The 86511-nt window shown below is 50.6% G+C and carries 107 protein-coding genes and 4 pseudogenes; 81 read left to right on the forward strand and 30 right to left on the reverse strand.

From position 1 onward, the window contains the following. The 6 genes from ACUXAC_RS24785 to ACUXAC_RS24810 form a co-directional block, all read left to right on the forward strand. A partial coding sequence (locus tag ACUXAC_RS24785) for a catalase (protein ID WP_454266940.1) occupies positions 1 to 1455 on the forward strand: 1455 nt, incomplete at its 5' end. A 65-nt stretch (positions 1456 to 1520) separates the two neighbouring features. Then, the gene (locus tag ACUXAC_RS24790; protein WP_454266941.1) at positions 1521 to 2177 is read left to right on the forward strand and encodes a DUF421 domain-containing protein; all 657 of its coding nucleotides are present in this window, start codon (positions 1521 to 1523) and stop codon (positions 2175 to 2177) included. 155 nt (positions 2178 to 2332) lie between these two features. After that, entirely contained in the window at positions 2333 to 3367 is a 1035-nt protein-coding gene (locus ACUXAC_RS24795) for a YrzE family protein (RefSeq protein WP_454266942.1), read from the forward strand. Between the two features lie 80 nt (positions 3368 to 3447). Continuing rightward, positions 3448 to 3672, forward strand: a complete 225-nt coding sequence (locus ACUXAC_RS24800) for a YgdI/YgdR family lipoprotein (RefSeq protein ID WP_042785961.1) — start codon at positions 3448 to 3450, stop codon at positions 3670 to 3672. Positions 3673 to 3939: 267 nt separating this feature from the next. Continuing rightward, the gene (locus ACUXAC_RS24805; RefSeq protein WP_454266943.1) at positions 3940 to 4107 is read left to right on the forward strand and encodes a hypothetical protein; all 168 of its coding nucleotides are present in this window, start codon (positions 3940 to 3942) and stop codon (positions 4105 to 4107) included. Positions 4108 to 4238: 131 nt separating this feature from the next. Then, entirely contained in the window at positions 4239 to 4472 is a 234-nt protein-coding gene (locus ACUXAC_RS24810) for a hypothetical protein (RefSeq protein ID WP_042785960.1), read from the forward strand. A gap of 139 nt (positions 4473 to 4611) precedes the next feature. On the opposite strand, the gene ACUXAC_RS24815 is transcribed toward ACUXAC_RS24810, so the two are convergent. The 4 genes from ACUXAC_RS24815 to ACUXAC_RS24830 all read right to left on the reverse strand — a co-directional run bounded on the left by ACUXAC_RS24815 (position 4612) and on the right by ACUXAC_RS24830 (position 6127). Further along, positions 4612 to 4905: a YqjK family protein gene (locus ACUXAC_RS24815; protein ID WP_454266945.1), complete on the reverse strand. Its 294-nt coding sequence runs from the start codon at positions 4903 to 4905 to the stop codon at positions 4612 to 4614. Beyond that, positions 4902 to 5303: a phage holin family protein gene (locus ACUXAC_RS24820; RefSeq protein WP_454266946.1), complete on the reverse strand. Its 402-nt coding sequence runs from the start codon at positions 5301 to 5303 to the stop codon at positions 4902 to 4904. The genes ACUXAC_RS24815 and ACUXAC_RS24820 overlap by 4 nt, the downstream gene beginning before the upstream one ends. Before the next feature lie 155 nt (positions 5304 to 5458). Next, positions 5459 to 5809, reverse strand: coding sequence for a hypothetical protein (locus ACUXAC_RS24825; protein ID WP_454266948.1), 351 nt, complete (start codon positions 5807 to 5809; stop codon positions 5459 to 5461). Positions 5810 to 5878: 69 nt separating this feature from the next. Next, a complete protein-coding gene (locus tag ACUXAC_RS24830) occupies positions 5879 to 6127 on the reverse strand; it encodes a glycine zipper domain-containing protein (RefSeq protein WP_042785957.1) in 249 nt (82 codons plus the stop codon). A gap of 243 nt (positions 6128 to 6370) precedes the next feature. Between ACUXAC_RS24830 and ACUXAC_RS24835 the strand changes: the two genes are divergently transcribed. Beyond that, positions 6371 to 6673, forward strand: a complete 303-nt coding sequence (locus tag ACUXAC_RS24835; protein ID WP_042785956.1) for a PerC family transcriptional regulator — start codon at positions 6371 to 6373, stop codon at positions 6671 to 6673. A 483-nt stretch (positions 6674 to 7156) separates the two neighbouring features. Here the strand turns inward: ACUXAC_RS24835 and ACUXAC_RS24840 are convergent, their stop codons facing one another. The 5 genes and pseudogenes from ACUXAC_RS24840 to ACUXAC_RS24860 form a co-directional block, all read right to left on the reverse strand. After that, positions 7157 to 7402, reverse strand: coding sequence for a hypothetical protein (locus ACUXAC_RS24840; RefSeq protein ID WP_454266949.1), 246 nt, complete (start codon positions 7400 to 7402; stop codon positions 7157 to 7159). 23 nt (positions 7403 to 7425) lie between these two features. Continuing rightward, complete coding sequence (locus ACUXAC_RS24845) at positions 7426 to 7770, reverse strand: DUF2913 family protein (protein WP_454266950.1); 345 nt, start codon at positions 7768 to 7770, stop codon at positions 7426 to 7428. A gap of 28 nt (positions 7771 to 7798) precedes the next feature. Then, the gene (locus tag ACUXAC_RS24850) at positions 7799 to 8746 is read right to left on the reverse strand and encodes an Rpn family recombination-promoting nuclease/putative transposase (RefSeq protein WP_454266951.1); all 948 of its coding nucleotides are present in this window, start codon (positions 8744 to 8746) and stop codon (positions 7799 to 7801) included. After that, positions 8743 to 9180 (reverse strand): annotated as a pseudogene (locus tag ACUXAC_RS24855) (recombinase family protein); the annotation flags it as partial. The gene ACUXAC_RS24850 and the pseudogene ACUXAC_RS24855, both read right to left, overlap by 4 nt. A 484-nt stretch (positions 9181 to 9664) precedes the next feature. Then, on the reverse strand, positions 9665 to 10024 hold the full coding sequence (locus tag ACUXAC_RS24860; protein ID WP_454266952.1) for a hypothetical protein: 360 nt from the start codon (positions 10022 to 10024) through the stop codon (positions 9665 to 9667). Positions 10025 to 10733: 709 nt separating this feature from the next. Between ACUXAC_RS24860 and ACUXAC_RS24865 the strand changes: the two genes are divergently transcribed. The 5 genes from ACUXAC_RS24865 to ACUXAC_RS24885 all read left to right on the forward strand — a co-directional run bounded on the left by ACUXAC_RS24865 (position 10734) and on the right by ACUXAC_RS24885 (position 16613). Then, entirely contained in the window at positions 10734 to 11315 is a 582-nt protein-coding gene (locus ACUXAC_RS24865; protein WP_454266954.1) for a fimbrial protein, read from the forward strand. Between the two features lie 54 nt (positions 11316 to 11369). After that, positions 11370 to 12065 carry a fimbrial biogenesis chaperone gene (locus tag ACUXAC_RS24870; RefSeq protein ID WP_046688451.1) on the forward strand — a complete coding sequence of 232 codons (696 nt, stop codon included), beginning with the start codon at positions 11370 to 11372 and terminating at the stop codon, positions 12063 to 12065. A 14-nt stretch (positions 12066 to 12079) separates the two neighbouring features. After that, positions 12080 to 14575, forward strand: coding sequence for a fimbria/pilus outer membrane usher protein (locus ACUXAC_RS24875; RefSeq protein WP_454266955.1), 2496 nt, complete (start codon positions 12080 to 12082; stop codon positions 14573 to 14575). A 15-nt stretch (positions 14576 to 14590) separates the two neighbouring features. Further along, a complete protein-coding gene (locus ACUXAC_RS24880) occupies positions 14591 to 15655 on the forward strand; it encodes a fimbrial protein (RefSeq protein ID WP_454266957.1) in 1065 nt (354 codons plus the stop codon). A 253-nt stretch (positions 15656 to 15908) separates the two neighbouring features. Then, a complete protein-coding gene (locus ACUXAC_RS24885) occupies positions 15909 to 16613 on the forward strand; it encodes an IS6 family transposase (RefSeq protein ID WP_454266958.1) in 705 nt (234 codons plus the stop codon). A 210-nt stretch (positions 16614 to 16823) separates the two neighbouring features. Here the strand turns inward: ACUXAC_RS24885 and ACUXAC_RS24890 are convergent, their stop codons facing one another. Continuing rightward, positions 16824 to 17483: a helix-turn-helix transcriptional regulator gene (locus ACUXAC_RS24890; protein WP_454266959.1), complete on the reverse strand. Its 660-nt coding sequence runs from the start codon at positions 17481 to 17483 to the stop codon at positions 16824 to 16826. A gap of 459 nt (positions 17484 to 17942) precedes the next feature. Here ACUXAC_RS24890 and ACUXAC_RS24895 point away from each other — a divergent pair. From ACUXAC_RS24895 to ACUXAC_RS24910, 4 genes and pseudogenes are all read left to right on the forward strand, one after another. After that, a pseudogene (locus ACUXAC_RS24895) lies at positions 17943 to 18140 on the forward strand (IS6 family transposase); the annotation flags it as partial. 226 nt (positions 18141 to 18366) lie between these two features. Continuing rightward, a pseudogene (locus ACUXAC_RS24900) lies at positions 18367 to 18992 on the forward strand (Y-family DNA polymerase); the annotation flags it as partial. A gap of 210 nt (positions 18993 to 19202) precedes the next feature. Further along, positions 19203 to 20411 (forward strand): IS91 family transposase, encoded by a 1209-nt coding sequence (locus ACUXAC_RS24905; protein ID WP_454266960.1) that lies wholly within the window; start codon positions 19203 to 19205, stop codon positions 20409 to 20411. Positions 20412 to 20645: 234 nt separating this feature from the next. Continuing rightward, positions 20646 to 21026, forward strand: coding sequence for a DUF4354 family protein (locus ACUXAC_RS24910; RefSeq protein ID WP_454266961.1), 381 nt, complete (start codon positions 20646 to 20648; stop codon positions 21024 to 21026). Positions 21027 to 21062: 36 nt separating this feature from the next. On the opposite strand, the gene ACUXAC_RS24915 is transcribed toward ACUXAC_RS24910, so the two are convergent. Continuing rightward, entirely contained in the window at positions 21063 to 21650 is a 588-nt protein-coding gene (locus tag ACUXAC_RS24915; RefSeq protein WP_454266963.1) for a recombinase family protein, read from the reverse strand. Positions 21651 to 21798: 148 nt separating this feature from the next. Between ACUXAC_RS24915 and ACUXAC_RS24920 the strand changes: the two are divergent. Beyond that, a pseudogene (locus tag ACUXAC_RS24920) lies at positions 21799 to 23498 on the forward strand (Exc2 family lipoprotein); the annotation flags it as partial. Positions 23499 to 23806: 308 nt separating this feature from the next. Here the strand turns inward: ACUXAC_RS24920 and ACUXAC_RS24925 are convergent. Next, the gene (locus ACUXAC_RS24925) at positions 23807 to 24007 is read right to left on the reverse strand and encodes a hypothetical protein (protein WP_454266964.1); all 201 of its coding nucleotides are present in this window, start codon (positions 24005 to 24007) and stop codon (positions 23807 to 23809) included. Between the two features lie 281 nt (positions 24008 to 24288). On the opposite strand from ACUXAC_RS24925, the gene ACUXAC_RS24930 reads away from it, so the two are divergent. After that, positions 24289 to 24867, forward strand: a complete 579-nt coding sequence (locus ACUXAC_RS24930; RefSeq protein ID WP_454266965.1) for a hypothetical protein — start codon at positions 24289 to 24291, stop codon at positions 24865 to 24867. A gap of 648 nt (positions 24868 to 25515) precedes the next feature. Then, positions 25516 to 26007 carry a hypothetical protein gene (locus ACUXAC_RS24935; RefSeq protein WP_454266967.1) on the forward strand — a complete coding sequence of 164 codons (492 nt, stop codon included), beginning with the start codon at positions 25516 to 25518 and terminating at the stop codon, positions 26005 to 26007. A gap of 80 nt (positions 26008 to 26087) precedes the next feature. On the opposite strand, the gene ACUXAC_RS24940 is transcribed toward ACUXAC_RS24935, so the two are convergent. The 3 genes from ACUXAC_RS24940 to ACUXAC_RS24950 all read right to left on the reverse strand — a co-directional run bounded on the left by ACUXAC_RS24940 (position 26088) and on the right by ACUXAC_RS24950 (position 28142). Next, on the reverse strand, positions 26088 to 26621 hold the full coding sequence (locus ACUXAC_RS24940) for a hypothetical protein (RefSeq protein WP_149570806.1): 534 nt from the start codon (positions 26619 to 26621) through the stop codon (positions 26088 to 26090). 646 nt (positions 26622 to 27267) lie between these two features. Beyond that, positions 27268 to 27876: a type II toxin-antitoxin system PemK/MazF family toxin gene (locus tag ACUXAC_RS24945; RefSeq protein ID WP_454266969.1), complete on the reverse strand. Its 609-nt coding sequence runs from the start codon at positions 27874 to 27876 to the stop codon at positions 27268 to 27270. A gap of 41 nt (positions 27877 to 27917) precedes the next feature. Then, positions 27918 to 28142 carry a hypothetical protein gene (locus tag ACUXAC_RS24950; RefSeq protein ID WP_454266970.1) on the reverse strand — a complete coding sequence of 75 codons (225 nt, stop codon included), beginning with the start codon at positions 28140 to 28142 and terminating at the stop codon, positions 27918 to 27920. A 219-nt stretch (positions 28143 to 28361) separates the two neighbouring features. Here ACUXAC_RS24950 and ACUXAC_RS24955 point away from each other — a divergent pair, with 219 nt between their 5' ends. Further along, positions 28362 to 29048, forward strand: a complete 687-nt coding sequence (locus ACUXAC_RS24955) for an SOS response-associated peptidase family protein (protein ID WP_454266971.1) — start codon at positions 28362 to 28364, stop codon at positions 29046 to 29048. A 204-nt stretch (positions 29049 to 29252) separates the two neighbouring features. Here the strand turns inward: ACUXAC_RS24955 and ACUXAC_RS24960 are convergent, their stop codons facing one another. Beyond that, positions 29253 to 30473 (reverse strand): ISL3-like element ISKox3 family transposase, encoded by a 1221-nt coding sequence (locus tag ACUXAC_RS24960; protein WP_000343760.1) that lies wholly within the window; start codon positions 30471 to 30473, stop codon positions 29253 to 29255. Positions 30474 to 30569: 96 nt separating this feature from the next. On the opposite strand from ACUXAC_RS24960, the gene ACUXAC_RS24965 reads away from it, so the two are divergent. Together ACUXAC_RS24965 and umuC are read left to right on the forward strand one after the other, a co-directional pair. Next, a complete protein-coding gene (locus tag ACUXAC_RS24965) occupies positions 30570 to 31004 on the forward strand; it encodes a LexA family protein (RefSeq protein ID WP_004187425.1) in 435 nt (144 codons plus the stop codon). After that, positions 30992 to 32257 (forward strand): translesion error-prone DNA polymerase V subunit UmuC, encoded by a 1266-nt coding sequence (gene umuC / locus ACUXAC_RS24970; RefSeq protein ID WP_024190314.1) that lies wholly within the window; start codon positions 30992 to 30994, stop codon positions 32255 to 32257. The genes ACUXAC_RS24965 and umuC overlap by 13 nt, the downstream gene beginning before the upstream one ends. Before the next feature lie 122 nt (positions 32258 to 32379). On the opposite strand, the gene ACUXAC_RS24975 is transcribed toward umuC, so the two are convergent. The 5 genes from ACUXAC_RS24975 to ACUXAC_RS24995 are packed head-to-tail and all read right to left on the reverse strand — an operon-like array spanning position 32380 to position 35099. After that, the gene (locus tag ACUXAC_RS24975) at positions 32380 to 32589 is read right to left on the reverse strand and encodes a DUF7706 family protein (RefSeq protein ID WP_004187413.1); all 210 of its coding nucleotides are present in this window, start codon (positions 32587 to 32589) and stop codon (positions 32380 to 32382) included. A 2-nt stretch (positions 32590 to 32591) separates the two neighbouring features. Next, positions 32592 to 32810: a hypothetical protein gene (locus tag ACUXAC_RS24980; protein ID WP_004187411.1), complete on the reverse strand. Its 219-nt coding sequence runs from the start codon at positions 32808 to 32810 to the stop codon at positions 32592 to 32594. 44 nt (positions 32811 to 32854) lie between these two features. Beyond that, positions 32855 to 33538, reverse strand: coding sequence for a hypothetical protein (locus ACUXAC_RS24985; RefSeq protein WP_004206893.1), 684 nt, complete (start codon positions 33536 to 33538; stop codon positions 32855 to 32857). Continuing rightward, positions 33535 to 33807, reverse strand: coding sequence for a helix-turn-helix domain-containing protein (locus tag ACUXAC_RS24990; RefSeq protein ID WP_021526647.1), 273 nt, complete (start codon positions 33805 to 33807; stop codon positions 33535 to 33537). Before ACUXAC_RS24990 ends, ACUXAC_RS24985 begins: the two co-directional genes overlap by 4 nt. Before the next feature lie 17 nt (positions 33808 to 33824). Continuing rightward, entirely contained in the window at positions 33825 to 35099 is a 1275-nt protein-coding gene (locus tag ACUXAC_RS24995) for a type II toxin-antitoxin system RelB/DinJ family antitoxin (protein ID WP_021526646.1), read from the reverse strand. A 527-nt stretch (positions 35100 to 35626) separates the two neighbouring features. On the opposite strand from ACUXAC_RS24995, the gene ACUXAC_RS25000 reads away from it, so the two are divergent. Genes ACUXAC_RS25000 through ACUXAC_RS25010 form a run of 3 tightly spaced genes read left to right on the forward strand, consistent with a single transcriptional unit; the run spans position 35627 to position 36948 of the window. Continuing rightward, complete coding sequence (locus ACUXAC_RS25000) at positions 35627 to 35983, forward strand: hypothetical protein (RefSeq protein ID WP_021526645.1); 357 nt, start codon at positions 35627 to 35629, stop codon at positions 35981 to 35983. Then, entirely contained in the window at positions 35961 to 36539 is a 579-nt protein-coding gene (locus ACUXAC_RS25005; RefSeq protein ID WP_015062853.1) for a hypothetical protein, read from the forward strand. Before ACUXAC_RS25000 ends, ACUXAC_RS25005 begins: the two co-directional genes overlap by 23 nt. Position 36540: 1 nt before the next feature. Beyond that, entirely contained in the window at positions 36541 to 36948 is a 408-nt protein-coding gene (locus ACUXAC_RS25010) for a hypothetical protein (RefSeq protein ID WP_004206898.1), read from the forward strand. Positions 36949 to 37100: 152 nt separating this feature from the next. Here ACUXAC_RS25010 and ACUXAC_RS25015 read toward each other — a convergent pair whose 3' ends face one another. Beyond that, positions 37101 to 37649 carry a hypothetical protein gene (locus ACUXAC_RS25015; RefSeq protein WP_454104823.1) on the reverse strand — a complete coding sequence of 183 codons (549 nt, stop codon included), beginning with the start codon at positions 37647 to 37649 and terminating at the stop codon, positions 37101 to 37103. 140 nt (positions 37650 to 37789) lie between these two features. Here ACUXAC_RS25015 and ACUXAC_RS25020 point away from each other — a divergent pair, with 140 nt between their 5' ends. The 29 genes from ACUXAC_RS25020 to ACUXAC_RS25160 all read left to right on the forward strand — a co-directional run bounded on the left by ACUXAC_RS25020 (position 37790) and on the right by ACUXAC_RS25160 (position 52906). Further along, positions 37790 to 38251, forward strand: a complete 462-nt coding sequence (locus ACUXAC_RS25020) for a hypothetical protein (RefSeq protein WP_015586036.1) — start codon at positions 37790 to 37792, stop codon at positions 38249 to 38251. Beyond that, positions 38248 to 38496: a helix-turn-helix domain-containing protein gene (locus tag ACUXAC_RS25025; protein WP_004187394.1), complete on the forward strand. Its 249-nt coding sequence runs from the start codon at positions 38248 to 38250 to the stop codon at positions 38494 to 38496. Before ACUXAC_RS25020 ends, ACUXAC_RS25025 begins: the two co-directional genes overlap by 4 nt. Beyond that, positions 38489 to 39076, forward strand: a complete 588-nt coding sequence (locus ACUXAC_RS25030) for a restriction endonuclease (RefSeq protein WP_004206901.1) — start codon at positions 38489 to 38491, stop codon at positions 39074 to 39076. The genes ACUXAC_RS25025 and ACUXAC_RS25030 overlap by 8 nt, the downstream gene beginning before the upstream one ends. Then, positions 39073 to 39558, forward strand: coding sequence for a hypothetical protein (locus ACUXAC_RS25035; protein ID WP_004187390.1), 486 nt, complete (start codon positions 39073 to 39075; stop codon positions 39556 to 39558). The genes ACUXAC_RS25030 and ACUXAC_RS25035 overlap by 4 nt, the downstream gene beginning before the upstream one ends. After that, positions 39555 to 39803 (forward strand): hypothetical protein, encoded by a 249-nt coding sequence (locus tag ACUXAC_RS25040; protein ID WP_004206902.1) that lies wholly within the window; start codon positions 39555 to 39557, stop codon positions 39801 to 39803. The genes ACUXAC_RS25035 and ACUXAC_RS25040 overlap by 4 nt, the downstream gene beginning before the upstream one ends. Before the next feature lie 81 nt (positions 39804 to 39884). Further along, positions 39885 to 40562, forward strand: a complete 678-nt coding sequence (locus tag ACUXAC_RS25045; protein ID WP_015586039.1) for a tyrosine-type recombinase/integrase — start codon at positions 39885 to 39887, stop codon at positions 40560 to 40562. A 240-nt stretch (positions 40563 to 40802) separates the two neighbouring features. Further along, the gene (locus tag ACUXAC_RS25050) at positions 40803 to 41777 is read left to right on the forward strand and encodes a plasmid segregation protein ParM (protein ID WP_011091047.1); all 975 of its coding nucleotides are present in this window, start codon (positions 40803 to 40805) and stop codon (positions 41775 to 41777) included. 2 nt (positions 41778 to 41779) lie between these two features. Beyond that, positions 41780 to 42223: a plasmid partitioning/stability family protein gene (locus ACUXAC_RS25055; protein WP_004206904.1), complete on the forward strand. Its 444-nt coding sequence runs from the start codon at positions 41780 to 41782 to the stop codon at positions 42221 to 42223. Positions 42224 to 42232: 9 nt separating this feature from the next. Continuing rightward, entirely contained in the window at positions 42233 to 42796 is a 564-nt protein-coding gene (locus tag ACUXAC_RS25060; protein WP_004187378.1) for a phospholipase D family nuclease, read from the forward strand. A gap of 117 nt (positions 42797 to 42913) precedes the next feature. Then, positions 42914 to 43420 carry a hypothetical protein gene (locus ACUXAC_RS25065; RefSeq protein ID WP_015062854.1) on the forward strand — a complete coding sequence of 169 codons (507 nt, stop codon included), beginning with the start codon at positions 42914 to 42916 and terminating at the stop codon, positions 43418 to 43420. Further along, positions 43413 to 43892 (forward strand): helix-turn-helix domain-containing protein, encoded by a 480-nt coding sequence (locus ACUXAC_RS25070; protein WP_004206906.1) that lies wholly within the window; start codon positions 43413 to 43415, stop codon positions 43890 to 43892. The genes ACUXAC_RS25065 and ACUXAC_RS25070 overlap by 8 nt, the downstream gene beginning before the upstream one ends. Before the next feature lie 28 nt (positions 43893 to 43920). Next, positions 43921 to 44331: a hypothetical protein gene (locus ACUXAC_RS25075; protein ID WP_004206907.1), complete on the forward strand. Its 411-nt coding sequence runs from the start codon at positions 43921 to 43923 to the stop codon at positions 44329 to 44331. Positions 44332 to 44448: 117 nt separating this feature from the next. Then, positions 44449 to 44712: a hypothetical protein gene (locus tag ACUXAC_RS25080; RefSeq protein ID WP_004206908.1), complete on the forward strand. Its 264-nt coding sequence runs from the start codon at positions 44449 to 44451 to the stop codon at positions 44710 to 44712. Between the two features lie 21 nt (positions 44713 to 44733). Next, positions 44734 to 45096: a DUF3085 domain-containing protein gene (locus ACUXAC_RS25085; RefSeq protein WP_004206909.1), complete on the forward strand. Its 363-nt coding sequence runs from the start codon at positions 44734 to 44736 to the stop codon at positions 45094 to 45096. A gap of 121 nt (positions 45097 to 45217) precedes the next feature. After that, complete coding sequence (locus ACUXAC_RS25090) at positions 45218 to 45667, forward strand: JAB domain-containing protein (RefSeq protein ID WP_004206910.1); 450 nt, start codon at positions 45218 to 45220, stop codon at positions 45665 to 45667. Between the two features lie 44 nt (positions 45668 to 45711). Further along, on the forward strand, positions 45712 to 45978 hold the full coding sequence (locus tag ACUXAC_RS25095) for a helix-turn-helix domain-containing protein (RefSeq protein WP_004187367.1): 267 nt from the start codon (positions 45712 to 45714) through the stop codon (positions 45976 to 45978). 676 nt (positions 45979 to 46654) lie between these two features. Then, entirely contained in the window at positions 46655 to 46834 is a 180-nt protein-coding gene (locus ACUXAC_RS25100) for a hypothetical protein (protein ID WP_004187364.1), read from the forward strand. 72 nt (positions 46835 to 46906) lie between these two features. Further along, positions 46907 to 47767 (forward strand): DUF4942 domain-containing protein, encoded by an 861-nt coding sequence (locus tag ACUXAC_RS25105; RefSeq protein WP_004206911.1) that lies wholly within the window; start codon positions 46907 to 46909, stop codon positions 47765 to 47767. Between the two features lie 189 nt (positions 47768 to 47956). Continuing rightward, positions 47957 to 48295, forward strand: a complete 339-nt coding sequence (locus tag ACUXAC_RS25110; protein WP_004206912.1) for a hypothetical protein — start codon at positions 47957 to 47959, stop codon at positions 48293 to 48295. Positions 48296 to 48392: 97 nt separating this feature from the next. After that, a complete protein-coding gene (locus tag ACUXAC_RS25115; RefSeq protein ID WP_004187345.1) occupies positions 48393 to 48623 on the forward strand; it encodes an Hha/YmoA family nucleoid-associated regulatory protein in 231 nt (76 codons plus the stop codon). A gap of 297 nt (positions 48624 to 48920) precedes the next feature. Further along, positions 48921 to 49157, forward strand: coding sequence for a hypothetical protein (locus ACUXAC_RS25120; protein ID WP_011154457.1), 237 nt, complete (start codon positions 48921 to 48923; stop codon positions 49155 to 49157). Positions 49158 to 49241: 84 nt separating this feature from the next. Further along, entirely contained in the window at positions 49242 to 49652 is a 411-nt protein-coding gene (locus ACUXAC_RS25125) for a DUF1380 family protein (protein WP_004206915.1), read from the forward strand. A 61-nt stretch (positions 49653 to 49713) separates the two neighbouring features. Further along, positions 49714 to 50019, forward strand: a complete 306-nt coding sequence (locus ACUXAC_RS25130) for a hypothetical protein (protein ID WP_004187339.1) — start codon at positions 49714 to 49716, stop codon at positions 50017 to 50019. A 200-nt stretch (positions 50020 to 50219) separates the two neighbouring features. After that, entirely contained in the window at positions 50220 to 50660 is a 441-nt protein-coding gene (locus ACUXAC_RS25135) for an antirestriction protein (RefSeq protein ID WP_004206916.1), read from the forward strand. Between the two features lie 43 nt (positions 50661 to 50703). After that, the gene (locus ACUXAC_RS25140; RefSeq protein ID WP_004206917.1) at positions 50704 to 50988 is read left to right on the forward strand and encodes a hypothetical protein; all 285 of its coding nucleotides are present in this window, start codon (positions 50704 to 50706) and stop codon (positions 50986 to 50988) included. A gap of 154 nt (positions 50989 to 51142) precedes the next feature. Next, positions 51143 to 51364 (forward strand): hypothetical protein, encoded by a 222-nt coding sequence (locus tag ACUXAC_RS25145; RefSeq protein WP_004206918.1) that lies wholly within the window; start codon positions 51143 to 51145, stop codon positions 51362 to 51364. A gap of 71 nt (positions 51365 to 51435) precedes the next feature. Beyond that, entirely contained in the window at positions 51436 to 51870 is a 435-nt protein-coding gene (locus ACUXAC_RS25150; RefSeq protein ID WP_454266976.1) for a single-stranded DNA-binding protein, read from the forward strand. A 55-nt stretch (positions 51871 to 51925) separates the two neighbouring features. Continuing rightward, complete coding sequence (locus ACUXAC_RS25155) at positions 51926 to 52237, forward strand: DUF5983 family protein (RefSeq protein ID WP_004187333.1); 312 nt, start codon at positions 51926 to 51928, stop codon at positions 52235 to 52237. A 132-nt stretch (positions 52238 to 52369) separates the two neighbouring features. Then, positions 52370 to 52906: a hypothetical protein gene (locus ACUXAC_RS25160; protein WP_004206920.1), complete on the forward strand. Its 537-nt coding sequence runs from the start codon at positions 52370 to 52372 to the stop codon at positions 52904 to 52906. Positions 52907 to 53406: 500 nt separating this feature from the next. Here the strand turns inward: ACUXAC_RS25160 and ACUXAC_RS25165 are convergent, their stop codons facing one another. Continuing rightward, the gene (locus ACUXAC_RS25165) at positions 53407 to 53772 is read right to left on the reverse strand and encodes a hypothetical protein (protein WP_004206922.1); all 366 of its coding nucleotides are present in this window, start codon (positions 53770 to 53772) and stop codon (positions 53407 to 53409) included. Between the two features lie 275 nt (positions 53773 to 54047). Between ACUXAC_RS25165 and mobA the strand changes: the two genes are divergently transcribed. From mobA to ACUXAC_RS25205, 8 genes are read left to right on the forward strand one after another with little or no spacing between them, the layout of a single operon-like run. Further along, positions 54048 to 54365, forward strand: coding sequence for a plasmid mobilization protein MobA (mobA, locus tag ACUXAC_RS25170; protein ID WP_004206923.1), 318 nt, complete (start codon positions 54048 to 54050; stop codon positions 54363 to 54365). Next, on the forward strand, positions 54352 to 56331 hold the full coding sequence (traI, locus tag ACUXAC_RS25175; RefSeq protein WP_021526643.1) for a TraI/MobA(P) family conjugative relaxase: 1980 nt from the start codon (positions 54352 to 54354) through the stop codon (positions 56329 to 56331). Before mobA ends, traI begins: the two co-directional genes overlap by 14 nt. Before the next feature lie 13 nt (positions 56332 to 56344). Then, the gene (locus tag ACUXAC_RS25180; RefSeq protein ID WP_004206925.1) at positions 56345 to 56845 is read left to right on the forward strand and encodes a DotD/TraH family lipoprotein; all 501 of its coding nucleotides are present in this window, start codon (positions 56345 to 56347) and stop codon (positions 56843 to 56845) included. Continuing rightward, positions 56842 to 57621, forward strand: coding sequence for a type IV secretory system conjugative DNA transfer family protein (locus ACUXAC_RS25185; RefSeq protein ID WP_004187315.1), 780 nt, complete (start codon positions 56842 to 56844; stop codon positions 57619 to 57621). Before ACUXAC_RS25180 ends, ACUXAC_RS25185 begins: the two co-directional genes overlap by 4 nt. 10 nt (positions 57622 to 57631) lie before the next feature. Then, positions 57632 to 58795 (forward strand): plasmid transfer ATPase TraJ, encoded by a 1164-nt coding sequence (traJ, locus tag ACUXAC_RS25190; protein ID WP_004206926.1) that lies wholly within the window; start codon positions 57632 to 57634, stop codon positions 58793 to 58795. Continuing rightward, the gene (gene icmT / locus ACUXAC_RS25195; protein ID WP_004187310.1) at positions 58785 to 59045 is read left to right on the forward strand and encodes an IcmT/TraK family protein; all 261 of its coding nucleotides are present in this window, start codon (positions 58785 to 58787) and stop codon (positions 59043 to 59045) included. The genes traJ and icmT overlap by 11 nt, the downstream gene beginning before the upstream one ends. Before the next feature lie 24 nt (positions 59046 to 59069). Then, on the forward strand, positions 59070 to 62330 hold the full coding sequence (locus ACUXAC_RS25200; protein WP_227785806.1) for an LPD7 domain-containing protein: 3261 nt from the start codon (positions 59070 to 59072) through the stop codon (positions 62328 to 62330). Beyond that, positions 62296 to 62808 (forward strand): hypothetical protein, encoded by a 513-nt coding sequence (locus ACUXAC_RS25205; RefSeq protein WP_011091071.1) that lies wholly within the window; start codon positions 62296 to 62298, stop codon positions 62806 to 62808. The genes ACUXAC_RS25200 and ACUXAC_RS25205 overlap by 35 nt, the downstream gene beginning before the upstream one ends. On the opposite strand, the gene ACUXAC_RS25210 is transcribed toward ACUXAC_RS25205, so the two are convergent. Together ACUXAC_RS25210 and ACUXAC_RS25215 are read right to left on the reverse strand one after the other, a co-directional pair. Then, the gene (locus ACUXAC_RS25210; RefSeq protein WP_305953721.1) at positions 62809 to 63021 is read right to left on the reverse strand and encodes an Hha/YmoA family nucleoid-associated regulatory protein; all 213 of its coding nucleotides are present in this window, start codon (positions 63019 to 63021) and stop codon (positions 62809 to 62811) included. Further along, complete coding sequence (locus ACUXAC_RS25215) at positions 62993 to 63403, reverse strand: H-NS family nucleoid-associated regulatory protein (RefSeq protein ID WP_004187465.1); 411 nt, start codon at positions 63401 to 63403, stop codon at positions 62993 to 62995. The genes ACUXAC_RS25210 and ACUXAC_RS25215 overlap by 29 nt, the downstream gene beginning before the upstream one ends. Before the next feature lie 67 nt (positions 63404 to 63470). On the opposite strand from ACUXAC_RS25215, the gene ACUXAC_RS25220 reads away from it, so the two are divergent. From ACUXAC_RS25220 to dqlB, 16 genes are all read left to right on the forward strand, one after another. Next, positions 63471 to 64184, forward strand: a complete 714-nt coding sequence (locus tag ACUXAC_RS25220) for a DotI/IcmL family type IV secretion protein (RefSeq protein ID WP_021526652.1) — start codon at positions 63471 to 63473, stop codon at positions 64182 to 64184. An 8-nt stretch (positions 64185 to 64192) separates the two neighbouring features. Then, complete coding sequence (locus ACUXAC_RS25225) at positions 64193 to 65344, forward strand: DotH/IcmK family type IV secretion protein (protein ID WP_015062843.1); 1152 nt, start codon at positions 64193 to 64195, stop codon at positions 65342 to 65344. Between the two features lie 11 nt (positions 65345 to 65355). After that, positions 65356 to 66705, forward strand: a complete 1350-nt coding sequence (gene traO / locus ACUXAC_RS25230) for a conjugal transfer protein TraO (protein ID WP_004206932.1) — start codon at positions 65356 to 65358, stop codon at positions 66703 to 66705. An 11-nt stretch (positions 66706 to 66716) separates the two neighbouring features. Continuing rightward, positions 66717 to 67421: a conjugal transfer protein TraP gene (gene traP, locus ACUXAC_RS25235; RefSeq protein ID WP_004206933.1), complete on the forward strand. Its 705-nt coding sequence runs from the start codon at positions 66717 to 66719 to the stop codon at positions 67419 to 67421. A gap of 23 nt (positions 67422 to 67444) precedes the next feature. Beyond that, complete coding sequence (gene traQ, locus ACUXAC_RS25240) at positions 67445 to 67975, forward strand: conjugal transfer protein TraQ (RefSeq protein WP_004187478.1); 531 nt, start codon at positions 67445 to 67447, stop codon at positions 67973 to 67975. Positions 67976 to 67991: 16 nt separating this feature from the next. Next, positions 67992 to 68381 (forward strand): DUF6750 family protein, encoded by a 390-nt coding sequence (locus tag ACUXAC_RS25245; protein WP_011154472.1) that lies wholly within the window; start codon positions 67992 to 67994, stop codon positions 68379 to 68381. A gap of 45 nt (positions 68382 to 68426) precedes the next feature. Next, positions 68427 to 68921, forward strand: a complete 495-nt coding sequence (locus tag ACUXAC_RS25250; RefSeq protein ID WP_004187480.1) for a hypothetical protein — start codon at positions 68427 to 68429, stop codon at positions 68919 to 68921. After that, a complete protein-coding gene (locus ACUXAC_RS25255; protein ID WP_011154474.1) occupies positions 68918 to 71968 on the forward strand; it encodes a conjugative transfer protein in 3051 nt (1016 codons plus the stop codon). The genes ACUXAC_RS25250 and ACUXAC_RS25255 overlap by 4 nt, the downstream gene beginning before the upstream one ends. Continuing rightward, complete coding sequence (gene traW, locus ACUXAC_RS25260) at positions 71965 to 73173, forward strand: conjugal transfer protein TraW (RefSeq protein ID WP_004187486.1); 1209 nt, start codon at positions 71965 to 71967, stop codon at positions 73171 to 73173. Before ACUXAC_RS25255 ends, traW begins: the two co-directional genes overlap by 4 nt. Further along, on the forward strand, positions 73170 to 73820 hold the full coding sequence (locus tag ACUXAC_RS25265) for a hypothetical protein (protein ID WP_004187488.1): 651 nt from the start codon (positions 73170 to 73172) through the stop codon (positions 73818 to 73820). The genes traW and ACUXAC_RS25265 overlap by 4 nt, the downstream gene beginning before the upstream one ends. After that, entirely contained in the window at positions 73813 to 75993 is a 2181-nt protein-coding gene (locus tag ACUXAC_RS25270) for a DotA/TraY family protein (protein WP_004187492.1), read from the forward strand. The genes ACUXAC_RS25265 and ACUXAC_RS25270 overlap by 8 nt, the downstream gene beginning before the upstream one ends. A gap of 2 nt (positions 75994 to 75995) precedes the next feature. Continuing rightward, positions 75996 to 76649 (forward strand): hypothetical protein, encoded by a 654-nt coding sequence (locus tag ACUXAC_RS25275; protein WP_004206935.1) that lies wholly within the window; start codon positions 75996 to 75998, stop codon positions 76647 to 76649. A gap of 73 nt (positions 76650 to 76722) precedes the next feature. Further along, positions 76723 to 76953: an IncL/M type plasmid replication protein RepC gene (gene repC / locus ACUXAC_RS25280; RefSeq protein WP_004187496.1), complete on the forward strand. Its 231-nt coding sequence runs from the start codon at positions 76723 to 76725 to the stop codon at positions 76951 to 76953. 249 nt (positions 76954 to 77202) lie between these two features. Then, a complete protein-coding gene (repB, locus tag ACUXAC_RS25285; protein WP_031942489.1) occupies positions 77203 to 77253 on the forward strand; it encodes an IncL/M-type plasmid replication leader peptide RepB in 51 nt (16 codons plus the stop codon). Continuing rightward, positions 77250 to 78305 carry a plasmid replication initiator RepA gene (repA, locus tag ACUXAC_RS25290; protein ID WP_021526650.1) on the forward strand — a complete coding sequence of 352 codons (1056 nt, stop codon included), beginning with the start codon at positions 77250 to 77252 and terminating at the stop codon, positions 78303 to 78305. The genes repB and repA overlap by 4 nt, the downstream gene beginning before the upstream one ends. 1226 nt (positions 78306 to 79531) lie before the next feature. Continuing rightward, positions 79532 to 79627: a DinQ-like type I toxin DqlB gene (gene dqlB / locus ACUXAC_RS25295; RefSeq protein WP_004206884.1), complete on the forward strand. Its 96-nt coding sequence runs from the start codon at positions 79532 to 79534 to the stop codon at positions 79625 to 79627. A gap of 50 nt (positions 79628 to 79677) precedes the next feature. Here the strand turns inward: dqlB and ACUXAC_RS25300 are convergent, their stop codons facing one another. From ACUXAC_RS25300 to ACUXAC_RS25320, 5 genes are all read right to left on the reverse strand, one after another. Beyond that, positions 79678 to 81765, reverse strand: coding sequence for a P-loop NTPase family protein (locus tag ACUXAC_RS25300; protein ID WP_004206885.1), 2088 nt, complete (start codon positions 81763 to 81765; stop codon positions 79678 to 79680). A gap of 12 nt (positions 81766 to 81777) precedes the next feature. Beyond that, entirely contained in the window at positions 81778 to 82728 is a 951-nt protein-coding gene (locus ACUXAC_RS25305) for a DsbC family protein (protein ID WP_004206886.1), read from the reverse strand. A 10-nt stretch (positions 82729 to 82738) separates the two neighbouring features. Continuing rightward, positions 82739 to 84046, reverse strand: a complete 1308-nt coding sequence (locus tag ACUXAC_RS25310; RefSeq protein WP_015059988.1) for a secretion/conjugation apparatus DotM-related subunit — start codon at positions 84044 to 84046, stop codon at positions 82739 to 82741. Beyond that, positions 84046 to 84441: a lytic transglycosylase domain-containing protein gene (locus tag ACUXAC_RS25315; RefSeq protein ID WP_004187436.1), complete on the reverse strand. Its 396-nt coding sequence runs from the start codon at positions 84439 to 84441 to the stop codon at positions 84046 to 84048. Before ACUXAC_RS25315 ends, ACUXAC_RS25310 begins: the two co-directional genes overlap by 1 nt. A 104-nt stretch (positions 84442 to 84545) precedes the next feature. Further along, the gene (locus ACUXAC_RS25320; RefSeq protein ID WP_004206889.1) at positions 84546 to 84929 is read right to left on the reverse strand and encodes a DUF1496 domain-containing protein; all 384 of its coding nucleotides are present in this window, start codon (positions 84927 to 84929) and stop codon (positions 84546 to 84548) included. A gap of 79 nt (positions 84930 to 85008) precedes the next feature. Between ACUXAC_RS25320 and ACUXAC_RS25325 the strand changes: the two genes are divergently transcribed. The 3 genes from ACUXAC_RS25325 to pemK-mt all read left to right on the forward strand — a co-directional run bounded on the left by ACUXAC_RS25325 (position 85009) and on the right by pemK-mt (position 86345). Further along, positions 85009 to 85662: a CPBP family intramembrane glutamic endopeptidase gene (locus ACUXAC_RS25325; protein ID WP_004206890.1), complete on the forward strand. Its 654-nt coding sequence runs from the start codon at positions 85009 to 85011 to the stop codon at positions 85660 to 85662. A 91-nt stretch (positions 85663 to 85753) separates the two neighbouring features. Then, positions 85754 to 86011: a type II toxin-antitoxin system antitoxin PemI gene (gene pemI / locus ACUXAC_RS25330; RefSeq protein ID WP_004187429.1), complete on the forward strand. Its 258-nt coding sequence runs from the start codon at positions 85754 to 85756 to the stop codon at positions 86009 to 86011. Between the two features lies 1 nt (position 86012). After that, positions 86013 to 86345: a type II toxin-antitoxin system toxin endoribonuclease PemK-mt gene (gene pemK-mt, locus ACUXAC_RS25335; protein WP_004187427.1), complete on the forward strand. Its 333-nt coding sequence runs from the start codon at positions 86013 to 86015 to the stop codon at positions 86343 to 86345. Positions 86346 to 86511: the final 166 nt, after the last annotated feature.

Genomic DNA, 86511 nt, shown 5'->3' on the forward strand with positions numbered 1-86511 from the left:
CGTATGATGGAGGGATTCGGCATCCATACCTATAAAATGATCAATGCTGAAGGCCAGTGCCACTTTATACGTTTCCATTGGAAGCCTGTATATGGGGTCTCCTCTCTAATATGGGATGAAGCTCAATTGCTGACAGGCCGCGATCCAGATTTTCATCGCCGTGAGTTGTGGGAGTCCATTGAAGCGGGTGACTATCCTGAATATGAACTCGGGTTGCAGATAATTCCAGAGGAAGATGAACATAAATTCGATTTTGATATACTTGATCCAACTAAGTTGATCCCAGAGTCTTTGGTTCCCGTTCATCTCGTTGGAAAAATGGTATTGAACCGCAATCCAGATAATTACTTTAGTGAAACCGAACAGGTAGCATTCTGTCCTGGTAACATCGTTCCAGGTATAGACTTCTCTGATGACCCACTACTTCAGGGGCGACTCTTCTCTTACATTGATACCCAAATCAGCCGATTGGGAGGAGTAAATTTCCACGAACTTCCTATTAATAAACCAATTTGTCCTTTCCACAACCATCAGCGTGATGGGATGCATCGTATGAGCATTTCTGGAACAGCCAATTACGAGCCTAACTCTATAAATAACAATTGGCCAAGAGAAACTCCCCCGGCAAAGGGCGGGTTTGCAACCTACCCGCAACCAATAAATGGTGAAAAGACCCGCAGAAGGAGTAGCACTTTTTTTGACTTCTATTCTCAGCCACGTCTCTTTTGGCTGAGCCAAACCAAAGTGGAACAAAATCATATTGTCGGAGGGTTCAGTTTCGAATTGGGTAAGGTTATGCGCCCTTGGATACGTGAACGTGTGGTTGATCAGCTTACCTATATTGATCACCAGTTGGCCCAATCTGTCGCAGATAATCTTGGGATAAGATTGAGCCAAGAACAATTGAAGCATCCATTACCTGGCCCCGTCAACGGGATATCTAAAGATCGTTCATTAAGTATGTACGATGGGCATCATCAGATACTGAAATCACGCCAAGTGGCTATTCTTGCTGCCGATGGTGTTTGTGGGGAATCTATTGATAATATTATGAAAACCCTTAAAAAACATGGTATTCATGGAAAGGTTTTTGCTCCGCACTTAGGTAGAATAACTTCTCTGCAAGATAATGAAATAGAGGTCGACGGTACCATAGAAGGCAATCCATCTGTGATGGTGGATGCCGTTATCATACCGGAAGGAGAAGGCAGCATTGACTCCTTGATGAAAAACGGCAACGCCAAACATTACGTGATCCAAGCATTTAAACATCTGAAAGCGATAGGGCTGCAAGGCAAAGCGTTTAAGCTATATGCTGCATTGCCGTTGCCCAAACCAGATGAAGGTATTATCGTGGGGGATAAGGCTGCGGATTTGGCTGAAGCATTTTGTAATGCTATGAAAGGACATCGTATTTGGTCCAGAGAAAGCGTAGCACAGGAAATTGCTGGCTAAAGTAGTACTAACTTGGGCTCTCATTTAAGGGAGCCCTAACAATGAGGATCAACAGGATTGTCGTTATGGAATACTATGGTTATACACTTGTTAAGTTTATAATAGGTTTTGTTATTGTAATTACTCATCTAAATCTATCGGGTAAAACTCAGCTTTCCCAGATGACCCCCGTAGACTTCATCGGCAATTTCGTGCTGGGTGGAATTATTGGTGGTGTGATCTATAGCGATTCAATACCTATGCATCAATATGTACTGGTACTCTTTATCGGCGTATTTCTTATCTCGTTATTGAATGCATTAAGTAAGCGCATACACTTTTTTCGCACTGTTACTATAGGTCAGCCAATACCGATCATCAAAGAGGGTCGCTTTCTTATTGATGCCATTTCGAGTAAAAGAAACAAAATTGATATATTGAATGTCTCCTCTCAACTTCATGCGCAAGGGATCCCATCCTTCCAGGAAGTCATTTATGCGCAGATAGAGCCAAATGGTCAAATAACGGTTGTATGCGATGGCGCCAAGATGCCTTCAGTTATCGTAATGAAAGATGGTAAGGCCAGGATTGCTGAACTCAGTTCGATAGAGAAAGATGAAGCATGGCTTGCCTGTAAATTAAAGGACGCAGGTATAGATCCTCACGCGGTTTTTCTTACGGAATTTTGGAATGGAAAATTAAGTTTTATATTAAATAACGGCGAGGTTAAATTCTCTCTTTAAGTACTATTCATTGTTATAGCATTTAAAGTAATAATTTTCCTCCGTAGATTTGGCATAACTGATTATTATTGCTATGTTTGTTATTGCTCGATTGAGACTGCTGCATCTCTTTCAGCAAACTTAACACAATGTTAACAACATGAAAAGGATCGTAAATGAAAATGGAAAATGGGATGGTTGTTGAAAAAAAAATATCATGGGGTAGCGTAATAGGCGGTGTGATCACTGTATTGGCCGTGTCATTACTGTTGTCAACGCTGGGTACAAGTCTTGGGCTTTCCATTGTTGACCCGGCTTCGGACGATCCGGTAAATGGAGCGGGAACCACCGTTGCCGTCTGGTCTGCAATCTCGATTATTGTCAGTCTTGCCATCGGCGCTTTCGTCGCCGGTCGTCTGGCAGCAAATGATGGTCTCATTCATGGCTTCCTGGTGTGGGCTACAGCGCTCATTGTTGCTGCAGTTCTGGGAACCTTGTTGGTTGGCTCAGCCGTTAAGATGACTGGTAATGCGCTCGGTGCCATAGCTTCTACCTCAGGTAGCCTGCTTTCAGGTGCAGGCTCTGCGCTTGGAAACGGTGCTTCCGGAGTGGCAAATGTGGGAAAAAATCTCTTTGACCAGCTGGACATCGACACAAAACTTGAGCCGGAAAACCTAAAATCGGATGTGGTAGCAGCATTGAAAAAGAGCGATATACCTTCGTTGCAGCCAGAATTTATGCAGCAGCAGCTTGATGGTGCTAAAACGGATTTGAGTGATGCGATTAAGGCTTTCTTCAACCAGCCTGATAGCAATGACGCTATCGTACAGAAACTGATTAGTAAGCTGAAAAAGCGTGCGGATGCAATTACTCAGGATGTCAACCAGGACTCATTGAAAAAAGCGCTGAGTGAAAACACCGACATGACTCCTGCAGAGGTTGATAAAACAGTCACTAACTTGATCGATACTAAAGAAAAAACAGCTCAAATCGTTAAGCAACGTCTCGATGAAGCAGAAGCGAAAATTAATGAGGCGAAGCAAAAGTATGCCGAGCTTAAACAGGAAGCCCGTGAGCAGGCTGCCGCAGCTGCAGATGCATTGGCGCGTGCGGCTCTGTGGTCATTCTTTGCCTTGCTTCTTGGTGCAATCATCAGTGCGTTGGCCGGATTGTGGGGCGTAAAGACGAATACCCGTCATATTCGAAGCTGATAGGCTGGTTTAGCGTTACCAAGTGACCTAATCAGATTGAGTGCAATTTTAGCTATGTTCACGCAGTTAAGGAGAGACTTATGAGAAAATCGCTAATGTACGCTGCGACCGTCATTTTTTCCATCATGGCCCTATCGGGATGCACACGTTCAAGTTATGCCATCTATACACATGACGGCCGTACTATAGTCAGTAAAGTTAAACCGGCCCAAACCAGCGCAGGCTTGGTAGGCTACACCGATGCTAATGGCGTCAAACAGCAAATTAACCAGTCTGAAGTGAAAGAAATTTCAGAGATCCCATAATGAAGCTAAGAGGATAGAAGTAAGAATCAACTAGTTAAGTAACAGTGTTATTTTAAATGAAGACCCTTGTCACAAGGGTCTTCATTAATCAACAGAACTGATTGGTATCTATAGTTATTATAATGTTACACCTACCACCCAACAATCAAGATGCAGTCTAAGAAACCACTTGTTGATGATAGAGAAGCTCTTCATAAAGAATAAGTGATTAATTTTAAGGGAATAGGTCAGGAGCGTGATTTGTGCTTTTAATCAATCAAGGAAGGCATGGTGGATAAATACAGCATGACAATTTTACGATTTACGTTGATGTTTATTTTCACGTTAAGTCTAGTAGGTTGTCCTGAAACCCCTAATAAATCTTTGCGGGAGCAGGTAAGGGATGCTGAAAAGGCTTCTGGATATAGCTCAGATCCTGCTGTAATTGAAAAATGATGAGGTTAATATGGTTCGTGCAAACTCTGGAAAGTCGATCTCATCCTAAACGTCAATACGCCCCGGATCAGACGACTACTCCCAATATCAAATTGGCACGACCCATCCATCCCCAATAAGGAAATCATGTCATGGATAAACAGGAATACCGGCTGTACCTGGCCATGTTGAAGGCGCGCGGCGAACTGGCGCGCAAGGCAATGGCCGACAACGCCCGGCGGCGCAACATGCTCAAAGCGCATCGTCAACGACGCTCTGACGACATCAGGTCATTGTTGGCCTGGAAAGACAGGGATGTCTCAGTTGACGGGTTACTGGCCAGCGATGAGGAGTTGGAAACTCGTGAACGGGCGTTTGGCAAATAATGCGAAAGCGTAGGCAGCTGGCTGAAGGCGATAATAAGGAGGTTCTACATGGGAACCCCAGATTTTTCGAAGGCTGAAACAGACTAGGGGCGGTGGTTCAATCATGGAGCGCGAAAACCTAAACCAGCCTCTTGTCTTGTTATCTGAACAGGCGGATCCGTTGACGAATAAATTTCATTGCCCCCCATGCGGCCACAGCTCTGCGTGGCCATATGATCAGACGACGTGGTTTAGATTTGAGCGCATACAGGGCGGTTATCCCGATACCGGGAACGATAAAAGCCCGGCAACGGTATAATGCCTGCCAGCTGCGATCAACGGGTTCCGACAGTCTTAGCCAATCACTCTTTAACAGGCTCAATGTCTGTCGCTGTTGTGCTATTTGTTGCAACAGTTGTTGTTTACGGTTTTCCCTGAGTTCCCTGACATTCATGCTTCATCCCCCTTAAGAATGCTCAAATCCTTACTGAGTTGTCTGCGGGTCTCTGGCAATATACTGCTACGGGATATTATTTGTCTGATGAAAATGCTCGAAGCTAATGCGAGAACAATAAACACAGCGGAAGCCCCCCCTAGTACCATGAGGCGATGTTCCGGTGAGGCTAACAACAGAATAAACACCAGAAGGGATATAATACCAAACGCAGTGAAAAGAAGGGTCAGCCCCACCATTATCAGGAGATGGGTAATGCGGCTTTTCTCTTCTTCCAGCTCAACGGTTACAAGCTCCAGGCGGGTATGCAGCGTTCCGGTAAGGGCGGTAAATACGCGGCGAATAGTGTCTATCAGGCCACGGGAGGGGCACCGCTGCGGATCATTCATTTTTCTCATAACGGCGTCCTTCTGTTTTGTCCGACAGGGCTCCTTTGCCACTGTGCTTCATCACTTACCGGCGAGCAATGGCTCTGCCGTGTTTTTTAAATCGCAGCCCAGAGAGGTTAACGCGAAGTTTAATTCGGTATCCCCGGACAGGCCGGGGAATCGAGTTAATGGCCTACTTTTTCGCTTACCGCGTCACCCGCCTGTTGAGCGGCTTCTTTTGTTTTATTCCAGCCTTTTTCTGTGGTTTCCTTGGTCCGGTTCCAGGCTTTCTGTGAGTTTTCCTTTACTTTATCTGTCGTGGTTGCTTCTCCGCCGTTTTTGAGCCGGTTTTCAGCCTGAAGTTGTTTCTCCTCCAGTCGGTTTTTTGCCTTGTGAGTCGTTTCTTCAGCACGATTGGTGGCCTGCTCAGCCTTCTGCCCTGCTTTGTTTTTTAAATGTTCAGCATTGATAGATTCGGCAAGAGCGCCTGTTGATACCAGTGTTGCAGAAAGGATAACCATATTTAATATATTCATTTTTAACTCCTTTAAATTATAGCAAAGCGCCCGCTATCAGAAAAAGCGGGCTTTGCGCCCGCGTTTATATTATTTACGGCCAATGAGCAGACCAATCAGTAAGCCAATGCCCGCAGCGATGGAGATCGCCGCAAATGGATTGTTTTCCACATTATCACGTACGACTTCAGCAGCTTCCTGAGCTGCCTGACTCCCCTGTGCCGCGACTTTACGGGCCGCTCCTTTTACCTGGTGCCCGTAATCGTCGGTCAGTTCACCGTATTTTTCCTGCGCTTCGCCAGCAACTTCTTTTACTTTGTCTTCAGCTTTCCCAAACATGATGTTCTCCATAACGGTTATGACTCAGAATATTTTACCAGCTTTATTTCGCCAGCATTAACGTTATACAAAAAATGTGCCAAATACTCAAACACACGCTATAGCAGCTTTTTTGATAGCTAAGCATGAACTGCTTGGTGCTTTTGACCATAATATAATCAAATTGACCACAGTATCTTAGTGTAAAACCTCTAGCCGAAAATGTTGGCGGTTTTGGCATAACCCTCGATAAGGAGAGATTCTATGGGTGCACAGTATTATTGTCGTGGTAACACTTCGCCTTATGTTGCTTTGCCTGCTGATAAAACGGCTCTTCGCCTGGAGTCGCAGGGGCTGTGGCGGCGTGCCGCCACGCGCTGGCAGCAGGTACTGCTTCGTGAGGCAGACGACCACGTGATAGAAGCGGTGCTGCAGCGCCTACGCTATTGCCTGGCACGGGCGCCAGCACAGGTCCGCCGTGTCAGTGACGGCACTGCGCCGGCGGGCGCGACGCTCGTGGCGAGAAACGGTATGCCGAACGACCCGGATCTGTGGCGAATGGAATAATCAAACAGGAAAGGGTTCTACGCCGGAACCCAATTTGGGTGATGCGGCGACCGGAAGATCCCTACCGATCATAATGTCGAGGCCGAGCGAACCGGTTTGGATTGTTGCCCTTGTGCATTAGCACCTTTGCTGAACGCCTTCTCGGTGGCGGTAATGGCGCTTTACAGTACTTTAGCGCGACTTGGCCACGTCCTGTGGTATGCGGGGTCGTGATACATTGCTCATCGGGCGTTCTCCTCTGGTCGGAAACGAAACGTGTTATTACAATTAAACTGTACATATAACCAGTTCAATATAAAGCCGACGAGGAATGGCAAGGAACTATGGTGAGGTCAACCGCGAAGTGGGCACACGCCCCACATTTTGAGGTGAATATTTTTACCGATGATGCGCACAGGTTATCCCCCAAATTTGTGGATAACGTCCTGGTTGTGAGTGGCGATGCGCCGTTGGCGGAATATTTGAACCGTGTCGGTCGTGGTGTTACGCCGGTTCAAGCGCGATGGTGTGGCAGGCTGACGTGCTGCCCTGCCGGCGCGTACACAGTCCGTACTCGGCCATCACATGCATAAACCGGTCGGCGTCACCGACCACCCGAAACGTGACGGGGTGCAGATGGCGACCGTCCTGGGCAAAAGCGGCGTTCAGTGCCATTTTTTCGACATAGAACCCGTTATGCTGTGACGGTGTCGGCACGACGCCGGACTTCCACTCTTTCGCATCCAGCACATAATTGTCCCAGCCCTGGTCTTTCAGGGTTTCAGAGGCGTAGGTGAGACGGAACAGGTCTGACTGAGCGGCCAGATTGCCGCTGCAGGAACGCCAGAGATACTCAAGATCTGGCGCAGTTTGCCCGCCGGGCCGTGCTTACGGCCGCGGTCGAGTAACCACTGGATATCAATCGCGACGCTCTTGGGGAAGCGTTTTTGCTTTTGGGCGGTGGCCAGCCAGCGGATCAGGAACAGGTTTTCGGCATAGGGCGTGCCGGCGATACCGTCCTGGCGCGCCAGCCCCAGCGCTGCCAGGGCGCAGAACGCCAGATGGCTGAGCGCTGAGGTGGTGTTTTCCGGGGAAACGGATGTTGTTTTATCTGACAATGGCTGCCCTGCCCCTCGACGCAAAGGATTAGTGGCGAATTTGGGCCAGGTCGTCAGCGGTCAGCCCGGTCATCTTCATCACCGCGTCGCGATCGAGGCCATTGGCCAGCATGGTACGGGCAACTTCGAGTTTGCCTTCATTGCGACCTTTCTCAATACCGCGTTGTTCACCTAACTGGATACCTTTCTGGATACCCTGCTCGATACCCTTCTCGATACCTTTTTGTTCAAGCTGTTGTGCGATGGTCATCAGTTCCTCCTCATGTTGCGGAACCCGCAGGGCCAGTTCGCGAACAAATGCTTGCGCATCCGCCGATTCACCGGCCTGGATAATATAGTGTATCAGCGAAATCACCTGTGGCGAAGAGAGATAGCCGCCCAGCAGAATGGCGGACAGCCTGTCGGTCAGTTCGGCCAGGTCGCGCTGGCGAATATGTTTCTGCAGCAGGGTCAGTGCGGCCATGCTGCGGTGACCCATAATCTCTTCGTCGGGAATGACCGTCACATCAACCAGCGGAAAATCGCCGGTGTACAGTTTCCCGGCCAGCGTTGGATCATCAAACTCCTGCAGCCAGTTGGTCGAGTAAGGGTACGGGCTGCGTTTGCCGGTATAGAACAGTACCGGAATGACCAGCGGCAGCTTTTTGTGGCCGGCGTCGAGGTGACGCTGCATGGCGGCGACGGCATAGCGAATGAGGCGAAACGCCATGTGCTTATCCGGGCTGGACTGGTGCTCGATAAGCACGTGCACGTAACCGTCAGCGCCGTCGGTGGTTTTCAGGCTGTAGAGCACGTCGCTGAAATACTGGCGCAGGTCATCTTCGACAAAGGAGCCGGACTCCAGCTTCAGCGTGCTGAGGTCACAGATGGCCCGCAGTTCAGCCGGCAGATGGATGTCCATGAAGTCGCGGGCAATTCCAGGTTGCGTCAGAAATTGCCGGAAAGTGGCATCATGGGGCGTTGGATTTTTTTTCATGGCGCTATCGTAACATGTTCGGTCGATGGCTCACTATGGCTGAACGAAGGCTTCACCCGTTCTCCGGGCAGAATAGCGTCGGGATGTTGCTGCCGCCAGGTTTTTAATATTCGGTAGACGCTGGCCCTGCCAATGCCCAGTTGGTCGGCAACCGCTTCGCGGGTGAGTCCGGCCAGCGTCAATTCAATCACCTGCTGCGCTTTCGCCTGAGCGGTGGGTTTTCTTCCTTTATATGCCCCTCTGGCTTTCGCGCGGGCAATGCCTTCCCGTTGCCGTTCCTGACGCAGGCGTGTCTCGAATTCGGCGAAGACGCCCAACATATCCAGGAAAGCCTTGCCGGATGCCGAAGAAGTATCGATGGCCTGCTCGGTCGCCCTGAGCTTGATGTTTTGCCCTTCAAGTTCATGAACCAGATTTTGTAAGTCGCGCAGACTACACTGTTGCTGCCTAAGAGCAGGGTTCACACGGCCACAAATGCTGTTAATACGTTATACAAAGGCGTGTCGTCCTTTGTCAGCGGTGTCTTTGGCCGATTTTCTAAATGTAATTTCAAGGAGAAGAGATATGAGGGAATTAACGATTCATTAAGTTGAGGATTTCAGCGGCGTGGGCATCATTCAGGATGTTCTGACATGAGGTGACGCAGCCATTGGTAGAAAAAATAGGTAACGCTGTCGGCTCGAACGCTGCAGGGCAGGCTGGTGCTTAATGTGAGCAAGGGTTTATATCTCCAGTAAGAAGTGGATGTTTGCGAGCACATAAAGAGCGTGACCACAAGCGCCACCCCATTGCCATATAACGCTAGCAGAGATTCCCGATTTTTTTGCGCTCGGAGACCATTATATTGACAAACCACCTTAACTGTGCATCACACTTCACATAAAATTTTAAAGAGCGAATAAATATAGATAACTAATACTAGTTAGTAAGTGGGTTCTTTACCTCTTGACAACTAATTGTATCTTTATCCTCAATTTTTTTTAGTGTCGCAGAGTAGTCACTTATTATCCACTCAATCTGACCTCCAACATACTTAACATCAACCAAAGAAATAACATCGACTAAAAGTAGTTCATTTTGATTTGGAATTTCTAAAATAGCAATTGCATTTGTATAGTTATTTATGTAACTGACTCGTAAAGAATCGCCATTCTCACATAGATACCGTTTAAAATTTTCATTTTGCTCGCCAGCCCCAGGTAGATTTATGATGATTGACGAAGGTTCGCACCCGACCAATGAGAACAAAAAAATATTAACAATTATTATCCTGCGCATATCTACACCTTAAAATATAAATTATAACCTTAACATATAAATTATACCACATCATCACTAATATACAAAAACAATTTAAATATTAATTTATAATTCGTTTAATCTTTCAACCACGAATAATTACGAAAAACAGGAAAAATAAAATACACCAATATAAACAGAACATTAACTCATGGTAACCCTAGTAAAATCCATCTCATTTTGAACAAACACCCACATAAACATCAATGTTAAATGCAATTGTTAACTGATAGTAGATAGGCAATTGTCAGATTTTTCCGAAAGTGATTATATCTAAAAAATATAAGAATTATTTTAATTTATAAAATCACAAACTCGAAAAATGCGCTTTTCAGGATTTTATGCTTTTTTTTACCAATAAACACATTTTTTTGACCCTTTATTTGATTTATGTAGTACATTCAGCCTAGAAACGGTTTTCTCACCCAGTTCGGGCTCTGTTAGATAATTAATTAGTTACATACGGGTTTCATCTTCACGATTAATGAAATACTGCTAAAAACCTATCCTGTAGGATAGGTTGCTTATATGACGAGCAATAGCGATAAGCTACAAACTACTCAGGCCAACACATGTGAAAGAGGAGGTTCTCATGCCAGAACGATACCTATAACTTTATGAAGTTGATTTCAACAAACCAAGATTAATCATTTATGTGAAAAGTATAGAACATCATGGGGGTATCATATTGAAAAAACATACGACATTAGGTGCTTTTGTGGTCGGACTAGTGACAACAAGCTCGATAGCGGCAGATAACTCTGCCGGTGGCGTTATTTCGTTTAGCGGTGCCGTTACGGATACCACGTGTACCATCAACGGTGGAAAAAGCGCTGACTTTACCGTTGCGCTCAGCCCAATTTCCGTCACTGATGCGGGCACCGTCGTCGGGCCAATCACCAAAAACAAGAAATCTTTCTCGCTGACGTTCTCCGGCTGCACGCCGGCGGCGGGAACGGCCGGTACGCCGCTGAAGATCTACTTCTCTTCGGCGAATAATATTTCTACCGACGGGAAATATCTGTTGAACAGCTCCGTGAATGAAAGCGACGCCGCCGTAGCCAAAAACGTCGGTTTTTCTCTGGCTGAGCCGGGTTCATCCACGCCGATTCCGTTGAACGTGCCTTATGTCACCAAGATCAAAGGCGATAAAACGGCGCCGGATGCCGAAACGCTGACGCTGGACGCCTATTACTACAAGACCAATGCGTTGGAAGCAAAAGTGGGGGAATTGAGTTCCAACGTGACTTACACCATTTCTTACCTGTAATTGCAATTAAGCCAGGCCTGCGCCCAAGGCAAAGGCCTGGCTTCTGGGGTGACTATGAAACAGTGCTTAATCTTTGCTGGATTGTTTCTCAGCAGCTTTTGCGCCGATGCCAATATTGTAATTAATGGAACGCGCGTTATTTATCCGGAAAAAAACAAGGATGTTATCGTTCAGTTAGTCAACAATGGTGACGATCCGGCACTGGTGCAGGCATGGATTGATGACGGTGATATAAACTCGACGCCTGAAACGGCAAACGTGCCGTTCTTGTTATCCCCGCCGGTTGTGAAAGTTGCCGGAAATAATGGCCAGCAATTACGCATACAAAAAATGAGCGCGGCGCTTCCCGGCGATCGTGAGTCGGTATTTTATTTGAATGTGCTGGATATCCCGCCTACGCCGGAGAATTTGCAGGGCGTCAATACGCTGCAATTAGCCATCAAATCACGCATCAAGCTATTTTATCGCCCGGCAGGATTAACCGGCAGTGTCAATAACATCACCGACTTCATTGAACTCCAGGCGGCGGGGAAGGGATTTAAGGTTATCAACAAAGGCCCTTACTATTTTACGTTGGCCAATGTTGATCAGAAAGGCAAAAAGAATCTGTTGGTCGATTCAGTGATGGTCGGGCCATATTCCAGCCTCTTTGCCCCGACCAAAGTTGGCGTGAGTCGGAATATTCCCTACACCCTGCTCTATATCGACGACCTGGGGGCTTATAAATCTAAAGCCATTACAGCCCGCTAACGTGAAGAACGGCCATGAAGCTTAAACTAAAATTGCTTTCGATACTGACCGCATCTGTATTCATACCGTTAAATAAAGCATCGGCGATGAAATTCGACACTTCTCTATTGGCCGGCGCGTCCAGCGAATCCGATCTGTCGCGTTTTTACCTCAATAATGACATGCCGGCAGGCACGCAAACGGTCGACGTGTATGTCAACCAAAGTTGGAAAGGGCGGTTCTCGTTGCAGTTCGGTGAACATAAAGGCGATATTCGCATCGCCCATCGTGACGCCGCCCTGTTGGGCATCGATATGAGTCGTTTGTCCACCGGGGTGGACAAGGGGCCGATCCCCGTCCAAACGTTGGTGCAAGGAGGAAGGGCGGACTTCGATGTGGGGACGTTGAGCCTTAAGCTGACGGTGCCTCAGTCGCGAGTGATTCGCGCAGAGGCCGGCTATGTTGACGCCAAATTTTGGGATCGCGGCGTACCGGCGCTGTTGTTGGCTTATAACGCCACCTATTACCACGTGCAGTCGTTGCAGGGCGATAAGGCGTTAAACGACGATTTCTATACCGGTTTGGAATCGGGGGTCAATCTGGCGGGTTGGCAATTCAGAGACAGCAGCAATTTCCGCAGCAGTTCGCGGCAAGGCAGCGATTGGCAAAATAATACTCGCTATGTGCAGCGTGGCTTCGCTGCCATCAAATCAAACTTGACCATGGGCGATTTTTACTCGCCGGGCGATTTGTTCGGCTCTATCCGGGTACGGGGCGGCGCCTTAGCGTCTGACATCAATATGCGACCCAATTCACAGCAGGGGTTTTCTCCGATAGTGCGGGGTGTCGCGCAGAGCAACGCCTTGGTGAAAGTGCTACAAAACGGCAACCTTATCTATCAGGAGAACGTCCCGCCGGGCGCTTTTACGTTGGACAACATCCTGCCTACCGGTTCCGCGGGTGATCTGCTGGTAGTGGTCAAGGAAGCGAACGGGCGAGAGCAGTCCTTTACCGTACCGTTTTCTGCCGTACCCAATATGTTGAAGCAGGGCGTCAGCAAGTACGGTCTGGTTGCCGGTAAAGTCAATCAGGCAAATACCGACTACTCTCCCGCTTTCGTTCAGGGCACGCTGCAGTATGGATTCAATAATCTGGTCACCGGTTATGCCGGCACGATCCTCAGCGAGGATTACCGCGCCTGGCTGCTCGGCAGTGGCTGGAACTTGCCGATCGGCGCAGTATCCGTCGATGTGACTCAAGCCTCGACGTCTTTGCAGGATCGCACAGAGGATGGGCAAAGTTTTCGCATCGCCTACAGCAAATTTCTGGATGCCACCGCGACCAACTTCACGCTGGCCGCTTATCGTTATTCGACGAAAGGCTATTACAGTTTCAACGATGCCATCTATACCCATCAAGGTTACCGAGAACGCCACAAGCGCTTCCACGACTACTGGAACAGCCATGATGACGATGATCTTGCACCGCTGGATTTGAATACCTGGGATGCCGTTCGCGCCGCTCGTCCGCGCAATACTTTCAATCTGAACCTTAATCAGCGGCTTGGTGAGGGATGGGGAACGCTGTATTTTTCCGGCACCCAGCGTGATTACTGGTCGGATACGAATAAAAGCCGGGAATATCAACTGGGGTATTCAAACGCCTTTGAACGTATCAGCTATAACGTTTCCGCCAGCAGGGTAAGAAACTCCGATCGAAAAGAGGAGACGCGATTTTATCTTTCGCTGAGCGTGCCGCTGTCGATATTCGACAATAATGCCTATCTCAGCACCGGCTTGTCGGCTACCGATTCACATTATCAACAAAGCACGCTGAGCCTGAGCGGCAATGCGCTGGAATCGAACCGACTGAGTTATGCGCTTGCCGGCAGTAATCAAAGCGGTGGCAACAGCATGGCGAGTGTGAATGCAGCCTATCGCGCCAACGCAACGACCGTCGGCGGCTCCTACAGCGAATCCTCTGACTATCGACAATTGGGAATGAGCGCCCGCGGCAGCCTGGTGGCGATACCTTGGCATTTGCTGGCGTCAAACGAAATGGGCAACACCATGATGGTGGTGGATGCGCCCAAGGCCAAAGGGCTGATGGTGAACGGCGACGAGAGCATCGTCACTAACGACGAGGGATTGGCTTTGGTGCCGTACGCGACGCCTTACCGGCAAAACTCCGTAACGTTGTCGGATTCCGGCAATAGCTCCGGGGCGGAGATCGTCGGCAATATTGCCAACAGCGTGCCTTATGCCGGCGCCGTCAACTATTTGAGATTCGAAACCGATCAGCGTCGGCCTTATACGCTTCGCGCCCTTAAACGTGGCGATGTGCCCTTGCCATTTGGTGCGGAGGTGGCGGATCAAAGCGGGCATGCCATTGGCTTCGTCGGGCAGGCCAGCGTCCTGTATCTGCGTGTGGAACAGCAACCCACGTCGCTGGAAGTCAGGCTGAATGACGGTATCTGCAAGATTGAACGCCCGCAAATCTCGATGGACAGTGCAGCCAACATTTGTCGATAAAAGGATAATTACACCATGCTCAGGATACTCGCACTGACGCTGTCCTTAGTGTTCAGCGGTTACAGTTACGCTTCATGTTACGGCAACGGCATCCAATACGCGCCGCCTATCTACGTCGACTTGTCAGATAAGCTCAGCGCCAAGACACCGGTCTGGGAAGGCAGTTTTTATACGCAATACAGCGGTTCATTTAGCTGTTCAACCTCGAGCAGCGAATTCGGCTATACCCGGATCCTGTCAACCGACAGCTCGAAAGCGACCATTCTGGGATTCAGTAATGGAAAGTATTGGGTGCGGGCAGAGATAATCAACGATGTCGCCAACAAGAAACTCAGGGGCTGGGGAACGCACAACGCTTCTAAACTGAATGAGCCGATGAATATTCGCTTCAGTCTGGTCAGCAAGACAAGCACATCGATACCCGGCGATACCGTCAGCCTTAAGGACGTGATGTTCGTGACCGATCTGAGCGGAATGTCGTTGCTGGAGATTATTTGGTGGCCGGCCAAGCAGTTGCTGAATATTTTGACCTGGCTGCTCAACGGTTTCAACTGGCCTTACGATCAGCGCGACATGTACGGGCAGCCGATGACTATCAAATATGCGCCTAAAATGACGACCTGTTCTTTCGACAACGCCGGCCTGGCGGTGAAACTGCCGACGCTGGGAGTGTCCCAGATAACTCAGGGCGCGCAAAATGGGCTGACGCCTTTTACGCTCAATTTCAGCTGTCAGAATCGACAAAACGACGGCACGACCGATCGTGATATCAATATGTTTTTATCCAGCAACAACCTGCTGTCATCGGATAATTCAGTTTTGATTGACAAGAGTGCTGGGGCGGCGAGAGGTGTAGGTATTCGTCTGGTGAATGCTAAAAAACCGGATACGCCCGTTATGTTAGCGCTTTCCAACACGGTACAAGGCTCGGCGACATCATTATTTCATGTTGGCGTCGGTAATGCATTGAATGCGCAATTTTCCATCGGAATGGCGGCCTATTATTATCCTTACGACAAGGTTACCGTGAGCAGCGGGACGATTAACACATCCGCCACGCTTAATATCATATATAGATAATGAACCTCATTTAAAATAAATATAAATAACTGTTTGCATACGCCATTTGACAATCAACAATGACAACAAAATAACACAGTATACAACCAGCCATCATAAAACACCGGATATTAATTATCCGGTTTTTTAAGTTTAAATCCATCGTATTTTAAAGAGATTCATTCCATCTAATTACCTACTAATTTCATACGGCACTGTTGCAAAAATCTGCAGGCGATAAACTTATCGTCATCTTTTGCTGACGGAGCAGCACATGAATCCATTCAAAGGCCGGCATTTTCAGCGTGACATTATCCTGTGGGCGGTACGCTGGTACTGTAAATACGGCATCAGCTATCGTGAACTGCAGGAGATGCTGGCAGAACGCGGTGTCAACGTTCATCACTCCACGATTTACCGCTGGGTCCAGCGTTTTGCACCTGAAATAGAGAAACGGCTGCGTTGGTACTGGCGAAACCCTTCCAGGTTCTGTTCCTGCCACATTGATGAAACCTACGTGAAGGTCAATGGCAGATGGGCTTACCTGTACCGTACCGTTGACAGCAGAGGACGCACCATCGATTTTTATCTCTCTTCGCGCCGTAGCAGCAAAGCGGCATATCGGTTTCTGGGTAAAATTTTAAACAACGTGAAAAGCTGGCAAATTCCCCGTCGCATCAACACTGACAAGGCTCCCACCTATGGACGCGCGCTGGCGTTGCTGAAATGCGAGGGTCGGTGTCCGCCTGATGTTGAACACCGGCAGATTAAGTACCGCAATAATGTCATTGAGTGCGATCATGGCAAGCTGAAAAGGATAATCAGCGCCACGCTGGGATTTAAATCCATGAAGACGGCTTACGCCACCATCAAAGGTATTGAGGTAATGCGGGCACTGCGTAAAGGACAGGCGGAAAATTTCTACCTTGGCCATCCCTTGGGCGAGGTGCACCTGATGAGCAGAGTTTTTGAAATGTAATACCTCATCACCGGAAAGAGACCCATCCATTTTTATATTTGCAACAGTGCCAAATATTGTGATTTATAAATCGCATTATCCCTTCTCGCCAAAGGTGTGAAGGAAGAATACGGCTTTCATTATTAAATAGCTGACACAGCTCATAAGTTAATTTTTGATGAAACTATACTATTCCCCTCTCCTTTTCACTCGGCGGTTACATTTTAAAGATTATAAATATTTATTGATGAAAAATTCATTTATCCCTCGGAGCTTAATTTTTTTCATGGCGTTAAGCTTGTGCGAACTTACGGTCTTTACCGAGACAAATCGATTTTTGGCTAGCTGCCAGGGTGATACTCCCCGAAGTAAATCCAGGATGATTTCCGTTTCCGTTGGCGTTAAATATTGAACACCATCGAAAGCGTCCCATTCCGCAGCCCAGACGGGAGCCGGCTGAATTGCCTTGATGACAGCATGCAAGTCCGGGCTCATATAACGCACTATCGAAGAGTCCTGAAGAAGCTTGCCAATATTGCTCAATGAGTCACGCAATGAAACAATAAAAAAAATCCCCATAGCACGAAGCAATTTCAGAGTAGGTGCATGTGCATAATCCACCAATGCAATAATGCGTTGCGGAGAGCGTAATGTTATAAGTTTTTGTATTAGTCTCAACTCCGTACACGCATTCATACGCACATGGATAAACACATCATCAAACTCAACATGGCTGTTAAAGTCAAGGTCAAATGCCGGATATTCATGATTTTTAAATAAGTGTGTCACATGTTTTTGCGCAATGTAAGACATCCCTCTAAGGGTGTAATTGCAAGGGCTGGAGATTGCAACTCTCCTCGTGACTGACTTACATGTCTCTCTGGCTTTCATTGGATTTCCAATGCGGTTGATACCTCTTTCGTCACAGGAGAAATGTTACGTTCTATACATAGTATAGAGATCAATACACTAACATGTCTACAATGATCGTTATTTTAGATCGTTATTTTTATAAATTTAGCATAAAATTCTGTTTATCTATAAAATACGCAATAACAGATCGTTAAATAAAGATATTCTCATTTTTTACAGTCATTAATTGGCAAACGAAATTTAAACGAGGTTTCATATTTCTTATATGAGGAACATGATAAGTCGTTAACTAGATAATAGTTTTTGACGTTACTTTTTTGATTCCGCGCTGCAGGCATGGGATTTATTGTATATTTTTATTAAATTAAATATCATGGTTTGTGAAATTTCATCCAACAGGATGGTCTGATAGGTGGCACTGTTGCAAAAATCTGGAGTTGATAAACTCATCGTCACATTTTGCTGACGGAGCAGCACATGAACCCATTCAAAGGCCGGCATTTTCAGCGTGATATCATCCTATGGGCGGTACGCTGGTACTGCAAATACGGCATCAGCTACCGTGAGCTGCAGGAAATGCTGGCTGAACGCGGCGTCAATCTCGATCACTCCACGATTTACCGCTGGGTTCAGCGTTATGCACCTGAAATAGAGAAACGACTGCGTTGGTACTGGTGAAACCCTTCCAGGTTGGGGTTCTGCGCCGGAAACCTGGATTTTTCCGCACCCAAGAACCACGGGCGCTGTCATGTAAACGACCGGTTGAGTGACAATGATTAAAACAACTGTTCTGATGTTGAGATCGGTCACATAACCCGTAATTTATTCAACATCATGCAAATCTGATGGCCTTTAGCTTTGGTGATGGAATTTTCTGAAGTTCCGGCGAAGAACCCCTTAAAAATCAAACGGAACTGTCTTCGCAAGCAATTATGCCTTGTACGGCGACATGTCGGCACGCTGCATAACGGTTTTAGAATCCCTCGCGCCAGCGATGACGATCTATAGCATCGACGAGGCATTTCTTCACGTTGCCGGCATCGATGCCACAGAGTCATTCGAAGACTACGGGCGCCGAGTCCGTGATACGGTGCTTCAGCAAACCGGGCTCACCTGCGGGATCGGCATTGCTCAGACAATGCCCTGGCCAAACTCGCCAATCACGCCGCTAAAACCTGGCCGGCTACCGGCGGCGTCGTTGATCTGACAAACCGGTATAGACAACGACGGTTGATGGCGTTACTGCCGGTTAGCGAAATTTGGGGATGTGGGCGCCAGCTGACCAAAAAGCTGGCTGCGATGGGGATCACGACTGCACTGCATCTTGCCGACAGCAATCAGGCGTTGATACGCAGAACGTTCGGGGTTGTGCTCGAGCGCACCGTGCGTGAACTGAACGGTGTGCCGTGTATATCGATCGATGCGCTGCCGGCAAAGCAGCAGATCATCGTCAGCCGGTCATTTGGCCAGCGCGTCACGCAGCTGCAGGACATGCGTCAGGCGGTGTGCCAATACGCAGAGCGTGCTGAACGTAGCGCCCCTGCGGGGCGAGCACGGCTGCTTTGCAGCCTCAACCGTCTTTAAGCCCCAGTCTCACATCAACACGGTGCCGTCTGACGGCCCGACTGCTCGCATGGTGGCGCACTGACACCGACATAAAATGAGCACGTCTGCGACGTGAGCCCGCTAGCGCCGACACCCTTTTCCTGTTATCTGCCGTCCTGTAGACTCTGCAACATGTATATTCCCCGACCGGCAAAGCTGCTGTTCCAGCACGATGACGGCTGGAGTCGCTATCTCGACAAACACGGTGACGCCCTCAGCGACTGGACCAAACTCGCCGTCGAGCGTATGCTCGCCTGCGGCACCTGCGCCATGGGCGTGCGCCGTTACTGCTGCGCCTCACCGGACTGCACCCATTCCCGTTTCTTTTGCCAGAGCTGCAAGTCCAAGGCCTGCAGCAGCTGTGGCCTCAAGGCCACCGAGCAGTGGATTGCCGAACAGCAGCACATCCTGCCCGACTGCGACTGGCAGCACATCACGTTTACCATGCCTCACCTACTGTGGCCGTTCTTCAACAACAACTGGCCCCTGCTCAATGATCTGTTTCGCTGCGCCACCCGCGCCATGCTCCGCTGGGCGCGCCAACAGGGGATCGATGCGCTCCATACCTACGGCCGACAGCTGAATCAGCACCCACATATCCACGTTTCCGTTACCCGCGGCGGACTTGATGTCAAACACGGCGTCTGGCGCCATCTGTCCTTTAAAAAGAAAGAAGTGGAAGTCATCTGGCGCAACGCCGTGGTTTACCTGCTGCGCGACAACTATGCGCAAATCAATCCCGGCGGCCTGCCGGGTCTCGGCCATATCCGTAACGAGGACCGGTGGCACCGCTACCTGCATGCCCAGTATCGCCGTTCCTGGAAAGTGCACTTCGCCAAAAAGACCCGCGACGCCTGGCGCAGCGTGAAATATCTGGGCCGATACCTGAAACGTCCGCCAGTGGCGGCTTCACAGCTCCGGCATTACCGCGGCGGCGCCGTGGTCCATCAGTATTACGATCACCGTACACAGCAGCACAAACGCCAGAAGATCAGCCAGGAGGAAATGCTGCAACGTTACGTCAGCCATATCCCGGCGCGGCATTTTAAGAGGGTGCGTTATTACGGTTTTCTGGCCAACCGCAAACGGGGCACGTTGTTTCCGAAGGTCTACGATGCGCTGGAAATGACGGTACGGGAGAAACCGAAGTGGCCCGGGTTCACAGTACTGATGAAGGGCTTCCTCGGTACCGACCCTTACCAATGCATCCTGTGCAAAGGTCGGTTGCGTTTTGCCGGCGCCGTGGCTGGTGATCACGCCACCAAACTGCTCTCTGACCGGCTGCGTCGGATGGAAAAAAAGCGATGTCTTCAAAAGCCGACACTGGATCAGTGCGCATGAAAAACAGATTTTAGATTAAAAACACATTAAAACAGGTATTATCGCACATGAATCATTGCTATGCGGTACCATCAGCGGATATAGGGGGTCTACGCCGGAACCGCCGAAATTTCCGACGAAAGGAATTGATGTACCTTTACGCGTGGTTTAGCTTGAGTTTTATATTATTATCAGGGCGCTGCATCTTGCATACGTGCAGTAATCCAGATAACTAACCCACAAAAAGGAATTGATATGAAGGTTTCTGCTATCTTTGCATCTCTAACTCTGGCCGGTTTTTGCTTTGCTGCAAACGCCTCTACTCCTAGTAATGTCGCCGTATACGCCACTGAACAATCTCAGGGGTCTATATCCATTGGTGATAAAACTGCATACACCAAAACCTTTGAGGTTTCCTTAGCAAAATTATCTGCTGATACTATTGATTTATCAAAGCTTTGCCTAAAGGCTTACTCTCCAGACAAGAAAGAATATAAACTCGATACTGTTGATGAGGTTTTAACCTCTGGTTCCCTGAAAGAAGGTAAACCGGTAAAGGGAATTGCTGTGTTTGCTTCTGAGAATGATGACGTTCTCAAAGCCGCTCTGGTAAAGATTTCCGACGATTGTAAATAATCTGATAAAGCAGCCTGCGGGCTGCTTTATGAAGTTTTATAATTCCAAAATTAGTGTATGCCGCGAAAGTGTTCGGTAAACCGTTGGGCGTGAAACTGAAAATAGTTCCGCCAGATCGCTGATCGAGTACTGGCCAGTTTCCCGCATACGGCACAGCTCTTTTTGTTTTTTTTCAGACAGTTTTGGCTGCTTCCCCCTCAGTTTTCCTTTCGCTCTAGCGATGGCCATTCCTTCGCGAGTCCGCAGGCGTATCAGGTCGCCTTCAAATTCGGCAAACGTCGCCAGCACATTGAAAAACATTTTTCCCATCGGGTCTGCCGGATCATAGAGGCTGGTGCCCAGTGCCAATTTCACCCCTCTTGCCTGTAGGGCATCGGCTATCTGACGCGCATCAGGAACCGACCGGGCCAGCCGATCAAGTTTCGGAACGACCAGCGTATCGCCACTGCGAACGGCGGCCAGCGCCTGATCCAGTCCGGGCCGCTGCCGGTTTGAACCAGTCAGTCCTTTATCGATGTAAATTCGATCCGGGGAAACACCGAGTCTGACCAGCGCTTCCTGCTGCGCGGTCAAATCTTGTTTATCAGTAGAACATCGGGCATACCCGATCCGTATTTCAGTCATAATTGTGTACGTTTAAGGGGCCATGAAAGAGATTGATATCGTACCAGTTATGTGAGACAACGTCAGTAGTGATTTTAACTGAAGCGCAAATGTCATTTTTTACTGTCCGCAGAGCGATCCTCTTACGGACATTATTTTCGGGGTCGGGATGACAACTCGCAACAAAGCGACAGGCAAAAGTGAACGACTGGCAGTTTTAAATAGTGACGAGCAGGAAGCGCTGTATGCTCTCCCGGATTTCGATGATGCTCAGCGACTGGAGTTTCTGGCGCTGGATGAATCTGAACTGGCGCTGGCCTGCAGTCGTCGGGGGCTTCACGCTCAAATGTATTGCATAATTCAGATTGCATACTTTAAAGTCAAGCACTTGTTTTTCCGCTTCGGGTGGGATGAAGTTCCGGACGACTGCAGCTTTGTCCTGAGTCATTATTTTCTCGAGGTATTACTTCCTGACAAAATACCCACTAAGCAAGGGAGCTATGCTCAGCGGGAAAAATCTGCGCGCTGTATGGTTTCCGTCCCTGGTCATCGGCACTGTCTTCAGCGCTTGAACAACAGGCCGCCCATATTGTCCACCGCGATGTCACTCCCGGCTTTGTCGCCACAGAGTTGATCATCTGGCTCAACGCGCACAAAATCATCCGACCTGGCTATAGCACGCTCCAGGAGCTCGCTTTCTGATGAAAGGCAGCGGCTGGGGCGTATCCTGACGGAGCGGCTTGATGACGACACCATGAATGGTCTGAACACGCTGATTGAACGCGATGATACCCTTTCCCGGCTGGCGATCCTCAGGCAGGATGCACGTGATTTCGGCTGGCGTCAGATGGTTCAGGAGCGGGAAAAACGGGCCATACTGGCGCCATTGCACCGCAAAGCCTGCGACATCCTGCCGGCACTGAATATTTCTCAGCAGAATCTGCTTTACTACGCTAGCCTGGCAAATTCTATACCGTTTATGATCTCCGAGAACTGAAGCCCGATCAGACCCGCCTTTACCTGCTGTGCTATGCATGGGTTCGTTACCGCCAATTCAGCGATAACCTGGTGGATGCGATGTTTTTCCATATGAAACAGCTCGAGGATGAGAGCCGCAGCGTGGCCAAACAGCCTCTGGCTGACGTCCAGGAAAAACACCGGCGTGAAACGTCTAAAATCGGACGGCTGTTATCGCTTTACGTTGATGACAGTGTTCCTGATCCCACCACCTTTGGCGAAGTCCGCCGGCGTGCATGGAAAATCATGCCGCGGGAGGCGCTGAAAACCACCTCACAGCGCATGAGTGTAAAACCTGTCAGTAAACTGGCGCTGCAGTGACAGGCCGTGGACGGTATGACGGTATTAACCCGGCGTAACCTGCGGCCATTATTTTTGTCACTCGATCTCACCAGCGTTGTCCACGACAGCCCGTGGGCTGAAGCGCTGAGCTGGCTCAGAATGGTGTTCAGCAAAAAGCAGACGCTTTCACAGCGATCACTGACGGAATGCCCGCCGGGCACATTACCGGAGCGGCTGCGCCCGTATCTGCTGGAGTTAGGTGAGGATGGCGAGCCCACAGGCCTGAACGCCGGGCGCTATGAGTTCTGGCTCTACCGTCAGATAAGAAAGCGTTTTCAGGCGGGTGAATTCCACCTCAATGACAGTCTCCGCCACCGCCATCTTTCTGATGAGCTGACACGGAAAGAAGCAAACAAACGAGCACAATATTTTTACAGCGATGATTTTTTTACATCTTTTAAAAACTACAGCATATTCGCGGGCAAGGAATACAACGCAGCCAATACATCACTAAAATGGCGTAAAGCCATGTCTGAAGAGACATCCGGTGCATACATGGATGGGTATGAGGGCCGTAATTAGCTTTCCTGATAGCTGCACGTCGCAGGGAGGAGCACTAACTTCAATGGGCGCAGCTGCGCCCATTCACGCAGTTGCTGCATGTTGCTCTTACGCGAGTTTTCGTTGGATTGAGCGTCAACCATCCCTATAAAGAAACGGCATCTGATCAAAAAACAACCTTAACGTACAATAATTTTCGATATCCAAACTGACCCCTCGTTCATCCAGCCTCGCTCTTTGAGAGTTCACCACGGTAAAAACGTGTCCACTGCGCTACGTAAAAATTCCCACCATAGCCCTGCAGAGATAGCCAGATTTCACGTAGCGCGATCGGCAGTTTTTTCGGCCAAATCGCCCCCTTTCTTCTGACAGCCATCGCCGACTTTGAAAATTATCGCCGAGAGCGGAGAGAGGATCACGCGGATTAATTCGTTTTGGCTGTCGATGTCAGGGTAGCAAAATTTTCCCTTTTCTGGAAAAAACGCCATTTTGAGGACGAAAATAATGGCACTGGGCATACGCCGAAGAACTAGGGATCACGTCTGTAAACACAACATGTAGTAGCCAATCTCAGCTGTATAACCGCTACATCTTGTGCCTGTGGGGCAGGGCGGGGACGTTGCCGAAAATGCCAGAAATCGGATCTGCGCAGAAAAGGAAAACCACACACCTAAGTCAAACACGCCACTCTGATGCAAAACTAATTACTTGCATCACATCTGGTTGACTGAGAAAAAATACCAGTTATCATTTATTCATCACAAAAAAGGAAACTTTATAAATTCAGGGTGCAAAAACAATGACCAGTGAAAAAGACCTCGACTCGAACAAAACCGCCACGCTGACGGTACGAAACATCCCAGATGATGTAGATGATATGATCACAAAGCAGGCTCGGTCGGCTGGTAAGTCCAAAAGCGATTTTCTGAAGGAGTTTCTGACGGCAGAATTTCAGGATTTACTCAAGAACTTCAGCCGTACCAGCCCGCTGGTATCTCTGATGGACGAGGAACTCGGTAAACAGTCTGGGGTAACCGTCGCCGAACACTGGTTCGAGAACGATATGATCGCGGTGACTAACCACAAATATAAGGCGATATTGAAACTGACCACCCCCGATGATTTGCAGCAGATCATGATGAAGAACATGCCATACCTGCAATTGCGGGCCCGCCAAGTGTTGCACAGCAAGTTTGCTTATGTTCCCCGTGGCTTATCCCTGACATTTTCACTGTTCAGCGAAATTGCAAGCCGTGATGAAGATACGATCCACAGAGCATTCAGCGAGATTTTTTATCTGATTGGCGCGGATAAGTATTATCAAGACATCAACGAGATACGTTCAGTAATGAAGCTTGAACCCGTTGAAAAACACTGAAACGAGAAAAGCCGCCTCGAAGGTGGCTTTTCCGTTACTAACTTATACGCGCGGGTCCGAAGAAATCCGTGCCTTGATGACGTTAATCTAACAAGGTCTTAGGTTAACGTCAACCCCATGATGATCCCACCCCGGAGGGCAGGAATGCAGCTGGAAGACTATATTTCAGCAGAGCGGCTGAAGATTTACGGAAGTACTAAAACTCAAACCCGGAGAAGAGCAGGGGGGATACAACTGGAACAAAGCGCTCTGCAGTGCCAAGCAGCCCTTATTACATTGTCTCGAAGTCACCTTGCGAAATGCCATTGACCACGCCATTCGCCATAATCCACCGCCTGGGGCGATCGATCACTGGCGGACCGACACCAATTGGATTTTTGATTTACCCAGATATATGGGAGATAAGGCGTGGATCCGGCAGGGAAAAAGATACCGTCTCGATAGACATGGCGACATTCAACATCGACACGGGATGCCGGTGTATGACCGCACCGCTTGGGAAGAGGACGGTATTCGCAAAGTGGCTAAACGTATCCGAGACGCGGGAAAATTGCCGACTGCAGAACGGGTGATCTCCGGTCTGGATTTTGGTTTTTGGACAAACTTTCTGACACAGCATTATGACGAGCCCCGCCACCGTAGCCTGTTGTGGCCACATCTTCTCGCAGACGTATTTCCTGGCGCACCAGCAGGGACACCCCGGCATGCGATCGAAAAAAGTTCAGCCGCATACGCGAATTGCGTAACCGCCTGGCACATCATGAAGCCATCTGGAAGTTTCAGGAAACGAACCCACTTACCGGTAAGCCTGATTATTCCCGCCCGATATACGGGCTCAATGCTTCCTTACATTTGCTCCGCCGGTCCTGGGACGACATGCTGGAAGCGTTCAACTGGTTAAGCCCTGTGCGATACGCAACATTTAAAACACAAGGCCATCATGTTCGTTTTGAAACACTGGCATCCGCAGACGGACTCGCAAGCTTCACGGGACGAGAGCAATTGACGCATGCCTTGAATATCCGCCGTAGTCAGGAAATCAGAAAACTGCTGCGAGGATTGCAACAGCAAAAAATAGTCAAACTGACACATAAGCGTCGGATCATTGCCATTATCGGGCCGGACTTCATTCGACGGTGAACTAAAGAGCCATAGATTCCAATTCAGGTCGGTTCGAGAATAGGTAATGGGCGGGGCTAAAGAAAACCCGCCCATAGGATTTAGCTTGCGTTCGAATCCGAGCCAGCTTCGTCATTAGCGGCGTTTTTGAGAAGCTCAAGAACGCCGTCCTTGCCATATTCTTTAACCAGGCGGGCAAGCTCTTTTTGCGCCTGACTTTCCTTCTTACGGCAGGCACTTTCATGACGCTCTTTGAAAACGGCTTCCGGCTCTGCTTTCAACCGTATCTGATCTTCATGGGTGATGAAGAACAAGGACTGTTTTGTGCGATTTCCGACATCCGATTCAGTTTCAACACGACGACTGGAAATGGGAAATGAGTGTTGCTTTTCTAAAGCATGGATCACTGCAGAAGCGCGCTTCACACCATAATCAGCAGGAATTGTATAGCCTGACGTAGTGATCGACTTGTCATCTAACAGCGCAGCAAGCACACAGGCCTGTGTACGATTGAGTGTCTGGACAGTTTCCAGTACCGATGGATGTCCCTCAAAAAAGGAGGCTAACTTGATACGAGCCATCTCGGGCGCGTAGTCGTCAGTGACTTTGCGTTGATTAAAATCTTTTTCTGCCATAGTGAGTTACTCCAATCTAGAACGGATAAACCCAATGCAGAGATGTAAATAAGATTTGCAAGAATGCAAAATCTTCTGGAAATCTACGACAATTAGCCGTAATCTTCCGCCACGGCTTGACCAGATCTGGAAAATTTGGTTGAGCCGCTTCAATCTCTGCATTGGAGCGTGAGCAGCTATCGGGCGGGCCTGAGAAACCTAATTTGCCTGATAGCTGCTTTTTCGTCTCTGGGATCCATGATCACCAGAATCCCAATGCTACCATGTCCCGCCGAAACACACATCTAAATTCTTTCGAAGAAGTACATTTTATGCGCACATAGTTCACCAGAGCGATTATCCGGGGTTTTATCGCTATTTTTGATTGCAGCCAGCTTAACAACAGAAAACGCTTGTGGTGTGTTTTGATGGCCTTTTTTCGACCTGTAAAAAAAACCAGAGGTTTAATTTACAGGTATAGACACTTGACGAACCTCACGAGATAAAGAAGGGTGTCTACGCTGAGCAACAATAAGGGACGGCGGGAAAGGACGGCCAGGATAACGGCGGTGCGTACCCAGCAATTCAATTTAACATAATGCACATTATGTGTACTTTTTTAACATTTTCAGCAACTTACAAAAACCACCAAAGATCTTTATTCGCATCAAAAGTATGAAGAAAAGAATCGGCTGAAAAAGACACAAAAAGACCACCCATAAGGTGGCCTTTTTGCACTACAAAAATTTTGAATTGTTCTATCAAGTTTCTCCTGTAAGGAGTACATACCAACGGCAGCAAGCAACCCCTGATCAAGCGCCTTCATATCGTTACGAGATAACCTTCGACCAAACGATTCATCCCGTCGATAAGTTCTATCTCGGCCTTTATGATCTCTAGACTCAGGAGGAAGGATGCGGGTAGGAGAGACAGTCTGTATCATTTCACACACGGCAAAGCTACGCTTACCAGTATCTAACTCTTTGATATATCGTATAGATTCTGTTTCAAGTTCGAAGATCGCACGATTATATTCATGCGCATCAGGCTCTTTGGATGTTACAGGGACAACCGTAACGCCTCTTCTATCAACTTTGACGACCACCGCAGGCCTTCTCTTATGCATTTCCCCTTCTTGGTGATTGCAAGGGTACATTGCACTCTTAGTTAAACCAGTTTGGAAATTTAGAGTTTGATAAATGTGTCCAAACTCAACGATAACGATAGCGCCTTTTTTTACGAACCCAGCCGCATTCCGTATATCTCTTTTGATCAAAATTTCCGACAGATAGATGTCTTTGCTGACGTCTTTCTCCGTTAACCAAATTCCCCAATGATCAGGTGCAATACCCAGAAAGAACCAAACTCGCCAACGTTTACAAACCTCCCCTGAAAATGCTTTCGTAATAAATATTGGGTGTTTTTATCATTTAAAGGTACAAGAATCTCTTCTATGTTATCGATATGTTCCGTACCCAATATGCGCTCATTGGTTTGATCGTTGGGGTCATACGTTGAGTAACTAATGGAAACAGTGGCCATTCCTATTCCTTTGCCCGTCAATGACGAATAAAAATATCACTTATATATCAAAGCATTGAAACCTATTCAAAGCTTAAAAAGTTAATGATTTAACTAAATCTGAGCGTTACTCATTGGTGGTGTAACAAAGGTTCAATATAACCTCACAATGATGAGTATCTGCCTGAAACTGCCAATATTCTATACTTTACTACCCAGTGCCAAAAGGATCACCTGCCTATGTGTGGCCGCTTTGCACAATTCCATAGCCGAGATGAATTTCTCGCCACCCTGGCGCCTGATATACCGGTTAGCACCGCCGGTGACTGGCATGCACGGTATAACGTCGCCCCTGGCACGCCAGTGCCGGTGTTTCATCACCACGATGGCCAGTTGCAGCTGACGCCGATTAACTGGGGCTATGCGCCGGCATGGTGGCGCGAAGAGGGAAAACCGCCGCTCATCAATGCCCGCGTTGAAACCGCAGAGCACAGCCGGATGTTCGCCCCGCTCTGGAAGCATGGACGCGCGCTGGTGCCGGCATCGGGCTGGTACGAATGGAAAAAGTCGACGGAGAATCCACGGCTGAAGCAGCCCTATTTTATCCGTGGCGCCGATCGTCAGCCGTTGTTCTTTGCGGCGCTGTACGCCGCAGATACCGCTGGCAGCGGCAGCTTTGTCATTATCACGGCCGCCAGTCATGCCGGCCTGGCGGATATTCATGACAGGCGCCCTCTGGCGCTGCCACCGGCCGCCGCGCGCGACTGGCTCAATACCAGCTTAGTTCCGCCCTCTGGCCATATGCAGGCTGACGTGTACAGCCTGCAAGCGGAGGATTTCACCTGGCAACCGGTCTCGCCGGCTGTGGGCGCCGTTCGCAATGACAATCCCTCACTCATCCTGGCCATCGAGGCACCAACGGTCTGAGCGGCGCGTTATCCACAGTTTTGGTGGATATCATGTGTGCAAACACACATGAAGAACGTCAAAAGCTGCAGAGAAAATCACTCAGAAAATTATTATATTACGTCGGATCGCGCTACGAGACCCGGTTTCAGGCTTGCATGGCTGCACGTTTCGTTTATGATTTACTGTATATATATGGGTCTTCCCCGATCATGGTGGGAAGGCTCAGAACGCCATATTCAGCTTTCCGTAGTGGAACATCACCCCCAGTTTAAAGCGCTCCCGGTTTCGGTATCCCCTGGCTTTTATCCTCAGCAGCCTGATCTTGCTGTTAAGTGCCTCCGCATTTCCGTTTGAGACACTGTGTCGCATCGCATTCAGGATCCCGTACAGCCTTTTTCCTATCGTTTTCGCGGCATTTTTCATCATGGGAACGTCACTGTTAGCCGCCAGCGCCAACCATCTCTGCCAGTCACTCCGTCTTTCCTCGCTCCATGGCCTGTTCCAGATATCCTTTGCCAGCTCTTTCAGCGCCCAGCACTGGCTCGTCAGCTTCATCTGTGCACGCAGCCACATCAGCTTTTCCTGCCGGGATTCGGTCATCCACTTATCGCTGTACTGCCACAGGAAGCGGGTTCCTTTTGCCTGGTGTCGGCTTTCAACAGGGAGGTGCGGATGTTCATTCTGACGGGTTTTATCAACTACCTCGCCCAGTTGCTTCGCCACATGGAAGCGGTCAAAGGCGATTTTCTCAACCGCACTGGGTAAGTGGATACGCGCTGCTCTTATATAGCCCGCGTTCATGTCCATTGAGAGCGTTTTGATAGCCAGCAACTGCCCATCAGTGAGCGTGCGAAGATAGCCGGCAAGACTCTCTGTGCCGCGATCATCCGTTAAGGCCAGCGCCCGACCATCGCGATCGGAGATCACCGTTATGTAACGATGTCCTTTTTTAAAGGCGACCTCATCCACATTCATATGACGGGCGGATAATGGCTTTTTTATCCGGGCAAGACCTCGCTTAACTGCCCGGGTCATAATGCCGTCAACCGCATTCCAACTGAGCTTAAGTTGCTTCCTGACAGCATCAACGGTGCTGATTTTCAGCCATGAGAGAACGAACGATTCGAATAGCAACGTATACCGGCTTCCGGGGCCAGCCCACGGAACAGGCAACGTCAGGCAGCCATGCTCCGGACACATAATTCGTGGAACATCGGCTTCAACAATAGTGGTGAACTGGCAGGTATCAAGATGGCGCCATTTACGATGACGGTGATCGTGAACAGAACAGGATTTACCGCAGGTCGGACAGGCTAGCCGGGTGTTTTCAGCGATCTCAATAGTGACAGTAACAGAACCGGCATTTTCATCGAGAGAAAGGGACTTTACCTGCCACGGATCGGACAGGTTGAGAATATGAGCGTAGAGGGACTTTTCGTCCATGGCGGTGACCTCTGGCGATTAAATACACCATTATCATGCCTTCAGCCACCACAACAAGGGAAGACCCATGTATAAACAGTTGTTGGAGGCTAAATTATGGCGCTGGATCTCGTTTATCCCCGGCCTTCAGTGGAAGGTGACGCACTCCCTTTTTTTGCCGAGCCCGTTGCGGCCGGCTTTCCCAGCCCGGCCGCAGGCTATGAGGCCAATGAACTTAACCTGCATGATTACTGCGTGCGGCGTCCGGCCGCAACGTACTTCTTGCGTGTGTCCGGCGATTCTATGCGTGATGCCCGCATTCATGATGGCGATGTGCTGGTCGTCGATCGGGCAGAAGAGCCCCGGCACGGCAGCATCGTGATTGCCAGCATCGATAATGAATTTACGGTCAAGCAGCTGCAGCTCCGCCCTTACCCCTGCCTGATGCCGCTGAATCCGGCTTTTCCGCCAATCAGGTTTGATCCAGAGGCGCTGCAGATATGGGGTGTGGTTACGTTCACTGTCATGAGACACCGCCCGTGTACGCCTTAATCGATGTCAATTCGATGTACTGCAGCTGCGAAGAAGCGTTCCGCCCTGATTTACGAGGTCGCCCTGTGGTCGTTCTCAGCAACAACGACGGGGCGCTTGTTGCGGTCAATCGCGCGGCGAAAGCGCTTGGCGTGCGCCGCGGGGAGCCCTATTTCCGCTGCCGCCGCCTGCTGGAACAGCATAACGTTGCCGTATTCAGTTCCAACTACACCCTTTACGCCTCATTCTCCGCCAGATTTGCAACCGTGGTGGAGAGTCTGGCGCCGCGGACATTTGTTTACTCAATTGATGAGCTCTTTGCGGATGCCTCTCATATGGAGGGAGTGATGACGCCGCAGGCGTTTGGCCAGCTTTTGCGGGCTGAAGTGCTGCGCCAGACAACGCTCACCTGTGGAGTCGGCGTCGCGCCAACGAAGACGCTGGCCAAGCTGTGCAACCATGCCGCAAAGACGTGGCCTGCTACCGGGGGGGTTGTGGCGCTCAGTGATCCTGTAAGACTGAAAAAGCTGATGAGCCTGGTGGCGGCCGGCGATGTGTGGGGCGTTGGCCATCGTACCGAAAAAGGGCTGGCGGCAATGGGGATCAAAACGGCGCTGGCGCTCGCAGAGATGGATATCCGTCTTGCACGCCGGCTGTACGGTGTGACGCTGGAAAGGACCATTCGTGAGCTGCGTGGCGAGGCCTGCTTTGCCCTGGAGGAAGGAACCGGCGCGAAACAGCAGCTTGTTGTATCCCGTTCGTTTGGAGCACGGGTCACGCAACTGGCGCAGATGCAGCAGGCGGTGACTAAATATGCCACACGGGCAGGGGAAAAGTTGCGCCAGGAAAACCGCCTGGCGAAGGTGGTAACGGTCTTTATCCGCAGCAGTGCTTATGACGCCGGCGGTGTGCCCTACAGTAACCAGGCTACGGAAGTGCTTCCCGTGCCAAGCCAGGATACCCGCGACATCATCGCCGCGGCGCAGCTGGGACTGTCGCGTATCTGGCGTGAGGGCGTGCGGTATGCAAAAGCCGGCGTGATGCTCAGCGATCTGCAGGGATATGAAACCCAGCTGGATCTGTTTTCGCCGGCTGCTGTGCGGCCGGGCAGCGAAAAACTGATGGCCACCATCGACAAAATAAACAGGGAAGGAAGGTCAAGGATCTTCTTCGCCGGAGAAGGTATTGATCCGGAATATGCCATGCGCCGTGAAATGTTGTCCCCGGCCTACACCACGCAGTGGAAGGATATTCCCGCGGCGTTTATGCGATAACAGCGATGTGCAGCCGCTCTTGACGGCGGCTTGTTTTCCCTGGTGTCGGGAACATTAAAACCTCTCCTTACTGCCCGCGTGATAGGGTTGTATTTCCGGCTAATTCCAGATAGTCCCGGCCCTTATCGTGGTGCATAGCCCTCTTCAGCCAGTGCTTTCATGATCTGGTTGATTCCATCCATCATCAGATATGCCTCAATATCTGACGTCGCCAGGCCGCGGCAGTCACTGAATCCCAGACGCTTAACCAGTTGCGCCAGAGCCTGCGCTTCTCTGTGTGTCAGTTGTATATTCACTTCAACGGGTTTTTCGTGGCGAATTTCATCTTTCATGGTCAGAGTCCTTTTTTGATGTTTCGTGAAATGTACCAGGCTTCTTTTGCCTGAGCTACAGCCCAGATCCAGACGAGAGTTGACACAATGCACAGCCCCGTCATGTTCCAGAAATGACCTGTCGTATATTCATGGCTATGAAGCAGGAGGCCGGCGCCGGCCGCCAGGCTCATGACCAGGAAAAGGACGGCTGCGCCGGCGTGATAAATGATGCTGAACATGTAAAACCCCCTTCTGGCGACGGTAGCGCCAGTCTCTGTCTGTATTAAATGGTCGCCGCCTGCCGGGCGTCTGCCTGCATCATGGCGTCAATCAGGGCGCCGGCGCAGGCAATATTCAGGCACGTCATGTTCGATTTCAGGGTCGCCATCATGTCCGCGCGGCTTCTTTTCAGAAACGGCTGCAGCGGACCACGATAGCCCTGTGAGGTCACGATAATCAGCTGAGTGGCCGCATCATGCAGTGCCGGCACGCCGGCCAGAATATCCTGCTCAGCCGCGCTGATATACACGGGTGAACCGGCGATCACAAAGCGCTCGTCCGGGCAGCGTTGCATCAGCTCAGCCAGGGAGGCGCAGCGGCCAGCCAGCGGGGGCCGTGCCGTCAGTGAGCCCCAGACGGTCGCCGGCGCGAAGGGCATGGCGTGAAACGTTGCCTCATACGCGACCGCCGGATCGGTATGGTGGCGCAGCCCCAGACCGGCCGACATGGCCCACAGCTCGATGCCCGGCCACCGCGCCGCGATACCGCGGGCACGCAGCCAGTGTGCGCCCCGGTAAAGCTCTCCCGTTTCCAGCACCCTGCCAGGACGGCGGGCAGCCTGGGCGATCAGCCTGTACCAGCCGTCAAAGGCGTCATCAAGGGAAGTGTCGCCCGGAAAAACGGTATCCTCCACGCTGCCCGCCTTGCGCCGGGTACAGGTGGTGATGAGGTGAAGACGTCTGTTCATTCAGGGCCTCCCGGCTCTGGTGCGTCTGTGCCTGCCGCGCGCGGTTCGCCGGGCCGCCGGGCACGAATATCGGGCAGACCCCGGCAGGCATCGTTCCAGTGCGTGCCCCGTTCGGGGTTATTGGCCAGCTTACTGATCCAGGTTTCTGACACATTCCAGCGGCGGGCCAGCTCCTTCTGCTTCCAGCCTTTCGCCCTGAGCAGCGCCCGCCACTCCTGCGGGGAAAGCGGCGCCGCCGTGATGCCGGCCGCATGACAGGTCGTTTTCATCGCGTATGCTCCCGGCCCTAATCCTGCCCCGGCCGTGCCGGCTGGATTTGACGCAGTATTGTTGTTGCCTGCCATCCCGTAAACCCGAAGGTATCGGCCAGTTCGCCGGGCAGTGACGCGGCCAGGCGCGGCAGTTCGTCCGGGGATTCATTGTGAAAGACAAAACTGACCCCCTCATCCCTGATGCGCGACATCAACATTGCAATAAGCCGGTGCGGTCCCTCATGGCTGGCGTATTCCGTGACCTTTTCAGTAAACCGCCGGGGATTGCTGCAGCTGATACCCCGGTCGGCCAGGAACGCCAGAAAGCGCTGCAGGAAACCGGGGAGATCCCTGGCGGTCAGGGCGGGTTTCAGCACCGCTTCTGCCTGGGCCTGTGTGAAGCCAAACGCCGCCGCCAGCTCAGGGGAAAAGTCCGGCGTGTCAGCGCTGGCCTCAAAAATGACGCCATCGTTTATGGCCTGCTGTATGCCAGGGGGCATATTCCCGATCATATTTTCACGCACGCCCCATGCACGGCCGGCGCTTTCGGTCAGTCTCTGCGGATCGCAGCAGCTGACGCCCCGCTCCGCCAGGAACGTCAGGAAACGCTGCAGGACGGCGGCGCCGATCTCGCCGGAGACGGGCGCTTCCCCGGAGGGATAGAAGACCCTGACGTTGGTGTTATCCAGTAAGGCCTGTTCAGCGCCGGCGCCGGACCCGGTGCTTTTTCCGCTCCGCCAGGCCGTATTATTTCGACTGACGATGGCAGGATCGACATGTTCGCTGTCCACGATGCTGTTAATGAACGTCACTGACTGTTCTTCGCTGAAATCAAAGTCGCGCTGTAACAGGGACAGCAGCCTGTCATGCCAGTCATCTTTCACGCGACTGGCGGCATTAACCATGAACGTGACGTTCAGTACACCGGCCAGTAAACAGGCAGCCTGGTCGGCCACATACAGGCTGAAGTACTCCAGTACCGCCTGTTCAAATGCAGCGGGATCGCAGCAGACCACTTCCACAGCTCCCAGCGACTGCAGAAACCGCCGGGTGTTTTCGGTCACAGCGTCGGCGGGATTGAGGGCGATGGCGCGGCCGCGCTGTGACTGGATGTCAAATGTGACGATACGCTCCGTGACGGGCATCCGGCCGTGATCGGCGATGAAGCGGTAAAGCTGCTCCACTGCTTCCGTGGCGGTCATGCCCATTGCCTCCAGACGCAGTTCGGCGCGTTTCTTCAGCTGCTCATCGAGACGCACGGTCAGCTGGGCGTTTTTGGCCCGCTTTTTACGTTCAAAAAAACCGGTCATGCTCCTTCCTTTTTGTACAGTCATTTGGCTTTACATAATGTACAGCCATTTGTACCGCACTTTTGCGCGCGGGACCACATTTTTTCACCGTTGCGGTTTAGCGGTATTCTCCGCAGCGCCGCCACTTATCCACCGTTTCTGTGGATAACGCTATATGTAGTGGCTCCGTCAGCTGAGAACGGCACAAGATATGGTGCCCGCGCACGGCAACCGTGCGACCGTCCCCCTGCCTTCCTCTCCCTGTTGATTTCGCTTTTTTCGGTATTTACGTTTTTTCCGCAATGGCGGCACCGGCGAAAAGGTATTTTCCGGTGGTTGCAGGCGTAAAAGTCACAAGGTGAAAAGATAAGGGGGCGAATCATCCGGCGGGGTAAATCGTGCGGTCGTCATGCAGCGTGATGATTACCGGTGTGTCGCTTCATTGAATTAGCTTTTAGTGCTAAATCTAAATATTTATAATATACGCATGAAACCTAATTTATTAGAGTATGGTTATTCAGTAAACAACGGCAAGCGGAGTGAACGGGATGGAATATGAAGCGTACAAGGTTCGCGACTACGGCTTCGGACTGAAGAAAGAGATCACCGGCGTGCTGGGTCGTTACCCCACGCAGGAAGAGGCGCAGAAGGTCGCGGACGACTACACGCAGGCCTGCCTGCGGGATAACCTGCCGGACAGTTACGATATGGGCATGGTCCGGCCGGTCGCTGCCGGCGAACCTGCTGCCCTCGATCCGGACGTGTTTCGCGGTCCGGGCGCGCCGTTCCTGATGGATGCCGGCCAGATAACCACGGGTCACACGGTATGCCTGGGCAAAGCAGCGGATGGAAAACGGTTTTATTTTGGCGGGGAGCATTCCGATGGCCACCAAACATATAAATGATGAGCTCTGGAATCGCATTGAGGCGCTGACCGTCAAAGCGAACACCATGCATGGGCTGCTGCGGCCGATTAAAGAGGCTGAAGTACTGCATCTTGTCCTGCAGCGTGGCCTGGAGCTGCTTACGGACGACGATCTGCTGCAGCTGGGCAAGTACCGGCGGCCGATTGGATTCGTGCTGCGTCGGCCGGGCATGGAGATGCTGAAGCTGGATACTCTGAGTATGGCTGACGCCGCTACTATCCTCATGCGCAGCGGACCGGCAACGCTGTGCATCTGGAGTCGTGACGATATCCTGCGTCAGGCCGGTGAAGATGTGATCCGCGAACGACTGCCGGATGCAGCCCTGCTGTCGGAGGGGGATGACCGGGCCCGGTTCCAGACGCTGCTGCCCGGATTCTGGAACGCCGCGCACCGGGGGGAAACGGCCGTGATTTCCCTGCGGGCTGACAGTGCGGATTACGCGATTGCGCGTATAACCGATCTGATGTGTGAAGCCCTACTGGGTTATAAAGGGCAGCGGGCCTGGCGGCCAGCTGAAGACGAACAGGGGGAATAACATGGTGACTCAGCCTATGGTGCTTCTGGGCGCGGTACACCCCGTAGCGGGTTATCTCTTCCTGGAAGTGATCCCTGACAGTGAGGTTGGCTTCGTTGATATATATCAGCTGACCGACCGTCTTTATGTTGGCGATTATCTGGTCATTAACAATCCGGAATGGCGGCGGCGTGAACCTGCATTTGACGGCCGGCCGTGGGATGAATGGGTGATCCGTGAACACCTGTCCCGCATAGACTGGTATTCGAATGACACCATTCTGAGGTTATGTCAGAGGCACAATCTGTCATGTGCTGACCTGCAAAAGTGGGGAGAAAACGTGGCACGCTGGAAGGATGTACCGGTGATGGTAGCGCGTGAAGAAGACGACGTGTCCATCACACTTCTTTCAGGGTTTACAGATAACTGATGATGCATACACAAAAGGCGTCCAACTGGTGAGGAAGGGCGCCTTTTAATTATAGACCTTTTTATTACTTAACTTTCTGTCGGAGTAAACGGAAAATTAATCTGTTAATCACTGCGAGTATAAATCCCCGATAAGCGTGGTGCAACGCCCTATCAGAAGTAACCGCCGGTGGTTGAATCCAGTGCCCTGAACAACAGGGTTTCCTGTGCGGCTTCCAGCAGACGACCGGGCAGACGGAGTTCATTCACGCGGTAACTCTGCCCGGTCTGTGTGGTCACTGTGAGGTAATACTGATCGTCAAACTGCTGACCGGCACCGATATGCACGATGGTGGCCGTGTCGATCCAGCACAGGTTTGTGCCTTCCGCGTCCTCAAGTGGTTTGATTCGGCCTTTCAGCCACTTCTGCGGGCGACCCGGCCGGCATTTGATCGTGATGCCGTGCTTATAGCCGCGGGTTCTGGCCACAAAGGCCGCTATTTTATCTTTATCCAGTTCCTGCGCCGGGGTGAGCTTACTGAAACTGGACGGAGAGAAGTTATACTGCAATTCTTCAAACAGGTTCAGGTACGTGGCTTCATCATCCAGATTGTCCCCGCGTTCTTTCAGCATGGAGCCCCAGATCCTCTCCATTTCGCCCTTCAGCGCCAGTTTAACCGCCTCAAATTCTTCCTGATGTTCATCGTAGTAGTTGATATCCATCGTGTCTCCTGTTGTGTTTATGGCGAATTTGCGGAATTAATATACATAAAAAATGTTCAAATATGAACATTTTCAGGCTATAAATACAGGCAGATTATAACAGGCCAGTCCACCAGGATTCGGCCAGGAGCTGAGTACGCATGATAAAGAAACCACTTATTGCCGGCATCATGCTGGTTGTGGCGCACACCGCCGGCGCTGCGCAGGGTGATGATACCAATCTGCAGCAGATTTATACCGAGGCGGGCATTCAGGGGATATGCAGCGCCGGGATGCTGGCTGTGCCGGAAGGGGCCAGGGATGAAGTTGTCCCGCAGAACGTCAGACACCTCCTGGTTCAGTGTGCCTATTTCGACGAGCAGCAGTTGCGCCGGCGTGCCGGCCTGCCGGCTCAGACATTTAGCCACTGGCGTGACCGCAATGCGGTCCTTAATCTGTCGTCTGACCAGGTATCTGATGCGCTCTGGCTGTCAGCGTGGCGTGATTTCCGGGCACAACTGGCCTCGGCCTACCCGGCCCCGGCGGAAAAAAAGGCACAGGGGAAAGAGGCCGTACCCGCCGGCACGAAGCCCGGCACTGAGCATGGGAGTGCGGCGGATTGACCGGCTTTGACTTGATCCTGTGGCGACGGGGCCTGAACTGGACCCAGGAACGCGCCGCGGCTGAGCTCGGTATCAGCCGTACCAGCCTGGTAAAATATGAGGACGGTGAGACAGTACCCCGGACCATACAACTTGCCACCGTCGCGCTGACGCTGAAAGCGGAATGGCCCACCCTGAAAACCATGAGCAAAGACAGGCTGCTGCGGCAGCTGAAGTATGAAGTGCTGAGGATCGATAATGAATGAGTCCATCCATGTTGTCGGCTCTTTTATCCTTGCGGGTATCCTGCTGTATGGCCTCTGGCTGGGTACACGGCGACGCCGGCGCCGGCACGAACGGAAACAGGCCAGCGCGGTACGTGTGATCGATAAAATTAATACGTTTCCGCATTTCGGGCAGAAAATTGCCTATCTGCGCAAGATTGACCCGTTTGTGTTCGAAGAGCTGCTGCTTGAAGGCTTTGAACGCCGGGGCTTTGAAGTGATCCGTAACCGCCGGTATACCGGTGACGGCGGGATTGATGGCCGTGTGAAGATTGATGGCCAGACCTGGCTTATCCAGGCCAAACGCTATACCAGCTATATTGCCGTTGGCCACGTCCGTGACTTCAGCGACCTGCTGAACGCCACCGGTGCCCGCGGTTTTTTCTGCCATACCGGCAAAACGCGCGAAGGAACCAAATCGCTCATTCGCGGAGACAGCCGTATGATCCTGGTCAGTGGCCAGAAGCTGCTAGACCTTATTGCCACCGATGCGCCGTTTATCCCGTATCCGGGATACCGGCCACCGGCCGAAATGGTTCAACCTGAACAGGAGACAACATGAAATTCAAAGGATACGTCGCCGCCCTGCCGGCACTGTTGCTGACAGGGTGCGCCATGCTCCCCGGACAGCCCACCGATTATGACCGCTTCTGTAACGTCTCAGGCATCGCCAGCCACGGCGAAACCTACCGTGTCAGTGACAGCCAGGATTTCTGGTTAACCCCGAACGGCCGCTATCTCAGCCAGGCTGAGTACAGCAGTCCGGCTGATACGCTTCAGAAACTGACGGGTGTGGTCAGTGGTGAAGATCCTGACCAGGTGCGGAAGAACGCCGTCAGGGTAAGGGTGTTCCGCGTCGAGAGTGAAAACAGCCATAAAGGTGCGTGCCTGCCTGTGCGTTATGACGATAATGGCGCACAGCGTAAAATGGATTCACTGACTAACGGCCGCCGTATGGTGGTATTCAGTGAAGATGAAGGTCAGTCTGGTCAGCAGATTTACAACAAAAGTCGTGGTACAGGATTCAGTTACAGGTTGTTATGAGTGGATTGAAAGGCCGCCGAATCAGCGCGGATATGTTTGCTATGATGTTAAAAGTACCTGTCGGGGAGCTGGTTTTTGCAGCCCGACACAACCAGCCGCTACACGGACAGGCGCTACCTCCTTACGGGATCGGCGGCGGGAAAAGCTGGAGCTCGACCGCCTCCACCCGCAGTATGACGTTTGATATGCAGGATGCGGTCGATTTCAGCGAGAAATTTCATAAAATTCAGTCGCCTGACGGCTGATTAGCGGATTTTAAAAAATTGAACACTTTCCCCCTGCAAATTTCTCAGAATTCACGTAGCGACGCCATCGGGACCGGGCGCGTGACATATGCCTACTTCGATTATGCCGATGCGCTGGCGCTGCGGGAGATGGCCAGCCAGGCTGATTTACCCAAATACCTGCTGGCCCCGGAGGTGTCGGTGTTTCTGCGGTATGTGCCAGACCTGCGCCAGCAGGTCCTTTTCGATACCCTCTGGAACACGGGCGCGCGTATTAATGAGGCGCTGGCGCTGACCGGCGCCAGCTTTCAGCTTGACGGTTCCCGGCCGTTTGTCCGGCTGAAGACGCTTAAACAGCGTCAGCGTGGCCGCGGCAGGCCGGGCAAGGATGAGGAGGTGTTCCGTCTTGTTCCTCTGACCGATCCTCAATATGTCAGGAAGGTGCGTGAATTTCTGACCACCCTGCGTATTGGTAAACAGCAGCTGCTCTGGCCGGTGCAGAGTGATAACACGCCGCGTAACTGGATCAGGAAGGCACTGGACCTCGCAAAACGTGACTCTGTCACTTTTAGTATCCCTGTTACCTGCCACACGTTCCGTCACAGCTTCTGTATGCACCTGATCCAGCATGGGGTTCCGCTGAAAGTTGTACAGGCCTATGCCGGGCATTCCCGGCTGGAAACCACAGAAACCTACACGCGCGTGTTTGCGCTCGATGTCGGCCGTCAGTATGGCGTCCGGTTCAGCCTGCCAGACAGTCATCTAACGCTTCCGGAATAATCCGTATTCATCCCTGTTATTTCCTTATAAATCTAAAATAATCTCTCATATTTCTATATTAGGCCGTTTTGAGGACGGCCTGACCGTCTTTTGTTGATTTTTATTCGGTATTTTTCTGTATTTTTCTATATTGGTGCATCATTTTGTCTTTACACGTCAGCAGGGATGCGTAATAATCCATTTGAAAGCTGTATTTTTCCTGATTTCTACGGTTTTTTTCTAAATAATGTGAGGTTCAAAATGCGTATTTTTGTTGACGACGGTTCCACCAACATCAAACTGGCATGGATGGAAGATGGTGCGGTCAAAACGTTGATCAGTCCGAACAGCTTCAAGCCCGAATGGTCCATGACGTTGCTGACAGATTCATCAGTGCCGGCTTCCGCCAACTATGAAATTGACGGGGAAAAGTACAGCTTTGACCAGCTGAGCCCGGATGCCGTGCGCACCACGGAAACCCGCTATCAGTACAGTGATGTGAATGTCGTCGCTATCCACCATGCCCTGATGCAGTCCGGCATTGAACCGCAGCCGGTTGATGTTGTGGTGACGCTGCCGCTGGGCGAGTACCTGGATGAAAACGATCAGCCTAATATGGCCAACATCGAGCGGAAAAAAGCGAACGTGAAGCGCGCGGTGGCCGTTCAGGGGCGTGAGAGCTTTACCGTGCGTAAAGTCAGCGTACTGCCAGAGTCGGTCCCTGCAGGCTTCAGTGTGCTGAAGGATCTGGACGATCTGGACTCCCTGCTGATTGTGGATATCGGTGGAACCACGCTGGATATCGCGCACGTTCGCAGCAAAATGTCCGGCTTCACCAAGACGCATTGCGATCCTAAAACCGGTGTATCCATCATCACCGAAGCCGTAAAACATGCACTGGATACCAGCGTGAGCACCCGTACCAGTTCGTATTTTGCCGACCGTCTGATCCAGGCGCGAAATGACGAAACGTTTCTTTCCCGTTACCTCCAGAATGCTGACCAGCGGGCCCAGGTGATGAAGGTACTGCATGAGCGGGAAAAAGCCCTGACGCACCGTGTCACCGATTCAGTTGGCCGCTTTGCCGGTTTCACGCACGTCATGGTTGTCGGTGGCGGCGCCAGCCTGGTCGCCGGCGCAGTGAAGCAGGCCACGGGGGTGAGTGACGATCGTTTCTTCGTCAGTGATAACCCGCAATTCGATCTGGTTCTGGGTATGGTGGCAATGAAGGGCTGAGTATGACTGATAACCGTAAGTGCTCGTTTTATATCTACCCGGAGCGCAATGCGGCGGACCGGGTAGCTGACGGCTTTCTTGAGAAACTGCCTCAGAAAGAGCGTGGCCGCGCGATGCGCGCCATGATGCTCTGTGGTGCTGCGTTGATGAAGCAGGACGAACGCCTGCCGTTCCTGATCGCTGAATTTCTGACGGAGAGCACCTCGATGCAGGATATTCAGCGGATCATCAGCAGTACGCTGCCGCAGCAGGATACAGGAGAGATGGCGCGTCTGGTTGAGGCGTTTCTGCAGGCCACCGGCGGTGGCAGCAATACGGTGTCGCCGGCAGGCGGCGCTGCGCCGGAAAACAGTCCCGCCGTGACTCCCGAACCGGCAGCACCGGAGGATAGGAATCTGGAAGAAACCCGTAAGAACGTCCAGCATCTGTTCCCGGATGATGATTAAGGGGGCAGCGTGAAAAAATATGTGCTGTTAACCCTGACCCTCATCGCCGGCGCCGTGGCAGCAAACCCGGTAACAGCGGCCGGCAATATTGCCGGCGATGTCCAGGCGCAAGCTGCGACTGAAGTGAAAACCGGGTTTTCACCCGGCGGGACCGCATTAAATCTGGTTCTGGATTCAATCGACCACGCGCAGCATGAGATTCTGGTTGCCGCGTACAGCCTGACCAGTCGTCCTGTTGCCGGCGCGTTGCGTGCCGCAAAAAAACGGGGCGTATCGGTGGTGGTGGTGGCCGATCGCAAAGCGAACGACAACCGGTACACCGAAGTGAACTTTCTGGCCAATAACCGCGTGGCGGTGCGGATCAACGATAACTACGAGGCCATGCATGATAAATTCATGGTCTTTGACCGCCGCGCCGTCTTGACCGGATCGTTTAACTTCAGCGCCAGTGCAGACAGTCGTAATGCGGAAAATGTGGTGCTGATCAGCGGCGCGCCTGCAGTAACTGAAGCCTACGTGAACGAGTTTTCCCGTTTATGGGGCGAAGGAAAGGACGTGGCCCCACGGTACTGACCTACAGCAGCGGCAGAAACTCTGCCGCCTGATTTTTAACTTGATTTATATGGCTCATTCGTCGTATTATCAAGGCTCATTTTTCGGTAGCGCCCCGACTGGCGAAGGAGTAAAACCATGCAATCATTCCCCCTGTTCGTTTCCCGTGTCGTACCTGTGATCACCCTGAGCCATTGCCTGCGGCAGCGGCGCTGGTCCCTGCACAACACGCCATGCCAGATTGACCTGAGATCAGGTTGTCACCTGCGCTCACAGCCTTTCGGCACGCTATCCAGACGGGAAATAAGCGACCGGCCACCGGCTATGCCCCGCGGTTACTGGTTCAGGCAATGCAGCCGGGATGTCATGTTAACGGGGCGCATCGATCAGGCAGATCCTATGAAACAGGTCTATTACAACGAAGGCTGGAGCGGTCCGAACAAGTATACGTTTGAAGTTTATCAGCTGGAGAACGGGCGTTACCGGGCGCTGGCCCGCAAATGGAATGGCAAAATCAACAAGGTGCAGCAGGAAACGCAGTACCTGTCTGATACGCGGGAGGGGCTGAAGCACCAGGACTATCCCCGCACGCGCCAGGTGAAAATTTTTCTGAATTCAGACTTCTGGGAGAAGGGTAATGATTAAGATGGTTAGCGTCGTTCCGCAGCCGGAAACAGTGAAGACGCTCCGTGAAAAAATGGGCATGACTGAAACCGCATTAGGGGCTGTCATGGGGTACGAACTGCGCGCCTGGCAGCGTAAGGAAGCTATCAGCGACGATCTCAGCCAGTACAACAAGACCAGTCTTCGCCCAGGCGAATATAACATGCTGATGCTGATCGCCGGCGTGCATCCTGATTACCGCCTGAACAGGACGTTCAGCCCGGATGATATGGTTAAAGAGCCCGCCACGGCCGAAGACGTTCGCCGCCTGCGTCAGGCGCTGGGGCTAAAACACGCTGAAATTGCAGCGCTGTTTGGCTATAAACCGGCGTCATGGCAGACCAAAGAAAAGGCTGCTCAGCGCGGCGTAAAGCTCAAGACCGGGGAATTCAATTTCCTGTTACTTCTGGCCGGTGAGCATCCGTCACTGCAGCTGGTTGAGAAGGCGAAATAAGGCCCGCGGCGACCAGAGAGGACCCTTTATGATCACCACACGCCGAATGTTAATGCTGTATGCCTGCCTTGTGCCCGTAGCCCTGACAGGGTGTGATCTGGCTGATTATTTCCCGAATGTGCCACAGCCCGTGCCCGTGATTTCGCCCGGCTATCAGGTTGATATCGATGGCCACCCGGTCCGAATATCAGGATTTGATGACTGCCCGCGGGAAAAAGATGAAGCCCGGCACGCAGCTGCACAAGATGAGAAAGGCTGCATTGTGCTGTCTGCAGAGCGTTCCGAGGTGAAGGTCAGACTGTATCAGCCAGCCGGCGCCGTCACCGAAACCTGGCGGATCATCCGGGAAAAAGACGCACGCCAGAACGATATTATTCGCCTGCAGCGCCCGAACGGTGCGCTTGTGATGCAAAATTTACAGGGGAAAGAGTCTCCTTAAATCAGGAAAATAACAAAATTAACTTGATTTATATGGCTCATTAGACGTATAATAATTACATCGAAAGGCAATCCGGTCTTTCGACGGTAGCGCCCCGACCGGCGCAGGAGTCACCTTATGACTGCTCTCAATTCTCAGCAACAGGCTGATGTTGCCCGCTATATCCGGGAACATGGCAATAAAACCGTTATTTCCCCTGAATGGTCACTTATTTATTTCTCGCTGTGTCAGTGTGAATTACATCAATCGCATGAAGCCATTATTTTTCATAATGGCCGACCTGCAGGGCTATTTCTTCTGAATGAAACAGGCGAGCTCACCGAATTATATCTGCTGGGGTCGCTTTCTGACATTCTCACCGCCGCTGCGGTCAACAAATAGCTTTCAGGGAGTAAATACACTATGACCATGCAATCAGAACTTGTTTTTACTGATCCTATGCTCAACGTCGTTATTGCTGAAGTTAAGCGTTTTAATTGCCCACTTCTTTTTGTCAAAGATCATGGCGTGTATGTGATGGCGGCGAAAGGTGAGAAAAACAGTAATGGGATGCACAATGTCTGTTACGCCAATGGTTTCAATCCGGATACAACGGATTTTGACGAGCTCTGGGACCGGATGCGTGATGCCTGTGGCGGAGATGATTTTTGCGAATCCCTGGACCTCGATCCGAGGTCGATTGAACTTCTCAGCCGTACCAAACCCTGCCTGAAAATAATGCTTTCAGAGACGGAACTGGAAGTTATTGCAGGGGGACAGAAATAAACCATAAAAGCCCGTTAAATCGGGCTTTTTTATATATCACTGTATTTACATCTAGGACAAAATGTCCTATTATATATTTGTGGCCGGGCATGGTGCTCAGGTCCCCTAACGAGGGAAATATATGAAATTTTCAGCAGAAGAACTCAACATTATCCGCCAGGCGGACGCCATTATTGCCGGTAAAATTACCACAACGGATTTTATCACCGGCGCCGACGCCGCGCGTTCCTTACTGCGGTTTCGTCTTGCTGCAGAACCACGCGAATCATTCTGCGCGTTCTTTCTTAACTGCCACAACGGCGTGATTGCGTTTGAAGAACTGTTTAAGGGAACTATCAGCAGCGTCACCGTTCATCCGCGTATCGTCCTGCAACGCGCCCTGCATCATAATGCCGCCGCCGTGGTACTGGCGCATAACCATCCTTCCGCTAACACTGCACCCAGCCAGGCTGACAAGCTGATCACCGAGCGTCTGGCGCAGGTGCTGGGGATGGTTGATGTCAAAGTCCTCGATCACCTGATTGTGGGCGGCAGCGATATTTACTCTTTTGCTGAACATGGTCTGATTTGATAACCGCGGCCGCACAGTGGTGCGGCCGGCTCTGGAGGCTTGCTATGGGCAATAAATATACCGTGCCGCTTAACGTGGGCGCGATCCGCGAAAGCTGTTTCCGTCCCGCTGATAAATGGACCCCGCCGACGGGGGATGAACTCCGCTATCTGCTGGAAAATGTGCTCAACCTGAGTCAGGAGGGGCTGGCGCGACATGTTGGCGTGAACGGCAGAACGGTGCGCCGCTGGGTGAACGGAGAAAGTGACATCGCGTATTCCGTCTGGTGCGTCCTTTGCATCGATGCCGGCTTACCGCCGATCTGGAAATAGCAGCGCAAAACACCGACGCGCAAACGTGCTTCCTGAACGTATCGGATATCTGGCCGGGGCTGAAGGCTGACGCGGTGGTTGCCGCCTGCAGGGCAATACGGGCATCGAACCCGTATTGCCCTGAAACGCGCTGAGCCGCTCTCTGGGCGCGCATTTAAAAAAACTGTACCCATCATCGTTTTTATGACTTTGACGAGTCCTGCCCCCTATTCTGGCTCTTTCTGATGTGATCCCGCCCTGGTGTCTGCCAGTTACTTAATTTTGACGCCCGCACAGCGTGTCTTCCCTGTTCATTTCTGCTCAGTTGCCGGCGTTTTCTGGCAGGCCTGCCGTACTAAAACACCTCTGGGCCCCTTCGGCTCCTGCCCGTCGGGCAGTCGTCAGCCACACTCCGCTAGCCAGGCAAAGCCTGGCAGCTCCGCCGAACCCCCTGCGGGGTTTCGGGCTATCGCTAGTGTCTGATGCCTGAACCCCTGCACCATGCCGGCAAAGCACCTTCATCGGGCTGATGGGGATCTGAAAAGCAAAATTTACAGGGAAAGGAGTCCAGGAAAAAACAAAGAAAATTAATCAGATAACGCTTGATTGTTATGGCTCATTAGACGTATAATAATCACATCGAAAGGCAATGAGGCTTTTCGCGGTAGCGCCCCGACTGGCGCAGGAGTAACAAATTATGAGTAAAGCACTGACCCCCTCCCAGCTTAAAGCTGAACTGGAAACGCAGAAAGATGCGCTGCTGAAGGCGTGCCTGTATGCCCTCAACGAAATCCCTAACCGTCGTTTAAGTGGCCCGTATGCGTCCACGTATGCGCTGGCCGAGCAGGTCAGTAAACTGCTTCAGCGCTGCAAATAATCATTGATGGGCTGGCATTGCCAGCCCTGTTCACCCCTTACGGTAGCGCCCCGCATGGCGCAGGAGTCTGAAATGTCATCTGAAAAAACTCTCCCGTCGGTCGATCTGATGTCCTGCCAGCATGGCGGTGAAGTGATCCCGTCTATTGCTATTGAGCGCATTATCTCGTTGCGGAATGAAGGTATTCGCGTCTATCTCGACGGCATAGACAAGCTGCGAAAAGCGCGCGATCTGATGCAGCAGGCCGGAGGCTGTCAGTACCTGTATGACTACGACAAAGCCGTAGAGAGCGCGATCAAATGGAGCGACACCAGACCAGACCAGGCCGAAACGGCTATTTCCCGCGTTATCGACGGAAAAATCTGGGATCGGCTGATGTCGGAAACCGGCATGTATACGCTGATGAGCAACAAACAACGTCAGGAATGGGATCGGCAGGTGGCAGGCGAAGAAATGCCGCCGATAACGCTGGAGAACGTTATGAGTACGTTCCGGCACCTGAACGCAAGCAAGGCCGATACTTTCACGCAAGGGCTGATTGATATCTTTAAATCCCTGTCGTGGGATTATAAAACCAATAATCCCTGCATGTTTGGCAAGCGTATCATCATCGCGCCGTTGCTCGATGTCTGGCGCAGTGGCTGGGTGCGCTTCAGCTCAGACGGGCACACCAAAATTGACGATCTGGCGCGGCCGTTCTACGTGCTGGACGGGCGTAACGTGCCTGATTACCGCGTTTCTGACGGTGCCAAACTGGATGCCTTTTTCAGTGAAAACCAGTTCAACGGTAAGGTGTTCGAGTGTGATTACTTCAGCGTGCGATATTACAAAAAGGGCAGCGCCCACATTACGTTTAAACGCCCGGAGCTGGTTGAGAAGATCAATAATCTGGTTGCCAGTCACTATCCCGGAATGTTACCCCCTCGCGTGTAATGCAGATGGCAGGCCGCATTTGCGGCCTGAAATATAAACAGGGAAAGGAAGTATTCCCCGGCCTGAGAAAATCATGCCGGGCATGTATTTATTGCTTGATTTATATGGCTCATTAGACGTATAATAATCACATCGAAAGGCAATGAGGCTTTTCGCGGTAGCGCCCCGACTGGCGCAGGAGTAATAAACATGGCTATTCAATCCCTTCAGTTCCGTAACGGCTCCGTTTCTCTTGGTGATGTTTTTGTTTCCAGCTGGGGTTATGAGCAGACAAATACCTATTTTTATCAGGTGATCGCCCTGCGCGGTAAGAAAACCGCCGTACTGCGCCGCATCGCTGCGCAGCAGGTGAAAGCAGACAGTGCAATGTCTGGCGAATTAAAGCCGGTATTGAATGACTTTAAAGGCGAACCCGTGACCCGTCGTATCTGTGAAAACCATGAGCATCCGTCTGTCAGCATTGACGAGTACGAACAGGCTTATAAGACCGATCCTAACGAAAGCCATTTTTACAGCACCTGGGGCTGACCGCCTGCTACGCCCCGCAAGGGGCGTATAGTCGAAGACTTATTCAACCAAAACGTGAATACTATGCGAAATAACAAGGCGCTCAGGACGCAGATACATGGCGGAAACAGTTTATCAGGCGCGGAGGCGTTTTTACCTTCTCCGTTTTCGGCGCAGTCGTAACCCGGACACACTGGAAAAAATGTACGAATCCATGCGGGATCGTGGACAGGTGCCGCCGGAGGACACCGAGGCTTTTGAGGCTGCCGCCGACCATCGCCGCGCAGAGCTGGCATCGGGACGCATCTGGGATAAGATCCCGCCGCATGTCTGGCAGTATGTAAAATAATCACAGCGCCCCTACAAGGGGCGTTTTATTGCTTGCATATATGGCTCATTAGACGTATAATGTTTTTACTGATTCAAATCAGTACCTTCCTAAACAGCCTTACAGGTGCATTATGACCTCTTCTGAAATCCTCCATAACCTCCCTCAGATTATCACGGCCGTGGCCGCCCTCATTACAGCCATTACCGGGCTGATTAAAGTCATGAAGGATAAGGGTAAGGACTGAACCGCCGCAGGGGGCGACAGCCCCCTGCATCCCTAACCGGCAGCGCCCCGACTGGCGCAGGAGTAAAAAAAGTGACAACGCTGCATATTCGAGAAATTCCCACTGATGGAGCGCCGCCTATCTGTGCAGGCCGCTCAATCTCAGATGATGACCTTTGCGCCTCATGCCAGCATCTCGACTATCGCCCTGGGCACCTCAGCGCCTGCCTGCTGTCAGGTTGCGGGCGTGACGACTGGCCTTCAGAACTGGATGCAAACGGCTACAGCGTTGCCTGTAGCAGCTATGAGCGTGAAAAATCGCTTGATTAATATGGCTCATTAGACGTATAATAATCACATCGAAAGGCATCCGGTCTTTCGCGGCAGCGCCCCGACTGGCGCAGGAGTTTTACAATGCACGGTAACGTAAATGAAATTTGCGCAAGGCTTCTCGATAGTTTTGAACCACAGCAGCGGATCAGCCTTCTGATCTGGACTGCTGAAGATGTCCATGACTGCACCAGTGATATGAACCTCACTGACGATGAGGCCGAAGCCGTTCTGGCAGAAATCGCGGAATGCAGTTCACACAGCCGTTATGGCGTCGGAAAAGATACCGTCTGGAGCCTGGCAAAGCAGGTGCGCGAAGATGCCGCCCGCGATCGAAAGATAGAGGTCAATGCCGAGGCGCTGCAAAAAGTCGTGGCGCTGGCGGCGCAGTTTATCCGGCTGGAAGAAATCCAGTCTGGTGAAGGAGCTGCACGCCGACTTTATCCGCAGGAGTCTGAGGCGCTGGAGTGCATCACGAAGGCGATTAACGGCTAATTCACGCAGTAACGCAGCGAACTTTCACGGTAGCGCCCCGACTGGCGCAGGAGGAAAAAACATGTCCCAGAATGAAGCCTATTACGACACGCTGGCCCTGATTGAAAAGGGGCAATGGTGTTTCGGCAGTATGGACGAAGAAAACGAAGAGCGGGCAATCAAGGCCGCTAAGGCGCTGGCGCTGTTTGCGCGCCTGAATGAGCAGGACTGCGACGGACACCCGGTTTCCGAAATCATCGTTGATTTTATCGCTAACCTGATGCACCTGGGGGAAGCGATAAATTTTCGTGTGCTCGATGAGGAAAGCGCGGTGATCCCGTTGGTCAGGATCGCAGCCGTACACTTTAACGCTGAAACAAAGTCATAGTAATCATGTGAATCAGAAGGGGGCAGGCGTGATCCTGCCCCCAAAAATGGACAGGGGAAAGAGTTCTCCCGCCTGAAAATATTCAGGCAGGCGGGAATATTTTGCTTGATTAATATGGCTCATTAGACGTATAATAATCACATCGAAAGGCAATCCGGTCTTTCGACGGTAGCGCCCCGACTGGCGCAGGAGTACAGAAAATGTCTACTGAACTGAATCAACCCGCCATCACTGCACGCATTATCCCCAATAACCGCCGCATGGCCTTTCTGCCACGCCTGTTCGGCGCCTGGTATCTCACAGGTGAGGCCGGTGTCTACAACCACGCACGTTCTCTCTGCGCCGATTATCAAGGCGGTTCCTGGGAGTTCGTCGAACTGTCTTGCGGTAGCGGCTTCATGTACCCACTGAGCGCAGAGCGCTTCACGGTATCGGTTAGCGGTAACTGGTTCGAAGGGGAACTGTCCGCAGAAGCTACCGGTATCGTGCTGACCCTGTTCACCCTGAACCACATGATCTGGCACGCACATGATGCCGGCTATGAGCACATCTGCGACATGCTGATCACCCAGCAGGAAAAGCTCAAATTATATGCCGACCAGCACGCCGAAGCCGGTTTGATTTACCGCGCGATTGACTGAAACGGCGGCCCCCGCGAGGGGGCCAATACTGACAGGGGGAAAAATGTTAACACTAACTGATATTCGCGCCAGCAATACGGTGCTGGTTACGGAATTTGGCGGCGTGCGTGCTGTGCATTTCTGTCTTCATGAAAAATTAAGCGGTAACGACAACGATCTGTGGTTTCCGCTTGCCAATGGGGCCGACCTGTTCGAGGCGCTGGAAAGCATTATGTGCATCAATTTTGCCGCTGCTAACGTTGTCTCGCTGGAGTTCCTGCGGCAGAACGGGAAGTGCAAAGACTACCGGATCACCTACAACAAGGCCAAATTCAAGCCATTAAGTTAGATATCTGGCATCATTAAATGTTCATATTTGAACAAAATTAAAATATAAAAATACGTCTAATGAGTTGATAAAATGGCTCATTAGACGTATAATTATTACATCGAAAGGCAGTTGAGTCTTTCGCGGTAGCGCCCCGACTGGCGAAGGAGTTGAAATGAAAGAAGCAGACCAAAAAAAAGTGAATGCCGTAATGGCAATTGCTGATTATCTCGGTGTAAAAAATCAAATCGAGGTGATCGAATACTCAGCCGAATCAGTGCAGGTTGAGTGGCGAAATCCTAAAACAAAACAGCTTATTCATCGTGATTACACTTTTGCAAATTCCTTTGTAAAAGACTTTGAAAAAGCTCTGAAATCGAACATGAAGTTTTACTGATAAAGAGGGGGAGAAATCCCCCTTAATCCTCCCATTTTTTACTGATAAACATCAAATATATGAGGTGTATTATGTGGAAACGTGGCGAAAACAAAGTGATTCTGATGGGGCGTTCTGGCAAAGATGCAGAACTGCGTTACACCCCAAACGGAACGGCCATTGCGAGCCTGACGCTGGCTACAGAAATCAGCTATAGCGACAACGAAGGGAAGGAGAAAAAAGAAACGGAATGGCATGATATTGTCATTTTTGGAAAGAAAGCCGAAGCAGCTGGGAAGTACTTCAAAAAGGGTATGATGCTGTATTTTGTCGGGCGCATTCGTAATAACAAATGGCAAGGGACAGACGGCAAAATGCGCAGCAATAAGGAAATTGTGATCGATAATAACGGCGAAATGCAGATGCTGCCGGGAGCTGGGCCACGTAACACCAGTGCAGAAGGCCAGGGAGGCATTGAAAATCATGATGAACCGCCGTTCCCGGATATGAATGATTACCCGCAGTAAGTATTTGAGTTAGAACGGCCCGCAGGACGCGGGCCGCCAATCCAGAGGGGGGAGTATGAATATCAGTGAACAATATCGGGTGGCGGTCGTCAGTACCGGCCATGTAAAAAAAGAAGACGCGGAACTACTGGACAAGGTCTGTAACGATGACTTGTCCGGTCAAGGTTTGTTCTGGATCGAGAAAAATCGCTATGGGTGGATATTGCGTATTTCTGCTACTGAACAATGGCGAGTGGAATTAACCAGGGCGGGGATCAGTGCAAGTGCTTTGGATAATATAGCCGCGTTAAATGGTGCCGGGTTCGACTGGATTTGGTTTGACCGGGATGCAGAACAGGTGCCAGAACTGACCGTTTGGGAGTGGTAAACCGGTTAAAAATATGCCTCGAAAAGGGGCATTTTTTTCTTGCCTGTAATGGCTCATTAGACGTATAATAATCATGAAGTTTAAAAGCGGATATTGATTAAAACGCTCTGTAAATAACGTGGAGAGAATATTATGGCGACCTTATACCCTTTTGAGGTTTATACCCTTATTGTGTCAGAATTAATCGTAAGCCATTTTAATGATGTCGCTATGGTATATCCGGGAAGCGAAGAAATTAAAAAGAACTATGACAGTGAATTAAGTGCTGTACAGGTAGTTAATGGCATCAGAGAAAAACTGATTGAAGATGGTGTTATACAGTGCGAACAGTGCCCACTGCTATCCGAGTGGGATGAGAACAAGGTTATCAACCAGCTAATTAAAGATTACCGCCTGATTCTCAATCGTGACTATGAACTAAACCGTGTTCGTCAGCAGCTGGCCCCGGAGCTGATCGCACAGATAGAAAACTGGAAAGAGCAGAAGTATTCCGATTCTGCGAAGGAATACGAGGTGCTCTATGAAACCATCAACATCAACGGAAAGGAGGTTACAGGCAAACTAAACGTAGTTGCAGTAAGTCGCTTTGATGCTGTTTTCATCGTAGGGCAGCGTCACGCTAACGATAACTTTTTGGTTTTGGATGTGAAGGAGGTGATGAATCATTGAAATCCAGAAAAGATGCCGGATTGCGCCAACAATCCGGCTGGGTAGGCAATTTAAATTGTGAGGTTCAAAATGCCGTTGTGGATTATACACTATGCTGAAGATGTCGCAAACGGAGTGCAAACAAAGTCGCATCCGATGAACGCAGCGCAATGGGATCACTTCCGTTTCTGGTTGGCAGTGTTCCGGCGGATTAAAGAAACCGCGATGTAATCTGTAACTGTCTCAGGGGCGCTGTATGCGCCCCTTTTTAATATCCGTGCCCGGACTCCTTTCCCTGTAAATTTATCGGGATCAAGGGCGGATCGTGGCCCTGAACGTGCGCACCATTGAGCGCTGCATCGCAGCGGAACCGGAAAATTTTTTCCGGCCAATGAGTGCCCTTGTCACCGGAACGGTGACAAGTATGCACGCAAAATTACACGAACAGGCAGCACCCATGCCCGGCCTGACAGGCCGGGAGCTATATCATAATGTGGGATGCTATATGTGAAAGGTGAAGGTTAATACTGCGGACCTGAAGCGTCAGAATTCTGACCGGTAGAGCCATTTTGTGTGCGCTGATCTTCGTCAACTCCAGTGATTTTTTTTCGGCTGTTGCTGGTTCTTTTTTTTCCAACTCGTCCGGCAGTAATGTCCTTGATATCACGTAATGTAACGTCTGAAAAACCCGCATCGTTGAGGAATTTCAGTATCTCTTTATCTTCATATCCTTTCGAATCTTTCAGCTTCTTAATGTCAGATTTAAGCTCATCGAGTACGTGCTTTTTCTCAAGCCTTTCTGACGTCACATCAGGCAAGTCGTCGAGAATGCTTTTGAATTTTCCGATGTCCTCACTGCTATAAAATGCTTTCTTTTTTGCAGGCATATGCCCTCCCAATAATGTCAAAATCGGCCATGCCGAACCGGAGAAAATCGATCAAGCTATTCGGGTGATTTTACATGATGCCCGGCACGATTCAATTGCTCTGCCTGCCAGGCCCTTCGCTGCTGGCTTTCAAACCTCGCCGATGGTAGAATTCAATGAGGTATTTAAGTACGGGACAAGATGTGTTTTTGGTACACCGCCGGCACGCCGGCAGTGACGCAAAAACGTCTTGGTCAGGGCAAGCCCCGACACCCCCTAACGAGGTTAGCTATTAGATGAGTCGTAGTGAGTCACGAAAAACAGATGCACAAATCCATTTCCGCTGCACAGCAGAAATTAAAGATGCATTGTCCAATAAGGCCCATGAAGCAGGGCTTAGTCTTAGTCAATATCTTATCAAATCTGGGCTTGGAAAGCGCATTCAATCGAAAGGTAATTACAATGCACTTGCCGCTCTTGTAAAGATAACAGCCCTTCAAAAACATCTGTTTAACGAAGGTGCCGGGGTTCATAGCAAGGAGTATTCAGAGATTCTGATCGAGGTCAAAAAGGCCGCACAGAAACTGCAACAGGAGATGGATGGTGATACCTAAAATCATTGAGGGCCGAAGGGACAAAAAGTCCAGCTTTGGTCAGCTGATTAAGTACATGGCAGACAAGCCGTCTCAGGAGTTGACTGATACAGTTCAGCCTACTCCTGAGACGGCTTTAGCTGTTAAATCGGATATATTCGAAGGGTTAAACAATTACCTGACCCGTAAGCAGAAAGTGATCAGCACACCGGTGGATGTTGAGCCAGGTGTACAGCGAGTTGTGGTTGGTGATGTTACCTGCCAGTACAATACCTTCTCGCTCGATGGTGCAGCACAGGAAATGAATTCAGTTTCTCAGCAAAGCACACGCTGTAAAGATCCAGTTATGCACTATGTTCTCTCATGGCCTGACTATGAAAAGCCGAATGATGATCAGGTTTTCGATTCAGTGAAGTTTACACTGGCATCGATGGGCATGTCCGATCACCAGTATGTTGCTGCCATCCACCGGGATACAGATAACCTGCATGTGCATGTTGCTGTCAACCGCATCAATCCCCAGACATATAAAGCAGCCTCATCGAGCTTTACCAAAGACACACTTCACCAGGCGTGCCGCTTACTGGAATTGAAGAATGGTTGGTCCCATTCAAACGGTGCATATGTGGTTAATGACCGTCAACAGATTGTCCGGAACCCTCACAGCAAGAAAGAGCGAGGCAACTGGCGCTCACTCGATCGCATCAACAAGATGGAGAATAAAGAGGGTGTTGAAACGCTCTATCGCTATATCGTTGGTGATGAACAGGTAGGCGGTAGTCGTCAAAACTTGATCCATGTTTCAGCTGGGCTTCGTGAAGCCAAAAGCTGGGATGATGTGCATAAGACATTTGCAGGCATCGGTCTTCGTGTCGAAAAAGCACAGGGGAAAAAGGGCTACGTAATTACCCACGAACATCAAAACCAGAAGACGGCTGTTAAGGCGAGTCTGGTATTTAACAAGGCACAATATACCCTGAAGTCGATGGAAGAGCGCTTTGGTGAATACCAGCCTTCACATATTGAACCGGCCAAAGTATCGGTATTTAAAACTGCATATACCCCTGGTGCTTATCGTCGAGATGCCAATAAACGTCTGCAGCGTAAAATTGAGCGCGCAGAAGAAAGAATGCTTCTCAAGGGTCGCTATCGCGCCTACCGGAACAATTTACCGATATATTCTCCGGATAAAGATCGCATCGCCGATGAATACCGGAAAATTGCCCAACATACCCGGTTGGTGAAAAATAACGTCCGGCATTCTGTTTCAGATCCTCATACCAGAAAGCTGATGTACAACCTGGCAGAGTTCAAACGCCTGCAGGCGGTTGCCAATCTGCGTCTTAGCTTGCGTGAAGAACGCAACGGTTTCAGGGCGGCTAACCCACGGCTTTCTTACCGAGAGTGGGTCGAACAGGAAGCACTGAAGGGTGATAAGGCAGCGCTCAGCCAAATGAGGGGCTTTGCCTATTCCTCCAGGAAGAAGGAGAAGTATAAACAGCAGCTGGTTGAGCAGATCGGGTTCAACCGTACCTTTAACGCCATCACCAGTCATGATCGTGATGATGTGGCCGTAATGGCCTCAGCACGTCATGGTGTCAAGCCACGGCTTTTGAAAGACGGTACTGTTATCTTTGAGCGCGACGGTAAACCAGTAGCGGCTGATCGTGGTCACATTGTGCTGACAGAAAGTAATGGAATCGACAAAGAGAAAACGGCTGACCTTGCAATTGCATTAACGATTGCTGGTAAAGCCAAATCTGTTCGTGTTGATGGTGACGGCGAGTTTAAGGAACTGTGCTGTAATCGTATCGTCGATGCAGCTGTGAACCACAATCACCCTGTCGCGCAGGGCATTACCTTCACAGATGCCGCTCAGCAGGCGTATGCTCAAAACGAGAAACATCGTTTGATTCGTGAGCAAAATAATAGTAAAAATGAAATGCAATTAAGAAGTGAAAGCGACGACAAATTCAATCCGAAGTAAAATGGAGTAAGAAATGAAAATCAAAATGCAAACGGTCCTCGCGGCCGTTTCTTTGTTAGCTCTTGCCGGTTGTGCCTCTCAAAGCGAAAAGGAAAAACAAATCTCTGCACAGCAGCTGGTAGATCAGGAATTGCGTGAGCAAGCCATTAAGATAAAACTCGCACAGGATGAGCTTTACCAGGCTGGAGCCATTAACAGGACCCGTTACAAATTCCCTACCATTATCAATGCAAACAGTCAGTATGTTCGTGTGAGCTGGCAGGGTGATGCTTACGAATTACTGGAGCAACTGGCTAAACAGCGTGGCCTTCAATTCACCAGTCAGGGGATCAAGTTACCGCTTCCACTCAATATCGATGTTGGTGGTTCGAAGGTTACGTTTGAACAGTTGCTGACCCTGATCCGACAACAAACGCAGTACCGTGCCACCATCAACCAGAAACCCGGTGAACTGCAGCTGCTTTACCTCACACCATCGAAGAAAGGTTCATTCCTCAGAGGGACCCGCCCATGAAACTTAAACTGATCGTGCTTTTGACGTTACCGCTGCTTGCTGCGAACGTTGCACGCGCGGACGACTCCGATGTTAAAGGCCTGGATTACTACATGGACCCGCCAAGCCAAAGTGACGATGAGGCCGATGTTACTGGCAGTATGCTAAACGACGCAGCGCACACCATAGGATTTCGCGGCGGTAAGGCAGAACGCGCTAAAGAAATTCGCGCCGCGCTGGAAAATCAGCGCAGCAACCTTGATTACATGTATTCGTTCCAGCCGCTGATCTCTTCTGAAGGCTACCTGCCACCGGTCATTGCTGAAGCTAAAGACGTTGCACACATTACCAATGAGCAAATCCGAACGGCCAACCGTGCCTACGACATTGTTGTGCCGGCACGCTTTGTCAGTAACCCACCGACCTGGAAAAGCTATCTTCTGACCGGATTGATGGCGCAGCGGATCGAATTGCCTGAACCGGCGGCGATGCCGAAAGACGGCAAACAACGTGATATCTGGAAAAAGGCTGTCGCGCTGGGCTGGTCTGACGGCCGCCAAAAAGCTGATGAGATATTCACTGCTAATTTCAATCGCCTCACACGGGATTACACCGGCATGTTGCGCTACAGCACGCTACTGCAGCAGGGCATGATAAAGGCTCCAGTTATCACACAGCAGCAGCAAACAGTTACAGGGGATAAAAACCGTCTCATGCTGGGTGATAAAACGAAACGTATGAAGCAGCAAGCTGAGTTTGACATCAACAAACGCAGCTGGAAACCGACCATACGTTGAGGGGCAGTAGATGGAAGCATTCAATTTTGGTCCAACGCTGACGCCACAGACGCTGGAACGTTTTCTCGTACACTGCTCTAACAATGAAGTGTCCGATATCTTGTTGCAGGGTGGGGATAAGATCTGGGTAGAACGTCATGGGCGCCAGCTGCCCATGACAGATTACCCAATCGACACCCTGGAGCTGGAACGCACCGTTGATAAGGTGTTCGGGCAGGAGATCAAAGGGATACTGAAAAGCGCTGCGGTTGTTAATACCGCTATCCAGCTACGAGGTGATGAAGCGGGCACGATTGGACTCGGCCGCGGCGAAACGCGCCGGTTCCGTGCGAACTTCACTCAGGCCGATATTTATAAAACAGAAGCGGCAATGTCTCTGACACTCCGTGTTCTGAATGAGTTTATTCCTCAGCTTAAACAAATGGGCATTGAGCCTGAGCTGTTTAATTCTCTGTTGCCGGCTTCCGGCCTCGGACTGATTTGCGGTGAAACGGGATCGGGTAAGTCAACCCTGATGGCCAGCATCTTCCAGTATTGCGGTGAAACGTACCAGGACCGGAAAATCATCACGGTTGAAGATCCCATCGAATATCGCCTGGGAAGTAGAGACTGGATTGCGCCGGCGCCGGCACAGTCACAGATTGGGCGTGATATAGATTCCTTCCACAATTTTATCACTCTCTCCGGGTTACGTCGTTCTCCGAAGATTATGGGGGTTGGTGAGCTCCTTAACCGCCTGTCATTTGAAGCTGCTGTGCTGGCAGGTAAATCAGGCCATTTTTGTCTCGGAACACTGCACGTCAAAACGGTCGGAGAGGCCATTTCCCGATCATTGCAGAACTATCCGCCGGAAATGCGTGAAGCTGCCGCCTTTGACCTGCTGAGTATCCTTTCGTACATCATCGTGCAACGCTTGCTTAAAACAAAAGATGGCCGGCGCAAGGCTGTCCGTGAATATCTCGTCATTGATAACAGCCTGCGCCGCAAACTCTATGACGTTGATTACAGCAAGTGGGGCCGCTACATCGACGACCTGTTGATCGCTGAAAACCGCAGTCTGATTCAGAACGCCTGGGTAATGCACCAGGAAGGTTTGATCGACGAAGCGGAAGTCATCGAGGTCGCAGGATATATGGACTATCTGGCGTTAAAAGAGGGCAAGTATGGACATTAACAAATGGCGTTATGCCGGCCGGCCACTGACGGTTTTTGGTGTGCCTGTTATCTCGTTTCTTGTGTACTTCATCTGGTTTCCGTTCCCGTCAGTAAAAACCTTTGTTATCTGCACCTGTGTGGTTCTCTTTTACTTTCTGCTGGCCATGATGGGCTACACGTTACCGGTGCTGTACCAGGTCATTCTCCGGGTTATCCGCGGGAAAAAACTTACCGGGCGGCCGTGGTGGTACCGGCGCTCTCAGCGATAACACATAACTACAGGGGTAGACAGTATGGCGAAACCTGAAATTGCAACTGAAAGAACCCGTCTGAGTATTCCCTTTGACGATCGCCAACGTGCAATACGTGCGGCCGGCAAACTGGCTGATGGCAGTAATGCTCTGGACTACGTGAAGGAAGAAAAGGTGTGGTATGCACAGCCGGGGGCCAACCTGAGCCGGCTGAAAGAGTGGATTTTTGACCCCAATAAGGTGATCGAAGAACCGCCCCTGGATATTCAGGCCATTGAAGATGAATTTACGGCGTGGCTTGAAGAGCGCGGTGCCATTATCAAAGACCCCATAGAGTTCGATGGCCAGAAGCATTATGTCGATACAGTGGACGGTAAAGCTGGTTCAAGAAAGGGGGTGTATGCCGCTTTCCTGGATGGCCGGCCTGCAGGGTGGTACAGGGACTATAAGAACGGTGGTGAAATTCAGAAATGGGTATCTACCGGCGCAGCCCCTAACCCTGAACAAATGGCCATGCTCCGTGCTGATGCTGCGGCAAGGCGTGAACAAAGAGCTGCAGCGCAAGCGGATAAGTTTGATCAGACCGCTAACCGGTTGATGGAAGAATATAACCGGCTTCCGGATGCCACGGGAGATCTGGCATACCTGAAAAACAAACAGGTCATTGCCGCTAACGGCCTTAAAGCTGATGAGCGGGGCAACGTTGTGATCCCCCTGTTTAATGCTGATGGCGAGTTCAGGACCCTTGAGCGCATCTGGTCCGACGGTAGTAAACACCTTGAAAAAGACGGCCAGGCATGGGGGAGTTTTTTCGTTGTGGGTGGCCAACTGAAGGATGGTGACAACCTGCTTTATGCCGAGGGATATGCGACAGCAGCCAGTATCAGCGAAGCCATCAATCAGCCTGTGATCATGACGGTTAATGCCGGCAACATGGTGGAAGTTGCTGGCCGCCTGAAAGACGCCTTTCCAAACAGCACTCATTACTTCCTTGCTGACAATGACATTTATAAAGACGAGAACGTTGGACTAGAAAAAGCGACAGAAGCTGCAGAGCTGACTGCCGGCCATGTTCTGGTCCCTGCCTTTAGCAACCCGAAAGAAGGGCTTACAGACTACAACGATTTGCATGTCTCTGAAGGGCTGGAGCAAGTCAGATTGCAGGTAGAAGGAGCCATTAATCAAATAAACAGGGTAGACACTATGCCGACTGATAACCCGAACATTACTGACGTTAATCACAGCTCGACTGACAGCGCTGCCGTTGCAGCCCCTGAAAATGCCGCGCCGGTGGCCAGCGCCCCTGCAGCTGCTGAACCGGAGGAAGCCGCGCCGGTGGCCAGCGCTCCCGCAGCTGCCGAACCGGAGGAAACCGCACCGGTGGCCAGCGCCCCCGCAGCTGCCGAACCGGAGGAAACCGCACCGGTGGCCAGCGCCCCCGCAGCTGCCGAACCGGAGGAAACCGCGCCGGTGGCCAGCGCCCCCGCAGCTGCCGAACCGGAGGAAACCGCGCCGGTGGCCAGCGCCCCTGCAGCTGCTGAACCGGAATACGCCGCACCAACAGATCGAGACGGTGATGATGAAAAGAGTAATAGCGCCAGTGATCTTGAGGCGTATGCCGCTATGATGGCCTTTGGCGGTGAAACAACTGACACCGCTCAGCAAAAGCCTGAAGGGATAGCGCCCAGCGAACCTGTAGCTAATACCGCCCCGGCTGAAAATGAAACCGAGGAGAAGAAGAAAAAAACAAACGAAGAACTGGAAAACGGCATACGCTGGGCAACCAACGATAATGCAGAAACGCCCCCAAAAGAACGTATAGACCTGGAAGGGTTAATTGCCCGGTTTGGGTACAGAGCAGAGAAAGACTATACGGCGTATACGCTTGATGGGCAGGATGCGTTTTACGATTACGGCTCACATCTGCGTATGGCTACCCCTGAAGCCAGCCAGAGTGACGAGATGATCCTGGCGGCCGTTCTTACCGCGGATAAGCAACATCATCGTGGTATTGAAATCACCGGCAGTGACGAATTTAAAGAGCGAGTGTTTAACCTTATCAGTGAATACAACATTGAGGTGAAACTGACTAACCCAGAACAAAGGGTTAAATTGCTCGAACTCAAAAAAGCAAATGAAACAGCAAAAGAAACGGCAAAAGAAAATGTTGCTGATTCAAAAGCGAATAAGCAGGAAGGGGTAAACGAAAAGGCAAATTCATCAGTTCAGCAAAATGGAATGCGCTGGGAAGAATCGGCCTCTGTACAACCGAAGAAGCAGAATGCATCTGATACTCAAAAGGAAGATAAAGCTGCGGGTGAATCCTGGGAGAAAGGCGTTATCGTCGCGCATGGACGTGCTAAGTATGAGTGGAAAGATGATGAATCCATGAACTACTTTGTCACCCTCAAAAATGAACATGGAGAGAAGACACTCTGGGGGAAAGACCTTGAGAGAGCGGTTAAAGATGCTGGTGTAGACACCGAACGTCTTGTTACGGTCAGAAAGCTGGGATTTGTGGATGTTGAGGTGAATGCACCTGTCCGTGATGAAAGCAACAAGATCGTTCGTTATGAAACTATCCAGACCAAACGTAATGAGTGGGAAGTAAAACCTGTATACCCACAGCCAACAGCAGGGAATGAACAGGCCTATAAGCCTTCTGAACTGGTTCCGTATGATGCTGCAACCTTCCAGAAGCTCCGCACAACAATTCAGCAGATTACCGGTGTTGATCTCAGCCGTGAGGCCGTGCCTGAAAAAGAACTGTATTGGTTCCTGCCGAATGGTAAGCCAGCTCCTGAAAGCATGACAAAACCCACAGGCTATAAACTCCCTCAAGAGTCAAAAACCGCGGGTACACCTTTGCTGGTCGCACCGCATAAAAAAGGCGAACGACCTGATTATTACCTTGTTGAGTCTCGTAAAGGATTCATGCAGGGGATCGCAAAGGATAAGGAATCTGGCGAGTACCATAGCGTAATTGGTAAAGTGAACAAGCGTATTGATAAAGATGGAAACTGGAAAACGTATATGACACTTTCAGCAATCAATAAAAATTCTGAAAGTGGAATTGTTTTGCACGGATACGGCCATGTTGATCAGGGAGGTAAAAACCTGCTTTACAAAAACACAATTGCAAATGAAAAACAGCCTCAGCATTTACAACCGGCCTCAGATGAGGTAAAAAACAAAACAGTAATGAAGCAGCTTTTTCATCCTTCTAATGCTGCAAAAAGAAAAGATGATGAAAGGAGAGAACAGACTCATGCACCAGTCGCAAAGTCAGCGCCTCGGCCATAAAACAAAAACCCTACTCGTAGCAGTAGGGTTTTCCTGCATTTCTGTGAGCTCATTTGCAGCCACACAGACCTGTGCAGCATACGAACTGGCAAAAGCTGGTGCTGATGCTGCCTATAAACAGGAGGTTGAACGGATTAACAACGCCGCTAAAAGTGAATCCAGTACATCTGATTCTCTCGGACAGTGCCTGGGGTCGCTATCGGTATCACTAAAAATCCCTCAGTTTCCGTCTATCAGCGACATCATTGATAAGGTGAAGGATGAGGTATGCAATACGGTTAAATCGAAGATTAATGAGAAGTGGGGGAGCCTGACTAATACGACGCTGGACCCGTGGTCAACGATTTCATCCCGACTGCCAGATACGTCAGGTATCCTGCCCAACGCATCTTCTAAGAATGTGCAATTAAACAATCCGGCAGCTGCGAGTGGAAGTGGTGAGGATGCAAACAGTGATGCATTCCCGTTCCATTTGTAACTACCGGAAGAGTCCTTTCGGGATTTTATCGAATAGCTTGCCGGTTCGTATTTCAACGCGGCGGTGTTCCGCCGCGGTTAGTAAACGCATAAATTCTGTGGCAGGTAGAACATCACGTTTTGAGTCTACATACGTATCAAGCGAATCTTCATTCATGAAACGTCTGACAGTATGCAGCCAGTCTTCAGCTGATTTCATATTTTTTGAGCTCATCGTCGCTCATCTCGGCAAACGCTGCAGGTCGGCGACCTTTTCCTGTCCAGGTTATGGACTTTCCATCAACTTCGATCCGGTACTTCACTTTTCCAAAAGTGGATTTACTTTTCGTGGACGGACCAAAGAGATTTTCGAAGATCTGGAGAGCTTCATCAGCCGTAATATTGTGTTCTTCCATGAACCGCTTTGTGGCTGCGGCTTTCTCTTCAGTGGCCTTCTGTTCTTCCTTAAATTTCTCGATCATTCCCTGTGCAATGTCGGACCACATATTAATGAGTTGCTCAAGGTTTTCTGGCGGAATTTTGCGCAAAACGGCGGTGGCTTTTCGTCGTTCGCACATGATAACTGCACAGGATTCGTAATCATTATGTTCGCTCATGTATACCTCATTGTTCATTAACGATCTGCGTGATTTTCTAACACAAACTTTTGAAAAGAGAAACTCTATGAAAACACAAAATGGTGAAAATATTATGGATCAAACTGACTCGGATCAAAACTCAGTCGTTGATGATGACAGCAACGCCCTTGCTCCAGCTCTTGCTGAAGAGAGTAACCGAACGGTGCAAGAAATCGTATCGAAACATGGTTTAAAAGTAATTTTGATTCAGACGCTAATCATATTAGTCGCAATCATTATCATCGGTCTTCAGGGTTACTGGCTTCACCAGAAAAAAACCAAATATATTGCAACGAATGGGGGCATGATCACGGAAGTACACCCAACCGATGAACCGGCTTACACAGCGGAAGAGGTGATGGACTTTGCCAACCGTACAATGATCAAATCGCTTTCGCTGAACTTTGTGAATTACGAAAACCAATTAACCAGCGTCCGTGGCGATTTTAGCACTGAGGGGTACGTTAGTTTCCGTAAAGCGCTGACCGATAGTGGACTGCTGAAAGATATCAGTGAAAAACGTCTGAACGTAAAACTTTCCACAACACCAGGAACCCTGATCACGGAAGGTCTTATCCGTGGCACCAAAACCTATGCCTGGCAATACCGTATTCCGGTGACTGTTCAGCTTGTTGGTCAGGCTCAGGACTACAGACCACAACCTTACGATTTGATGGTTCAGGTACGCCGCGTCAAAGAAGACGAAGATCCACGGGGTATTCAAGTAGCGCAGGCCATTCTCAAACCCCGGAACTACTGAGGTCAATCATGAAGATTAAACTGTTAACTGTACTTATGGCCGCACTGTTTTCGGCAAATTCTGTATCTGCAGCTGATGCACCGACTGGTAATGGAGCGCCGCAGCAAACGGCGCCAGCTGTGCCTGGTGGTGATATTGCTCAATGGCAGCAGGCCAGTTCCGGGTTGCCCGTAAATCAGCAGTCACAGGTGCAACAGCCACCACAGCAAACAGCACAGGAACAAGGTCAGCAGCAGGCGCAAGGCCAACAACCACAGGCACAGCCCCAACAGCAGCCAACTACTGCACTGCCTCCTGCACCCATGCCGCAGATTCCTCCACCACAGCAGCAGGTTACTCATGTTAATCCGCAGACACTGGAAGAGTTACCTGCACCTGTTCTGCAGCAGATCCAGCCTATTACCCCTGGTCAGGTGCGGTCTGCCCGCAGCGCAATGGAAGATATGAGCGCGGCGGCCAAAACCTCACCATTAACGCCGATCCCACGAATTTCAAGCCAGACGGTATCACTGTCAGCTGGTGCATCCATTCCGCAGGTACGGGTATTTCCAAACCAGGCAACGACAGTGACGTTTTCAGATGCAACCGGACACCCCTGGGTATTAGGTGCCCCTCCATATAATTCGAGTCCCTGTGCTTCTGGTGGTGAACTGTGTGTTGGCTATATTCCAGGATCGGCGGTATTCACAATCCAGCCTACCAATGCCTATGCCAGCGGGAACATCACAGTGCTTCTGAAGGGGCTGGCCACGCCGGTCATTATTAACGTGAAGGGGGCAGAACCCTCCGTTAAATCAAAAACCGTTGATGTTGATTATCGTCTGGATCTCCGTATCCCGAAGCGCAGTCCTGACACACCGGTTTATACCGCTACGCCTGAGAAAAAAATCTCACTGTATGACAAGCAGCTGCAGAGCGTGCTCGATGGCATCCCGCCTGAAGATGCTCAGCGGTTGAAACTTAAAAACGCGCCAGGGAGTACCAAAGTCTGGCAGATCGGTGATGAGCTCTACGTCAGAAGTAACATGCAGCTGCAGGATGAGTTTGAAAAAACGCTTTCCGCTATCGATGGCACACATGTTTACGTGCTGCCGGCAACACCAGTGCTGACTTTTTCTGTTAATGGTCAGGCGCGTGACGTTGAAGTTGAGCTGAATTAAGGGGAACGACGATGGCTACAGATAAAGGTAAAGAAACCAGAAAAATGATGCTCTACGTCGGTGGTGCTGCTGCAGTGGTGGCGCTTCTGGGAGGGTACTGGTTGTTTGGCTCATCAGATGAGCCGGCAACGGGAGGGTCGCAGGTGAAAGCCCAGGGGCTGGAAGGGAAAACTGGCAGGGAAAAAGCTAATGATCCCCAATACAACAAGCTGCTGAATGAGTGGAATGCTGATAATTCAGAGAAAGCGGCGCTCACGGGGGATAGCTTCATATCCACGTTGTCAGCCAGTAACCCGGTGGCCGTTGATTACGGCACCAAAGCACCACCACCAAAATATTCGTGGGAATCGTCAGCAAAACCGTCGGGCGATAACAGTAAGGCTAATGATGCTGAGCAGAAAGAGCGTGAGCGTCAGGCTAAAGCGGTGGCTACGTTACTGCAGAAAATAGACCAGGCCAGAACACCGGTTGTCACGGGTGTTGCACTTGCAACCTCTCTGGGAGCTGAGGGAAATGACAAGAACGGCGGGACTTTCTCAGGGTGGACCGATTCGGTCTATCCGCAGAACAAAAAGCCGGATGCTGAAAAACAACAGGGGGCGAAGAATAAGGTCAAAGATAAAGGAGCCCGACTTGTATCGGCTTACACGCTTGTGCCGGCAGTAATGGATACGGCGATGGACAGTGACGATCAGAACAGTATTGCTATTGCCCATGTTCCAACTGGAGCGCAGGCCGGCGCCAAATTCTATTCTGGCCAAAACCGTCTTGCCGGCGATGGTATTCGAATTCACTTCACCGGCATGGAGCTGAACGGAGTGCAGTGTAAGGTCGATGCGTATGGCGTGGCTTCCGACTCGTTGCGCGCGGCCGTTTCCTCAAATGTAAATAACCGCTGGTTCAGCCGTATTATTCTGCCGGCTGTCGCTAACGGATTAGGCCGAACTGGTCAGCTGTATGCGGACAGCAATTCGCAGATGATTATCACTGACGGCGGGAACGCATATCGTTCAACTGGTACACCTGATGGCAAAGCGGTTGCCGGTACCATTATTGGCGGGATGGGTGAGCAGGCAGGGCGTGTCCTGGCCGACGATGCAGCCCGCCTGCCGGTGAAGCAGGTTACGGTTGATCGTAACCAACTCATAGGCATCCAGTTTGTCGCGCCGGTGTATGAAAGCGACTGTGGCGAGAATATGGAAAATGCTTCTGCAGAGCAGGCGCAGCAGCAAGCAACTCCGACACTTTCTAGTGTGCAACCTCAGCAGATGCCTCAGCCTCCGGCTCCTAATTACCCTCAGCAAAACTTTCCAAGCTACCCCGGCTACGGGTATGGCTCCAGTAACCCGTATTACCGTTAAGGAGATTGATAATGAATCTGTTTGAAGATGACAATAAAAACGAAGCAGCTCCTGCCCAGGAACCGGTGTCTGCTAAGCCTGCTGAAAAGCCAAAACCGACAGTGACGCCAGCAGCAAAAGCGAGCAAAAAGCCGCTTAATATCAGTGACTATGCATGGATTGGTGGTATCGCTGTCATCGCTATCCTGCTTTTAGTCTGGTTGTTTGGGGGCTCCGATAGTGATACTGCGCCAGCGACGGGGAATGGGGCGATCCAGTCTTCAGCGCAACGTCCGCGCGTACAGTCTGCCCCTGCCGGGCAGGATTCTGGTGACTTCCGCGAGCAGATTTCCGGGATTCTGCTGCAGCAAAAGGAACGGCTGGACGCGATAGAATCAACTTCTAAAAATGGAATGATGATCCTTTCCAGTCAGTTACAAAGCGCTAATGAACAAATTAAAAATCTGAACAATCAGGTTCAGGAACTGAAAATGAAAGCCGCTGGTTATGGGCCTTCATTTGGTAATCAGAGTGGAACAATTTCAGGTTCAACGTCACAGGCATTACCTTTGTTGAGAGGTTTTTCAATTAATGATTTATCTGGCGATCTTGCTTGGGTAAAATACAAAAACCAGACGTATGCTGTGAAGGTCGGAAGTCAACTTGGCGGAGTCACCATTACGGGTATCGATACTGAAAATAGAATCGTTACAACAAGTAAAGGCCTAATCCGCTAATCAGGACCTAAAAAGGCGAAACTATGGATTTAGAATCGGTATTAATTCAGGTTGCTAACGGTGGTCAGGAACCGCTGACAAGGCTAATCATAGGTGTCGCTGCAATCGTTGGGATCATTGGTGTTATTGGATATCTGATGAGCCTGCGGAAGCAGGCCAGGCATTCTACCAAAGGTGTTGAAGTTGGCAGAATTTTTGCCGGGATCATCTTCTGTGTATGCCTCATCACGCTGAAAGCACAGATGAACTCAGGCGGTGCCACTTTAGGATTTGGCGATGTCAGTTTCGGACCCGTCAGTTATGCGAGCGAATCTACGTTTGGCATGGGAGCCGCAGCAGTCAACGCAGTGCTGGGGATTGTTAGAATTCTCGGTGCATACTTTTTTTACAGGGGTATTAAGGGGTTGAAAGACTCTTACCTTGAGGGCCATACGGAGCTGTCAGCTTCGGGCACGAGAGGGGCATCCATTGTGAAAATTGTATGTGGACTACTTCTGATGTTCGATACACAAACGCTCGATGCGTTGCAGAGCACATTAAACATTCACTGGTAATCAAAAAGGATACTTTATGAAAATTGTTAAATTTATCAAAGACAAGGCGTTATCTGCATCCATCGCAGCGTATCAGCTGCGCGGAACGGTAGCAAAATCGTTAGTGGTATTGCCCCTGGCATTACTGAGCAAAGAGGCTGCAGCTGAAACGACTGTCTGGGAAAAGATCAATACCTTCACGGAAGGTATGGCCAGTACCCAGCCTGGTCTGATTACCGCTGGTAAAGTGGTTGGTGTTGTGTGCTTCATCGTAGGTCTTGTAGCTCTGTGGCTCAAAAACAAACGCGGGAAAGATATCAGTGGCGGCTTCATCTTTTGGTCAATGGTTGTTGGAGCCTGTCTGGTCGGCCTGACCGCATGGATCTCTTCTGTTGGTTCAACCGTTGGCGTTGACGCAACCCTGTAATGTCCTTTCGGCCCCGCCTTGCGGGGCCAATACCGGAGTTCCCCCATGAAAGATTTTAAGCTCACCAGGAATGAACAACCTGCCAGATGCCATGTGTGCGGGATAAAGAGCAAAGATGTTTTCTCCCTCGCAGAAGATGGACAGAAAGAGAGAATGCTTTGCTCTGTATGCCTGTCGCTCGAACACCCGGAGAAAATGAAACTAGAGACTCAAACCGGACTTTTGCTGAAGAGAAATACAAACCGAAAACTCTACAGCCTGTTGTTTCGTTCAATTGCAAAAGCGGAAAAGTCAACGGACGATTCTTACCGTGAAAAGGCACAGAAACTTAAACAGATATTGCTCAGCACAACTGACGTAGTTCTAAACGAAACCGGCAGTGATGATGGATACGATTTACTGCACCTGATAAAAAAACACCATCAGTTACTTCCCATGAATTTTGACGATGAGTTTGTCACTTCTGTCGCAGAGTCAGACGAATTGCCGGATGTAAGTGACTGGAATGAAATTTACAAGGGTAAGAGAGGTTTTAAATGATTTCTTTCTTTGAGGATGTGATCGAAGGTATCTCACGCAATCTTACGTCAAATGACTCGTTAAAATACTGTGATTTGACAACGGTTGTAGGGCTTACGTCGCAGGATCGCGTTGAGCATCCTGAAATCAGGGCTCCGTACATTCTGACTACGAAGAACAACGATTTTCTTACCGTTATTGAGGTTCAGGGCGCTAAATCATCGTTTGACGAGAAGTCGTTTAATGACTTCATCATGCACCTTTCAAACTCGTTGTCGAATTCCTTTATTAACAGTGGCCATAAGCTGTCTGTGGTGTTTGAGCGCGACTTTACCAAGAACCAGGAAGAACTGAATAATGTTTATAAACCGCAGGTAGCAGCAATAGAGCGCCTGCAGATAGACATTAAAGACCTGATCGCCGATGACGCAAAAAAAATTGCTGCCCATTACAGCCGTGAACGCGCTTACATCGTGCTGTATACCTCGAAGGGGATGATTGCGAAGGATGAACTTAAAAACGAGCAGGCAAAAGCTGCCGGCGTTATGAAGGATATCCCGCAGACTCGCTTCAGTCAGAACCCAATCGAATTTCAGCTTGAAGGTTTGAAGATCACGCATGACGCGATGCTGTGGCGGCTGATTGGTATGCTTCAGGGGGATGATGAGTCGGGGATGGGGCTTCTGGTTGATGTCCTCGATGTCAAACACGCCGGCGCCATGATGCGTCAGATGCTGTTCCGGAACTCAACATCAGAAAACTGGTACCCTCGCACGCCGTTTGACCAAAATCTGCGAGTTTATGGCGCTCCACGGAAAGGCAATATCGACTCAGTGCTGCCGCCGCGGCTGAATATCCAGATCATGGAAGGGGAACTGGAAGAAGATGGTGGCCTGATTTACTGCGATGGCAAGTATTACGGCTCTGTTGCCCTTGAGTTGCCACCACTTCACCCTGTCAAATTTAAGCAGTTATTCAACGCGATTAACCGGAAAATCCCGTACCGGATAAAATATGACTTTATGGGCGGGGGCAAAAAAGCACTGTTCTGGCCATCAGTGATCATCTCTTTCCTTCGTTTCATTCCCTCACTCGGTACTATCGCGCGTGATATGGATTATGTCGGGGCCCAGAGCGAAACCGATCCAACGGCTATCATGGCCATCAACTTTGCCACCTGGGGTGACACTAAGGATGAAGCCAAACGCAACCTGGCGGCTTTAACTAAGGCGATTGAAGGCTGGGGTGTATCAGGTGTGTCCAAGACGTATGGTAATCCAGGTAGCGCACTGATTGCATCCGTTCCGGGGCTGACGACGGCCACACCTGGCTCATTGCATTATCCGCCGTTGAGTGAAGGCTTGCGGATGTTACCTTTTGAACGTCCGGCCAGCCCCTGGCATGGTAAAGGCAATATCAACTTCATCACGCTCGATGGCAAGCTGTTCCCTTATCAAATCGCCAGTCCCCTGCAGGAGAAATTTACCGATGTCATCACCGGTGTTCCTGGTTCCGGTAAAAGCGTGCTGGCCAACCGTCTTAACCTGAGCGCGATTTTCCGGGCAGATAAAAAATTGCCTTATCTGACCATCATTGATAAGGGATACAGTGCGAAAGGTATTGCCGACCTGATTTGGGCTGAATTGCCGGCGGATCTACGACACCTGGTTGCCAGTATCACCCTGAACAATGACGAATCGCACTGTATTAACATCTGCGATACGCAGTTAGGTTCAAGGTATCTGACGCAGTTTGAGGAAGTATTCTTAAAGCAGATGCTTAACGCATTCTGTATTGATCCGGCAATTGGCCAGCCGCCAGATGCAATGAGCGTTGGCCAAATCGTCAGTAAAGTTGTATCAAGAGTATACAAAGCAAAAGCTCATTCTGACGCAAATAAGTTTAAGTTTAACGATCCGGTTGTTAATGAAGCTCTGAAAGTATCTGGTCTGGATACAGAGCTCGGTGAAGACTGGTTTGAAAAAGCTACATGGTGGGAAGTCGTTGATAAGCTGTTTGCCAAAAAATATTTCCATGCAGCGACGGTTGCCCAGCGTTATGCTGTGCCGACCATTTACGATTTCATTAGCGAGCTACAAGAAGAAGGTTTTAGTAAGCAATATGCGGATGTAAAAGTCAATGGAAGTGAGCCTGTAGTAAACTTTGTTGCACGTTGTTTCCAGGCTGCCGCTGCTGACTATGCCATTTTCTCTGGGATCACGGTTTATGATTTCAGCCCAGAGACTCGTATTGCGATCCTGGATATGCAAAACGTGCTCGGTGACAGAACGACACCTGCAGGCAAGCTCAAATCCGGCATTATGTATCTCTTTGCGCGCCAGATGGCAGTGCGTAACTACTATCTGCCTCAGTCAGCAGAAACCTTCATTCCTGCTTTACCGGAGCAGTACAGGGCATATCACCAGGCGCGCATCAGGGAGCTTTCAGAAGAGGTTAAACATACCTTTTATGATGAGTGTCATAACTTTGCCGGCATCGACTTTATTCAAAATGCGCTGAATACCGCTGACCTTGAAGATCGTAAATTCAACGTCCGTACTGCGTTCTCGTCTCAGTATCTGAGCCATATGCCTTCGAGCGTGCTTAAAACCATGAACAGCCTGTTTATGATGCGCCTGACGGAAGGGGATGAAGAGTATCTGAAGCAATTAGAGATAAACATCCCGGCCGATATCCTGCGTCGTTTCAGACAGCTTCCGCAAGGGGTTTATCCGGACGGAAGTGGTACTGCATTTCTCGGTATTTTTAAAACGAAACGTGGTCTGATTTGCCATATTCTGAAAAACACATTAGGTCCAAAACTGCTTTGGGCACTGAACTCATCTGCAAAAGATAGGGCGCTCAGGGATGTGCTTTATGAAGAGCTGGGAACGAAACAAGCAAGGGAAGTATTAGCAAATAGATTCCCTATGGGAAGTGCATCAAGTATCATAGATGAAATGGTGGTCAATCAGGGTGGTGAGCGTGATTCAGAAGAAGAATCACAAACTATGGCGATGAAACTCGCTAAAGAAATCATTTCTGATGTGAGAAGGGGATTCAGATGATAAAAATCGGAAACGCAAAACGGTCAGTGATGGCCGTTTCAATTCTGGCCTTCAGCGTACAGTCAGCATTTGCCTATACGGTCAACGTTAACAGCAGCATTCCCATCTCAACGCAGGTTATGCCGGCGTTGAGCACAGCTAATGGCCTGTTAGGTAACATCCAGGCCACGCTGATTAACATTGGTACGGCAATCAGCCAGCAGGGCGATCGCCAGGCAGCATTAATGCAGCAGGTGGCTGAAACTAACCGACAGTTCGAAGTCGAGCAAAAACGTAATGACCGGCTGCTGCAGGCACAGGATAAGTACCGTGTTCCGGATGATATTTGTGCGCAGTCTATTGGCGGTGGTGCCGCGGGGGTATCCTCTGCGGCCGCTGGCGGTCAGCGAACGCTGGGAAGCGCCAGTTCTGCGAAAGATGTAAAGGCCATTTTTGAAGTGCCGGCACGCGCAACCGACGTGGACGCTTCTTCAACGGCCGAAGTTCACAGCCAGTATTGCGACAGTTCGGATTATGCTGCATTTGGCGGGACTTCATTCTGCCCAAGTGTATCTGACATGCCGCGGGCAGATACGTCGCTGAGCTCGTTGCTTTATGGCGCCGGCAAAGAAGGCAAGGCACCTGATCTGACGTTTACAGATGAGCAGACAGATGCGGCGCTGCGTTATATGAAAAATACCGCGTTGCGCAGTGCTGGTCGTCAGCTGAGTCGTGGGGAAGTTAAAGGCGCCAGCGGGCGAATTTACCTGGGCATGATTCAGCAATACCAGGCGCTCACCGACGCGGCCGCACAACCTCAGATGGAAATGATCGCCAACTCCAAACCGAACCCGGCCACTGATGCCGCGCTTGCAGATGCACGCAAAGTGCCGGAAGTCGAATCCTATTTCCAGGCGACGGCCAGTAACAGGGCGAAACAGCTTAACCGTATGTCTGCCAGAGAGTTTGAGGAATTCGAAGTAGGTCGCCGTTACAGCAACCCTGCTTACCAGGCGACGTTGACCAACAAGAACACCGAAGATTTGATGCGTGAGCAAATCAATATCGCCAATCTGAACAACTGGTTAGTGCTGAAAACCAAACAGCAGCTGGAGAAACAAAATGTGCTGCTTGGCCAGATCCTGGCGAACGACGCATATCAAACATACAAACCGATGCTGGCAGCACAGCTGGAGAGTGTGAACGCGGGAGTATCCAGAAAATGACCGACGAAAATAAAACAGGGGATAAAGACACAGCCAAATCAGGGAAATTAAAAAAAGGCCTTGATGTTGTAACAGGCGTCAATGACCTCCCGGAAGGGAAGGCTAAACGAACGATATATTATATTACAGGCATCAGCGATATATATTTTATTATCGCGTCAGTAAAGCAAACATTCAGCCTGCTCTTTCAGCGGGCTTCATTCGTTAAGAAGCAAATAAAAAACCTTGATGGCCCACCTGTTGATTCTGATGCAAATCAGCCGTTCGCCGAAGTTATGAAACGGAGCAATAGACCTATTTCAGAATTGTTGGATAAGGCCAGTTTATACAAGAAATACTGGCTTTGTTGTTTTTTTGCATTAGTCCTCATTCTGCTTTTTTTAACGTCTGGTTATGCCAGATTGCTTCTAAATGGCTCACCGAACATGAGCTTGTTAAGAGCAACTCTCACCTGTGGCGTCCTGTTTGCTGCGGGGATCTTTGCTTTCATTAAGGCTCTCACATGTGAGTTTATGGGGTGGCAGTTACGAAACCAGGCTCACTCTGATGCAGAGCAAGGTACGTTACGTTATTTCCTTAATGATGGGGGAGTGCGTAATACATTTAATTTTTCGCAGGCTGGTCAAGAGCGGGGGCCACATGAGTAAATTAAAAAGGTTGCTTCTATCTCTTTTCGTTGTGGCGTCGCCTTCATATTCAGCGGATTTGGGGATTGATGGCATAACTGAAGCGGCTAAACGTTCAGGTGACCTATCGCGTCAAATGTTACATACCGTATTTGGTGAGGTAGTTAATAATCCGTTTAGCCCTTCCGGCGATGGCTTGCTTAATAACGTTTTCTTCACTGTCAACGAAGTTATAGCGATTCTTGCCCTCGTCTATATGGGGATAATCAGCATTAAGAAACTTCACCAGGCAGGTCAGTTGGGAAGTTTTATTGAGGGTGATGGCAACAACGCATTCAAAATTGTTAAAACGACTTTTGGGTGGTTGTTGCTTGTACCTACCGTTGTCGGTTGGTCTGTGGCACAGCTGCTTTTTCTATGGTGCGGTTCAATCATTGGCGTAGGATCTGCCAATGTTATTGCAGACAAAACTGCTTCGGAATTAGCGAGTGGTAAAGCTGTCTATATAGCCCCTGTTATGCCAGAAATGGCGTCTGTTGCAAAAGGGATGTTTGAAACAAACCTTTGTGCTTTGGGTGTAAATCAGGGGATTGCTCAAATGGAGGCTTCTGGCCAACATTATGAGAATAACGCCAGAATGCAATACCAAACAGGTGATAGCACATATTCGATATCTGTAAACAACGGCTCAGCTGTATGTGGGACCGTTTCGCTGCCACAACGTCCAGCAGGATGGACTTCTATCTTCGCTAGCGGTTATGCGGATTCCGTCTACAGCGTTCAGCAACAAGCAACGGACACGTTGTGGGGAAAAATGAAGACTGCTGCAGAACAGTTTAATGCAGCATATATGGCAAAAATGCGTTCCGGGGACGGTGAGCTGCCAGATGTTGAAAGCGCGATCCAGACTGCTGCGCGTGATTATCAGCTTCAGGTTCAACATGCTGCTAATTCAGCAGCCGGTGACGACGAAATTGTTCAAAAAATGGAGTCGGATATCAAAGAGAAAGGGTGGCTATATCTTGGTGTGTACTATCACACATTAGCTACTGCGAATACCGAGATGAAAGATGTTGCTAACCTGAAGCCGGTAGTTTCAGGAATGAGTAACGATGGCGATATCGGCTCTATCGATTACTTTAAAGGCTTGTTCCAGGCTTACCATTCTCAGCTGAAAAATAGTAATTATACGCCGCCTCTTGGCACCGAATCTAACGCACTTGCAAGGAACATTGATCAAAAAAGCCTTGAAAATGCCGCCACAACTGGAGACGGAACGTCCCTTATTACAAAAATTTTCGACTTCAACGTTACAAACTGGCTTGCAACGAGTAACTACGGCACTGGTGATGGTTACAGTGACGTGACCAACCCTTTACTCAAAATGAAAGCTATCGGCGATTACACGTTAGGTGTAGCTGAGGTTGGACTCGCCAGTTGGACCGCTATCAATGTTGCAGTGAAGGTTTCAGAAGGGAAGAGTCTACCCGGTTTTGCTGCGGGAATGATGAACAAACTTACAGGGATTCGAGATGCTATTGCTGGCGTATTAGAATCGGTTTCGTTCTTGGTTTACCCGCTGTTTTATAGCCTCTTTGGTATCGGTCTTGCGCTATCTATCTGGCTGCCGTTTATACCGATGATTTATTGGTTTGTAGCTATGGCAGATTGGCTGGTTACGCTTATGACAGGTGTATTGGCGTCTTCCCTGTGGGCAGCTACCCATATCAACATTGGCCAGAGTAATGATGAGCGGAGTACATATGGTTATGTGTTCCTTATCGATGTAATGATTCGGCCGATGCTCATGGTAATGGGGTTTATTTTTGCTTCACTGGCCATCGTAGCTTTGGGAACGGCGTTAAACATGATGTTTAAATTCGCTATGGAACAGGTCCAGTCTGACTCTTTCACTGGCCTGCTGTCATCGATCGGATTTTTGATGTTATATGCAAGGCTTTGCACAGGTATGGTGGCTCGCGTATTTGCACTTCCTGCGAGGATGCCGAACTATGTTATAAACTGGATTGGACAGAAGATGAACGATTCAGTGTTGGGTGATATGCAGAACCATGTTCATGACATCTTTGCTGCGTTCGGTCGTGGAGCCAAAAATATGAACCGTAACAACCCTAAGCAATTTAATCCTGACGCAGGTGTAGATAAGAGCAAGGACGGCATCAAAGGAGCTTAAATATGAATGCGTTATCAAACACTGACTTTAAGAAAATTAGTAACAATGCGCGTCCTAAAAGGCTTGGATACTACGCATCATGGCTCTGGATGATGTTTGTATTCCTCTTTCTGTTCGTTAGCGCTTTCGTGTTTCTGAGCGGCTTATACTGGACGATTAGAGACGGTTCAATTCAGGAGCACTGGTTTAGTACAGTCGGTATCTTTGTGATCGATTCAGTGCTGATCTGGATGTTGAAAAAGGACTTCAGGAGCCGCAAGCTCTACCAGGTAACTGCTTCAATGAAAAACTCTGGTTTCTTTGAACCTCATAAGGACTGCGAGCACTATGACTTGGCCCGGAGGACTTACATAGGCTTTGACTTCAGTACTGGAATCATAGGAGTAGCATCCCTGTATGCCACATCCAGTATTAAACGTGAGCGGCTATTTTTTGAAGCCGAAACAGTCGAGTCATGGGAGTCAGTCGGCAGGGAGTTAATCATAAACCTGCGAAATACGGGGCTTACGACGATAACGATCACAGCTCCAAATATCAATAAAGCGTACAGGGATATGGAAATCATCTGCAGAACGCATAAAAATAGGGATGAAAACTATCAGCATCTGAAGAGTAAACTGACAGACGCTGGATGGTTCATAAACAGCAATTATTGAGTTTAACCCGCCGAATATGGCGGGTTTTTTGTGTATACTCAGGTGGTTATAGTCGTTTGTAGTCGGAGGGCTTGTGAGCAGAGTAGTTGAGCGGCAGGTGCATAAGAGTAACCTGGATAAGCAGAAGGATTACAGGAATCGCATCAGAGATACTCATGACCAGCTAAATCTTTATCTGCCCAAAGATGCAAAAAGAATGTTGATAGAGATCACAAAAGTAAAAAAGCTCACTCAGGCGGAGGTTATTGAATTTCTTGTGAAAAGTTATTACGACGGCTTAAAATTTGACGATTCTGAAGAGTGAGGTTACTCTGTAACTGCGGGATCGCAGGTATTGCCCCGCTTAGAAACGCATGATATGTTAAGCGGCGTTTACATAACCTTACGGGGTTATTACAGAATTTAGCACGGGAAGAGCGGCCCGGAGATGTACCGCTTAGGAGTGGCAGGAGCCACAAAAAGTAAAACCCCCTGATCCTATCTCAGAACTTTGGCCGGCTCAGAATAGAATCAGGGGGTACAAACTGCCCACTGGCAGAAAGGATTATAGCAAATGCGTACCCTATTGCAATACAGCCCGGCCAATATGTGCAGGGGCTGGTGAATCAAAAGAATCCATACCTACAGCTTTCTGACATTGAGTCAGTAGAAGGTCTTTCGCCGGAGTTCATCTCCTGGCTAGAAAGCCAATCCCCTAAAGAATCACCCCAGCAGCTGCCTTTAAATGAAGGTGCTGAACCAGCGCGCAAAACCCGCCGTCGTCGCGGTACGCACTCAACGGCGTGTCTCTGCCCGGAACCCAGCTGGTACCGACCGGACAACTTCAAAAAGCTCCCTGGCCAGCTTGGCCATGCCTACAACCGCCTTGTTCGCCGCGATCGTAAAACCGGCGCGTTAAGTCTGCGTATGCGGATCAGCCGCCACCCGTACTTCGTGCAGCTGCGTGAGCAGGCCGGCCGGAAGCGTGACTTCCGCCCGGAGCGGGAGAATCTGCTTGATGCCATCGTGCCGCTTATGGTCAGCACCGTTGACCGGGCAACCCATATAGACACTATCAACCTCAGCAAAATGGCGTGGCAGCTCAGCGAAAAAGACAGCGAAGGGAACGTGATCCGGAAGGTGACGGTTCCGCGGGTTTGCCGGCTGCTGCAGCACATGATGGAGTACGGGTTACTGGCGCTGCCTGAAGGTGTCACATGGGACCCGTTTAACCGCAAGTGGTTCCCCAAGCATGTCGTGCTGACGGAACGGCTCTGGAAGATAATCGGCGTTGATCTCGATAAACTGTATGCGGAGCAGGCCGAACAGGTCGCCGCTGAAGCGGCAGGATGGATAACCCGCGATGAGCATGGCCAGGCGGAAGAAATCTCTGTCAAAGCGGCGCGCCGGCGCTGGTATGAGAACATGATGCACGCCACGCTGGTTCGCCGGCGTGAAGCCGCCCTGAAGGGGAAGCGCGAGAAGAAGCTGAAAGCGCTGGCAGAAAAGCCCTTTGACGACCGTGTATATGCCATGTCCGTTCATCTGATGCGGACGCTGCCGAAAGACGAACTGCACGCGCTGTCGCCTGAACAGTTCACGCAGCGCGTATTCAGCCACCTTTATCAGCTCGATCTGGGGCTGGAGAGGGAAGCAGGCCCCCCTGCTTATCACTGATTTTATCCCCCTGTAATTTTCTAACCGCCGCCTGGCGGTTTTCGTGCTGGCCAGCCGGCGCGACCTGCTCAAATTTCCTCCAGTTTTAACGTGTGGCCATCGTGATTTTTTGACCTTCTGGCGCCGCCGGTGGATAACCGGCAGTGAAATCACCTCTATCCACAGTTATCCGCAAAGGAGGAAATAAAGTGACCTGCAATCGTGGTCAAAGCAAGCTGCAATACACTCTTAACTTCTTTAAAAAGATGTTTATTCAATAAAAGAGATCACTGTTATTCAGGCGCAATTTTCTGTGGATTATGGGAATATGCCTGGCCTTTCAGCGCCGCTACGCGGCACGACGGCCAGAATGGTCGCTATGCTCCCAGGTTAGCACCCGGCAAATGCCGGGCAGGGTGTCCAGCAGAAACCTCCAGGGCAGATTCTTCTTTGCCCCACCGTGCTTTTCCCCGCCGAGCCAACGGCTCGGCAGAAAAAAGCATGATGGATGATGTAACTAAGAACACCCCCGTAAGACGGCAGGGCTGCGACACGCACCCCTGACGTCAACGCTACTACCCACGCGGGCGGTGTGCCGCTAACGTCACACCGCCCGCTCGCAGTAGCCAGGGGGTAATGTGGCCACAGCGTCACCTGCAGGGCAGTCTGGCAGGTAAATCGCCTGCCATATCGTGCAATGCCTTTCAGGCAATCAACGCCAGTTTCAGCTGTGAGTTTTAAAATTAACAGGGAAAAGAGGATCGATTTAGCCGCGGTTATCCACGTCAGCCGCTCGCAGGCGCGTTAAACAGGGTGAAGACAGGGGAATGTTGCTCTTTTTGCAGTGAAGGCCACAGAGAGCGTTTCAGGCGCTTATTTGAGGAAATGCGATTTCTGCCAGAATGGAGGCACAAAAAAACCCGACTGGTGAGATCGGGTTTTTATGTTTTGCCCCGGATGGAGGCGGGAACAACCAAAACAATTGACGGTTAAATATTACGCCATGAGTGCAGTAAATGCAAACCACCGGGAATAGGGTATACTGCGCGGGTCAATCTGTTGACGTTCTTCTCCAGCCCCCCGCTTATGCGGCATGAACGGATTAAAGTCCTGGTTGAAAAACAGGTGGTGCTGTTTCAATGCCCTGGCTGGAGTGGGAACGGCCAAAACAATTGACGTGAGGTAGCCGCTGTGACAGGCAGTGTAAGGGCGATCAGCGGTGTTCCTGCTCTGTATGGAGCTAACGGATGATTAACTTGTTAATCGTCGTTCTGCGGGCAGTTGTTGCAGTGTCTAACGCTGTGATAGCGGTCCTGGAGCTGATCCGGCAGTATTTTGACTGACCGGAAACGTAACTAAAGGCGGGGGGACCACTCCCCGCCTTTTAACAGGGTTACATCTCGATCATCGGGAACAGATCGTCTTCCTGGTGGTAAAGCACGTCGTCCGTTTCCGTTCCATCAAGCCATTCAGCGAACAGTTCAAACAGGCACACCGACATTTCCTCCGGTGAAATTGCGCCACACTGCAGCTCGTAGAAGACCTCAATTTTTTCCAGCAGGCTGTTGGCCGCTTTGTCGTAGCCGAACAGCTTGATCGGCGGGAATCGCATTGCATCCGGGTTGGTTTCCGCCAGTTCATCATCCTTGCGTTCCGGATAAATGCTGTACAGCGTTGCCGGCGATGGCGGCAATACCTCGATAAAGCGGTTTATCCGCATCGGCAGTTCGCTGGAAAACTTCTCATTGTCCGGAATGTAAAACGCGGCGCTGCGTACCAGGGCATCCTGGAAAGAAATTACCCCCTGACCTTCGGTCTGCTTACGTAGCTCACGAATGTTCACGCGGTCCTTTTCACGGATTTGGTACAGATCCCCTTCCCGGACCGTTTTGGAAAACGTGCCGTGTTCGGCTTCCTGCCCGGAGAGCTCAGAATAATAATCCTGGCCGACGGTTTCGCGCAGTATTTCAAAGGTTTTCCGGTCTTCAATCGACTCAAAATATTTCACGCGGGTGTTGGCGATCAGCGAATCCACCTCGCCGTTCGCGCCGCGGGCGAGCGACGGGTGATCCTGGGAGGAAAATACGCCCATTTTTTCCAGTGAACGCATCTGCGCACTCAGCGTATCCATACCGCTGGTGAAATACTGGCCCAGCTCGTCATAAATCAGCCCGTATGGCGCCTGATTATTCAGCGCGTGAGTGAGCAGGACTTCCTCTTTTTTCCCTTCCAGCTGGTAGCCCAGGTCCTTACTGATGGTCATTCGCTGCAGCGTCACATATAAACGGCCAAGCGTGGCCGCTTCACCGCGTGACAGCTCCAGCGACGGGATCATGACGATGAGAATGCGGTCATTGTGGAAAATATCGTCCATCCGGATATCGCCGCTGTCTTCCGGAAAAACATGGCCATAAGTTTCATTGAACAGGGAGAGCGTCTTCAGGAACTGACGGCTCATGTAGTTATGCTGTTCGAAGGCGCGGGCTTCCCACGTTTCCGGGTATTCCGCGTTGGCCAGCAGGAAGCCTGGTGTATTTTCCAGATAACTTTCCAGCGCGGCGTAACCCTCGCTGTGCCAGCCGTTTTTCTTTGCCTCCACGTACAGCGCGGCCATTGCCGGCAGCGACATGTTTTTCTGAATAGTGCGCTGTGACAAAAGCAGTTCGCCGCGGGCGCGCTTATAACACAGGGCATTGATCAGCGCCGACATCATGGCTTTTGCCGTATCCTGCCACTGTGCCGAATCCCCGCCCACCTGGGGGAGCATGGATTCCATCAACTGGATGATGAAGGTCGGCGGGGCAACGCTGAAGAGGTTGACTGAGTTGGATTGCGCGGGGATGCTTTCCTGCTTCACCAGGTTCACGAACCTGTCAATACTGCCGGTCAGCAGGTTGAGAACGTAATAATCATCCTCACGGCCGAAACGGCGCGCCAGCGACCAGGTGGCGAAGGCCAGCTTGTTATCTGCTTTACCGTCTGAGAGGCAGTAGCCACGGCACCACAGCAGGAAGTTAACGATAAACCCATAGAAGGTTTCGGTTTTACCCGACCCGGTGGTACCAAAAAATACCATGTGGCGCAGCAGGTCCGTCATGTTCAGCCACAGCTCGCGGCCGAACAGGCGTCCCCGCTCATACCCGACATATAAAATTCCCTTCGCTTTCTTTCGCTCCCGGACCTTATGCGGGATGCGAATGGGCCCCAGACGGTATTCCGCCTGGGTTTCCGTGGTCAGGGTGTCGTCGAACATTTCGCAGTCTTTCGGCATTCGCAGCGGTGGCCGGAATTTACGATCCGTGAATGCCACCATCAGCGGCGGAAGGATGAGGATGCTCAGCAGCATGGTAAAGGGGAGAAACAGACCCAGCACGGTCAGTATGGCCAGCAGGCCAAACTGTACGTTCGGAGTGAGGAACCACTCCATGAACGAACCATCCGGGCGGAGGACTTTTTTACTGTCTACAGATTCCTGTTGCATAGCGGCTCCGGGTTATTCTCCTATTGCCTGCTGCAGGCGGGCATCGTCTTTGACGACGGAAACCGGGATCACATCACCCGAATCGGCAACGATGGACGGGGTACCGATAAACCCGAATTTCGCAAATGCCATATTGTTCGCGTCAACCAGGCGGGCGCCGGTGGTATCCGGGGCTGTTTTCGGATCGTCAATTTTCGGGTTCATGGTGGTGTATCCCATGTTAATCGTGTCTTCCCAGCTTTTCAGTCGGGTATCTTTCCCGGTATCGAGTACAGGAGCGGCGCGGACCATCGAGCGCAGGTCGCCATAAACGGACACGGGGAAAATCTCGACGTTATAGCGTTTGCTCAGTTCCTGCAGTCGGGGTTCCAGCGCGCGGCAGTGCGGGCACATCGGATCGGAAAACACATACAGGGTGTGTTTATGCCCGGTTGAAAGCGAGATTGTAAAGCGTCCGCTGGTGACGGCATCTTTCAGTGACAGCAAGTCGTTATCAGCCAGTTTTTTAGGGGCTTCAGGTGCTGCCTGAACCTGCAGCTGCTCCGGCGCAGTGGCAGGCTGCTGCAGACCCGGCGCGGGAGCATACGAGTTTGCCTGCAGTGGCTGTGCCGGCTGATGCATATTCATCAACGCGCCGTTGATGGAGACGATAAAGCCCAGCGCGGCGACTGGCCAGAAGATAAAGTTAGACAGCCGGCGCACGGCATTGAGTCCGCGCTGCTGTTTCAGCTTTTTACGGATATTGTTCAGCGCCTCGATGGCCTGATATTCGTTTTCAAAGCGGAACAGCTGCACCGCTTCACCAGAAAACGTATTGTGCGTCAGGATGTGGCCGCTGCCGGCATCATGGCCAAGTCCAAAATGACAGGCTGACAGGGGGAAGGAGTGCAGGGCTTGTTCCTGGTAGTTTCCGTCAGCGGAAAGATAAAGTGTGTTGCGATCGGTTTTTACGGTGAGTTTCATACTTCCTCGCTTAGAGTTCCAGGTGATCGGGTCGGGTTGCCGGCTGAGGTTTAGCCGGCGTCGGTTCATCGTCTGTCAGTCGCAGACTGTTGTTCGGGGTGTCGTGCGGAGCTGCAGGCGGCGTAGCCGGCTCGTCTTCCGCTTCAGCGTCAGATTCAAATGCAAATGGCGGTATAACGTCTTCCTGCCAGTGAGCGACCGGAATGGCGGGATCGCGGCGGTCAATATGGCGGTAATGGAGCAGATCCAGCTCAAGGCCCAGCACGGCCGCCCGCACGGTCGGCGGGAATTTCGCCGCCTTTTCTTCATCGAGCGTCAGCCGGTAACTTTCGCACTGACTCCAGGCAATAACACCACCTCCCTCAATGAAGAACTTCCCGCGGCCGGCGCTTGAAAGTGCATACCATAACGTGCGGTCCACACCTTTAAGCCACCGGAAATTAGCGGATGGCAGCTGCAGGTCATCATCGAACAGCGCGTAGAGTAGCGAACGGGAGCTGCGGCGCCCCTTTGCAAATTCTCGGAACGCTTCACACTGGCTGGCGACGGTCCAGAACCCGGCGGCCAGCGAATAATCAGGGAAACCGTCTTTAGTCCGCAGGCAGGAACGGTTGAGATCGTCGAGAATGGATTTAGCCGTTGGCCGGTCGCCCATAAACCGCAGATGTACAAACGAGGCTGCGAGCGCTTTTTCCCAGGGCGCCAGGGAAAGGGCCGCCCCTTCGGGGGCCAAGTTTACCTGTGACAGGAAGACTTTATGTGCGGCTTTTTTACGGAGGCGGCGCTTAGCGGTATCAATCAGGTTATGTTCCTGGGCAAACTCAACGGGTGACTGCGCGCTGCGTGCTTCTTCCGGATCTTCATTCAGCAGCAGCTGATCGAGGTGGCCAAACCGGGCGAGGATATGAGCTATCCCCGGATAGTTTTTTACCATCACCCAGGGAAGGTTCCGGATGGTCAGTTTACGGGTCAGACGGTAGTAAGGATTGCGCGAGATAACCCAGACGAACAACCCGATGATTAAAATGAACAGGGGAAAGAGCACGCTGGCCGTGTCGTTCATCACGCTGATAAAGTCCCACAGCGAAACCTGGTGGTTATACCGCGCCGCCGACAGCAGCATGTCGCGGCGCTCGGCCGCATTACCCGGTGTAATGGCGTCCGGCAGTACACCGTAGATCCAGTAAAGCAGGCGACAGACTCCGTAAATCACATAATCACGAAAGCCAAACCACATCACTGTGATCATGATGAGAAGGGCCCCGATAATCATCAGGCCATCATCCCCTCCCCCTTTCCGTTGTGGCTGGTTTTGCATCAGAACCTCAGAGAATTTTGGTAAACCTTCCCGATATACCAGGCCTTACGCGCCGGCGTGTTGGAGTGATAGCGGCCGACACCCTGCCAGAAATCCCCCCCTTCGAGAATGATGTTGTATTTGAGGATGTAGGCACTGGCCATTGCAGAGGCGCAGAAGTCATGCTGCAGCTGCTCCGCTTTTACTCCAAAATCGGACGCCAGCTTATTCGCCCAGATGGTGTTTATCTGGAATGCGCCGTAATCGTAAGTGCCGTTTTTGTTTTTATTTTTCATTCCCGGTTTTCCGCCTTCAGTCAGCCACAAGGCGAGGAATCCACGGAGAGGAATGTGATAAATCTGTGCTGCTTCAACCATGCAGGTTGGCAGCGGGATTGAGGGCGGGGCATCAACCATAACAATCTCCTAATGATTTCTATTTTGAGTAAAAAATATACCATCAAAAGGAGATTTTTTTAAATCATTTTGGTGCGGATAATTGAGAGGCTGTCAAAGGGATTTTATTTGCCTTCGACAGAGACAATATTGCCCTCGTTCACATTTTCCCATGTCGGGATTTCGCCACTCAGCGTGCAGCGGAGTGTTTCTTTTCCGACGGTAAGTGGTGCGCCACTGCTGTAGTAATGACTTTCATACAGGCAAGAGGTTTTCTTTTGTTCCGGGGTCAGTGTAATACCGGCATCCTGATCCTTTGCCAGCAGTTGTACAAGATGTTGGTTTGTCTGTACCTGCTCACCCAGAATGCTGCTCAGTAAAGAATCGGTTTTCGGCGCGGATACGCTCTGAGCAAAGGCACTGCAACTGATTACGGATGCAGCCAGAATAAGAGCAATCTTCGTGGTGAATTTCATTTCACTTTCTCCATTAAAAAAATCGGCAATCATTTTCTGTATCATTTAAATTAGGTCTGAAAACCGGCCTGAGTGTCAAGCCGATTCTGTTTAAAAATTAACAGGGGATAAAATGATTCAGTCACGTAATAAATATCTGCAGTTTATGCTGGTTCTGCTGGCAGCCTGGGCCATAGCCTGGGGGGCCATGTTTGTCATGGGGCAGGCTGTTCTGCTCTATGGGCTGGGGAAAAATACGCTGTTCTTCAGTCATGGTGCTGTACTGGTGTACCTGCTGTGTGTTTTCCTGGTATACCGCCGCTGGGTTGCTCCGCTACCGGTCGTTGGCCAGCTGAGCAACGTTGGCGCACTGTGGCTGGTTGGCGCGATGGCCGTGGTGTATGTCGGTGAATTTCTGCTGGGTAAAGTGCTGGACCTGCCCGCTGAGCCATTTATGACGAAACTTTTTGCCGATAAGTCCATACCCGATGTGATCCTGACGTTGCTGGCCGTCTTTATCCTTGCCCCGCTGAATGAGGAAATCCTGTTCCGTGGTGTCATGCTGAACGTCTTCCGTTCGAGGTACAACTGGACGATGTGGCTGGGCGCGCTGATAACGTCTTTGCTGTTTGCCGCCGTGCATATGCAGTATCAGAACCTGCTGACCCTGGCAGAAATGTTCCTGGTGGGGCTGATTACATCAGCTGCCCGGATCAGAAGTGGCGGCCTGCTGCTGCCGGTATTGCTGCATATGGAAGCTACCGCGCTGGGTTTACTGTTGGGCTGAAAGTTATATTTTTATTAAACATTGTGCGTTAAAGGCTGGTATGTTTTTTTAGTGAATGTTATATTTAAATATAACTTTTATGGAGGGAAAAATGCATACCACTCGACTGAAGAAGGTTGGCGGCTCAGTCATGCTGACCGTCCCACCGGCACTGCTGAATGCGCTGTCGCTGGGTACAGATAATGAAGTTGGCATGGTCATTGATAATGGCCGGCTGATTGTGGAGCCGCACAGACGCCCGCAGTATTCACTGGCTGAGCTGTTGGCACAGTGCGATCCGAACGCTGAAATCTCGGCAGAAGAACGTGAATGGCTGGATGCGCCGGCGGCTGGTCAGGAGGAAATCTGACATGGAAAGAGGGGAAATCTGGCTTGTCTCGCTTGACCCTACCGCAGGTCATGAGCAGCAGGGAACGCGGCCGGTACTGATTGTCACGCCGGCTGCTTTTAACCGCGTGACCCGCCTGCCTGTTGTTGTGCCCGTGACCAGCGGAGGTAATTTTGCCCGCACAGCAGGCTTTGCTGTGTCGCTTGACGGCGCCGGCATACGTACCACCGGCGTTGTGCGTTGCGATCAACCCCGGACGATCGATATGAAAGCCCGCGGCGGCAAACGACTCGAACGGGTGCCAGAGACTATCATGGACGACGTTCTTGGCCGTCTGGCCACCATCCTGACCTGACCCCAGCGTGCCGGCATGAAATATGCCGGCATTGCCTGTTTCCTGAAGCCTGCAATATACTGTATGTATAAGGGTCTTCCCCGATCATGGTGGGAAGGCTCAGAACGCCATATTCAGCTTTCCGTAGTGGAACATCACCCCCAGTTTAAAGCGCTCCCGGTTTCGG

Source organism: Serratia sp. 121840015-1, assembly GCF_053627655.1.

Coding starts and splice junctions, on each gene's coding strand:
- ACUXAC_RS24790 (WP_454266941.1), top strand. CDS start 1,521: ATGGAATACTATGGTTATACACTTGTTAAGTTTATAATAGGTTTTGTT.
- ACUXAC_RS24795 (WP_454266942.1), top strand. CDS start 2,333: ATGAAAATGGAAAATGGGATGGTTGTTGAAAAAAAAATATCATGGGGT.
- ACUXAC_RS24800 (WP_042785961.1), top strand. CDS start 3,448: ATGAGAAAATCGCTAATGTACGCTGCGACCGTCATTTTTTCCATCATG.
- ACUXAC_RS24805 (WP_454266943.1), top strand. CDS start 3,940: ATGGTGGATAAATACAGCATGACAATTTTACGATTTACGTTGATGTTT.
- ACUXAC_RS24810 (WP_042785960.1), top strand. CDS start 4,239: ATGGATAAACAGGAATACCGGCTGTACCTGGCCATGTTGAAGGCGCGC.
- ACUXAC_RS24815 (WP_454266945.1), bottom strand. CDS start 4,905: ATGAATGTCAGGGAACTCAGGGAAAACCGTAAACAACAACTGTTGCAA.
- ACUXAC_RS24820 (WP_454266946.1), bottom strand. CDS start 5,303: ATGAGAAAAATGAATGATCCGCAGCGGTGCCCCTCCCGTGGCCTGATA.
- ACUXAC_RS24825 (WP_454266948.1), bottom strand. CDS start 5,809: ATGAATATATTAAATATGGTTATCCTTTCTGCAACACTGGTATCAACA.
- ACUXAC_RS24830 (WP_042785957.1), bottom strand. CDS start 6,127: ATGTTTGGGAAAGCTGAAGACAAAGTAAAAGAAGTTGCTGGCGAAGCG.
- ACUXAC_RS24835 (WP_042785956.1), top strand. CDS start 6,371: ATGGGTGCACAGTATTATTGTCGTGGTAACACTTCGCCTTATGTTGCT.
- ACUXAC_RS24850 (WP_454266951.1), bottom strand. CDS start 8,746: ATGAAAAAAAATCCAACGCCCCATGATGCCACTTTCCGGCAATTTCTG.
- ACUXAC_RS24860 (WP_454266952.1), bottom strand. CDS start 10,024: ATGCGCAGGATAATAATTGTTAATATTTTTTTGTTCTCATTGGTCGGG.
- ACUXAC_RS24870 (WP_046688451.1), top strand. CDS start 11,370: ATGAAACAGTGCTTAATCTTTGCTGGATTGTTTCTCAGCAGCTTTTGC.
- ACUXAC_RS24875 (WP_454266955.1), top strand. CDS start 12,080: ATGAAGCTTAAACTAAAATTGCTTTCGATACTGACCGCATCTGTATTC.
- ACUXAC_RS24880 (WP_454266957.1), top strand. CDS start 14,591: ATGCTCAGGATACTCGCACTGACGCTGTCCTTAGTGTTCAGCGGTTAC.
- ACUXAC_RS24885 (WP_454266958.1), top strand. CDS start 15,909: ATGAATCCATTCAAAGGCCGGCATTTTCAGCGTGACATTATCCTGTGG.
- ACUXAC_RS24890 (WP_454266959.1), bottom strand. CDS start 17,483: ATGAAAGCCAGAGAGACATGTAAGTCAGTCACGAGGAGAGTTGCAATC.
- ACUXAC_RS24905 (WP_454266960.1), top strand. CDS start 19,203: ATGTATATTCCCCGACCGGCAAAGCTGCTGTTCCAGCACGATGACGGC.
- ACUXAC_RS24910 (WP_454266961.1), top strand. CDS start 20,646: ATGAAGGTTTCTGCTATCTTTGCATCTCTAACTCTGGCCGGTTTTTGC.
- ACUXAC_RS24915 (WP_454266963.1), bottom strand. CDS start 21,650: ATGACTGAAATACGGATCGGGTATGCCCGATGTTCTACTGATAAACAA.
- ACUXAC_RS24925 (WP_454266964.1), bottom strand. CDS start 24,007: ATGCCCAGTGCCATTATTTTCGTCCTCAAAATGGCGTTTTTTCCAGAA.
- ACUXAC_RS24930 (WP_454266965.1), top strand. CDS start 24,289: ATGACCAGTGAAAAAGACCTCGACTCGAACAAAACCGCCACGCTGACG.
- ACUXAC_RS24940 (WP_149570806.1), bottom strand. CDS start 26,621: ATGGCAGAAAAAGATTTTAATCAACGCAAAGTCACTGACGACTACGCG.
- ACUXAC_RS24950 (WP_454266970.1), bottom strand. CDS start 28,142: ATGGCCACTGTTTCCATTAGTTACTCAACGTATGACCCCAACGATCAA.
- ACUXAC_RS24955 (WP_454266971.1), top strand. CDS start 28,362: ATGTGTGGCCGCTTTGCACAATTCCATAGCCGAGATGAATTTCTCGCC.
- ACUXAC_RS24960 (WP_000343760.1), bottom strand. CDS start 30,473: ATGGACGAAAAGTCCCTCTACGCTCATATTCTCAACCTGTCCGATCCG.
- ACUXAC_RS24965 (WP_004187425.1), top strand. CDS start 30,570: ATGGCGCTGGATCTCGTTTATCCCCGGCCTTCAGTGGAAGGTGACGCA.
- ACUXAC_RS24975 (WP_004187413.1), bottom strand. CDS start 32,589: ATGAAAGATGAAATTCGCCACGAAAAACCCGTTGAAGTGAATATACAA.
- ACUXAC_RS24980 (WP_004187411.1), bottom strand. CDS start 32,810: ATGTTCAGCATCATTTATCACGCCGGCGCAGCCGTCCTTTTCCTGGTC.
- ACUXAC_RS24985 (WP_004206893.1), bottom strand. CDS start 33,538: ATGAACAGACGTCTTCACCTCATCACCACCTGTACCCGGCGCAAGGCG.
- ACUXAC_RS24990 (WP_021526647.1), bottom strand. CDS start 33,807: ATGAAAACGACCTGTCATGCGGCCGGCATCACGGCGGCGCCGCTTTCC.
- ACUXAC_RS24995 (WP_021526646.1), bottom strand. CDS start 35,099: ATGACCGGTTTTTTTGAACGTAAAAAGCGGGCCAAAAACGCCCAGCTG.
- ACUXAC_RS25000 (WP_021526645.1), top strand. CDS start 35,627: ATGGAATATGAAGCGTACAAGGTTCGCGACTACGGCTTCGGACTGAAG.
- ACUXAC_RS25005 (WP_015062853.1), top strand. CDS start 35,961: ATGGCCACCAAACATATAAATGATGAGCTCTGGAATCGCATTGAGGCG.
- ACUXAC_RS25010 (WP_004206898.1), top strand. CDS start 36,541: ATGGTGACTCAGCCTATGGTGCTTCTGGGCGCGGTACACCCCGTAGCG.
- ACUXAC_RS25015 (WP_454104823.1), bottom strand. CDS start 37,649: ATGGATATCAACTACTACGATGAACATCAGGAAGAATTTGAGGCGGTT.
- ACUXAC_RS25020 (WP_015586036.1), top strand. CDS start 37,790: ATGATAAAGAAACCACTTATTGCCGGCATCATGCTGGTTGTGGCGCAC.
- ACUXAC_RS25030 (WP_004206901.1), top strand. CDS start 38,489: ATGAATGAGTCCATCCATGTTGTCGGCTCTTTTATCCTTGCGGGTATC.
- ACUXAC_RS25035 (WP_004187390.1), top strand. CDS start 39,073: ATGAAATTCAAAGGATACGTCGCCGCCCTGCCGGCACTGTTGCTGACA.
- ACUXAC_RS25040 (WP_004206902.1), top strand. CDS start 39,555: ATGAGTGGATTGAAAGGCCGCCGAATCAGCGCGGATATGTTTGCTATG.
- ACUXAC_RS25050 (WP_011091047.1), top strand. CDS start 40,803: ATGCGTATTTTTGTTGACGACGGTTCCACCAACATCAAACTGGCATGG.
- ACUXAC_RS25055 (WP_004206904.1), top strand. CDS start 41,780: ATGACTGATAACCGTAAGTGCTCGTTTTATATCTACCCGGAGCGCAAT.
- ACUXAC_RS25065 (WP_015062854.1), top strand. CDS start 42,914: ATGCAATCATTCCCCCTGTTCGTTTCCCGTGTCGTACCTGTGATCACC.
- ACUXAC_RS25070 (WP_004206906.1), top strand. CDS start 43,413: ATGATTAAGATGGTTAGCGTCGTTCCGCAGCCGGAAACAGTGAAGACG.
- ACUXAC_RS25075 (WP_004206907.1), top strand. CDS start 43,921: ATGATCACCACACGCCGAATGTTAATGCTGTATGCCTGCCTTGTGCCC.
- ACUXAC_RS25080 (WP_004206908.1), top strand. CDS start 44,449: ATGACTGCTCTCAATTCTCAGCAACAGGCTGATGTTGCCCGCTATATC.
- ACUXAC_RS25085 (WP_004206909.1), top strand. CDS start 44,734: ATGACCATGCAATCAGAACTTGTTTTTACTGATCCTATGCTCAACGTC.
- ACUXAC_RS25090 (WP_004206910.1), top strand. CDS start 45,218: ATGAAATTTTCAGCAGAAGAACTCAACATTATCCGCCAGGCGGACGCC.
- ACUXAC_RS25095 (WP_004187367.1), top strand. CDS start 45,712: ATGGGCAATAAATATACCGTGCCGCTTAACGTGGGCGCGATCCGCGAA.
- ACUXAC_RS25100 (WP_004187364.1), top strand. CDS start 46,655: ATGAGTAAAGCACTGACCCCCTCCCAGCTTAAAGCTGAACTGGAAACG.
- ACUXAC_RS25105 (WP_004206911.1), top strand. CDS start 46,907: ATGTCATCTGAAAAAACTCTCCCGTCGGTCGATCTGATGTCCTGCCAG.
- ACUXAC_RS25110 (WP_004206912.1), top strand. CDS start 47,957: ATGGCTATTCAATCCCTTCAGTTCCGTAACGGCTCCGTTTCTCTTGGT.
- ACUXAC_RS25115 (WP_004187345.1), top strand. CDS start 48,393: ATGGCGGAAACAGTTTATCAGGCGCGGAGGCGTTTTTACCTTCTCCGT.
- ACUXAC_RS25125 (WP_004206915.1), top strand. CDS start 49,242: ATGCACGGTAACGTAAATGAAATTTGCGCAAGGCTTCTCGATAGTTTT.
- ACUXAC_RS25130 (WP_004187339.1), top strand. CDS start 49,714: ATGTCCCAGAATGAAGCCTATTACGACACGCTGGCCCTGATTGAAAAG.
- ACUXAC_RS25135 (WP_004206916.1), top strand. CDS start 50,220: ATGTCTACTGAACTGAATCAACCCGCCATCACTGCACGCATTATCCCC.
- ACUXAC_RS25140 (WP_004206917.1), top strand. CDS start 50,704: ATGTTAACACTAACTGATATTCGCGCCAGCAATACGGTGCTGGTTACG.
- ACUXAC_RS25145 (WP_004206918.1), top strand. CDS start 51,143: ATGAAAGAAGCAGACCAAAAAAAAGTGAATGCCGTAATGGCAATTGCT.
- ACUXAC_RS25150 (WP_454266976.1), top strand. CDS start 51,436: ATGTGGAAACGTGGCGAAAACAAAGTGATTCTGATGGGGCGTTCTGGC.
- ACUXAC_RS25155 (WP_004187333.1), top strand. CDS start 51,926: ATGAATATCAGTGAACAATATCGGGTGGCGGTCGTCAGTACCGGCCAT.
- ACUXAC_RS25160 (WP_004206920.1), top strand. CDS start 52,370: ATGGCGACCTTATACCCTTTTGAGGTTTATACCCTTATTGTGTCAGAA.
- ACUXAC_RS25165 (WP_004206922.1), bottom strand. CDS start 53,772: ATGCCTGCAAAAAAGAAAGCATTTTATAGCAGTGAGGACATCGGAAAA.
- mobA (WP_004206923.1), top strand. CDS start 54,048: ATGAGTCGTAGTGAGTCACGAAAAACAGATGCACAAATCCATTTCCGC.
- traI (WP_021526643.1), top strand. CDS start 54,352: ATGGTGATACCTAAAATCATTGAGGGCCGAAGGGACAAAAAGTCCAGC.
- ACUXAC_RS25180 (WP_004206925.1), top strand. CDS start 56,345: ATGAAAATCAAAATGCAAACGGTCCTCGCGGCCGTTTCTTTGTTAGCT.
- ACUXAC_RS25185 (WP_004187315.1), top strand. CDS start 56,842: ATGAAACTTAAACTGATCGTGCTTTTGACGTTACCGCTGCTTGCTGCG.
- traJ (WP_004206926.1), top strand. CDS start 57,632: ATGGAAGCATTCAATTTTGGTCCAACGCTGACGCCACAGACGCTGGAA.
- icmT (WP_004187310.1), top strand. CDS start 58,785: ATGGACATTAACAAATGGCGTTATGCCGGCCGGCCACTGACGGTTTTT.
- ACUXAC_RS25200 (WP_227785806.1), top strand. CDS start 59,070: ATGGCGAAACCTGAAATTGCAACTGAAAGAACCCGTCTGAGTATTCCC.
- ACUXAC_RS25205 (WP_011091071.1), top strand. CDS start 62,296: ATGCACCAGTCGCAAAGTCAGCGCCTCGGCCATAAAACAAAAACCCTA.
- ACUXAC_RS25210 (WP_305953721.1), bottom strand. CDS start 63,021: ATGAGCTCAAAAAATATGAAATCAGCTGAAGACTGGCTGCATACTGTC.
- ACUXAC_RS25215 (WP_004187465.1), bottom strand. CDS start 63,403: ATGAGCGAACATAATGATTACGAATCCTGTGCAGTTATCATGTGCGAA.
- ACUXAC_RS25220 (WP_021526652.1), top strand. CDS start 63,471: ATGAAAACACAAAATGGTGAAAATATTATGGATCAAACTGACTCGGAT.
- ACUXAC_RS25225 (WP_015062843.1), top strand. CDS start 64,193: ATGAAGATTAAACTGTTAACTGTACTTATGGCCGCACTGTTTTCGGCA.
- traO (WP_004206932.1), top strand. CDS start 65,356: ATGGCTACAGATAAAGGTAAAGAAACCAGAAAAATGATGCTCTACGTC.
- traP (WP_004206933.1), top strand. CDS start 66,717: ATGAATCTGTTTGAAGATGACAATAAAAACGAAGCAGCTCCTGCCCAG.
- traQ (WP_004187478.1), top strand. CDS start 67,445: ATGGATTTAGAATCGGTATTAATTCAGGTTGCTAACGGTGGTCAGGAA.
- ACUXAC_RS25245 (WP_011154472.1), top strand. CDS start 67,992: ATGAAAATTGTTAAATTTATCAAAGACAAGGCGTTATCTGCATCCATC.
- ACUXAC_RS25250 (WP_004187480.1), top strand. CDS start 68,427: ATGAAAGATTTTAAGCTCACCAGGAATGAACAACCTGCCAGATGCCAT.
- ACUXAC_RS25255 (WP_011154474.1), top strand. CDS start 68,918: ATGATTTCTTTCTTTGAGGATGTGATCGAAGGTATCTCACGCAATCTT.
- traW (WP_004187486.1), top strand. CDS start 71,965: ATGATAAAAATCGGAAACGCAAAACGGTCAGTGATGGCCGTTTCAATT.
- ACUXAC_RS25265 (WP_004187488.1), top strand. CDS start 73,170: ATGACCGACGAAAATAAAACAGGGGATAAAGACACAGCCAAATCAGGG.
- ACUXAC_RS25270 (WP_004187492.1), top strand. CDS start 73,813: ATGAGTAAATTAAAAAGGTTGCTTCTATCTCTTTTCGTTGTGGCGTCG.
- ACUXAC_RS25275 (WP_004206935.1), top strand. CDS start 75,996: ATGAATGCGTTATCAAACACTGACTTTAAGAAAATTAGTAACAATGCG.
- dqlB (WP_004206884.1), top strand. CDS start 79,532: ATGATTAACTTGTTAATCGTCGTTCTGCGGGCAGTTGTTGCAGTGTCT.
- ACUXAC_RS25300 (WP_004206885.1), bottom strand. CDS start 81,765: ATGCAACAGGAATCTGTAGACAGTAAAAAAGTCCTCCGCCCGGATGGT.
- ACUXAC_RS25305 (WP_004206886.1), bottom strand. CDS start 82,728: ATGAAACTCACCGTAAAAACCGATCGCAACACACTTTATCTTTCCGCT.
- ACUXAC_RS25310 (WP_015059988.1), bottom strand. CDS start 84,046: ATGCAAAACCAGCCACAACGGAAAGGGGGAGGGGATGATGGCCTGATG.
- ACUXAC_RS25315 (WP_004187436.1), bottom strand. CDS start 84,441: ATGGTTGATGCCCCGCCCTCAATCCCGCTGCCAACCTGCATGGTTGAA.
- ACUXAC_RS25320 (WP_004206889.1), bottom strand. CDS start 84,929: ATGATTGCCGATTTTTTTAATGGAGAAAGTGAAATGAAATTCACCACG.
- ACUXAC_RS25325 (WP_004206890.1), top strand. CDS start 85,009: ATGATTCAGTCACGTAATAAATATCTGCAGTTTATGCTGGTTCTGCTG.
- pemI (WP_004187429.1), top strand. CDS start 85,754: ATGCATACCACTCGACTGAAGAAGGTTGGCGGCTCAGTCATGCTGACC.
- pemK-mt (WP_004187427.1), top strand. CDS start 86,013: ATGGAAAGAGGGGAAATCTGGCTTGTCTCGCTTGACCCTACCGCAGGT.